The following is a 113525-nucleotide window of genomic DNA, read 5'->3' as shown; positions in this document are numbered from 1 at the left end:
TTGCCATCAGCTACCGTACCCGCAGCCGTGACGACAAGCTTGCCTTTAGGGTTGCTCAGCAGCCCACAGGTCATGTCGTATTCGCCCGCTTCCAGGTTTGCCGTCATTTTCTGGGTGAAACCCGGCGCGATATTTTCACGCTCTTCCACCACCATCACACCTTTGAGGATTTCCCACTCCAGGTTCTTCTGGCTGGTGTTATGCACCACAAACTGAGTTTTACCGGCTGGCAGGGTCAACTGCATCGGCTCACACTGTTTGTCGTTAACGGTCACCAAAACCCGCGGGATATCCGCCGCCAGCGCGTTGAGACTCAGTGCGAAAGCAGGAACGGCCAGTAATGCAGCATGCAATGCCTTACGGCGAAATAACGGAGTAGACATACGGTATTCCCTAGTAAATTAGTGAGGTGTCTTGCTTTGCGCCGTGATCGCTGAGGACTCCGTACGCTGCGGCAGGAAAAAGAAAATCAGAGCAGGGATCAGATACAGGAAATAGACCGCTACTTCGCTGACCGATGGCGCTTCCTGATAGCCGAATATTCCCTCTAACAGGGTGCCCAGCAGTGAATGCGTGGATAGCTGGTTGCTGAAGTCGAACGCGATATCCTGAAAGTGGTTCCACAATCCGGCCTCGTGGAAGGCACGGATCGCCCCGGCGGCCAGGCCCGCAGCCACGAACAGAATAAACAGGCTGGTCCATTTGAAGAACTTGGCCAGGTGCAATTTGATACCGCCCCAATAGATCAACATGCCCACCACGATGGCGCACGCCAGGCCGAGCATCGCACCGATTGGCGCGGCAATGCCCACATCCTGCTGAAATGCAGCCAGCAGAAAGAACACCGACTCCAGCCCTTCACGGGCAACGGCAAAAAATACCATCGCCACCAGCGCCCAGCCTTGCCTTTTACCCGAGTTGAGCGCGTTATCGATCGCCCCTTCAAGATGCACCTTCACCGAGCGGGAAACCTTGCGCATCCAAAACACCATATAGGTCAGAATGCACACCGCCACCACCGCCACCAGCCCTTCGAACAGCTCTTGCTGTTTTTGTGGAAACTCGCCAGTGGTTTCATTGATGAAGATGCCTAGTGCCAGACACAGAGCAACGGCGACGATCACCCCAATCCATACCACCCCAAGCCATTGACCGCGTTGAGTCCGCTTCAGATAGCTGGCGATCAAACTGACGATCAGCGCAGCCTCCAGCCCCTCACGGAACATGATAAGGAAAGGAACAAACATAGAATATTAACCCCTGAAAAGGCACTTGTAGTCAGCCGCTGCGCTAGGTCGACCGAGGCCGCGGCTATGTAAAGAAAAGCAAACCAAAACGATAGTGATTATCATTCTACTGAAAAGAAAAACAAGAGGCGGAAGTGTGATTTTTATTAATCAAATGTCGCTAGTTGTTACAGCTTGGTGAAACGAGTGATAGGGAAAGCGGATCTCTCCCTGATTGCCAGGGAGAGATTAAGGCGGGATTAGACGGTTTTGAACTCGGCCTCTGCCAGATCAAAACGCTTGGTGATGGTTGCCGAAGGCTGGCGGCCCATCAGGCTAACCACTACGATGGCGATGCAACCCAACACAAAGCCAGGAATGATTTCGTACAGACCCAGCCAAGCGTACTGCTTCCAGACGATCACGGTAATCGCCCCTACCAACATACCGGCCAGCGCACCGTTACGGGTCATACGCGACCACATCACCGAGATCAGTACCACCGGGCCAAATGCGGCACCAAAACCGGCCCAGGCATAGCTTACCAGACCCAGCACGCGGTTCTCCGGGTTAGCCGCCAGGGCTATTGCTACCAGCGCCACCACTAGCACCATCGCACGCCCGACCCACACCAGCTCACGCTGGCTGGCCTCTTTGCGCAGGAAGGCTTTGTACAGGTCTTCGGTGATCGCACTCGAACATACCAGCAGCTGGCAGCTCAAGGTGCTCATCACCGCCGCCAAAATGGCCGACAACAGGATCCCGGCAATCCATGGGTTAAACAGCAGCATGGCCAGTTCGATAAATACCCGCTCGCCGTTTTCCGCCACGTTACCCGCCTGATCCGGGTTATTGGCAAAGTAGGCGATGCCGAAGAAGCCAACCGCAATGGTCCCCGCCAGGCAGAGGATCATCCAGGTCATACTGATACGGCGAGCGCTACGGATGGTGCGGTGGGAGTCCGCCGCCATAAAGCGCGCCAGAATATGCGGCTGTCCGAAGTAGCCCAGGCCCCAGCCCAGCAGCGACAGGATCGCCACCAGATTCAGCCCTTTCATCATATCCAGATTGGCCGGGTTTTTAGCCGCGATCACCATTATCGAAGTATCAATACCGCCTACGGCGAAGATCACAATCACCGGCGTAAGGATCAGTGCAAAAATCATCAGGCTGGCCTGCACGGTATCAGTCCAACTAACCGCCAGGAACCCGCCGATAAAGGTATACAGGATGGTAGCGGCCGCCCCGGCCCACAGCGCGGTGGCGTAGGTCATGCCGAAGGTACTTTCAAACAGACGCGCACCGGCTACAATGCCGGAAGCACAATAGATGGTGAAGAACACCAGGATCACGATGGCAGAAATTACCCGCAGCAGTTTGCTGTTATCCTCAAAACGGCTGGTAAAGTAGTCCGGCAGCGTCAAGGCGTTGTTGTTGGCTTCGGTATGAACCCGCAACCGCCCTGCTACCAGCTTCCAGTTCAGGTAAGCCCCGATGGTCAGCCCGATGGCGATCCAGCTCTCCGAAATACCGGAGAGGAAAATCGCACCCGGCAAGCCCATCAGCAACCAGCCGCTCATATCTGATGCCCCGGCGGAGAGCGCAGTCACCACGCTACCCAGGCTGCGGCCACCTAAAATGTAATCGTCAAAGTTATTGGTCGCCCGATAGGCCAGCAGGCCGATCACCACCATCCCAAGAATGTAGACCACGAAGGTCACCAGCATAGGTGTGTTCATTATCTTAAACTCTCCATTTATTATTCCCTTCTCCCTTTCAAACCGCCTTATGTTAGCAGCCTATTGAAAGTTATCAGGTATTTTTATGTCAGTAATTTCACCCGCCAAGCGCCGGAACGGGGCGCATTGCGATGAAGGCGGGCAAACAGCGTTTATACCCATCATGGTCTGAACGCTGGCTATCCTAGATGACGCAGTCAACAACCAACAAGACATTTAACAGAAAACTCACACGAAACTCACCCCAGGTCACATTTATTCGCTGCCGAGGTTGCACTCGCGACAATCAAAATGAGTTGCGCCTCTTACTTAACCCTGATTTATACAGGGAAATACCTCAACCTCGCACAACAATCCCGCCGTTCAGTCGGTATTCCGCCGCTCCTTAGATGTTAAAAAATCGATTGGAGTCACACTTCATCACGGAGCGCATTTAACAAGGTTGCACAAAGTTGCAACATGCAGGATATTGTCGGCATCAATAACCTCATTTTCGCTACGGAGCGCTCCTAATCTGGCTGGTTGGGAGGAGTTCCAAACACAGGAGCTGGATTGGCATGGGCACTACCACAATGGGCGTTAAGCTCGATGAAGCAACCCGCGATCGCATCAAGAGTGCGGCGCAACGGATTGACCGCACGCCACACTGGTTAATCAAGCAGGCTATTTTCAATTATCTTGAACGTCTGGAGAGCGGTTCCGATCTGCCAGAAATTCCGACGCTGACCGCAACCAACCAGGCAGAAGCGGATGACATCACGCCGCAGGTGCCAGAAGAGTCCCATCAACCTTTCCTTGAGTTTGCCGAACAGATCCTGCCGCAGTCCGTCACTCGTGCGGCCATCACCGCCGCCTACCGCCGCCCGGAAACTGAAGCGGTGCCAATGCTGCTCGAACAGGCGCGTTTACCTGCCGATCTGGCACAGGCCACCCATAAACTGGCCTATGGCATTGCCGAAAAGCTGCGTAACCAGAAAAGTGCCAACGGCCGTGCCGGTATGGTGCAAGGATTGCTGCAGGAGTTCTCGCTCTCTTCTCAGGAAGGGGTGGCTCTGATGTGCCTGGCCGAAGCGCTGCTGCGTATTCCAGATAAGCCAACGCGCGATGCGTTAATCCGCGACAAAATCAGCAACGGCAACTGGCATTCCCACCTTGGCCGCAGCCCTTCGCTGTTCGTCAACGCCGCAACCTGGGGCCTGCTGTTTACCGGCAAGCTGGTGTCTACCCATAATGAAGCCAATCTCTCCAACGCACTGAACCGTATCATCGGTAAGCGCGGTGAGCCGTTGATCCGTAAAGGGGTCGATATGGCGATGCGCCTGATGGGCGAACAGTTTGTGACCGGTGAAACCATCGCCGAAGCGCTGGCCAATGCGCGCAAGCTGGAAGACAAAGGCTTCCGTTACTCGTACGACATGCTGGGTGAAGCCGCACTGACCGAAGCCGATGCGCAGGCCTATCTGGTTTCCTATCAGCAAGCAATCCACGCTATCGGTAAAGCCTCCAATGGCCGTGGCATCTATGAAGGCCCTGGCATCTCGATCAAACTCTCGGCGCTGCATCCACGTTACAGCCGTGCCCAGTATGATCGCGTGATGGAGGAGCTGTATCCACGCTTGCTGTCGCTGACGTTGCAGGCACGCCAATACGATATCGGCATCAATATCGATGCCGAAGAAGCCGATCGCCTGGAGATCTCCCTCGATCTGTTGGAAAAGCTGTGCTTTGAGCCGCAGCTGGCCGGTTGGAACGGCATCGGCTTTGTTATTCAGGCTTACCAGAAGCGCTGCCCGTTTGCTATTGATGCGGTGATCGACATGGCCAACCGCAGCCGCCGTCGCCTGATGATCCGCCTGGTAAAAGGCGCTTACTGGGACAGCGAAATCAAGCGCGCCCAGATGGATGGCCTGGAAGGCTACCCGGTGTATACCCGCAAAGTGTATACCGACGTTTCCTATCTGGCCTGCGCCCGCAAGCTGCTGGCAGTACCTAACCTGATTTATCCGCAGTTTGCCACCCACAACGCCCACACGCTGAGCGCTATCTATCACCTGGCGGGTAATAACTATTATCCCGGCCAGTACGAATTCCAGTGCCTGCACGGCATGGGTGAACCACTGTACGAACAGGTGGTAGGCAAAGTGGCCGACGGCAAGCTGAACCGCCCTTGCCGTATTTATGCGCCGGTCGGTACGCACGAAACGCTGTTGGCCTATCTGGTACGCCGTCTGCTGGAAAACGGGGCCAATACCTCATTCGTTAACCGTATCGCCGATGCCACGCTGCCGCTCGACGAGCTGGTAGCCGACCCTGTCAGCGCAGTCGAGGCCATGGCGGCTAGCGAAGGCCGTATCGGTTTACCGCATCCGCGCATTCCATTGCCGCGTGAGCTATATGGTGAAAAACGCGTTAACTCCAGTGGTCTGGATCTTGCTAACGAACAACGGTTGGCTTCGTTGTCCAGCGCCCTGCTCACCAGCGCAAGCCAGCAATGGCGTGCTGAGCCAATTATCGATGCTCCGTTGGATCAAGGCGTTGAACAACCGGTGATCAACCCAGCCGAACCGGGTGATATCGTCGGCTATGTTCGTGAGGCCACCGAAGGTGAAGTCAGCCGGGCATTAGACGCCGCTGCCGCAGCCGGGCCGATCTGGTTTGCCACCCCACCTTCTGAACGTGCTGCCATTTTAGAACGCGCGGCAGAGCTGATGGAAAGCCAGCTGCAAAGCCTGCTGGGGATCCTGGTGCGCGAGGCAGGTAAAACCTTCAATAACGCCATCTCAGAAGTCCGCGAAGCGGTTGATTTTCTGCATTACTACGCTGGCCAAGTACGTGACGACTTCGCCAACGACAGCCATCGTCCGTTAGGCCCGGTAGTCTGTATCAGCCCGTGGAACTTCCCGCTGGCCATCTTCACCGGCCAGGTTGCCGCCGCCCTTGCCGCCGGTAACAGCGTGCTGGCAAAGCCTGCGGAACAGACGCCTTTGGTCGCCGCCCAGGCGGTACGCATCCTGCTGGAGGCTGGCATTCCTCAGGGCGTCCTGCAACTGTTGCCTGGCCAGGGTGAAACCGTAGGCTCCCTTTTGGTCAATGATGCCCGGGTACGCGGCGTGATGTTCACCGGCTCTACCGACGTTGCGGGCATTCTGCAACGCAATATCGCAGGCCGTCTGGATCCTCAAGGCCGCCCAACCCCGTTGATTGCCGAAACTGGCGGTTTGAATGCGATGATCGTCGACTCTTCCGCCCTGACCGAACAGGTGGTGACCGACGTCGTAGCCTCCGCCTTCGACAGTGCCGGACAGCGTTGCTCTGCTCTGCGCATCCTGTGTGTGCAGGAAGACGTGGCAGAACACACCCTGAAAATGCTGCGCGGGGCGATGGCCGAATGCCGGATGGGTAATCCGGAACGTCTGTCTACCGACATTGGCCCGGTGATCGACGCCGAAGCCAAAACCGGCATTGAACGCCATATCCAGGCCATGCGTGCCAAAGGCCGCAAGGTTTATCAGGCGGCAAAAAGCCTGGGAGATGATGAGAAGGAGTGGGCTCGCGGCACCTTTGTGAAGCCAACGCTGATCGAGCTGGAAAGCTTTGACGAGTTGCAAAAAGAGATCTTTGGCCCGGTGCTGCACGTGGTTCGCTTCCAGCGTGCCAACCTGGGCGCATTGGTCGATCAGATCAATGCCTCAGGCTATGGCCTGACGCTGGGTATCCATACCCGTATCGATGAAACCATCGCCAGAGTGACCGATCACGCCAAGGTCGGTAACCTGTATGTTAACCGCAACATGGTGGGTGCGGTGGTAGGCGTGCAGCCGTTTGGCGGCGAAGGATTGTCAGGCACTGGGCCGAAAGCCGGTGGCCCGCTCTATCTGTATCGCCTGCTGGCCAGCCGCCCGCTGGATGCCGTGCAGCGCACGCTGAATCGCCAGGATAACGAGCGTCCTCTGGAGGCAACCGTGCGCCCTACGCTGCTCGCACCGCATCAGGCCTTGGAACAATGGGCCGTGGCGGAGAACCATCGCGAGTTGGCAGTCCTGGCGCAACAATACGCTGAACTGGGCCAGGGTGGTACCGTTCGCCCGCTGCCAGGCCCAACTGGGGAACGCAACACTTACGCCCTGCTGCCACGTGAACGTGTGCTGTGCCTGGCGGATAACAACGCCGATGCGCTGAACCAGTTGGCCGCCGTGTTGGCGGTTGGCAGCCAGGCGCTGTGGCCGGAAGCGGAATTGCAGCGCACGCTGTATCGCAGCCTGCCAGCCGCCGTTCAGGCACGGATCGGTTTCACCAAGGATTGGGCGCAGGATAAAGTCGAGTTTGATGCGGCCATCTATCACGGCGACGCCGATCAGCTGCGCCCCCTGTGTGAGCAAATCGCGCAACGCAGCGGTGCCATTGTCTCGGTACAAGGTTTCGCCCGCGGTGAAACCAACATCCTGCTGGAACGCCTGTTGATCGAACGTTCGTTAAGCGTCAACACCGCCGCCGCAGGGGGTAACGCCAGCCTGATGACGATCGGTTAACAATCGCCGTATTTTTTCTCGCCATAAGGGCGCAGTACCTGTGATGCTGCGCCTTTATTGCGAGCCTCTTCGCAGACCCTGCATTGATGCGGGGTTTTTTATTGCCTGCATAAAAATCAGCCGATACCGTATTCATCTCCTTGCCAATAAATGTGTATGGTGTGTATTATAAGAAATGAACAGGTGAAAAGTTCAGAACTGATTAAACGACTCGAAAGCCATGGTTGGGTTTTACAACGGATCAAAGGCAGCCACCATCAATTCAAACACCCCAACTCATCGTTGGTGATCACCGTGCCCCATCCCAATAAGGATGTGAAATTGGGAACGCTACGGCAAATCATGAAGGATGCAGGGTTGCTTAATTCCTAAGCCATTTCGCAATGACGAGGTAACACTATGTTTTATCCCGCTTATATACATGCCGATCCGGATGGCAGCGCCAGCGGTTTCTTTCCCGATGTGCCAGGCTGCTACTTTGCCGGAGACAGTCTCGATCAAACCTTCCAGGATGCCAAAAGCGCTCTGGATGCCCACTTTGAATTATTGAGCGAAGAGAATCAGGCCATTCCACGTCCACAAGCGGTGTCCTTCCATCTGGCTCAGGGCAACGACGCCCTCAACGGCGGGCAGTGGTTGCTGGTGGATATTAATATGGACAAGTTCGATGGCCGGGCAGAACGCATCAATATCACATTGCCCCACAGGCTACTCAACCGTATTGATTCGCTGGTGCAGCAGCATCCTGGCTATGGCAGCCGCAGCGCATTTCTCGCCGCCGCAGCGCGTAATGAGTTATTGAAAGCGGGTTAACGAGGTTAAGGGGGCATCGCCCCCTGACAAGATCACTGATTGAGAAACTTATCTAGAAACTGCTTGGTGCGCTGATGCTGCGGGTTGGCGAACAACGCCTTCGCTGGCCCCTGCTCAACAATGCGGCCATGATCCATAAAAATGGCGCGGTCGGCTACGTCACGGGCAAAGCTCATCTCGTGCGTGACGATCACCATGGTGCGTTTCTCTTCTGCCAAGGCGCGAATAGTATTGAGCACTTCGCCAACCAGCTCAGGATCCAGCGCAGAGGTCGGTTCATCAAACAAAATAACCTCAGGCTGCATTGCTAACGCCCTGGCAATGGCTACGCGCTGCTGCTGACCGCCGGACAAACGTCTAGGGTAGGCCTGTTCTTTACCGCTCAGCCCCACTTTTGCCAACAATACACGCGCCCGCTTTTCAGCGCTGGCCTTGGCCTCTCCTTTAACGATCACCGGCCCTTCGATGATGTTTTCCAGCACCGAACGGTGGGGAAACAGGTTGAAGCCCTGAAAAACAAAGCCCACCTGCTGGCGCAAAGCTCGTACCTGATTTTTTTGTTTGCTCAGCGGGCGAGCGCTATCGATCAGGATCTCACCAACGCGGATAGTACCAGAATCCGGCACCTCCAGCAGGTTGATGCTGCGTAGCAAGGTCGTCTTACCGGAACCACTCGGCCCGATAATCGCCACCACTTCACCCGCGTTCACCTCAAGATCAATACCGTGCAACACGGTCTGCCCTTTGAACTTTTTAACCAACTGTCTGACTTCGATAGCGCTCATCGGCTACTCCTGATCCTGACGGTTAACGTGCGCTTCCAGACGGTTTTGCAACGCGGAAAGCAAGGTGGCCATCACCCAGTAGATCAGCGATGCCGCCAGATACATGGCGAACACTTCCAGCGTACGTGAGGTGATCAGCTGCGCCTGACGGAACAGCTCCGGCACCTGAATGGTCGCCGCCAGCGAGGTATCCTTGACCAAACCGATAAAGCTGTTGCCCAGCGGTGGCAACGCGGTGCGGGCCGCCTGCGGCAGGATCACACGGCGCAGGGTCTGCCAGGGCGTCATGCCGATACTGGCCGCCGCTTCCCACTGCCCTTTATCGATCGAGGAAATAGCCGCACGCAGCGTTTCCGACGTATAGGCTGCGGTGTTTAATGAAAGGCCGATTAATGCCGCAGGGAACGGATCCAGTTCGATGCCAAACTGCGGTAAACCGTAATAGATCATAAACAGCTGAGCGATCAGCGGCGTACCGCGAAACAGGGACACGTAGATGCGTGACAGCCAGGAGATCGGCCATAACGGCGAAAGGCGCATCAGCGCCAACAGAAACCCGAGGATCAAACCGAGCGCCATGCCTCCCAGACTGAGCTGGAGGGTCAACAGCGCACCCCGTAATAAAAATGGCGCTGAATCCAGCGCCAGTTGAATACTCTCTTGCATTATTTAGTTACGTCCGCGCCAAACCATTTTTCAGAGATCTTCGCCAACGTACCGTCTTGCTGCATATGGGCAATCGCCTGATCGATAGCGGCAAGCAGTTCCGGATTGTTTTTACGCACTGCTACGCCAGATTCCTGCCGAGAGAAGGCCGGGCCAGCGACGGCCAGCGTATCGCCGGTTTTTTTCACCAGATCCAACGCCGCCAGACGGTCGACCAAAATAGCATCGATGCGGCCTACACGCAGATCCTGATACTTAGTTGGGTCATCGTCGTAGGTTCGCACATCAACACCCTGCACATTTTCACGCAGCCACTGTTCGTAGTTGGTGCCCAGACCCACGCCGACCTTCTTACCCTTCAGATCGTCGGCCTTGGTAATAATGCCTTCATTGCCTTTCTTCACCAGCGCCTGGATACCAGAAACGGTATATGGGGTAGAGAAATCGTACTTTTTCTTACGCTCATCAGAGATGGTGACCTGGTTGATCACCACGTCGATACGCTTGGACTCCAACGAGGCCAACATACCATCCCATTTGGTTGGATTGAGCTTAGCCTTCAACCCCAGATGTTCCGCCAGTGCATTAGCGAAATCCACCTCAAAGCCGGTCAGTTTGCCATCCTCGCCCTGGAAGCTGAACGGCGGATAGGTGCCTTCCAGCCCAACGATCAGCGTGCCACGCTGCTTGACCTGATCGAGCAGGTTATCGGCCGCGTAGGTTTTCACGCTTAACCCGGTGGTCAACGCCACGGCCATCATACCCAGCAGCAGTTGACGACGAAATTTTGAAAAGACCATAGACACCCCATCTGTTGTTTATCTTTTTGATTTCATGACTTTAACAGTCACGAATACTTCATAAAGGAATATAAACTGATAACTATAGTTCTAAATGGAATAACAAATTTGCTCGGCATTAGACCTGTGGGTGATAAGCGAACAGCGCCGGTGCCCCACCGGTGTGCACAAACAGGATCGGACCTTCATCGCGAAAACGTTTCTGGCTGATGCCATCAATCAACCCCGCCATCGCCTTACCAGTATAGACCGGGTCCAGCAGCACACCTTCCTGCTGTGCCAACAACTTCACCGCCGCCATGCCTTCATCATTCGGCATTCCGTACTGCGGGGCAAAATAGTCATCCCACAAGGTGATAGGTGCCAATGCGTCAATATTCAGCGAACAGGCGACCGCTTTTTGCAGTTGTTCAACCTTAGGTAACTGATCGATCACCTTGCGGGAAACGGTCACGCCAATCAGTTCGCTCTCCGGCAGCAGTTGCTGTAGCCCCACCGCCAGACCGGCGTGAGTCCCGGCACTACCGGATGCCACCACAATCGAACTGAAAGTGACATCATGGCTCTGCGCGGCAATTTCCAGCGCACACTGCACATAGCCCAATGAACCGAGCGCGTTGGAGCCGCCAACGGGGACGACATAAGGGCGGAAGCCCTGGGCTTCCAAACGAGTGGCGAGATCTGCCAGCTGCACCTGCGGATCGTGTAGGGCATCGCACATCACCACTTCAACATTGAACAGATCGAGCAGCAGGCGGTTACCGTTACTGAGGTAATTTTCCGCTTTGGTATCGATGGGGTTTTCCAACAGCGCCACGCATTGCAGGCCGAGCTTGGCCGCCACGGCGGCGGTCTGGCGAACGTGGTTGGATTGAATGGCACCGGCGGTAACCAGGGTATCGGCCCCTTGGCGAATCGCGTCGGCGGCTAAAAACTCCAGCTTTCTCAGCTTGTTGCCACCCATCGCCATCGGCGTGACATCGTCACGTTTGATGTAAATTTCGCGGCCAAGGTAGTTTGAAAGGCGGGATAACTTTTCGAGCGGCGTGGCAGAGCCAACCAAATCCAGGCGCGGGAATTGCGCCAGTTGCTGTTGCAGATCCACAACTTCCCCCAGGGAATAAAATAACGGTGTTTGAGTGATAGATTTATCAGATGTGCTCTGAATAATCACTCTTTATTCGTGGGGTGGGGGCAGGTTCCCCCGGCCTACTGACCGGGTCGTGCCTTGCAACGCGTCCAAATGACCTCCAGCGGTGCTCACGTGCAATGGAGGGACACAACCTTATCAGTAGCTTTTTTGCCAGGCCAGGTACTGGTCGTATTTGCGCAGCGCGATACGGTAGTTATCGTTCGCCGCCGGTAGCAGATCGTCGATAATACACTGATGGTTGAATGCGCTGGCAAACTGATCGGCAGGATAGTTATGTGCCACCAGCATTTCATCCAGGCGCCGCAGGCGCACGACATATTCGCGGATGGTGCTGTGGTTCATCTCGGTCTGTTCAAACAGATACTGTTTAAACGCCATGATGTCGAAGTAGCTGGGATGACTATTACAGGAGATTTCACTACAAAACCGGCATAGCGCAGTCAACTCGCTTTGCACGTTTTGCCAGACCAAATCGTCAATCAGCTGATCCATCCCGGCGATGGCCTCCTTATTGATGATCTTGCCACGGAACACCAGCGTCATGCGCTCGAGCACCTTCTCGCACTGGGAACAATGGGTTTGGCTGTGTTTATAATCTTTCAGGTAGCGGCTGAGTGGCCGTTTCTTCAACTGTTTTCCTGGCATCATTTGCAGTCCATTTATTGCGGCAGTAATCAGGTTGGTTAAGGAGGCAGGCTTTGAGGTTCAGGTGTCCTGGGCCAGACGTGCCCGCAGGCGTTTAATCGCCTGGCTGTGCAACTGGCTGACTCGCGACTCACCCACATCGAGCACTGCGCCAATTTCCTTCAGATTCAACTCCTCCTGGTAATACAACGTCAGCACCAGTTTTTCGCGTTCCGGTAGCGCCTCGATGGCGTCGATCACCCGCTGGCGTAGGTTGCCCTCCAGCAGTTGATGCAGCGGATTGGCAGCCTCATGACCTTCCAGCACCGGTTCGGCGCTGTCGCCATGCTCTTCCTGCCATTCGTCGTAGGAAAATAGCTGGCTATTATTGGTGTCCAGCAGGATCTGGCGATACTCATCCAGCGAGATATCCAATCCCTGGGCCACCTCCACTTCGCTGGCCGGGCGGCCAAGCCGCTGTTCCAACTGCTGCATCATGCGCGCCACTTCCCGGGCGTTGCGGCGTACACTGCGCGGCACCCAGTCACGGCTGCGCAACTCGTCGAGCATCGCTCCGCGAATACGCTGCACGGCATAGGTCGTGAAGGCGGTTCCTTGCAGGGCATCGTAACGCTCAACGGCGTTTAACAGCCCTATTCCCCCGGCTTGCAGCAGATCGTCCAGCTCCACGCTGGCGGGCAGCCTAACCTGCAGGCGTAACGCCTCGTGGCGCACTAGCGGGACATAGCGCAACCAGAGAGAATTTTTGTCCATGACGCCTTCGGCGGTATACAGATCGCTCACAATGTCTAACCTGCGGATAACGGAGTCATAGCTATTATCCGTAGCGGGCGAAATACCAATCGTCTGAACAGCCGTACAAAACGGGCTTTATTTGCGCCATGTAAAAACGCTGACGGCAGCAGAAGATAAAAAACCCTGCCGAAGCAGGGTTTGGATGACAGGCTAATCGGAGAGAGTTGATTAACGCAGCAGAGTCAGTACGTTCTGGGTAGACTGGTTAGCCTGGGCCAGAACCGAGGTGCCAGCCTGTTGCAGGATGTTGGCACGGCTCATGTTGGATACTTCGGTCGCGTAGTCGGCATCTTGAATGCGAGACTGGGAAGCAGACAGGTTGTTCACGGTGCTGTTCAGGTTGTTGATAACAGAATCGAAACGGTTCTGTACCGCACCCAGGGAAGAGCGCAGGTTGTCAACTTGTGACAGGGCTTTGTCCAGCGTTGCCAGCGGATCGTCGATCTTGACTTCAACTGGGGTGCCTTCTTTCTCAAATTTAACAGTATCAGGTGCGCCAGCAGCAGCAGGAGTAAAGGTCGCTTTGGCTGTGGAATACGTCTTCTTGCCATCATCACCGGTGGTTTCAACCAGATACATGGTTTTGCCATTTTTGTCGGTACCAGATACCAACTTGTCTTTACCAGTCAGCGTAGAAGAATCAACTTTCGCATCTCCAACTGTACCAGCGTTATCATATTTGATGGTAGAGTCATTAGCGATCTTAGAACCAACACGGTTGCCTTTTTCGGTCACGTTGAAGGTGTCCAGCTTCAGTTCTTCAGAGTTGATCTTCTGCAGGTCAATATCGATAGTTTCACTATCGTTAGCGCCAACCTGAATGGTCAGTTTCTGATCTTTGCTCAACACTTTTACGCCGTTGAAATCGGTCTGTTCAGAGATACGGTCGATTTCACTCAGACGCTGGGTGATTTCGTCCTGGATGGATTTCAAATCGCTGTCTGAGTTGGAGCCGTTCTGTGCCTGTACGGTCAGACGACGGATGTTCTGCAGGTTGTCGTTAACTTCGTTCAGTGCGCCTTCGGTAGTCTGCGCCAGGGAGATACCGTCGTTAGCGTTACGGGAGGCTTGAGTCAGCCCCTTGATGTTAGAGGTGAAACGGTTAGAGATCGCCTGACCCGCAGCATCATCCTTCGCGCTGTTGATACGCAGACCAGAAGACAGACGCTCGATAGCGGTCCCCAGAGAAGACTGAGATTTGTTCAGGTTGTTCTGCGCCATCAACGACAGGCTGTTGGTATTAATTACTTGTGCCATAATTTGCTTTCCTTACGAATCAGTTGCGACGTTCGCATTCACAATTAAAGGGTTCGGACCTTGTTGGCCCACGGCGTCAACCACCGTCACATCAGGTATCGGCGCTGCCCCTGCAACCTTTAATTTTTTTTTCCGTTTTTTTCATTTTTCGCCAATGGCGCGAATAACGCTGTTTTTCCCTCTTCTACTGCGCCATCGTTTTTTCTATTTATCCGTAAACTTTTTGCATACTGAGCCGATAACGCATAGAGCGTATATACCCGATGGATTTCAAATGGCCGCAGAGCATCATTGCCTGATGCTCGCGAGCGACTGGCAAGACAACGGGTAACTAGTTTTTGATTATAGGAGAATGACGAATGGCATCGATTAGTTCATTAGGCATCGGCTCAGGGTTGGACCTCAATGGCTTGCTGGACAAGCTGAGCAAGGCGGAACAACAACGTCTGACGCCTTATACCACCCAGCAAAGCAGTTATAACGCCAAGTTGACCGCCTACGGCACGCTGAAAAGCGCGCTGGAAAAATTCGATAACCTGAGCAAAGAATTGGCCAAGCCGGAGTTCTTTAACAACACCACCGCCAGCGAACACGACCAGTTTAAAGTGACCACCACGGCCAAATCGGTGCCGGGTAACTACAGCGTTGAAGTGCAGCACCTGGCACAGCCGCAAACCCTGACGACGACGACAGAGATCAAGGATCAGGCTGAGAAGCTGGGGACCAGTGGTGCCAGCGACCGCTCGGTTTCCATCACCGCCGGCAATCCGCCCAAAGAAGTGAAAATCCCGCTCAGCGACAATCAAACCTCACTGCTGGAAATGCGCGATGCCATCAACGGCGCCAAGGCTGGGGTGAATGCCACTATTATGCGCGTGGGCGATAACGAGTATCAGTTGGCTATCAGTTCCTCCACCACAGGCGAAAACAATACGGTCAAGGTGCAGGTCAATAATGACGATAAACTGGGGGCGGTCTTAAATTACGATCCCACCAGCACCAACAATGCGATGAAGGAAACGGTCAAAGGCCAGGATGCGCAGGTGACCATCAACGGCACCACCATCAAGCGCAGCACCAACTCGATCGCCGATGCCCTGCAAGGGGTCACGCTGGATTTGAAAACCACTACCAAACCGGGCGAACCACAGAACCTGGTGGTCTCCGCCGATAAAAACGGCTCCGCGGACAAGGTCAAAGCCTGGGTTGATAGTTATAACTCACTGCTGGATACCTTCAACTCCCTGACCAAATTCACCCCGGTCAAGAGTGGGGAGGCACAGAACGCAAATAACGGGGCATTACTGGGCGACAACACGCTGCGCGGCATCCAGTCTTCCATTAAGAGTGCGCTGAGCGCCGCACAGGATAACCCGGAGCTGAAGGGCTTGGGTAACCTCGGCATTACCACCAATACCAAAACCGGCAAGCTGGAACTGGACAGCGAAAAGTTGAAAAAGGCGATTGATGAAAAGCCCGATCAGGTGGCCAATTTCTTCGCCGGTGATGGCAAGGAGAGCGGTATGGCAACGGAAATCCACAATGAGATCCAAAACTACATCAAGGCAGGTGGGGTCATTGAGAACTCTACTAAGAGTATCAACACTAACCTTGACCGTTTGAATACCCAAATCACCCGAGTGACTGAAAGTATTCAAAGCACCATCGATCGTTACAAACAGCAATTTGTTCAGTTGGATACCATGATGTCGAAGCTAAATGGTACCAGTAATTATTTAACCCAACAGTTCGCGTCTAAATAGGCGCGTTAACCAGGTAAAATAGCATGTACAACCGCAGCGGAACCCAGGCTTACGCCCAGGTGAGTGTAGAAAGTGGCGTGATGGGTGCCAGCCCGCACCAGCTAATCGTGATGCTATTCGACGGGGCGCTCAGCGCCCTGCTTCGTGCACGCATCCTGATGAATCAGGGGAATATCGCCGGCAAGGGGCTGGCGATCTCGAAGGCGATTAATATCATTGATAACGGGCTGAAAAATGGCCTCAATCATGAACAGGGTGGGGAGATCGCCGATAATCTCGCGGCCCTATATGACTATATGAAACGCCGTCTGATGCAGGCCAACCTGCACAATGATGTCGCGGCGCTTGACGAGGTCAGCGGGCTGCTGGAAAACATTGCCGACGCCTGGCGTCAAATTGGCCCCAATTATCAACCCGCTCAGGACGGCGTATAATGGAACACTACCAACAACTGCTATCAGCTTATCAACTGATCCAAACCCTGAGTGAGCAAATGATCACCCTGGCGCAGGCTGGCCAGTGGGATGCGCTGATTGAAATGGAGATCACCTACGTCCAGGCGGTAGAAACAACCGCCAAACAGGTGAGTATCTCTGAGCTATCTCCGGCCTTGCAGGAAATTTTACGCAGCAAATTGCAGCAAATCCTCAACAACGAAACCGAACTTAAGCGACTGATGCAGTTACGCATGGACAAATTAACGGTTTTGATCGCGCAATCCACCCGCCAAAGCGTGGTTAACAGCACCTATGGTCAATTCCACGACCGCGCTTTGCTGCTTGGTGAACCACAATCAAGTTAAATCTTATGTTTAATTGCCTGTCTTGAGTGATTAATAGGATAAAACACTATTATTATCCCATTGTACCATAATATAAATGCATGAGATTTGAATAATTCGTATGGCAGGTAATGCATGAAAATGCAAACCGCTGGCATTATTGTCGATTTAATGGATAACATTTATCCCAACACGGACGTTTTCTGTTCAACAGGAAACTGATTCTTGACAAGCAAATTACCGAGTTGTGATCGGCAACAGACGAAAAAATGTTGCTCCATCACCCAGCAAAGCGTAAAGATATTCGTAGATAATAACGATGAAATGAATATTGATGGAACGCTTAATTAATTATTGTCCCGGGATCGGTGCATCAGCACACATCATTCAGCATACTGAACTACGACTTCCGTCGCTCTATTTTGAGCAGACGCATCTGTTTTTGATCCAGCAAGGGCAAACACGTATACGGTGGCAGCAGCGGGAGGTGGTAGCTCGCGTTGGGGAGATGTTGATCGTAGAGGGTGGGCTAACCGCCGATGTGATTAATAGCCTTTCAGACAGCGGAGTGTTCAGCTGCCAACTGCTGATTTGCGATCCCTTGCTGTTTGATACGTTAGCCAATACGCCTATCACACCGCCCGCTATCCCTTTCACCGGTGTCACTACGCTGACGAAGATGCCCAGCCCGTTTTTACACAGTTTTGAAACCGCTGCGCTGGCACTGACGCTACATGATCGTTTTCCCCAGATGATTATCCACCATAAAATGTGCGAAATCCTACTGTGGTTGGCACATTTGGGTATTCGCTTTACTCACAAGGAAGCTAACGATCTGACTCAGCAGGTGCGCCGCTTGCTGGCAACCGATCCGCACCGGATTTGGACTGCCGCCGGAGTGGCTGAAAATCTGATGATGAGTGAGGTGGTACTGCGGCGTAAACTATCGACGGAGAATACCGCCTTGCGCAGCCTGATGATCGACGTACGTATGAGCCGTGCGCTGCTCTTGTTACAGGCGACAGACTGGCCGATTTCTGCCATTGCGCAGTATGTGAGCTATGAAAGTTCTTCTCGTTTTGCCGAGCGCTTTCGTAAACGATTCGGCTTCGCGCCTACCGCTATCCGTGGGCACCAGCGAATAATGCAGCCCACCGCCATGCAGTCCCCTTCCTATCCATGGCTAAATACGGTAGAGGAATAAGTGCTGATGATAACAACGGCAGGTTAAGGATGTTACTAAGGCCACCCAGAGTGGCCCGTACATCAGCTGAGCGTCACTAACACATAGGTTAATACGGCCAATACAATTAACATGACACTGCTGAAAAAACGCCATCTTACTTCACTTTTAGTGCTCATTATCTTTCCTGAATAAATACTTAACCCGAGGGTTTCCTCTGGTGCTGAATGAGACTCAATCGCTTCACCGTCGGCCTCTACATTGCTCAATACCTTTTTGCGTAGTCTACCTACCTGTTCCATCTGCTCATCGTTAAGCACTTTTATAAAACCGAGAGGTCGGCTAGCGGCCACGTATAGAGCAACAGAAAATAACATCATGCAAAAAACAAAAAATCAGGCCAATTTATTAACAATCACTCCTTCATTAACGGCAACATATAACATTCAAAAATCAAACACCAAAAATACATTTAATAGACATGGAAAATAACAATGTAAGATATTTCCATTTAAAAATAGAGATGCGTCTGGTTTACATCCTGTTAATTGACTTTTGAGACAATAACCACAAATATTAGCTTGGTTAACCAATTTCAAGGAGGATATAGTGGAGTATTTGGTGGCGTCGCTGACAATTTTGTGCATTTATTCCTTTAAAAAACACGCCAAGGTTATTGATAGTAAAAAAATCGGTGTTACCCATAAAAAACACCGTCGACGCTCAAAACACCGGCTATCTATGATTTATTGATTGAACAAACGGACCGAAAAACCCATTAGGGAGGCATACGCCAATACAGAACAGATTATCGTTGTACGCTATAGCCGCCCTGCCTTTACCACTACACTGCCATGTTCATCACGTCCTGATAAGCCGCGACCAGTTTATTACGCACCTGTACACCCAGTTGCAAAGACACCGAAGATTTTTGCAGATCGACCATAACGTCGTTCAGACTGATACCTGGCACACCCAATTCAAAATCCTGGGCTTGCTGGCGTGCGGTTTGTTGAGTCTCGCTAATCTTACCAAGAGCCGCCTTTAACTCGCTGGCAAAGCTGGCTCCCTGCACCGGATCGTTTTGTCGCAGCGCTCCAGCCTGAACCGCCGTGGCCTGCAACTGCTGCAACACTCCTTCAATACCCTGAATTGCCATCATGACCTCATCACTTCATTCATACCCTATGGATTTCAAGCGGTGACTTGAAAAACGACGGGGAAAACCGCGTATTCATTCACCTGCATGATCCCGATGCTGCACACCCTACCACAGTGCTTTACGGTTAAAGCGGCTAATTAACTGCAAAAACACCGGTTTATCGGGCCATCAAAATTGGCCTTAAGGGCAAATAATGGCATGCCCAAAAATGGGGGCGCTTTTGTTAGGCCGTAAAGAACTGTGTATCAGGGAGTCTGTTTTGTCATCACACAACAACGCTAGCCATACCTCGAACCCACCTGAGTGGGTACCAGCATGAATGGTGAAAGCCGTGATAACGGCCTGCTGGCCTTATGGAATCGCCTGCGTGCCAACCCTAAAATTCCACTACTGATCGCGGCCTCAGCGGCGATCGCCATCGTGGTTGCGCTGACGCTATGGGCAAAAAGCCCGGATTACCGTGTGCTGTACAGCAATCTCAACGATCGCGACGGCGGTGCTATCGTCACGCAGCTGACGCAGATGAACATCCCCTATCGCTTTACCGAGAACGGCTCGGCGCTAATGATCCCGGCAGAAAAGGTGCATGAAACGCGCCTGCGTCTGGCGCAACAAGGGCTGCCCAAGGGAGGTGCTGTCGGCTTTGAACTGCTGGATCAGGAAAAATTCGGCATCAGCCAGTTCAGCGAGCAGATCAACTATCAGCGGGCGCTGGAAGGCGAACTGTCGCGCACTATCGAATCCCTGGGGCCGGTGCAGAATGCCCGTGTGCATCTGGCACTGCCTAAACCTTCGCTGTTTGTGCGCGAACAAAAAAACCCTTCAGCTTCCGTGACGCTAACGCTGCAACCAGGTCGCACCTTGGACGACGGCCAGATCAATGCCGTGGTATATATGGTGTCCAGCAGCGTGGCCGGTTTACCGCCTGGCAATGTCACGGTGGTCGATCAGGCGGGCCGCTTACTGACCCAATCCGACGGCACCGGGCGCGATCTCAATGCCGCGCAGTTGAAGTACGCCAACGAGGTCGAGAACCGCTATCAACGACGTATTGAAGCCATTCTGGCACCGATTGTCGGCAGCGCGAACGTGCGTGCACAGGTAACGGCACAAATCGATTTCTCCACCCGCGAGCAAACCGACGAACAGTACCAGCCCAACCAACAGCCGGATAAATCCGCGATACGCTCCAGACAGCTCAGCCAGAGTGAACAGAATGGCGGGCAACAGATCGGCGGCGTACCGGGCGCTCTTTCCAACCAGCCTAGTGCAGCACCGACTGCGCCGATTGAAACACCAAAAAATACTGCTGCGGGCAATACTCCTGCCACGGCAAATAATGCCAATAACAACACGCGTACCGGAGCTAGCGGTAACGTAGCGCAAAACAGTCGCCGTGATGAAACCACCAACTACGAGGTGGATCGCACCATTCGTCATACTCAGCACAAAGCTGGGGCAGTGGAACGGCTGTCGGTTGCCGTCGTGCTCAACACCCTGGGTACCGATAAAGATGGCAAACCGCAGCCCATGAGCAAAGAGCAGTTGGCCCAGGTGGAATCTCTGGTCCGTGAAGCGATGGGCTATTCCAGCAGCCGTGGCGATACGCTCAACGTGGTCAACACCCAGTTCAACGATGTAGAGCAGACCGGCGGCGAGTTGCCTTTCTGGCAGTCACAGTCGTTTATCGAGCAGTTGTTCAACGCAGGCCGCTATTTGCTGGTACTGCTGGTGGCCTGGATTTTGTGGCGCAAGCTGGTTCGTCCGCAACTGCAAAACCGTCAGGTAGCGCAACAGGCTGCGGTGGTCGCTGCCAATACACCAGCCAGTCGCCCAACTGAGGTGAACAAGCCAAGTAATGAAGAACAGGCGTTGCATAAGAAATCACAGCAGCGCGTTAATGCTGAAGTCCAGAGCCAGCGGATCCGCGAACTGGCAGATAAAGATCCACGCGTGGTCGCCCTGGTGATCCGCCAATGGATGAGTAACGAACTATGAGCCTGACAGGTACCGAAAAGAGCGCCATCCTGCTGATGACGCTAGGTGAAGATCGCGCCGCCGAAGTCTTCAAGCACCTCTCGTCAAGGGAAGTACAACAATTGAGTGGCACCATGGCCAGCATGCGTCAGGTGTCCCACAAACAGTTGGGGGAGGTCCTCCGTGAGTTTGAAGACGACGCCGAACAGTATGCTGCGCTGAGCGTCAATGCCAGCGACTACCTGCGCACGGTGCTGGTTAAAGCCTTGGGTGAGGAACGTGCCAGCAGCCTGCTGGAGGATATTCTCGAATCACGCGAAGACACCTCCGGCATGGAAACGCTCAACTTTATGGAGCCGCAGAGCGCGGCCGATCTGATCCGCGACGAACACCCGCAGATCATCGCCACTATCCTGGTACACCTCAAGCGCGGCCAGGCGGCGGATATCCTGGCACAGTTCGAGGAGCGCCTACGCAACGACGTGATGCTGCGTATCGCCACCTTCGGCGGCGTACAGCCGGACGCCCTGGCAGAGCTGACCGAAGTGCTGAACAATCTGCTGGACGGCCAAAACCTCAAGCGCAGCAAAATGGGAGGTGTACGCACCGCCGCCGAGATTATCAACCTGATGAAAAGCCAACAGGAAGAGGCGGTTATCGGTGCTATGCGCGAATACGACGGCGAGTTGGCGCAGAAAATCATCGACGAAATGTTCCTGTTCGAAAACCTGGTCGAAGTGGACGATCGCAGCATCCAGCGCCTGTTGCAGGACGTGGAAAGCGAATCCCTGCTGATCGCCCTGAAAGGAGCCGAACAGCCGCTGCGCGAGAAGTTCCTCAAAAACATGTCGCAACGCGCCGCCGATATCCTGCGCGACGATCTGGCCAACCGTGGCCCGGTGCGCATGTCGCAGGTAGAGAACGAACAGAAGGCTATCCTGTTGGTGGTACGTCGTCTGGCAGAAACCGGCGAAATGATCATCGGCGGTGGCGAGGACACCTATGTCTGATCGCCTCAACACCCTGCCCTGGCAGCCCTGGTCGCTTAACGATCTGGCAGATCCCAAACCGGTACTGGAACCGGAAAGCCCACCTGAGGTGATCACTATCCCGCAGGACGACAGCATCAACGAACAGCAACGGCTGGAGATGTTACGTTTGCAGGCCCAGCAGCAAGGTCAGCAACAAGGTTTTGCCGAGGGCCAGCAGAAAGGTTATGACGCCGGTTTCCAGGCCGGGCTGGAGGAAGGCCGCGAGCAAGGTATTCTGGCGGGTCAACAGCAGCAACAACCGATCACGGAACATTGGCAGCAGTTGGTTACCGAGTTCCAGCATACGCTGGACGCGCTCGACAGCGTGATTGCCTCGCGCCTGATGCAACTAGCCCTGACGGCGGCCAAACAGGTGATCGGCCAAGCGCCGGTCTGTGACGGTACCGCCCTACTCAGCCAGATCCAACAGTTGCTCCAGCAAGAACCGATGTTCAGCGGTAAACCTCAGCTGCGCGTACACCCGGATGATTATGAACGGGTGGAACAGCAGCTTGGCGTGACCCTCAGCCTGCACGGCTGGCGGCTGCTGGCCGACGGTCAGCTGCATCCTGGCGGTTGTAAGGTCAGCGCAGAAGAAGGCGATCTGGATGCCAGTCTGGCCACCCGCTGGCATGAACTGTGCCGTCTGGCCGCACCGGGAGAGCTGTGATGACCGTTCGTCTCGGCCGCTGGCTGAACTCGCTGGACAGTCTGGAAAAACGCATTGCCCGTGCGCCGACGGTACGCCGTTATGGCCGCCTGACCCGAGCCACCGGGCTGGTACTGGAAGCCACCGGTTTGCAGTTACCGCTGGGGGCTACCTGCCTGATCGAACGCCATGACAGCGGTATGGTGCAGGAGGTAGAAAGCGAGGTAGTCGGTTTTAACGGCCAGCGGCTATTCCTGATGCCGCTGGAAGAGGTTGACGGCATAGTGCCCGGCGCCAGAGTTTATGCTCGCGTCTCCCCCGAAGGGCAAAGCGCCAGCAAACAGTTACCCCTTGGCCCGGCATTGCTTGGCCGGGTGCTAGACGGCGGTGCCAAACCGCTCGATGGCCTGCCGGCACCGGACACCGGCTACCGTGCGCCGCTGATCACCGCCCCATTCAACCCATTGCAGCGCACTCCGATCGAACAGGTACTCGACGTGGGCGTACGCACCATTAACGGGCTGCTTACCGTGGGCCGCGGCCAGCGCATGGGTCTGTTCGCTGGTTCTGGCGTAGGTAAAAGCGTACTGCTTGGCATGATGGCGCGTTACACCCAGGCCGACGTGATCGTCGTTGGGCTGATTGGCGAACGTGGCCGCGAAGTAAAAGACTTTATCGAAAACATCCTCGGCACCGAGGGGCGCGCCCGTTCGGTGGTGATCGCCGCACCGGCAGACGTTTCCCCACTGCTACGTATGCAGGGCGCTGCCTATGCCACCCGCATCGCCGAAGATTTCCGCGATCGTGGCCAACACGTACTGCTGATTATGGATTCCCTTACCCGCTACGCGATGGCGCAACGTGAAATTGCCCTGGCGATCGGCGAACCCCCGGCCACCAAAGGCTATCCGCCTTCGGTATTCGCCAAACTGCCCGCGTTGGTAGAGCGTGCGGGTAACGGCATCAGCGGCGGCGGTTCCATCACCGCTTTTTATACCGTGTTGACCGAAGGTGATGACCAGCAAGACCCGATTGCCGATTCGGCACGTGCCATCCTTGATGGCCATGTGGTGCTCTCCCGGCGCTTGGCGGAAGCGGGCCACTACCCCGCCATCGATATTGAAGCTTCGATCAGTCGTGCCATGACCTCGCTGATCGATGAGGAGCATTACCGGCGGGTACGTAACTTCAAACAAATGCTGGCCAGTTACCAACGTAACCGCGATCTGATCAGTGTAGGAGCCTATGCCGCAGGCAGCGATCCGCTGCTAGACAAGGCCATGACGCTGTATCCGCAGATGGAAGCCTACCTGCAACAGGGTATCTTCGAACGCAGCGGCTATGACGATGCCTGCCAGCAGTTGCAGCAACTGATTGTTTAACCACGGAGCCTGAGCACCATGAAACCACAGTCACCGCTGATTATCCTGCGCGATCTGGCGCAAGATGCCGTAGAACAAGCCGCACAACAGCTCGGCCAGGCACGTCAGGCACAACAGGCGGCGGAGCAACAGCTTGCCATGCTGCTCAACTATCAGGATGAGTATCGACAAAAGCTCAACAGCACCCTGTCTAGCGGCATGGGTTCAGCCAGTTGGCAAAACTATCAGCAGTTTATCGGCACGCTCGAGCAGGCCATCAGCCAGCACCGCCAGCAATTGCTGCAGTGGAGCGAGAAGGTCGAACGGGCGGTCAAGCAGTGGCAGGACAAACAGCAGCGGCTGAACGCTTTCGAAACGCTTAACACCCGCGCCCTCACCGCCGAGCAGATGCTGGAAAACAAGCGTGACCAAAAACTGATGGATGAGTTCGCACAACGTAGTTCACAAAGGAACCTAAACCCATGAATCTCAACGTTCTCTCTGGCCTGCCGGCAACCGCTGATGGCACGGGGACTGGGCTTGCCGCGCTGTCGTTGGATGATGCCGGACTTGCTGCCAGCTTTGCTCAACTGCTCGGCGAGCGATTCACGCCCGATGGGCAGCCAACCGGTAAACCTAACGCGGCACAGCTACTGGTAGACGACCCGCAAATCTCCGCCCTCAGCCGCCAACAGCTTAACCAATTGCTGGCCTCGTTTAGCGATCGTGGCCGGTTGCTGGCCACTCCGCAGGATCGGGATACGGCAGACGATAGCCAAACCCAGTTAAACAAGAGCGATGACGAACAGCCGTTGCAACCTGTCGACACTTTAGATGCGGCAAGCTTGCAGGCCCTGTTTGCCATGCTGCCTGCCGCCGTAGTGCAGCCGTTACCAGGGAACGGGGGAACAGCTGCCACTGAGCCAAACGGGGACGAAGCGCCGCTGACGGGAGCGTCATCGCTGCTAGCCACCCTGAGCGAAAAACCCGCGTTAGCCACGACCGGTCTGCCTGCGTCGAAATCGCAGCCGAGCGTAGACGATAAATCCGCCTTGGCCACCAAAGCTGACACCGCGGCGGTACTGTCTTCTCAGGCCGATAGCAATCAAGATGACGGCACCATCCCACTGAAACTGGCGGCTGAATCGGCGCAACCTTCTGCAATGCCACAGCACGCGGCCCCTGCACCAGTATCTAGTCCGGTCATCGCCAGCCAACCCGTCAGCGCGACAGTGAGCGCAACGGCAACGCCGCAGTTGAACGCTCAACTCGGCAGCCCGGAATGGCAACAGGCGCTGGGTCAGCAGGTGCTGATGTTCCACCGCAACGGTCAACAGAGCGCCGAACTACGCCTGCATCCACAGGAACTGGGTGCCTTGCAAATCACGCTGAAGCTCGACGACAACCAGGCCCAGTTGCATATCGCCTCGGCGCACGGCCAGGTACGTGCGGCGGTGGAAGCCGCGCTGCCCCATCTGCGCCATGCGCTGGCGGAAAGTGGCATCAACCTTGGCCAGAGCAGCGTTGGCGGTGAGTCACTGCCGCAGCCGCAACAGTCACAGCAGCAGGCCTCTCACCAAGGCGGGCAACCTTCCTACCGGGAACAACACGGCAGCGCCGAAACTGGCGTTGAAGCCCTGAGCGCCCCAGCGGCGCTGCAGGCGATGGCACGCTCGGTCGACGGCGTTGATATTTTCGCCTGACGGCGTGCAAACGCCCAAGCTGGCACGCTTTTCCCCGCCTATTCTGGCTATTGCAGCCCGGAATAAGCGGGATAATAGCTTTACATGTATTGCGTGCGGCTTGATACCCGTCGCCTTTCAAGCTGCAGCGTTGTTACCTGCACTCACTCACCCCAGTCACTTACTTAAACGTAAGCGCCTGGGGATGAGTGAGCTTGTCGCCTAGCTGCAGCTTGAAATTCATAGGGTATAGCATTAGCACAAAACAGGATTTGGCTTAGTAATGTCTCAGAACCCCCTTCCAACAGCAGCAACAAAGAAACGTCCAATACTGGTGATCCTGCTGGTACTGATCGCCTTGGGCGCATGTGGTGCCGCAGGCTATAGCTGGTGGTTGATGCAGCAGCATAAGAACGGTCAACCCGCCGCCGAGGAAAAGAAACAGCCGCCTCCGGCGCCGGTGTTTATGCCGCTGGATACCTTTACCGTCAATCTGGTGACGCCAGATAACAATACCGATCGCGTGCTGTATATCGGCCTGACGCTGCGCCTGCCTGATGAAGAAACGCGCCGCCGGCTGAACGATTTTCTGCCGGAAGTGCGTAGCCGTCTGCTCATGCTGCTTTCACGACAGGAAGCAAACCAACTGGCCAACGAGCAAGGGAAACAGCAACTGGTGGCACAGATTAAAGACGTGCTCAGCCCACCGCTGGTTACGGGACAACCGAAGCAAGTGGTCAGCGATGTGCTGTTCACCGCCTTCATACTGCGGTAATTAACCATGGGCGACAATATTCTTTCACAGGCCGAGATCGACGCACTGCTCAATGGCGACAGCGCGGGGGATGAACCCGCCGCCGTCATCGGTCAAGAAAGCGAGGTCAAACCTTACGATCCCACCACCCAACGCCGTGTGGTGCGTGAGCGTCTGCAAGCGCTGGAGATCATTAACGAACGTTTTGCCCGCCAGTTCCGCATGGGGCTGTTTAACCTGTTGCGCCGCAGCCCGGATATCACCGTCGGGGCGATCAAGATCCAACCATACCATGAGTTTGCCCGTAACCTGCCGGTGCCGACCAACCTGAACCTGGTACACCTGAATCCACTACGCGGCACGGCGCTGTTTGTGTTTGCTCCCAGTCTGGTGTTTATCGCCGTGGATAACCTGTTCGGCGGCGATGGCCGTTTCCCTACCAAGGTCGAAGGCCGGGAGTTTACGCCGACCGAGCAGCGAGTGATCAAACGTATGCTGCGGTTGGCGCTGGACGCCTACGGCGATGCCTGGAGCGCTATCTACAAGATCGATGTGGAATACGTGCGCGCCGAAATGCAGGTCAAGTTCACCAATATCACCACCTCTCCCAACGATATCGTGGTGACCACACCGTTCCAGGTGGAGATCGGGGCGCTGAGCGGTGAGTTCAATATCTGTATTCCGTTCGCCATGATCGAGCCACTACGCGAGCTGCTGACTAATCCACCGCTGGAGAATTCACGCCAGGAAGACAGCCACTGGCGGGAAACGCTGGTGAAACAGGTTCAGCACTCCGAACTGGAACTGATCGCCAACTTTGTCGATATCCCGATGCGCCTGTCGAAAGTGTTGAAACTCCAGCCGGGCGACGTTTTACCGATCGATAAACCGGAACGCCTGATCGCCCATGTTGACGGCGTCCCGGTCTTGACCAGCCAATACGGCACGTTGAACGGGCAATACGCCCTGCGTGTTGAACATTTGATTAACCCTATTTTGAATGCCCTGAGTGAGGAACGGCCCAATGAGTGATCCTAAACAACCGTCTGGCGAAGAGAAGGACTCCGTAGACGATCTGTGGGCTGATGCGTTTAACGAGCAACAGGCGACCGAGAAATCCGCCTCTACCGAGGGCGTATTCAAGTCGCTGGAAGCTCAGGATGCGTTGGGTAGCCTGCAAGATATCGATCTGATCCTGGATATCCCGGTCAAGCTGACCGTGGAATTGGGCCGCACCAAGATGACCATCAAAGAGTTACTGCGCCTGTCGCAAGGTTCGGTGGTGGCATTGGATGGTCTGGCCGGTGAGCCATTGGATATCCTGATCAACGGCTATCTGATTGCCCAGGGCGAAGTGGTGGTGGTCGGCGACAAGTTTGGCGTACGCATCACCGATATTATCACGCCTTCAGAGCGCATGCGCCGCCTGAGCCGCTGATGAATCCCAACGCCAGCGTGCAGACGCAAAGCACTCAACAGCCTAGCAACACGGCGCTACCCACCGGCTCGGTATTGATGCAGGTCAGCAGCGCGCTCGGCGCTATTTTACTCCTGATCCTGCTCGCTGGCTGGCTGTTTCGTCGGCTGGGGTTTGCCCCGCAGGCCCGTGGCAATCAAAAATTGCTCAACCTGCGTGCCAGCTGTCAGGTTGGCCAACGTGAACGCGTGGTGGTGGTTGAAGTAGATAACACCTGGCTGGTGCTGGGCGTTACGGCTCAGCAGATCACCCCGTTGCACACCCTGCCCGTACCACCGGCGCAGGAGGCAACCGACCCTAAATCATCGGCAGATTTCCGCCAGCTGATGCAAAACGTATTAAAACGCCCGGATAAATCGGCATGAATCCATTCTCCCACCGCCGGGTTTTTGGCCCGCTGCTGGCCGCTGGCCTGCTACTGCTCAGCCCTGCCGCTTTGGCACAGTTGCCGGGGCTGATTAGCCAACCTACGGCCAACGGCGGCCAAAGCTGGACGCTGCCAGTGCAGACGCTGGTGCTGCTCACCTCACTCAGCTTCCTGCCCGCGATGCTGCTGATGATGACCAGCTTCACTCGTATCATCATCGTGCTGGGGCTACTGCGTAACGCCCTCGGCACCCCGTCAGCTCCGCCCAATCAGGTGATGCTGGGTCTGGCGCTGTTTTTGACCTTTTTCATCATGTCACCCGTGTTCGACAAGGTGTATCAGGATGCTTACCTGCCGTTCAGCCAGGATAAAATCAGCATGGAGGTGGCGATCGATAAAGGTTCGCAACCGCTGCGCGAATTTATGCTGCGCCAGACGCGGGAAAGCGATCTTGCCCTGTACGCCAGGCTGGCTAACCTGCCCGCGTTGGAAGGCCCGGAAGCCGTTCCGATGCGTATTCTGTTGCCCGCCTATGTGACCAGTGAGCTGAAAACCGCCTTCCAGATTGGTTTTACCGTATTTATTCCGTTCCTGATCATCGACCTGGTGGTGGCCAGCGTGCTGATGGCGCTGGGGATGATGATGGTACCGCCCGCAACCATCTCACTGCCGTTCAAGCTGATGTTGTTTGTGCTGGTAGACGGTTGGCAGTTGCTGTTGGGATCGTTGGCGCAGAGCTTTTATAGCTAGATCGGTGTAGCCCATCACCCATATTGGAGAAAAGAGATGACACCTGAATCGGTAATGGCGCTGGGTACGGAAGCGATGAAAGTGGCGCTGGCGCTGGCCGCCCCGCTGCTGCTGGCCGCACTGTTCAGCGGGCTGATCGTCAGCCTGTTACAGGCCGCCACGCAGATTAACGAAATGACGCTGTCATTCATTCCCAAAATTCTCTCCGTGGTCGCCACCCTGATCGTTGCCGGGCCGTGGATGCTCAACCTGCTGCTGGACTATATGCGCATGCTGTTCAGCAACCTGCCGAACCTGATCGGCTAACCATGCTGACCTTTGACAGCGCCCAGCTCACCGTCTGGCTCAGCCAGTTCTTCTGGCCGCTGCTGCGCGTCCTGGCGCTGATTAGCACTGCCCCGCTGTTCAGCGAAAAACAGATCTCCAAGCGGGTGAAAATTGGTCTGGGAGGTCTGATCGTATTGCTGATCGCCCCCACGCTGCCCACCAGCAATATCCCGCTGTTTTCTGTCACCGGCCTGTGGCTTGCCGTGCAGCAGATCCTGATCGGCGTAGCGATCGGTTTGACCATGCAGTTTGCCTTTGCAGCAGTGCGCCTGGCGGGTGAGGTGATCGGCATGCAGATGGGGCTGTCCTTTGCCACCTTCTTCGATCCCTCCGGCGGCCCCAATACGCCGCTGTTGGCGCGCCTGCTGAACCTGCTGGCGATGCTATTGTTCCTCAGCTTTGATGGTCATCTGTGGCTGATCTCCCTGTTGGCAGACAGTTTCCACACCCTGCCGATCCAGGCACGGCCACTGAACGGCAACGGTTTCCTGGCGCTAACCCAGGCAGGAACGCTGATCTTCATTAACGGTATGATGCTGGCTCTGCCGCTGATCTGCCTGCTGCTGACGCTGAACCTGGCGCTTGGCCTGCTCAACCGCGTTACCCCACAGCTCTCGGTGTTTGTGATCGGTTTCCCGGTGACATTAACCATCGGCATGCTGACCCTTGGCATGATGATGCCGATGCTGGCCCCCTTCTGCGAGCACCTGTTCGGTGAGTTTTTCGATCGGCTGGCGGCGGTGATCGGCGGTATGTCTCCTTAACCTCGAGGTTACTCGCGAAACAAACTAGCAGGGAAAGATATTTTCCGAGATAAAAAGTTGAAAAAGCGAAATTAACCAGATTTAGCGGCGATTATCCTCCCGGACTTGAATAATAAAATACCCCCTTTAGAATAGCCTCATAAAATAAACCCCACATCGTATAAAAACACGAGCCAAAGCCATTAACCTGGTTGGTGGTTTATTAAAAAACGGATAACCAAGAAAATAAAATAACCGAGTTTTCAGGCAACGATATTTTATTTATCTCAACTTAATTACCTCAATACGGCCAGGAGCATGGAATGAAGACGAAAACCAACAGGAAAGCACGCAGAGCCTTGGGCATGGCGCATTGGGCCACCAACCGCATTCAGATTACACCGTCCGCCTGCGGTAAAATCTGGACCGTATCAAAAAAGAAAAAATAACCTGTTTTTAATGCATAGCGTTAAAAATAGTAAGATCACTTATCCAGCCTGAATATCTTGGCGTTTCCCGACGTTAAATCGAGCCGTGTAAAAACGGCACAATGCACTATATCCATGTTATAGTGCATCGTGCCCTACCCTGCAAATATCCGCCCCAGAAAAAACGTTATAGGAGTGCTGTATGTTTCGCCCGCGCCCATCGTGACGAATATATCCCCTGTTAAGGATTGGGTTTAACGGACATTACAGTATCAGCGTCGTAATATACCCATCAACAAATACAAACCGACCATTGATCACTGAACCAGATGGCCAGGATGCAGATAAATCCTCCGTCAACCGTAACGCAAAGCCACCTTCTTTACTGTCAAGAGCACAAACTTCGGCAGCGGAAAAATCAAAAAACCGGCGTACTATCGGCCACAGAGCTTTGTACAAACTCTCTTTAGCACTGAACACGATCATCACTGCCAAGGATAAAGGGACATCCGACAATGCCAGGAAGCGCTGCTCTTTATCCGAAAGTATACTACCGGCGATTTCTTCACCAATGCCGGGAACATAATGCTCGCAGTCAACCCCCACCAAACGAGTATGTGCTTCGCGCGCCGTCACGGCAATTGCCCGCTCCCCCGTATGCGTGATTGAGCCTCGCCATCCATCAGGCCACAGCGGAACCCCCTCTTCCGTTGCCCCAACAGCCAAGCCCCCAGCCCCCGCAACGCATAACGCCTGTCTAGCGGCCAAACGCCCGGCCTGAAAATCCGCTTTCCGCCCGCTAACCGCTCCCCGCAATCTTGCCGGTAGTGGCGTCAGACTTATGCCAGGTGGAAACTGCGGGAGACGTGCAGCTAAATACGTCACTCGGCACCAAGTAACCCCCACAGTCCCCTGTACTCTTCCACTCACACATGCCGTGATAAATCCTCCCACGGATGCCACCCGCTCGGTAGTAAACATTTCTTTCTCCGGTTCACTTTTCCCGTTACTGCCTGCACGGCATTCAATGACAGCCAAACGCCAAAAAAGCACACAAAAATTAACAAAGAAAACCATTTTTAGTAAAAATTTTTACAATTTAGAAATGGCGTAAAACATCATTATTTCTTAACATCAAGAACTAGACAAAAGTATAGGTTTTGTATTGGCGTTTGTATAACCACTTGGTAAATCAAATTAAATCAATAAATTATAACCCATTAAAGCTACTGGAAACGTTAGCTGACAATCAGGCTGCAATTAACAGTACAGAATATGTAAACTATGGGCAGCTTTATGCCGCAGCGCAGAATCTTGCCCAGCAGTTTCCTGTAGCGCCATCAGAGCAAAGCATATGCATTGGCGTTACCGGGCAACTTGGTATAGCGACCATTGTGGCGCTTGTCGCCATTGTCCTATCAGGCAATCACTATGTTTATGTCGATGCGAAACAACCCGTAAGCTGGCTCGAACAACAACTTAAGCGTCTAGATTGTCGCCTGATCCTGAGTGGCTCAGACATTCTGCCGGGCAATATTCCGAAAGATATTCCTCTGCTGCATTTCAACGTCGACACTCGCCCCACTTCGTTGTGCTTTGCAGATACCCCCGCCAGTCATGCCGCTTATGTCAATTTTTCATCGGGCAGCACTGGGGAACCCAAAGCCATCGTCGGCATACTGCTGCCGAACGAAACTTTTGACGTGCTATCGCTATTACGCCACGAGTTTCCTGACGTAGAGTTTGAGTATCACGTACACAATGACCGCGGCCTGGCCCTGGCCAACACGCTGAACGTCATTCAAGCCGGGGTGAACTGGCATTCCACCAGTTGTAACGGTATCGGTGAGCGTGCCGGCATCACGGACACCTTCCAGCTCATCACGCTCCTCGCGACACGCTTTGAGCAGAGCCGCTTCAACATTACCAATATTCTGGCCGTCTCCGAGCTGACGGAGGCCTACAGCCGGATCCCGGTCTCGCCTATGCAACCCGTGGTCGGTAAAAACGCCTTTGTGCATGTCGCCCGCTTGCACCAGCTGGCAATGCAGCAGGATTCCGCGGCCTACAGCATTTTCGATCCAGAGCGCATTAATAACCGGGTCTCCCTGGAGCGCTTTACCCCCCTGCAACAACAGGAACTCTTCCTGACGCCGTTTGAAAAATCCGCTACCGAGCTAAAATACCACCGCCACGGCCCCGGCAAACGCTTCGTTATGCTGGATAAACGCTTGGTGGATGGATCGCTGTACTACTTTATCGCTCGGCAATTTTCCATGGCCGGGGCAGATGATTCGGCCGAAACCGGTCACGTGGATAGCCACATCCATAACTGCGATTCCGTATTTCTGTTTCTCGGCGACGGTCAGGATTACGCCGGGCTGGAGGTCGAAGTCGATCTCGGCGGCGAAATCCGACGATTGCACAGCCCCTCAAGTGTCTTTATTCCCGCGGGCGTCGCTCACTCTTACCGCTTTATCCGCGGATGCGGCACCTACATCAATTTCGTTCACAAAGGTGATTACCACGATAGCCTGCTGGAGATAACGCAATGAAACAATTTAATAAAAATGCCCAGGCTTATGATGTCGTCAGGGGGAAAATCTCTTATCCGGACACACTGTACACGTCGCTTGCCGACCGTGCGCCCGCGACGCAAGCCGCCTTGGATATCGGCTGTGGCAATGGCGTATCAACCATCCGTCTGCGGGGGCGGTTCGATCATGTGGAAGGCTGCGACATCGGCGATGCCCTGATCGACAAAGCGCGCCACAACTATCCCGATATCACATTCAGCGTGTCACCTGCAGAAGCGTTCTCACCGTCGCGTCCTTTCGATCTGATTACCAGCGCAACCTCATTTTACTGGATGGATCGCCGGGCAATCCTGATGAAGATGCAACACTGGCTTAAACCCGGTGGCCTGTTCTGCGCCTACAAATACGATTTTCCCATTACCTACGGCCCGTTACGTGACTATATCGAGCAGGAACTGGTCACCCGCTGGTCACGCTACCGCGATCCCCGGTTGACCCAATATGACGACACGCTTGAGCTGATGCGTGATTGCCCACACCTGCGGGACGCCCGCCGGGAAGTGTTTGCCAACATCATCTTCCTGACGCCGGAAGAAGTGGCGCTGTTCTTTTTATCCACCAGCTATGTAACCCGCTATATCGAGCAGGAAGGGGGAGAAGCTTACGCCCGTCAGTTTATGTCCGCCGTTATGGATATCGACCAAGCGCCTGCAGTCGCTGTCAACTTCGATATTCATGCGTTTACCGCAGTCAACCGTTAGGAGAGGTGGATGGAATACTTACCGACCACGCTGGACAGTACCCTGCGCCGGCTCGCACAGACATTCGCGCAGCGTACCTTGCTGACCGATGCGCGACCCACTATCTACGACGGATTACACCTGGGGAGAGACTAACGCCAGGGTTGATGCGTTGGCCTGGCAATTCGCCGCGTTGCCAGGGAGCGGCATCGGCGTTCTGCTGGACAACAGCTACACCTGCTTATGTCTGATTTACGGCGTGATACGTGCCAGGAAAGCACTGATCCTGATCGATCCCGAATGGGGCATTGCGGCCAGGCGCGCCATCATTAAGGAAATGGCGTTACAGGTGTTGGTCAGCGCCAATTCGATTGATGATGAATTCGCCCCATTGCAGTTCGTGCCTGATTTATCGGCCCGCAGCGATGTTGCCTTTGACGACCAGGCCGCCAGCGCCAGCAAGATGATCATTTTCACTTCCGGGACAACCGGCAAACCCAAAGGCATCGTCCTAAGCCAACAGGCAATGATCAACGCATACAGTATTGGTCAGCGCTGCCTAGGTACCGGAGAACACACCCGTGCTGGCTGTTTTTACCGCGTCAGTGGGCTGGGTATTTTGGGGATAAATTTCCTTTTCCCTCTACTTTACGGTGGCAGCGTGGTCTTACTGCCCCTGCATTGCTGGGCGGACAGTACATACTTTTGGCATCTCGTTAATGAGTTATCCATCACTTTTCTGTATATGGTTCCACCTATCGTCAATTTTATGGTGAAAGAAGGGCTTCCTCCGTCAGAACGCCTGCCGCTTTCCCGCCTGTTGTGCGTGGCTGGTTCTGCCCGGCTAGATGCCGGTTTGCAAGACGCGTTTCAGCACCATTTCGCGCCGCTGGCCTGTCGCTACGCCTGACCGATGAGCAAGGGCAGGAAATTCACACGCCGGGCGAACGTGGCCGGCTATGGGTACGGACTCCGAGCCTGTTTTCCGGCTACGTCAACCAACCAACGCTGACCGCACAAGTGATGCAGGATGGCTGGTTGGATACGCAAGACATCGCCTTTTTCGATGAACGGGGCGGTTTCCATGTATTAGGCCGGGCAGACAATACCATCAATAAAGGCGGTAACCTGTTTCATCTCAACGAATGCGAACAACTGCTCAACACCCGTGATGATGTGGTTGATGCCTGCTGCCTGAAGGTAGCCTGCGAACTTTACGGTGAAGACTATATCGCCGTCATTCAGGGAGAAGCATTACAGGAAGCGACATTGATGCGGTGGTTGAGCCAGCACCTGGGAACGCTTCGGGCGCCACGCTCGGTGGTCTGCCTGCAACAAAAACTCCCCCTAAACGGCGCGGGCAAACACGACCGCGGGGCGCTCACGGCGCTGCTCGCCGGGAGGAGCGCATAACGCATAATGTGTGGCATCTTAGGCGACATCGGGCCCGGATTCGATATGACGCGCTTTCGCCGGGCATTGGAACAATTACACCACCGTGGCCCCTACGGCGAAGGGCTGATGACTCTGCCCGGTGGTGCTCTCGGTATGACTCGGTTGCCAATGTCATCAGCAGCGCCGGTTACTCGACATCTGCCGCCTTGATATGGGCTGCGGTAAGATCCGCCTGGAAAACCCCCTGCAGTTCATCCGTTCTCTGGGCCAGTCTGCCCCGCTGGCGCAATCTGAACCGGTGCAACTCCTGCTCGACACTCCGCCTGCGGGAATCACACGATTGCGCTGCCCGGTCAGTTACGTTATCACCCTGCGTGATGGCTTAACGTCGCCAGATTTGCAGTTGCACTTCGCCCGAAACTTGGCTGTCAGGGTCGTCACATATGACGGCGGGCATCTGTCACCGTTGCAGGATCCACAGTGGATAAACCGGCAACTGCAATGTGAAAGGTTCACAGAACCTTGGGCATGAAACATGGGAAAAAAACCGATTTAAAGTACGCTGTACCCAGCAATCGCCTCTGCTTCAGAAAATCGGTGAGCAGTGTTGCCACTCCTCACCTTTCCTCGACACGCTGAAAACCATTCTGCCGAAGAGACGGCAGATCTCCTATCGGTTCATCTGGAATAGCGACATGCCCTGCATATCACTGAAGGTCTTGTAAGAGGCCTGCAAGGCCGCCTGCTGCATGTAGTAAGACGAGATCGCCTCTACCATATCCGCATCAACCAGCGCAGACAGCTGATTTTGGTTTGCCGTATTGTTTTCAATGCCGATGCTGTCCAGCACGTCCAACTCTTGCAGTTGAGTTCCCAGCACCGCACTGGTGCTCAGCACGTTGTTATAGCTGTTATCCAGGCCACGGGTTGCCTTATCAAGTGCCGCCGTCACCTGCGCACGGGTAGCCTCATCGGCCCCTTGCAGCGGGGTTTTCAACGCATTCAGCGCCGTGTCGATACTCTCGAACACGTTAGCTTCGGAAGGGCTACCGTCCGGTTCCGGTTTGATATTGCTGGTTAACGACATAAATACCGAGCTGCCGGTGTGACCCACGGTCATGGTGCGGTTGGCATCCACTTTCTGCTCAATGGCCGAGTTGCTGCCCTGATAAACCACCTTGCCACCCTGCTCAACAAACGGTGCTTTGTCATTGGCAAAGCCAGCGAAAATAAAACGGCCGTTACCGTCGGTGCTGTTGGCCTGGCTGAGTAGCTGATCTCTCAGCCCCTGCAACTGGGTGGCCAAAGAGTCGCGGTCATTGTCGCTGAGCGTGCCGTCACCAGCGTTGACGATCAGCGCTTTCATATCCTTGATACCGTCGGCGGCGCTACGCAGCACGGTTTCTTCCATCGAGATGTTCTGACGGGCAAAAGTCCGCGCCAACGCGTACTGACTGTTTTCTGACATCGACTGCGAGATCATCACCGCCTGTGACGCCGCTAACGGATCGTCCGAAGGGTAAAGCACGCGCTTGCCGCTGGAAAGCTGCTGCCCGGACTGCATCCACAGAGACTGATTATTGGTGACCCCCGACAGGTTCTGTTGGTAGATCATGCTGGTGCTCATGCGCATGGTTGAGTTCCTCAATAAGGGCATCCACAGCCGGCATACCGGCTGTGGTTAACGGTAAAATCAACGAATATTCAGTATGGCGTCAAACAACGAGCTGGCAGTCTGGATCACCTGCGCATTGGCCATGTAATACTGTTGGAAACGCAGCAGTTCGCCATACTCTTCATCCAGGTTGACCCCGGAGATGGACTGCTGTTGGGTTTGCAATTGGGTCACAATATTAGTCTGTGCGGTGCTGTTGGCCTTGGCGGTAGCCGTCTGGTTACCTACGCTGCTCACCAATCCCGCATAGGCACCGCTCAAGGTTGCTTTGCCGTCCACCACTTTGGCGGTTTGCAGATCGAGCAGTTTCTTGACGTTGTCATTATCGCCCTTACCACCATCCTCTGCCCCTGCGGCAGCAAACTTGGCCGAGTCGCTGATGGCGACCTTCAAGGTACCGGCCACATCGCTAACCGGTTTCACGGTGAAGCTGTCATTCTTTTTCGCGTTGCCCGTCACGCCGACCTGCAGGCCATCAAAGCTCAGCGTCGGTTTGCCATCCGCATCGGTGCCTGCGGTGGCAGGTACTTTGACGTTGTCGGACAGGCGCGTAACCTGCCAGTTGGTACCATCAAACTCCATGCGATAGTCACTGGCCTTGACCTTGCTGGTGTCGGTAAAGGAGACCGAAAGCGAAGCATTGCCGGTGTTATTGGTATTGTTGACCGTTCGCCCACCAGAGAAGCTGAAGAAATCCTCCCCCGGTTCGCCGTTGATATCAAAACCTTCACGATGCTGCTGGTTAAAGCTATCGGCCAGCGCCAGGGCCAGTTGCCCCAACTGATTACGCGCGCCGTCCAACGATTCGCTGCGGAATTTCAACACGCCGCTGACGCTGCCGCTGCCAATCTGGCTTTCCGGTATTTCGTTAGTGCCATTGCCGCGATCGTAGCCGAGCGTCAGGCGGGACGGATCTTTGCTGGAAGGCACAGCAGCCACCTGATAGGAGGTGTTGCCTTGCACCAGCGTCAAGCCGTTGGCGAAGGTCACGGTATAGGCGTCACCGTCCTGCTGGGTGACCTGAACCCCGACGACCTTGTTAAGTTCCGTCACCAGTTGATCGCGCTGATCCAGCAGAGCATTCGGCTCGCTGCCGCCGCTGCTGGCACGCATCTGGGTGATTTCATTATTCAAGCGGGCGATTTGCTCGCTATAGGTATTGATCTGCGTGGCGCTGTCACTCAGTTGCTGGTTGACGCCCGCATCCATATCACGCAGATACTTATCCGCATTGTTGAACTGATTCACCAGGCCGTTAGCCTTGCCTAACACGGTCTGACGAGCGGCATCATCCCCAGCATTGCTGACTACGTTTTGCAGGTTTTTGAAGAAATCTTCCATCCCCGACGCCAAGGTGTTGCTCTTGGACGCCAGCAGGTTATCGATCTGGGAGACTTTCTCAAAGTAGCTGCCCTGGGCTGAAGCATCGCTTTGCGCCCCGCGCAGCTGGTTCATGATGAACTGGTTATACTCGCGATTAACCGTAGTCACGGTGGCACCGTTGCCGATAAACCCGTTCATGGTACCCAGGCCGCCGTTTTGCGCCAGGATCGCGGTTTGGCGGTTATAGCCCGCCACGTTGTAGTTGGAAATATTATTACTGACGGTGCTAAGTGCAACCTGCGCCGCATTCAGGCCACTCATCGCGGTATTTATCAAGCTGTTCATAGAGGTTCCTTATGCTGCGGTGCCAGCGGCCCACAGAGGTCAAATAGTGTGCCGGGTGTTACCATCCAGCCTGTTTTGGGTATCGGCCATCTGACGGAAAACTTGAGGTAAAAAAATGGGCGCAGTATGCAGCGCCCGATGGTTAAAACAGATCCTGCAAATCGTGGGTATAGGCTTTGGTTACCTGCTCCCCGACATTTTTCATCTGCTGGATCATGCTGACCAGCTTTTTGGCATACAGAGGATCGGTCGCATAACCGGCCTTTTGCAGCGCATATGCCGCCTGCTCGGGGCTGCTGGCAGTGGCAACGTTGGCGTAGCGCGGGTTGTTGGTCAACAGTTTGACGTAATCACCGATCGCTTCCATATAAGAGCCATACACGCGGAAGCGGGCCTTGATCTTCTTCGCCATTCCTTCCTCAAACTCGGTGGTGGTGATCTCCGTCACCGGGCCGTCCCAACTGCTGCCGGCCTTGATGCCGAACAAGTTGTAACTGCGTGACCCATCCGCCGCCGGGATCTCACGCTGTCCCCAGCCAGACTCCAGCGCAGCCTGCGCCATGATCAGCTGGTGCGGAATACCGCTTTGCTGGCTGGCAACCCGTGCCGGAATAGACAGCTGCGCCACAAAGTTGCCGTTGCTCAACGGCAAGGGAGGCGCCGAAGGTATTTTTGGCACTGCCCGGCGCACCATCTGCTCCAATGCCTGACGCGGTAAGGTCTGCAACACCTCATTGTCCAGCGCCATGGGTACCGTCCCTGCGGTTTCGCTTGGACGAGTGTTCCCGGCGGAGAGCTGTTTGACCATCATGTCCGCCAGCCCCAGACCTTTCTGTGACATCTGTTGGGCGATCTGCTGATCGTACATCGAGGTATACAGCCGCGTCTGATCGCTGCTCAAGACGCCGTCCTGCGGCAACGCTGCTCGCATACTTTTCAGCATCATCTGCACGAACATTCCTTCCACCTGCTGGGCCACCTGTTTGATGTTACCCTGCGGATCGGCGGCAACATCGCGCTTCAAGCCGTTCAGCGACTGGGTGTCATAGGCAGCACCCGACATAGCCATCAGATCGCTGCTCATCAGATAATTTCCAATTTGGCACGCAGACAACCGGCGCTCTGCATTGCCTGCAAGATAGACATCAGGTCAATTGGCGTCGCCCCCAGCGCATTCAATGCGCGTACTACGTTATTGAGGTTGGCGCTGGCGTTCACTTTTTGCAATGAACCACCCTGCTGCTGCACGGAAATCTGGGTATTCGGCGTCACCACGGTCTGGCCACCGCCGAATGGCGTATCCGGCTGGCTGACGGTGTTTTGCCGATCAACCACCACCGACAGGTTCCCTTGTGCCACCGCACAGGAATCCAGTACCACATCGCGGTTCATTACCACCGAGCCGGTACGAGAGTTGATGATCACCTTGGCATCCATCGCCCCAACGTTAATGCTGATATTCTGAATATCCGCCAGGAAACGCACCTGCGAACTATTGCCGCGTGGCACCAGCACCTGCACGGTACGGGAATCGAGCGGTGAGGCAGTGCCGCCGCCGCGCTGGCGGTTGATGGCGTCGCTGATCTGTTGCGCCAGGGTGAAATCATCGTCGTTCAGTTGCAGGTTGATTACGCCATCCTGGCCGAAGGTGGTGGGCAATTCGCGCTCAATGGAGGCACCGTTGCTGATACGGCCACCGGCCAACTGATTGACCTGCACGCTGCTGCCCCCGGAGGACGCACCAGCCCCGCCGACCAGCACGTTACCCTGTGCCAACGCATAGACCTGATTATCGACGCCTTTAAGCGGCGTCATCAGCAGTGTCCCGCCGCGCAGGCTCTTGGCGTTCCCCATTGAGGACACCACCACGTCGATGCTCTGCCCCGCACGGGAGAACGGCGGCAGCTTGGCGGTTACCATCACCGCCGCCACGTTTTTCAACTGCATGTTGGTGCCTGGCGGTACGGTGATCCCCAGTTGCGACAGCATGTTGCTCAGGCTCTGGGTAGTAAACGGGGTTTGCATGGTCTGATCGCCAGAGCCATCCAACCCCACGACCAGGCCGTAGCCAATCAACGCGTTGTCACGTACGCCCTGTACCGTGACCAGATCGCGGATGCGCTCCGCCGTCGCCGGCAGGCAAACCAGCATCATAGACAGTGTGAGAAGTAACTTTTTCAGCATCGGTCAATCCTTAGAACGGTGAAACATTTAAGAAGAAGCGCTGTAACCACCCCATGGTCTGAGCTTCATTGATATAGCCGTTGCCGACGTATTCAATGCGCGCATCCGCCACCTGGGTGGACGTGACCGAGTTATTGCCACTAATGGTGCGGGGGTTAACCACACCGGAGAAACGGATGAATTCGGTGCCCTGATTGATGGCAATTTGCTTTTCACCCACCACGTGCAGGTTGCCGTTGGCCAATACCTGATTGACCGTGACGGTAATGGTGCCGTTAAAGGTGTTGTTGGCGTTGGCTCCGCCTTTACCGCCGAAGGTACTGTCACCGGAGATATCCATGTCGGCGCGCGCATTACCGAGCAGCCCGTCGAGGTATCGCGGTGAGGTGGCCACGCCGAATTTGCTGGCCCCGTTGCGGCTGGCGTTAGCGGATGAGCTCTTGCTGGCGCTGACGTTTTCTTGCAGTACGATGGTCAGGGTGTCGCCGATATTACGCGGGCGACGATCCTCAAACAGTGGCTGATAGCCGTAGTTCATCGGCTGCGCCGCCTGGAAAATGGAGCCGTTCGGCACCGGAGCGCCTGCCGGAGCGGGCTGAGCCGTGGTAGCCCCGTCAACCAGAGGGGTATGCGGAATATAGGCACAGCCGCCGACTGTCAGCATCAGCAGCCCGGCCAGGACGCGTTTGCCTTGCTGCGGCACGCTGGCCGCTAAAAAGGTGGTTACCACGGGTATCGCCTTTGTTGCTCTGGATAAGGATTACGGGCGCAGCAAGCTGCGCCCGTCGATTACAGTTGCGTCAGCTTTTGCAGCATCTGGTCGGACGTTGATACCGCTTTGCTGTTGATCTCATAGGCGCGCTGGGTCTGGATCATGTTGACCAGCTCTTCCGCCACGTTGACGTTAGAGGTTTCAACATAGCCCTGATACAACAGGCCTGCCCCGTTGAGACCAGGGGTACTTTCGTTAGGCGCACCGGAGCTTTCGGTTTCCTGATACAGGTTTTCACCCATGCTTTCCAGGCCGCTATCGTTGATAAAGGTGGTCAACGTCAATTGCCCTACCTGCTGCGCCGCCGTCTGGCCCTGCTGGGTCACGCTGACGATACCATCACGGCCCACGGTAATGCTCAGGGCGTTGGCCGGAATGGTGATCGCCGGTTGCACCTGAAAACCACTGGCGGTCACCAACTGGCCATTCTGGTCGATCTGGAATGAACCATCGCGGGTATAAGCTTGGGTGCCATCCGGCAACACCACCTGGAAGAAACCCTGCCCCTTAATCGCCACGTCTTTGCTGTTGTTGGTCTGCGACAGGTTACCTTGGCTGTGGATACGCTCGGTCGCCACCGGACGTACGCCAGTACCAATCTGCAAACCGGAAGGCAGCGTGGTCTGCTCGGAAGACTGCGCACCGGGCTGGCGCATGGTCTGGTACAGCAGATCTTCAAACACCGCACGCTGGCGTTTAAACCCGTTGGTACTGACGTTCGCCAGGTTGTTGGCGATCACGTCCATATTGGTCTGCTGCGCATCCAGACCGGTTTTGGCAATCCATAAGGATGGGATCATGATTTATTCCTCTGCACTCAGCTCATTGACAGCAATGAGTTGGCGCGCTGTGCGTTTTCATCCACGCTGTGGATAACCTTCATTTGCATTTCGAACCGGCGGGCGTTGGCGATCATATCCACCATCGTCTCCAGCGGTTTGACGTTGCTGCCCTCCAACACGCCCGGCATGATCCGCACCTCGGGATCGTTCGGTAGTTGGTTGCCACGCTGCTGCTGAGCCTCCGCAGTCAGATGGAAAAGACCATCGTCCCCACGTACCACCTCCCGCGCATCGGCCTTCACCAGCTTCAGACGGCCAATCTGGGAAATGGTATTGGGTGGATCGCCCGGATTCAGCGCCGAGATGGTGCCATCCGCCGCTAACGTCAGTTCCGCCTGCGGCGGAGCCTCGATCGGCCCGCCATCGCCCATCAGCGGCACGCCCTGCACCATCAACTGTCCGGTAGAGGAAATCTGGATACTGCCGTTACGGCTGTAGGCTTCGGTGCCGTCCGGCAGCCGCACCGCCAGAAACCCGTCCTGCTGCAATGCCACATCCAGTGGCCGCCCGGTGTAGTTCAGCGGCCCCTGGCTCATGTCTGCCCCCGGCGTCGACGCTACCACCAGCGTACGTGTCTGCATGCTTGGCCCATCAACCGGCACCGCACGCAGCGCCGAAAGCTGTGCGCGGAACCCCGGCGTGGAGGCGTTGGCCAGGTTGTTGGCCGTGACCGACTGCTGCTCCAGCGTCTGCCTGGCCCCCCCCATCGCGGTATAAATCGCGTGATCCATAAATCAATCCTATTAGCGCAGGCTGACCAGCGTTTGCAGGATTGAATCCTGGGTTTTGATGGTTTGCGCGTTTGACTGGTAGTTACGCTGCGCAACGATCATGTTCACCAGTTCCTGACTCAGATCGACGTTGGAAGACTCCAGTGCTCCGCTGGTCAGCGAACCGAAACCACCGCTGCCCGCCAGGCCCACACGTGGCTGACCTGAAGCACCGGTTTCCTTCCAGACGTTGTCACCCTGCGCTGCCAGCCCTTCCGGGTTTGAGAAGTTGGTCAACACGATCTGCCCCAGCAATTGGGTCTGCTGGTTGTTGTATACCCCAACCACGGTGCCGTCTTTGTTGATCTGGAAACCTTGGTATTCCCCGGTGGCATAGCCATCCTGGGAGATCTTGCTGACAGAGTCGCTAGCAACGTTCTGTTGCAGGCTACCGGCAAAGCTCAGGTTAAAGCTTTGCGCCAGCGCGCCGTCTTTCGCCGACATCGGCACGACCAGGTTGAATGGCGTGGCGCTTGGCTGGCCCTGCGCATTCAGCGTGCCGGTCAACGTACCGCTGTTGTCAAAGTTCAGACTGCCCGCTTTGGCAGATGGAGCCCCGGCCACGCTACCGTCCTGGGTGTAAACGTCCCACTTGTTATCAGCCGTTTTAACAAAGTAGGCGTTGATGTTGTGAGCATTGCCCAGGGTATCGTAGGTGGTAATGGTATTGACGTAGTTAAACGAGTCGGTCTTGTTGGGATCGAACGGCGTTACCTTTGGCGGCTGATGGGTCGATTTCAGGTTGGCCACCATATTGCCGTTGGTGCTGGCTTTGGCGTTCATCATGCCTTCAGGGATGCTCAGCGGTACCGGATCAGCCCCTTGCTGGATGGTTGGCGGCGAGCCAGCCGCCGGATAGCCGGTCAGGCTCAGCCCCTGCATGTTGGTGATGTTGCGATTAGCATCCATGATGAACTGGCCATTACGCGTATAGAAGATGCCGCCATCGGCGTCTTGCATACGGAAGAAACCGTTCTGGCTGATGGCGATATCCATTGCCCGGTTGGTGTTGGTGGTCGTACCACCATTGAAGTTTTGGGTGATCCCCGCCACTTTCACCCCCAACCCAACCTGCGAGCCAGCAAACATATCGGCAAAGGATACGCTGCCGGATTTAAAGCCGTAGGTGGCGGAGTTGGCGATATTGTTACCGATCACATCCAGGTTGGTTGCAGCCGCGTTTAAACCGCTGACCGCTTGAGAAAATGCCATGTCGCTCTCCGAAATAGGTCATTTAAAAAAGTGTCTTCAGGATCGGTGCTGTGATCCATTACCGACGTGGAAAATCACTGCGCTTAGTTTGACGAACCCAGTTTGGGCAGGATCAGGCGCACGTCATCCAGCGTCGAAGTCCCCGCCACACCCAGATCCAGTTTTGCCCCGTCCGTACCGCGCGTAACGCCGTTAACCATGGCGAAACGCAGTGGCTGTGCCACCAACTGCTCACTGCCGTTTTTGGCGTTGATCGCCACGGTGTAAGAGCCGTCGGGTGCATTGGTGCCATCTTCCAGCGAACCGTCCCAGGAGAAGGAGTGCACACCGGCGGTCAGCCCACCCAGGTCGATGGTGCGAACCACTTTGCCGGTGGCATCGCTGATGGTTGCCGTCACCGCATCGGCGGTACGTTCCAGCTCGACGCCAAACGGTGTAGTGCTAACCTTGCCAGCATCGTTCCCCACCAGGATCTCCTTGCCCGGCACCATCACACCGTGGCCAATCAGCGAACTGGCCTGGATTGACTGGTTACCGTTGATCTGGCCGGAGATCGATCCCAGCGTGGTGTTGAGCTTCTCAATCCCGCTGACCGTGTTGATCTGGGCCAGTTGGGTGGTCAGTTCGTTGTTTTGCATCGGGTTGGTGGGGTCCTGGTTTTTCAACTGGGCCACCAACAGCGTAAGGAAACTGTTGCTCAGATCCTGGCTGGTATTGCCATTCGCACCGCTTTTGGCGCTGGTACCGGCAATGCTGTTGTCGAGTGATTCATTAGTGGTGGCAGCAATGGCCATAAGATAGAAGCTCCGGTTACTGACCCAACGTCAGGGTTTTCATCAACATGGATTTAGTGGTATTCAACACTTCGACGTTGGCCTGATAGCTGCGCGAGGCTGAGATGGTGTTGACCATTTCCCCGACCACATCGACGTTGGGCATCCGTACATAGCCTTTGGCATCCGCCAGCGGGTTGCCCGGCTGGAACACCAATCGCTCCGGTGAGGGATCGTCTACCACCTGCGAAACGCGCACGCCGCCGGTCGACTGGCCCGGTGCCGCCGCAACTTCGAACACCACCTGTTTGGCTCGATAAGGCTGGCCGTCCGGGCCAGTGACGCTGTCGGCGTTGGCCATATTGCTGGCGCTGACGTTCAGACGTTGGGATTGCGCGGACAGAGCCGAGCCGGAAATATCAAAAATATTCAATAACGACATGGGGATTATCCTCCTTGCAGCACGGACATCATGCCTTTGATCTGGCCGTTCAACAGCGTCAGATCGGTTTGATATTTCAGGCTGTTATCGGCAAAGTTGGTGCGTTCGCGGTCCATATCCACCGTGTTGCCATCCATAGAAGGCTGATCCGGCACGCGGAACAGGAGATCCAGCGACTGTGGCTGCATATTCTGCGCCGGGATATGGCGCGCCGAGGTCAGATTCAGCGCAATACCGCTGCCACTGACGCGCCCCTGCTCCATGACCTTGTTCAGTTGGCTGGCAAAATCGATATCACGAGCCTGATAGCCCGGCGTATCTGCGTTGGCAATGTTGGCCGCCAGGATTTCCTGCCGCTGGGCGCGCAGGTTCAGCGCCTCCTGGCCAAAACGCAGAGCAGCGTCCAATTTGTCGAGCATGCTCCCTCCGCAAGGTTAGAATTTGGAGCCGATAGCATAAACGCCCTGCTTGTCAGCCTATCGTGGGAATAAGGGTAAAATGCGTCGCTATTTGTCTGCTTAGCCTGTGCGCGTAACGGTTACACTTGTCCCCCTGTGGTTGCTGCGTCTGCGAGGCGAAATATGAAAAGGATCCTGCTGTTGGTCGGCTTGCTGCTCAGCATGAATGCGCACGCCGACGGTCTGGCCAAACAGGTCGAAAGCTTCATCCAGGCGCAATATGCCGGTAATAGCAACGTGACCGAGGTTAAGGTGCTGTTGCGCACCCCCGAAAGCCGCTGGCCCCCCTGTGAATTGCCGCAGCTTTCACTGTCGCAGAATGCTCGCCGTTGGGGCAATATCACTATCTCGGCCCGTTGCGGCCAGGAGCGACGTTTGATTCAGGCGCAGGTACAGGTAGAGGGGCGTTATCTGGTGGCGGCTCGGGGAATTAGTGCGGGCAGCAAACTCACCGCAGATGATATCAAGCTGAAAACCGGCCGATTAGACACCCTGCCAGCCCGTACCCTGACCGATAATGCCAAGGCGATCGGTGCCGTCAGCCTGCGTAATATCAGCCCTGGGCAGCCACTAAACCCGGTCATGTTGCGACGAGCCTGGGTGATTAAGGCCGGGCAGCAGGTACAGGTGATGGCTCAGGGCAACGGATTCAATATCAGCGGTGTCGGTAAGGCGATGAACAACGCCGCCGCCGAAGATAGCGCACGCGTACGCATGGCCTCCGGGCAGATCGTTAGCGGCATTGCCAATGACGATGGCACAATTCGTATAACATTATAAAAAAATAAAGCTTTGCCAAAGCTTGCCGATAAAACAGTTATAGCCGCATTTATTCGGCCACCAGGGCCATAGATTTAAACTCCCCGTTGCCTCGGCGGCGGTGGTATAGATGGAGATTGAATATGAGTATCGATCGTACCCAGCGGTTGCAGCCCGTACCCACGGTGCAGCCGCGAGAAACACAGTCAGACAGCACAGTTCAAGCGCGCAAAAAAGTATCGGCGGAAACTGCGGTCAGCGGCACCCAGGTTAAGCTGAGCGATGCACAGGCGCGCCTGATGCAACCTGGCAGCCAGGATATCAATCTGGAGCGGGTAGAAACCATCAAGCAGGCGATCCGCAATGGCGAATTGAAGATGGATACCGGCAAGATAGCCGACGCTTTGCTACAAGACGTGCAAAGCGAATGGATGTCCAGCGCCGATCGGGGTTAACACCAAGGGTGGGTCATTGATATGGAAAACCTGACACAACTGCTGGATAAGCTGCTGGAAACCTTGCAGGCATTAGGTACGGTGCAGACGGAGGAGCATGCTTTATTGTGCTCGAAAACCTTGGCTGGCGTGGCTCTGCAACGCGTGACCGAGACTAAAAGCCAACTGCTGGCGACGGTCAATTATCTCGACCAACAGCGACTGGAGATGGAACGGCTACAACACTGCCAAGCACCTTATGAGAGCCTGCCGCCGTTGGCGACCCGTTGGCAGCAAGTGCAACAGCTGAGCCTGCAACTGCGCGAGCAAAATAACCATAACGGCATGCTGCTCAATCATCATATTGAGCACAATACGCAGGCGCTGGCGATTTTAAACAAACAGAATAAATCGCTGTATGGCCCCGATGGTCAGTCCCGCGCCGGTAGCCTGTTGGGCCGCAAGATTGGGGTTTGAGCGCACAAGCCCTCACCCTAGCCCTCCCTGTACAGGCCGGGGACAGAATGTGCCACAATTCTGCTCCTGCGTCTGACCCATAAAATAGGTACCGCCTAGAAGTTTCTCATCTAACCCATGTTAGTGGCGGATTTGTGCCAAATCCTCGGCTGAAAGGCCGGTTAATTTCATTACTGTTGCACGATCAAAGCCATCAGCCAGCATGGAACTCGCAATTTTCAGGACGGCTTCCCGGCCTTGCTCGATCCCTATCTCAATCCCTTTCTCGATACCTATCTCAATACCTTTCTCAATACCTTTTTGCTCAAGATATTCTGCAATAGTCATCAATTCCTCCTCGTGCCGTGGCGCGCGACTGGCCAACTCACGGATCAGCCTCTCCGGTTCGGTCGTGCTACCCACCTGCAGCATGTAGTTCATCAACGAAATCAGTTGATCTTTAGTAGTGTATCCGGCCAGCAATAACGTGACCAGTGGTTCCTGCAGCTCAGCCAGATCACGCTGCCGCACATGCTTTTGCAACAGCTCCAGGATGGCCATACGGCGGTGCTGCATGATGTCATCGTCCGGTATGACGGTAACATCAACCAACGGGAAATCACCTGAATAGAGTTGCCTAGCCAAATCAGGCTCACTAAATTCTTCCAACCAACTGAGGGAATACGGATAAGGCGTCACCTGCCCATGATAAAACAGCATGGGGATAACCAAAGGAAGCTGGTCATGACCCGTCTCCAGATGGCGATGCATCGCGGCAATGGCATAGCGCACGAGTCGAAATGCCATATGCTTATCGGGCGAACTTTGATGTTCGATCAAAACGTACACATAACCGTCCCCCCTCACAGTTCGTAACGAATAGAGTACGTCAGAGTAATAGGCACGCAGATCACTCTCGATAAAACTACCGGATTCCAGTTTTAACGTGTTCAGATCGCAATGTTGCAGCAAGGCAGACGGTAAGTGCACCGCCAAAAAGTCACGAGCTGTGTCTGGGTGGGTAAGGAACTGTTTGAATACCGCATCATGCAGTGTAGGGGTGGTTTTTTTCATGTTGGTCATCCTGGACTTAACATAAAAAACCTACCACAGGCATTCTCCCCTTCACATTATGGCCGCATTGCTGCTGGATCCGACTCGCAAAATCTAACGAGCTTTTTTTGAGAACTCACGTAGCCTCGCGATCTGCAATGCGCACCACCAACACGCCAAGCAAAAGCAGATCGATCAACCACGCGATAGCAAAGTTCGGCGATGCCTGAAATTGGATCAGCAATGTCACCAACAGAATGACTCCGATGACTGCCAACGAAGCTGCTCTGGCAGCTACGCTGATGCTGTTCAGCGGTTGCAACAGCGCAGTCGTCGATATCGTTGCGTTGCGTGACTGGCTGTTAAGGCAAATCGCGCCAGGGTGACCGATCGTCCTCACTCATAATTCACAATCACCTGATTAGAGATCGCCCGCAGCGGGGGATTTAGTGCACCACGAGACTGCACGAAGTAAACGAAGCGAAACTCGCTGTCTGCGGGCATACCGTTGAAAGCCTCACTACGCCCACTGCCCGCGCCAAGCGATAGACATTGTGACAAGGTACAAAGCTGCACCTGCAATCCGGCGGGCGCACCTGCCAGCAGTTGATAACGCCAGTTTACGCTGGTCACCCGAGCATTGGCCGCCGGTGGATTTACCGCCCGTAGGCTGGGGGACTCACCACGCACGCCCCCCGTTTCCAACGTTACGCCGGTGGCATCGGCGGCCCAAGAGCCTGACACCGCCTGTGCCCCCAACGGAGCTAACAGCACCAACAGAGGAAGAAACGCTTTCATCAGGCGGCTCCAATGGTTGAGGTCATGCGTATCTGCCGTTCGTCGTTGATTTCCAGATTCGACAGCACCACCAACTGCGGTAAGGTACGGCGCAGGAAGCGCGCCAGCAGCGCACGTAACGCGTGGTTTACCAGCAGCACCGGCGGTGCGCTGAGCATTTCCTGACGTTGCAACGCCTGTTTGGCCTGATCTAACAAGCGGTCCGCCAGACCCGGTTCAAGTCCCCCCCCCCCTTGCAGGGCCTGCAACAACAGGCGTTCAAGCGGCGTATCCAGGCCAATAACCTGGATCTCCCCGTACCCCGGGAACCACTGCTGAGTTATGGCGCGCCCAAGGGCAACGCGCACCACGGAGGTCAATTCGAAAGGATCGCTTTGCGTTGGTGCATGCTCGGCCAGCGTTTCGATAATGGTGCGCATATCGCGGATCGACACTCGCTCGGCCAGCAGATTTTGTAGCACCTTGTGCAAGGTGGTCAGCGAAACCACACCCGGCACAAAATCCTCCGTCAGCTTCGGCATATCCTGCGAGACACGATCCAACAGCTGCTGGGTTTCCTGGCGGCCAAACAGCTCGCTGGCAAACTGACCGAGTAAATGGTTGAGATGAGTGGCAACCACGGTACTGGCTTCCACCACCGTGAATCCCTGAATCTGTGCCTGTTCACGCAACGCGGTATCGATCCATACCGCCTCCAACCCGAAGGCCGGATCGACGGTTTTGTCACCGGCCAGATCGCCCACCGCATTGCCCGGATTAATCGCCAGCCAGCGCCCCGGATGCGCCTCACCGCTGCCGATCTCCACCCCTTTCATCAGAATGCGGTAACTAGCCGCCGACAGTTCGAGGTTGTCGCGAATATGCACCACCGGTGGCAGATAACCCGTATCCTGGGCGAATTTTTTACGGATGCCACGGATACGCCCCAGCAGTTCACCGTTTTGTTGAAAGTCCACCATTGGGATCAGGCGGTAACCCACCTCCATGCCCAACGGATCCTCCAGCTGCACATCTGACCAACTGGCCTCTACCACCTGCGGGTTTTCCTGTGGCAACGGCTGTTCTTTAACTTTCGGCGCTTGCTGTTCGCGCCCGCGCAGCCACCAGGCCAACGCCAGCAGCGCCGCCGTGAACAGCAGGAACACCAGGTTTGGCATCCCAGGAACCATCCCCAACAACCCCAACACCGCAGCACTCAACACCATCACGCGCGGGTTGTTGAACAACTGGCCCACCATCTGCTCGCCAACGTCCTGATCGGTAGCAACGCGGGTGACGATCACACCGGCCGCCGTCGAGATCACCAACGCTGGGATCTGGGCAACCAGACCATCACCGATGGTCAGCAGGGTATAGGTTTCAGCCGCAGTACCCAACTCCATGCCGTGCTGGATCACACCAACCAACAGGCCGCCTACCACGTTGATCACCATGATCATCAAGCCTGCCACCGCGTCACCGCGCACAAACTTGCTGGCACCGTCCATCGAACCGTAGAAATCCGCTTCCTGCGTCACTTCAGAGCGGCGCTTTTTAGCCTCGTCTTCGCCGATCAACCCGGCGTTCAGATCGGCATCGATCGCCATCTGCTTACCCGGCATCCCATCAAGGACAAAGCGGGCGCCCACTTCGGCAATACGCCCGGCCCCTTTGGTAATCACCATAAAGTTGATCAGCACCAGGATGATAAACACCACGATACCGATGGCGAAGTTGCCCCCCACCAGGAAGTGACCGAACGCTTCAACCACCCGCCCCGCCGCCGCCCCGCCGGTATGCCCCTCCATCAGGATGATCCTCGTTGAAGCGACGTTCAGCGATAGGCGTAACAGGGTTGAGAACAGCAGGATGGTCGGGAAGGCGGCGAACTCCAGCGTACGCTGGGTAAACATCGCCACCAGCAACACCATGATCGACAAGGCAATATTGAAGGTAAACAGCAGATCGAGGATAAATGCCGGTAACGGCAGCACCATCATCGACAGGATCATCAGGATCAGTATCGGGCCAGCCAGCACCTGCCACTGCGTATCTTTAAAATTACCCGGCAAACGAAGCAGGGAGGCCAAATTAGCCATCTGAGTTATTCTCTCCAGCAAAATCCAGTGCTTCCGGCACCGGTAAACGTTGAGGTTTTTTCGGGATCAGGCCGCCTTCACGTTGCCAACGGCGCAGCTGGTAGACCCACGCCAGGACCTCGGCCACGGCGGCATACAAGGTCGTAGGAATGTGCTGCCCAATCTCACTGTGACGGTATAGCGCTCGCGCCAGCGGTGGGGCTTCCAAGGTCGGAATACGGTGTTCGTTCGCCAATTCACGGATACGCAAGGCGATCTCTCCTGCCCCTTTGGCAAGGACTTTCGGCGCACTCATGTTCTTGTCGTTGTATTGCAACGCCACAGCGTAATGCGTCGGGTTGGTGACGATCACGTCTGCCTTCGGCACGTCGGACATCATGCGGCGGCGAGAGATGGCACGCTGTTGCTGGCGAATACGCCCTTTAACATGGGGGTCGCCCTCCTGCTGCTTATGCTCGTCGCGAATTTCCTGCTTGGTCATCTTCAATTTCTTGAAGTGGCTCCACAGCTGATAAAACACGTCAAAGGCCACCATCGGCACCAGCCCTAGCACGATCAGCATGCCGCAGAAGATCACGATCTGTAGGGCATTGCGCAGCGCATCCTGCGGCTGCTGGGTGACCAGATGCAACATCGCCGCCCAGTTGTGCCACAGGTAAAGCCCGGCCACCCAGCCCACCAGCGTCGCTTTGAGGATCGCCTTCAGCAACTCCGCCAGCACCTGGGTGGAGAACATCCGTTTTAATCCGGAGATCGGGTTCATGCGCTTGGCATCAAACTTCAGGCTGAAGGCCACGCCGCCCAGCAGCATCGGGGCCGCCAGCGCCACCAGCACCAATCCGGCCAGGATCGGCATCAGCGCCCACACCGCCTGACGCAGCAGCATGGCAAACTGGCGCAGCATCTGCTTATCGTTGCTGACCATGTTGTGATCGAAATGCAGCCCTGCCGCCAGCATCCTCGCCAGCTGTTGTGCGATATGGCCGCCCGCGACCCACAAGATCGACAACCCGGCGACCAACATCAGGATCGATGTCAGCTCGCGCGAGCGCGCAATCTGGCCATCTTCACGCGCCTTTTCCAGCCGGTGGGGTGTGGGGGCCTCAGTTTTTTCCATATCACTGTCTTCGGCCAAGGCGAGGGTTCCCATTGCATGCGAAGAATAGAATTAGCGTCAGCATGCCAAAAAAATGCAGATTTCATTGCGGGAACAAGAGCGCAAAAGACCGGTTATTTCGGGGATGGGCTAGCGAAAAGAGTTAGGGCGCAAGAGTGCGCCCTAACGAAAGATCAAAAACCCAGGCTGTCGAGCAGATCGTCTACCTGGGCCTGATTGGCGATCACGCCAATCCCGTTCTGATCCAGCTGCGGGCCATTGAGCAGGCTGTCGTTCGGTTTTTTCTCTTTGGTTGGCTGATCCGGGATGTTTTCCATCAGCACCATCAACAGCTGCTTTTCTATCTCCTGCACCACATCCATCATACGCTTGATCACCTGGCCGGTGAGATCCTGGAAATCCTGCGCCATCATGATCTCCAGCAACTGGGCGTTGGTGAATGCGGTGTGCTCCGGCACCCGATCCAGATACTGGCGGGTATCCGTCACCAGTGAACGTGCATCTGCCAACTCGATAGGGTTGGCAAACCACTCGTCCCAGCGCCCTTTTAGCGTATTGGCCTGCGACTCCAACTCCGCCTGACGAGGTTGTGCCGCCTCCACGCAGTTGAGTGCCCGTTCCGCCGCCTGAGCCGTCATGGTGACAACATAATCAAGACGGTCACGTGCGTCCGGGATCGCTTCGGCAGCCTGAGCGATAGCCTGATCTAGCCCCAGCTCACGCATGCTGTCACGCAGCATGCGGGTCAGTTGACCGATGCGGGAGATGATCTCGCCCGCTGTCGCTGCATCGCTGGCAGGCATTGGAATATCTCTCATCGCCCTCTCCTTTTTTACATGCCCAGTTTTTCAAAGATCTTGTTGAGCTTCTCTTCCAGCGTCGCCGCCGTGAAGGGCTTCACTACGTAACCGCTGGCACCCGCCTGAGCAGCAGCAATAATGTTCTCTTTCTTGGCTTCTGCCGTCACCATCAGCACTGGCATTGAGGCCAGCGCGCCGTCGGCGCGGATGGTTTGCAGCAGTTCGAGGCCATCCATGTTCGGCATATTCCAGTCCGATACCACGAAATCGAAGCCGCCAGTACGCAGTTTATTCAACGCATCCGCCCCGTCTTCCGCCTCCTCGACGTTGTTAAAACCCAGTTCTTTCAGCAAATTTCTGACGATACGGCGCATGGTGGAAAAATCATCCACCACCAGAAATTTAAGGTTCTTATCTGCCATTCTTACTCCTAAGGTTATTCGTTTTTGCCCCGTAGTTCGGGGCATAACATCAAATACGCAGCGCCTGACCACCCGCGATCTGCGCCAACATGCGTTGGCTCATGCGCTCCAACTCCACTACTTCATTCACTCCGCCGGTAGCAATGGCCTCACGCGGCATGCCAAACACTACACAGCTGGCTTCGTTTTGCGCCAAGGTGTATGCCCCAGCACGATGCATTTCCAGCATTCCTGCCGCACCGTCATTTCCCATACCGGTGAGGATCACCCCCACCGCATTACGCCCGGCAAACTGAGCCACCGAACGGAACAGCACATCGACCGAAGGACGATGCCGGTTCACCGGCGGGCCATCATGCAGCCGAACCTGATAGTTGGCGCCACTGCGCATCAGCTCTAGATGACGATCTCCCGGCGCGATATAGGCATGGCCTGGCAATACGCGCTCGCCGTCTTCCGCCTCTTTCACCGTGATCTGGCACAGCTTGTTGAGCCGCTCAGCAAACGAACGGGTAAACCCTGGCGGCATATGCTGGGTGATCAATAACGCTGGGCTGGTAGCCGGCAACGGCTGCAGGACATGGCGTATTGCCTCGGTACCGCCGGTAGATGCCCCGATAGCGATCAGCTTTTCACTGCTCAACAGCGGCGTATGACTGAGGATCTCCGGAGCCGGTGCCGTTGAGCGCTGTGGCAGACGCGCCTTGGCCGCCGTGCGGATCTTTTCGGCAATCAGCTCGCTATAGGCCAGCATGCCTTCGCGGATCCCCAGTTGCGGCTTGGTGACAAAATCCACCGCGCCCAGTTCCAACGCCCGCAGGGTGATCTCCGATCCCTTTCCGGTCAGCGACGACACCATCACCACCGGCATCGGCCGCAGGCGCATCAGTTTTTCCAGAAAATCCAGCCCGTCCATACGCGGCATTTCTACGTCCAGCGTCAGCACCTGCGGGTTGAATTTTTTGATCAGATCTCGCGCCACCAGCGGATCGGGGGCAGTTGCCACCATCTCCATATCGGAATGGCTATTGACAATCTCGGTCATCAGCTGCCGCATCAGGGCAGAATCGTCTACGCTTAATACTCTGATTTTATTCATTACCTCTCCTTGGTCAGGCCATACACGGTCTGCCCACGCAAGTAGAAATCCCGGCTGAGCTGGCTGAAGTTTTCGGAATGGCCAGCAAACATCAGGCCCCCCGGTTTAAGCAGCGGCACAAAGCGCCGCAAAATGCGCTCTTGTGTTTCCTTGTCAAAATAGATCATGACGTTACGGCAAAATATCGCATCAAATTGCCCCGGTAGCGCCCATTCAGGGGCCAGCAGATTGAGCTGCTGGAAATGTACCTGTGCCGCCAGTTCTGACCGAACCCGCACCAGCCCATGGTGAGGGCCGGTACCTCGCAGGAAATAACGCTGCATCTGCGCCGGTGTCAGGGTGCGCAAATCTTCCTGGCGATATACCCCCGCTTCAGCCTTTTCCAATACCTGAGTATCGATATCGCTGGCCCACACCTGCGTCCCCGTCGCCCGCTGCCCAAGCGCCTCACTCAAGGTAATGGCGATCGAGTAAGGCTCTTCGCCGGTTGAGGCGGCGGTACTCCACACGCAATAACCGTTGGGCCGCGAACGCGCATGTTCCGCCAGGATCGGGAAATGGTGCGCCTCACGGAAAAATGCCGTCAGGTTGGTGGTCAGAGCGTTGACGAATGCCTGCCACTCGGCGCTGTTGGTGTCGCTTTCCAACAGCACCAGATAGCTACCAAAATCGGGTATTCCCAGCAGTCGCAGGCGACGCACCAGACGGTTATAAACCATCTCGCGTTTATGCTCGGCCAACACAATGCCGGCACGCTGGTAGATCAACTGGCTGATACGCCGGAAATGCACATCCGACAGAGGCAGCCGTTGCACCATCTGCGCCAGCAAAGACGCAGGCTCTTTATTGGAGGGTGAGGATGAACCGCTCATAACCCTTCACCCAATTTGTTGTTACTTGCTATACAATTCGACACTAGTTGCTTCCTTAGCCACTGATAAAACTCCGTTGTTAAGACTTTCGGATAAGGTGATGTTGTCGTCCGCCAGGCGGAATACCGCTACCGCATCTGCCAGCGTAATGGCTTGTTCTTCCAATGCCGCCGCCGCAGAGGCCGCTTGTTCCACCAGAGCGGCGTTCTGTTGCGTCACCTGGTCCATCTGGGTCACGGCCTGAGTGACCTGCTCGATACCACGGCTTTGCTCATCGGAAGCCGAGGAGATCTCGCCCATGATGTCGGTAACGCGGGTCACCGAACGCACGATATCCTGCATGGTGGCACCGGAGTCTTCGACCAGCACCGATCCCTGCTTAACACGGCCGACCGACTCATCGATCAGCACTTTGATTTCTTTGGCTGCCTGAGCGCTACGCTGAGCCAGATTGCGCACCTCTGCGGCCACCACGGCAAAACCACGCCCTTGTTCACCCGCCCGCGCCGCTTCAACCGCCGCGTTCAATGCCAGGATGTTGGTCTGGAAGGCAATACCGTCGATCACGCTGGTGATAGCGCCAATTTTCTGCGAGCTGCTGGCGATATCGTGCATGGTAGTCACCACGTCATCGGCCATTTCTCCGCCCTTGGCTGCGGTGGCTGAGGCATCGCGCGCCAGCTTTGAGGCCTGGCGGGCATTGTCGGCGTTCTGTTTCACCGTGGCGGTCAACTGCTCCATACTGGCGGCGGACTCTTCCAGTGAGGCGGCCTGCTGTTCGGTACGGGAAGAGAGATCGTTATTGCCTTCCGAGATTTCCTGTAACCCGATCAGGATCGACTCGGCACCTTCGCGCACCGCTCCAACGGTGCCAATCAACGAGTGCTGCATACGGTGCAGGCTGGCAAAAAGCTGGCTGATCTCGTTGCGGCCATACACCTGGATCGGCGTGGCCAGGTCGCCGTCGGCGATACGGTCAAAGTGGCTGCGCATAATATTCAGCGGCTGAACCAGCATATTGCGCAACCACCACATGGCGCTGGCGGTCACCAGGATCAGCATCAGTACAGCGCCGCACACCAACCAACCGGCCAGCGTGAAGGAGCGCTGGTTGGCCGCATTGGCCTGGGTGATATTTTCGTTGACCAGCTGCAGGTACTGGACGAAGTCGGCTTCGAACAGGTCCTGTATTTTCTGCGTGGGTTGATCCATAAAGCCCTGCAGGTTGCCGCCCTCCAGGAAGACGGTCAGCTCACGCAAGGCACCACGTAGCCGCTCATAGCTGGCTTTGGTGGTTTCTGTCAGTTGCTGCTCCTGGTCGCTGTTACGCGAGACAGCCAGGAACTGATTAAAATAGAGATCGGCTTTTTGCAACGAACTACGGGCGTTGCCCATCAGGTCATCGACTTGTTCTTGCGGCACTTTCAGCGCTGCTCGGGTGCCGGCCCGATTCAAGGTGTTGCGTGCCTGTAGCAGGGAAACCCAGCTCAGGCTGAGGGCATCTCGCTGCTGGCTACCCAGACTAATCAGATTAAGATTGTGGTTATCGGAACGGGAAGCGGTATACGACAAGCCGGTGCTAACCAGTTGCATCAGGCAAAAGGTCAGCAGTAATAAAAACAGACTGGTAGAGATACGGACTCGGTTAAACACGATAAACCTCCAGGTAGCCGTGGGTTAACACGACTTAGGACGGAAAAAAGGGCCACGACCTCGCTGGAAGAACGCAGCCCAATGCCGGTTAGAACGTTTCCCAGTTTTCCTGCGGATCGCTGGCGTTCATTTTTTTATGATTGATTACCGGGGTAACGACTTTACTGTTGGCTGCTGACGTGAACTCGTGTTGGCCTTCCGCTTTCAGTCGGAATACCGCGACGGACTGGGTCAAGCGGCTGGCCTGTTCTTCCAGCGCTGCCGCCGCAGAGGCCGATTCTTCGACCAAAGAGGCGTTCTGCTGGGTGACGCGATCCATTTCGGCAACCGCCTGACCAACCTGATCGATACCCCGGCTCTGCTCGTCGGAGGCCGAAGCGATTTCACCCATGATGTCGGTGACGCGGGTGACGGCATTGACGATATCGCCCATGGTTTCACCGGCGCTTTCCACCAGCTCCGAGCCCATATCAACACGGCTAACCGAGTCTTCAATCAGGCCTTTGATCTCTTTGGCTGCCTGCGCGCTGCGGCTGGCCAGGTTACGTACCTCACCTGCGACCACGGCAAAACCACGGCCCTGTTCACCGGCACGAGCAGCTTCCACCGCCGCATTCAGCGCCAGGATGTTGGTCTGGAAGGCGATGCCGTCGATCACGCTGGTGATATCGGCAATTTTCTGCGAGCTGCCAGCGATGTCGTGCATGGTTTGCACCACGTTGGCGACTACCTTCCCACCTTTCTGCGCGGTTTCTGAAGCGCTCAACGCCAGTTGGCTAGCCTGACGGGCATTTTCGGCGTTCTGTTTCACCGTGGCAGTCAACTGCTCCATGCTGGCGGCGGTTTCTTCCAGCGAAGCGGCCTGTTGTTCGGTACGGGAAGAGAGATCGTTGTTGCCTGCGGCAATCTCGGAAGCACCGCTGTAGATCGCATCGGCCCCCTGACGCACACCGCTGACAGTGTCGATCAGTTCGCCTTGCATATGCCTGAGGCTGGCTGCCAGCACGCCCATTTCGTTGCGGCTGTTGACGTCGATCGGGTGGGTCAGATCGCCAGCGGCAATCAGTTTGATATGTTCAATCATGCGGTTAAGCGGGCGCACCAGAATATGGTGGATGCCGAACCAAACCATGGCGATTACCGCAACCACCAGTACCAGTACCACGCCCAGCGTCCAAACGGCGAATTCGAAAGAACTATCACCATCTTCGACCGCGATCTGGTACAGCTTGTCGTTCTGAGTCAGGTAGCGGTTATAGACCTGCTCAAATTCAGTCTGATAACGTTGGGTTGGCTGTTCAAAGAAGGCGTCCAGCTTGCCGTCACCCAGCAGTGGGATCAGTTCCGATAGCGCAGTATGCAAAGTGGTATAGCGTTGTTTGAGTTCGTCTGCCGCTGCGGCATCCTGGCGAGGATCCAGAGGGATTTTTTCATAGGCAGCGTAGTGCTGTTCCGCCATGCTCAACGTGTTTTTCGCCGAGACCAGCAGTTCATCAACTGTAGCACCGGTGCCCGCCTTATTGAGATCCATCATGTAGCGGATCCCGGCACGGTTGAGGGTATTGCGGGTTTGCAGCAGGTTGACCCAACTTTCATTCAGTTCTGACTGCTGCTGTCGGATAGTTTGCAGTACGGTAAAATTTTCTTTGTTATCTTTCAGCGAAGTGAAAAACAGCCCACCGGAAACCAGCTGCAAGGCACCGAATAACACCAGCACCAGCAATAAGCTGGTGACCACCTTCATACGATTAAACATTTTTACCCTTCTTGGAAGCCCGCACAGACAAACTCTGTGTACGTTAACTGTCTGAGTTATCGGCGTGGTAGAAGAGAACTTTAAGAAAAATCTGTAACTATTTTTTTGTATTGTGCGGAGGGTAAGATTTTGGCTCGGCGAAGGAAAAGTGGCCCCTCGCCCTCTCCCACAGGGAGCTGTCTCTTGATCAGGAGATCTGATCAAGAGACAGCCCTGTGGGAGAGGGTTGGGGTTGGGGTGGGGGCCTGATGCCTCATTACGCGCAACTCTTTACCTCGGCAATCAGGCGCTTTTCGCTACGTTGTCCACCAGTGACATCTCTTCACTACTCAGCAGCTTTTCGATATCCACCAGGATCAGCATACGTTCACCGAGCGACCCCAGGCCGGTGAGATATTCCGTCGCCAACGTAACCGCAAACTCAGGGGCTGGGCGGATCTGCTCCGCCGTTAACGACAGCACATCAGACACGCCATCAACGACGATCCCCACCACGCGTTGGCCAAAGTTCAGTACGATCACCACGGTGTTTTCATCATAAGAGACGTCCTGCTGGGCAAACTTCACGCGCAGATCGATAATCGGCACGATCACCCCACGCAGATTGGTCACGCCCTTGATAAACGCCGGGGTGTTGGCGATGCGCGTTACCTGATCGTAACCGCGGATCTCCTGAACCTTGAGGATATCAATGCCATACTCTTCGTTACCCAAGGTAAAAATCAGGAACTCCTGACCTACCGTTTCGCCCGCCAGTTTGCTGACGGCTGCCAGTCCTGCCATTTCGATCACCTTTAAATCAGTCGGTTAATAATTATGCGGCAGCGTCCGTCAGACGCTTTTCCCGGTTCAGCGTTTGTAGCGCCGAAACATCTACAATCAGCGCCACGCTGCCATCCCCCAGAATGGTGGCAGCCGAAATACCCGGCACCTTGCGATAATTGCTTTCCAGATTTTTCACCACCACCTGGTGCTGACCGATCAGCTGATCGACCAGCAGCGCATAGCGGCGGCCTGCACTTTGCAAAATTACCACGATGCCCTGGGTGGCTTCGGTTTTCGCGCCGTCAACCTCGAACACCCGATACAGCTCAACCAGAGGCAGATATTCGCCGCGTACCTGAAGCACGCGCTCCCCTCCGGCCAGCGGATGCAAATCCTCGGCCTGTGGTTGCAATGATTCCATCACGGCATTCAATGGCAGAATGAAAACTTCCTCATTCACCTTGACCGACATTCCATCAAGAATGGCTAACGTCAGCGGCAGTAAAATGCGGATTGAGGTGCCCTTCCCGGCCTGGAAATGGATCTCGACATGGCCTCCCATCTCCTGAATATTTCGCTTCACCACGTCCATGCCCACTCCACGCCCGGAGACGTCGGTCACCTGCTCGGCGGTGGAGAAACCCGGGGCAAAGATCAGCATGCCGACCTCTTCATCGCTCATGTTGTCACTCACCCCCAGCCCCTGTGAGGCAGCCTTGGCGAGAATTTTCTGGCGATTGAGACCAGCACCGTCATCGGTGACTTCAATGCAGATATTGCCGCCCTGATGTTCGGCGGACAGGATCAGATTACCGACTTCGGCCTTACCGGCGGCCAGGCGCGCAGCAGGTTCTTCAATACCGTGATCCAGGCTGTTACGTACCAGGTGCGTCAACGGATCGATAATGCGTTCAATCAGACTCTTGTCCAGTTCGGTAGAGCTGCCCCGTAGCGTCAATTCCACCTGCTTGTCCAGCTTGCTGGCCAGATCGCGCACCAGGCGCGGGAAACGGCTGAAAACGTACTCCATCGGCATCATGCGGATCGACATCACCGACTCTTGCAGGTCGCGAGCATTACGCTCCAACTGGCCCATGCTGTTGAGCAGATCGCCGTGGTTGACTGGATCCAGGGAGCCGGAACGTTGGGCCAGCATCGACTGAGTGATCACCAATTCCCCCACCAGGTTGATCAACTGATCGACCTTTTCTACCGCCACGCGGATGCTGGTGGACTCGCTAGCCTTGGCTTTGGGTTTCGGTGCTTCAGCCACCGTAGCGGGCACGGTAGGTGTGGCAACAGCAACAGGTTCCGGCGTGCTGATCTTCGCCACGGCCTTCGGCGGCGTGGAAAAGGCAATCTGCTCAGGTTCCAGCACAAAGCACAGCACCGCGCTGATATCATCCTCACTGGCAGAGGTCAGCAAAGTGACCTCCAGACTGGTCTCGGTCTGCTGCGGATTTTCCACCTCGCCCAGATTACCCAACTCTTCCAGCATCAGCGGAATTTCATTCGGCTTCAGACCGCTCAGGCTGATCCGCATCCCGCTCTCAATCGCGGCCGGAACAGCGGCATGAGCCACCGGTGAGGTTACCGTTACCGCCGCCGCAGGAGCATCCTGCTGTTGCGCTTCCAAAGCCAACTGCCGCAACGCCTGACAAATATACTCAAAGCTCTCGCTATCAGGTTGTTGCGACGTTTTATAGGCGTCCAGTTGCTCCTGCATAATGTCTTTGGTTTCCAGAAACAGGTTGATAATTTCGGTGCTCAGGCTCATTTCCTGACGCCGGGCACCGTCCAGCAAATTCTCCAGCAGGTGGGTGGTTTCCTGCAGTACGCTAAAGCCGAAAGTGGCCGCCCCGCCCTTGATCGAGTGAGCCGCGCGGAAAATCGCGTTCAATGGTTCAATATCCGGGGCCAGCGGATCCAGCTCCAACAGATGTTGCTCCATATCGGCCAGCAGCTCGTCTGCCTCATCAAAAAAGGTCTGATAAAAAGCGCTAATATCCATGCTCACGGGGTCACCTCTGCTGTGAGTCGCTGTTAGTCGGTGAAGTGGCGGAAGGTGCCGCCGGAATAGCCGCTGTCGGCCCGGTGTCTGCGGCTTTCACCGCTGCCGAAGGTTGCTCTGGCGTACTTTGTACCGCCGGTGATTCGGCGGTTGGAGCAGGCGGCGACGGTGGTAATTCCGGTGTCACCATGGCCGGTGCCTTCGCCTGCGGAGCCAACTGCTTCAAGCCTTCCGGTTGGTCGATTTCCCTAGCGCTGCTCTCCGCATTCTCGTGTTCTATCCCTTGCTGGGTTGCTTTGTTCAGCACCAGAATAGTGATTCGCCGGTTAACTGCGTCATCACCGCCGTGCTGTTTCAGGTTCATGGTCGAGGCCATCCCAACCACCCGCAACACCTTGCCCTCAGCCAAACCACCGGCGATCAGCTCACGCCGAGAAGCATTGGCACGATCGGCGGACAGCTCCCAGTTGCTGTAATAGCGCTCACCGGTGGCATAAGGCAGATCATCGGTATGGCCCGACAGGCTGATTTTGTTCGTTAACCCATTGAGGATCGGCGCTATCCCACGCAAGATATCGCGCATGTAGCTTTCCACCTGTGCGCTACCGGTCCTGAACATCGGCCGGTTCTGGCTGTCGATAATTTGAATGCGCAATCCTTCATCCATCATGTTGATCAGCAAATGCGGCCGCAGCGCTTTCAGGCGTGGGTCTGACTCAATCAGCTCATCAAGCTTCTCGCGCAGCTTGTTCAGGCGCAGCTCTTCCGCACGCTTTTCCGGTGAGTCCATCTGTTTTTTGACCAACCCTTGCTGCTGGGTTGGATCGTCCCCACCGCCAGGGATTGGGCTACTTTCCGAGCTGCTCTTGTCGCCGCTGGTCAATGCCACCTTCAGTGGGGTACGGAAATATTCGGCTATCTGCGTCAACTCTTGCGGGCTGGCAATCGCCAGCAACCACATCACCAAAAAAAACGCCATCATCGCCGTCATAAAATCGGCATAGGCAATTTTCCAGGAGCCGCCGTGATGACCGGCATGATGGGCTTTGCGTTTTTTGACCAGAATAACCGGGTGATTCTGTTTCATGCGTCCTGCTCTTCCGTCGCCTGCTGTGCCGGGGCTTTCACCTTACGCACATGCTCTTCCAACTCAACGAAGGAAGGGCGTTCCGTGGTGTACAACGTTTTACGGCCAAACTCGACGGCGATCTGCGGGGCATAACCATTCAAACTCGACAACAGGGTGACCTTGATGCACTGCATCATCTTGGTGGTTTCGGCACTCTTCTGGCGCAGCACAGTGGCCAGTGGCGAAATGAATCCATAGGCCAACAGGATGCCGAGGAAGGTGCCCACCATCGCATTGGCGATCAGTGCCCCCAATTCCGCCGCAGGTCGGTCAGCCGAAGCGAGCGCGTGCACTACCCCCATCACGGCGGCCACGATGCCGAAAGCCGGTAACGAATCGCCGACCATCGCCAGGCTCCCCGCAGGCACCTCGCTCTCCTGTTCGAAGGTTTCGATCTCTTCATCCATCAACGCTTCGATCTCAAAGGCATTCATATTGCCGCTCACCATGAGCCGCAAATAGTCGGTAATAAATTCCACCAAGTGGTTATCGGCAAGAATGCGGGGATAATTAGAGAAAATTTCGCTTTCCTGCGGATTATCGATATCAAACTCAAGCGACAACATGCCCTGCTGACGTGATTTGGCCATCAGCCGGTAGAGCAACGCCATCAGATCCATATACAGTTCTTTGTTGTATTTTGAGCGGCGCATCAGCTTGGGAAGAGCGCGCAGCGTGGATTTGATCGCTTTGCCGTTGTTGCCAACGATAAAGGCCCCCACGCCCGCCCCCCCGATGATCAGAAATTCGGCGGGCTGATAGAGCGCGCCGAGGTGGCCCCCGACGATCATATAGCCGCCAAACACGGTTCCCAGAACCACGAGATAACCCAAAATAACTAGCACACGTATTCCTTAAATTCACAATGTGGATGGAAGGTGAGTCAGCGCGGGTGAAATTCGGCAACAGCACGGGCCGCCCAGAGAGCCCAGAGTACCGAGCCCTTGTGTTTCACCAGTCTGCATTGTGGTATAAGCCTGCAAGCAGGCTCAGACTGCGCGTTTAACCTGCTCTTCCAGCAGTTGTGGAATAATATCGGCCAGTTGCGGCGAAAGTTTACGTCTTTTTACTGCGCGGGATGGGGGTTGGCATAAACTGCAGACAAAACTGTTAAGCGGCTGGTGCGCATGGGTGATAAAAGTCCCACCACAGCAGCTACAGGCGGATAGCTGCAACATACCGCTGTCGACAAAACGCACCAGCGTCCAGGCTCGTGTCAACGCCAGCAACGGGGGTTCACCTGGCTGTTGCGGACACTGTTCCAAATACAGTCGATAGGCTTTGACCACGGCTTCAACCCCGTGGCACTGGCCGCATTGAAGCAGGAACTGATAAGCATTGAAAAACATCGACGAGTGGATGTTCTGTTCCCAGGTCATGAACCAGTCGGTCGAGAACGGTAGCATGCCTTTGGGCGGCGGACTGCCGCGTAATTCTTTGTACAGTTTGATCAATCGCCCACGGCTAAGCTGCGTTTCGCTCTCCAACATCTGCAAACGCGCGCCCAACGTGATCAGTTCCATGGCGAGTTGAATGTCCTTGGCTTCCTGAACAATACTTTTCTCACTCATTATCAGGCTCTTTTCTTCGTCACACTACCGCCTTTACCCGATAGTTCTTGCAGTAAATGGCTCGATAGCAAAATGCCGGTGTGGATCTGTTGCAGATCGTCCACGCGGGATTCTTTCGTCAGGCGCTCGATAGTATTGTGGTCGTTGAAACGGAAGTGACAAACCAGTTGATTTGTTTCTGCCAGTTTTACCATTTGTGGCAACGTGAGTTGCGACAGCGCATCCGCCATCGAGTTATCAATACCCAGGCGGAACATTGCTGACGCTTTTTCATCGTTAATCAGACGCTGTGCCAGAAGCAAATATGACAAGTTAATGTCATAAATATGTTTAAGTAGTTCAGACGTACCCATATTCCCATCCCGACAGACTATGTTTAATAACATACGCTGGGTGATAAATTATCGCCCACGACTTGGGTTCATTCCCAAAGTTGGCAAACAAATCCCTGTACGCTAGCCGCGATAACTGCGCGACTATACACAATTCGGGTTGTTACTCAGTATTTGATATACATGCAATCACATGTATGGATATACAGCATCCTGCTTCAAAAATGTGTTTTTCGTAAGACTATTTTTACAAAAATAATAAGATTAATCTTAATAACAGCGCAACTCTACCCCTGATCACTTAGCCCACACAACGTGAGTGACCCGCAATTTTAAAAACAATGTGACACAGATCACAAAAATAAAAAAAATTCCCCTCAAAAAGGCCAAAAATAGGTCACTTTTTAACCATCAAACTGTACAGTAAACATACCGAAGTAAAAAAAGGTCTTAAAAAGCAGCTTTTATAGCTTAAAAATACCCGTTTTTAGATCAATTCGAACAAAAGCTTAACTAAAGCTAAATCACAGAGCAAAAATCTGCCACTGCACCACCAGGGCAGCCAAAAGTACTGATTGTTATTTAAAACCAGTTGCTTATGAATAAAATTACCCGCCAAAACCCCCTACAGCTGAGAAGTCAGAGTTACCTGTAGTCGCTGTTTCAATTTTCTACAAAGCGGATCCCGCTGTTAAATGGCGCAGTATTAGAAGCTAAACAAGTTAACAGGAGTAACAATTTGTTTCGCAGCGAGACGGTCAAGGGCAATTGTTGGCAGGGTCAAGTCAAAAAATAATACTAGCTAGAGTTAATTGGCAAAAAAAGTCACAAACTGAACTTTACTTAGCAATTTAATTATTATTTAGGGTATGCGAGCGCTTATATAGAAAATTCCTAACACCCCAAAACAGCGGCGAGAAAATGCACTAGTTCATCTTTGCTTTATTGTCTAGCCATTTTTCAGCACTGACGGGATTATGTTTAAGCCTTACACGTCTTCAGCAACATTTTTGTATGCTCACCATGATAATACTTCGAGCACCCACTTTTCGCTGTTGCTGCCAAACCATTCCCATTATCATTTTCTTTGCTATAGTCAAAGAAACGCAGAGCTATCCCCTACCTGAGCCAATTAGGTAAGATTCCCCCTAATTGACAGTTTATCTGTCAAGGTATATTGCCGAGATGCTCGGCACATATTATCATTCGGTGGTGCCGCTCCCCTACCAGGGGTATTTTGGCTAAGCGCGTTCCATTTGCTCACTTTTCTTTTATTTTGCCTGGCTGCACCTCTTCATCTTATGGCGATTTCTGCGAATATGTGAGGCTTTTCTTTCCGCTTTAATACTATTAATAGGCTATGCTTTAACTATGACAAGTACCATCGATTACCTGATGACGTTTCGCAAATGTTCCAGCTTGGACAGTCTGGAAAAAGTCTACGACAAGCTGAATTATTCACTGACGGACGACAGTGAAATATGCAACATGTACCGCGCTGCGGATCATCGCCGTGCGGAACTGGTCTCTGGCAAACTGTTCGACCTGGGTAGAGTGCCAAAGTCACTCTGGGCGCAGGTGCTTTAACCTTCCCTTTACTCTTATGCGCGCATCTTTTTATCTTTTATGGCGGAATCTCTTCCCTGCCTCGGGATTTAGCGTTGCGCGTGATACAAACCACATTTATTGCACAGGCATTGCTCTACCCTTTCAGCACAGATACAGGCAACGGGAGTAGGACATGGGATATCGCAACGTTCTGGTTACGGTGGCAGTGGCAGCGGACAGCCAGCGGCTGGTAGAGAAAGCTGTCTCCATTGTGCGCCCCTGTGATGGGAAAATTACGCTGGTCAGCATCATTGCCAATACCGAGATTTTCCCTGCCCCTATGCTGGGTGACCTGCGTGCGTTGATGGAGGAAGAAACGCTGCTGTTTATGGAAGAACTGTGCCTACGGGCAAACTATCCTAACATCGCGACTCGTATAATCCACGGCGAGTTGGGTGACTGCTTGACCTACGCCAACCAGCAGCAACCCTTTGATCTGGTCGTCTGCGGCAACCATAGCGATAGCATGATAAATAAAGTAGCCTGCTCCGCCGCACGCTTTATCAATACCAGCAACATTGACGTGCTGATCGTTCCGCTATAGCACATAGTTATCCCCTAGCCCTATAGCAACCTATTCAAGGTGAAATGTTTTTTTCTCCGTATTAATTAAGTTGCGATAGCGGTTCCATCAGGTGGCAAAAATGCCAGCTCGGCCAACTTACTATCACTTTCACCCCTGCATTGGATTAATCACATCACCCAAATCAATATATTAATTCGGAATTATCGCGTTTTCATCAAAATTGCCGACAGCAACTGTCACTGTTATTTATCATTGACAACAAGGTACCGGCTATTAATTTTCTTCACGATATAAGTAGTTCAACGAACACCCAATAACCGCAAGTGTTACGCAATAATTTTCAACAATCTTCCCGCCATGCTATTACGCTATCGCATAGGTGCGCACATAACGCTATCTCCTATTGCGACAGATTAACTAGACTAGCCAGTACCTGAACACCCTTTGTTCTACACCGTCGCCAAGGAGTCACCGATGTCTCAGCAAGCGCATAGCCGCCGTTTTGTTTTAGCTTCACGCCCACACGGGGAACCGCAGGCAGACAATTTCCGCCTGGAAACCAGCCCTATCCCACAGCCCGCCGCCGGGCAGCTGTTGCTACGCACGGTTTATCTTTCGTTAGATCCCTATATGCGTGGCCGTATGAGCGATGCGCCCTCTTATGCCCCCCCGGTACAGATCGGTGATGTGATGGTCGGCGGCACCGTATCCCGCGTGCAGGCTTCACAACATCCAGACTTTAACGTTGGAGATTGGGTGTTAGGCTACGACGGATGGCAAAGCCATGCGTTGTCGGACGGCAGCGGGCTACGTAATCTGGGCGCCGAATTGGATCACCCCTCCCGGTTCCTTGGCGTCCTCGGTATGCCCGGTTTTACCGCCTATATGGGGCTGCTGGATATCGGCCAGCCACAGGCAGGCGAAACCCTGGTCGTCGCAGCAGCCAGCGGAGCCGTAGGTTCCGTGGTAGGTCAGATTGCCAAGCTGAAAGGATGTCGCGTGGTTGGCGTGGCGGGTGGCGCAGAGAAATGCCGCTATGTGGTGGAAGAACTGGGATTTGATGCCTGTATCGATCACCGCTCGGCCGACTTTGCGGCGCAACTGGCAGCTACCTGCCCGCAGGGTATAGATATTTACTATGAAAACGTCGGCGGCGCGGTATTCGATGCGGTTATTCCTTTGCTCAATACCAAGGCACGTATCCCCGTCTGTGGCGTGATCGCCCAGTACAGCGCGACCGAGTTACCTCCAGGCCCAGATCGCTTGCCGTTGTTACAAGGCCTGATCCTGCGCAAGCGCATCAAGATGCAGGGTTTTATCATCTTTGACGACTACGCGGAAAATTTCCCTGAGTTTTTACAACAGATGGGGAAATGGGTCAGCCAGGGCAAGATCAAATTCCGTGAGGATGTAGTCGATGGGTTGGAAAACGCGCCTCACGCCTTTTTCGGACTGCTGAAAGGGAAAAACTTCGGCAAGCTGATTATCCGCGTCTCCGAGGAATAAACCGCTGTTCAGGGCGCTACGCGCCCTGATATTGCTGGATGTCTAGGCAAAACAGTCAAGCACCAATTTCTGTTCGTACATCTAACAGTTCCGGAAAGAAGGTCAGTTCCAGCGCCTTCTTCAAGAAACTCACGCCACTGGAACCGCCGGTTCCTGATTTAAAACCAATGATCCGCTCGACCGTTTTCATATGACGAAAACGCCATAGATGGAAGCTTTCCTCGATATCCACCAGCTTCTCAGCCATTTCGTAGGCCGCCCAGTAGGTTTGCGGATTATCGTAAATCAGTTTGAACACCGGCAACAGCTCAGGATTGCGCTGGTAAGGCTGGGTCCAGTCTCGTTCAATGCATGCCTGAGGCACCGCAAGACCGTGGCGGGAAAGATAGCGGAGGAATTCGTCATACAGGCTAGGGGCTTCGAGGATCGCTTTCAGCGCGGCATGTTTTGGCGCATCTTCGCTGAAGACGGCAAGCATGGCGGCATTTTTGTTACCCAACAAAAACTCGATCGAACGATATTGATGAGATTGGAAACCCGACGAGTTACCCAGCACGCCACGGAACTCCACATATTCCGACGGAGTCAGCGTTTCCAGCACCGCCCATTGCTCAAACAGCAAACGCTGGATCTGCTTTACCCTGGCCAGGATCTTGAAGCAGTGGCTGAGCTTATCCTGCTGCACCAGAGTCCTGGCCGCCTGCAGTTCATGCAGCATCAGTTTCATCCACAGTTCCGAGGTCTGATGCTGTACAACAAACAGCATTTCATCATGATGCTGTGGGTTGGAAAGGGGCTGCTGACAATCCAGTAGTCGATCCAGGCACAGGTAATCACCGTAGCTCATGCGCTTGGAAAAATCGGTGACGATGGCACTTTCTAGTTCCCGCTGATTCATTTCTCTCTCCGTATCGCTCACGCCTTTGGCAAAGGTGACGCGCGTTGCTGGTTAGCAAGTGAAGAGAAGACAATAGTTCATTACGGCAACATTAATGCAACAATAAACGAGAGCTGCCTCGCAGATCCGGTGCTGACACTGGATTTCAACGGGCACATGCGGCGCTGATCCTGCTGGGCCGTATCTGCGCGATCGATATATAGCGCATGCAGTACCCGCCGCCGGATGCCGATCCTGTTCTGTGTGCCGCCGTGCCAAGTGTGGGCGTTATAGATCATCACACTACCGACCGGGGCCGCAAAAACAATCTCATCGGGATGCGCTAAATCAGGATCGGCCACGTTGTGCACCACGGTATACCCCAACGTATCAAGCTCATGCTTCATCTGTGCCGTTAACTCGATGTTGGCGCCTAAAGCCTCCAGATATATCTCGGATTGACGTTGCATCATGATTTCTCCATTTACTTTTTGATAACATGACGGCAAATTTACTGGAAGCCTGGACCGAAAACAGCGGGCTTTTACTACGAAATACTGGACATAGATGTACGCCAGCCAAAAACGTGACCTGGGTCATAAATGCGCAAAATCGCCTTGAATGCTGGAAGATATCACCTTAATTGTGCGTAGCATGCTGCGCCCGCTTAGGTTTGCCATCATTCTCAAATGCATCGTTAGCACTGGAGATCGCGATGTCTGAAACTCTTGCACGAGTGATCCGGTTGAGCGATTCATCTTAGCTGTTGCTGTAACCAGTTCAGTAACGCTTCTACCTCAGGCGTTAAACCGGCGGTTTGTGGCCATACCAGATAGACATCACTAGCGTTCAAATGCATCGCCTCCGCCAGTGGCACCAAGCGCCCTGCGGCAATCGCATCCTTTGCCAGCACGGCTTTAACTAGAGCAATACCAAACCCCTGCTCGGCTGCGCGCAGCAGTAACCCTGCATCGTTGAACAGCGCCAACTGTTGCCCACCGCCAATTTTCCCAACGGCACTAAACCAGCTATGCCAGGGAGTAACGTCATGCTCAAGCAGCGGAACCTGTGGATCTCCAGCATCAAATGCCTCCTGCCATTGCCTGGCCAGCTCCGGAGTTGCTACCGGCTGTACCACTCCAGAAGCGATACGCTGCGCCTGAATACCTGGCCATTGCCCATCACCAATGCGGATCGCGGCATCGAATCCTTTGCGGCCGAGATCCTGTATCGCCAACGAGGCGTCAATATCCAACCGGATCCCAGGGCAAGCACGGTGGAACTCCGCTAATCTGGGCAACAACCAGTAATGCGCAAAGGAAGGCAGCACGCTGATACGTAACATCTTACTTGCCGCTACCCGTCTGGCCCGGTCAACGCCCTGTTGCAAAGCGAGCAAGGCAGGCTCAGTTGCCGCCAGCAGTTCGCGCCCGGCGGCATTTAGCCGTACCCCACGCCCGGAGCGTTCAAAGAGTGGGTAGCCAATAGCCTGTTCGAGCTGCTGAATTTTTTGGCTGACGGCACCATGAGTCAGACTCACGCGTTGCGCCGTGGCACGCAAATTCTCCAATTGGGCAGCGATCACAAAGGTTGGCAAAATATGCAGGGGAAGACGCTCATTCATTACTGGTTAACCTTGCTATCCAAAAGGGTCATTTTTTATCGATATTAGCACTAATCAGGATCGCCTATAGTGCAAACATATTGACCCCGAACCCAAGGCATGACCATGCACCCACGTTTGCAGCAGGATCTCGACGATTTACCCCGCATACTTGACCACACCAACCAATTGGCGCAGGGCTTCCTTGCCAGTTTGAGCCAGCGCCCGGTATGCCCGCCCTTGGCCGAACAACAGTTGCAAACCGGTGACGATCGGCTGGCTGAAGAGGGTTGCGGGGCGTTAGCGGCGTTAGAAAAGTTTTGGCAGCGCTATGAGGCTGGCCTTTCCGGCAGTGCCGGGCCGCGTTACTTTGGTTTTGTCACCGGCGGCAGCACCCCTGCGGCGCTGGCTGCCGACTGGTTGGTTAGCACTGCCGACCAGAATAGCCAACTGAGCCATGATACCGTGGCGGCCGCGATTGAGCTGGCAACGATTGAACAACTGAAAACGCTGCTACAACTGCCCACCGACTTCAGCGGTAGCTTTGTCAGCGGTGCCACCATGGCCAACTTCACCGGGATTGCCATCGGCCGCCAGTGGTTAGGGCAACAGCGCGGAATTGATGTGGCACAGGTTGGCCTGGCCGCCTTAGGGCCGATTCAAATCCTTTCAGCCAATGCCCATGCCAGCAGCGTGAAAGCACTCAGCATGCTCGGTATTGGGCGTGATGCTTTAAAGTCTATCGCCAGCCGGGCTGATTGCGAAGCTATTGATATTGAGGCGCTGGAGCGCCATCTGGCCGCCACGCCGGATGTCCCGACGATAGTGCTCGCCAGCGCAGGCACGGTAAACACCGGCGTTTTCGACGATCTGCCCGGCCTGCTGGCACTACGTGCACGCTATCCCTTCTGGTTGCATGTTGATGCCGCCTTTGGAGGGATAACAGCCTGTTCCCCCCGCTTGGCCCACCTGCTGGACGGCTGGCACCAGGCGGACTCAATCACCGTAGATGCGCATAAATGGCTGAATGTTCCTTATGACAGCGCCATTCAATTTACCCGCCATCTGGCATTGCAGATGCAGGTGTTTCAGAATCACTCGGCCTATCTGGAGGCCCCCACGTTGCGCCCCGACAACTATTTGCACCTGACGCCTGAGAACTCGCGGCGTTTTCGTGCCCTGCCCCTGTGGATGGCATTGAAAGCTTACGGCAGCAGCGGTATGCGGGAGATCGTCGAGCGTAACGTGACGCTAGCGCGCCATTTAGGTGACGGATTGGCAGCCAGTGAAGGTTTCCACCTGCTGGCCCCGGTGGATCTGAACATCGTGTGTTTTGCGCTGAAGGGCGTTACAGGCGATGCCACCGCCGCACGCAACCGCTTTATCGATCGCTTGGATCGGCACGGCGTAGTGCGCTGCACACCCACCAACTATGCAGGCCAACCCGGTATTCGGGCAGCCCTGGTGAATTGGATGACCGAAGAACAGGATATTACTCTGGCGCTGGCATCGATGCAGGCTTGTCGGGCCGAAGCCTGAAAGTTGCGAGGCGTTGCTTCTGCTGGCCGTCGGCAGCGATATTCAACGGCAATAACCAAGCGGTAAACGCCTCGCGCAATAACGGCCATTCACCATCGATGATGGATAGCCAGTCCGTGTCGCGGTTGCGACCCTTTCTGGTCATCGCCTGACGGAAAACCCAAGTCGTCAAAAGCGCGTTTGGCATCAGAAAGATGGCTTCACTACCCGTCGCTTGCAGCTTCATCAAAGGTGATCAGTTGATCACTCCTAGTTCAACCACCCCATTGGGTTGGTCGATATTCAAGAAAGCACAGGTGCCAACCGTTTTCACCAAGATATAGTTTCACAATGAAATAATTTATGTAAGTTATTTAATTTAAGGCAACATGGTTAGCAAATCTACTTAATGTTATTTGGTTTTTGTAATAAATAGCCTCGTTAAGTGTGCCAAATCAGCCAAGAACCGTTACCATTCCCACCAATACATTGATACAATCAATTGAATAAACAAATTTAATGGTGTTTAGTGATGAAACAGCAGCAACAAAATCAGTCAAAAAATCGCCAATCCTGGCGCTACAGCGAGTTATAAGCTTAATTTAAGAATCGTCCTATCCACACAAAATAGTACCAAGATGAAAATGCTTAACCTGAGCAACAAATTTAAGGCTGACTACCGGACGTCTACTGATATTTCCAGCCTCAAACTCAAAGTAGTCACTAAACATAATACGTCAACTTAAGCTAAACTAATGGTTTTGGTAAGTTTAAAAATATAATTCGAAAAGACGTTGAGTCATGCCGGTTTTATTGATAGAAAGTTGCATTCATAAGATGTGACTTTTTTATAACTTTTAGCCTTTATCTTCAGGCTTTTCTTTTTATAACCGCGTGGAAACGGACTTAAGTAGGGGACTACATGCCAATAATTATTATGGATTCATGCAGTTACACTAGGTTAGGGTTAACCGACTACCTGACGTCGCACGGGATAAAAAAGCGTCAGATTAGCGCTGTCAATCATATCGACGGTCTTCATGAGAAATGCACCAAACTTAAGCCAAACATGGTATTCCTGAATGAAGACTGCTTCATTCATGAGGCGGATGCGACAGAAAGAATAAAACGTGTGATCTCTCTTAATCCCGATACTTTATTCTTTATTTTCATGGCCATCACTAACGTACATTTCGACGATTATTTATACGTCCGCAAGAACGTCATCATCTCGTCAAAATCGATTAAACCGCAAACCATGAGCCAGTTGCTTAACCACTACCTCGAAAGAAAACCGGTTCGCCCGGAAAAAAGCTCGCTGGATCAGACGCCTGTCACACTAAGCCAAACTGAGTCAAACATGCTGCGCATGTGGATGTCCGGCCAAGGCACCATCCAGATTTCCGATCAAATGCAGATCAAGGTGAAAACCGTTTCTTCCCATAAGGGAAACATCAAAAGAAAGATCAAAACCCACAACAAGCAGATCATCTACCATGTTGTCCGCCTAACCGACACGCTTACCAGCGGCATTTTTGTCAACAGCCGTTGATAGCCGTTGCGGCCAAGTAAAGCGACAGCGGAGTAGAGTAGCTTAGAGAACGATAGAAAAATGCCCGTTTTCAGCGGCAATGCGGCCGCTACGGGTATTTTGGCAGGCTTTTAACACCGCATAACTGTGTGGGCCAGATTTCAGCCCATCAGCCAGACCGGCGGCAAGCTGTTAATTGCAGGGAAAGGCTTAATCCTGTTCAGCGCTGCGCAATTCGACAAAGGTGCCATCACGACTATCGATCTCATTGAAGAACCACACGCCCGCCGGGTAATCCTCTAGTGACACCAGATACATCGTACCTTCACTAAACACTTCAACTTCCAGCACTACCCCTTCCCGGCGAGGGCCGCCGTCGGTCTTTACCGTTACCAGATCGTTAACTTTCATGCTCTACCTCGTTATTTATCGCGGATTTCAGTCTATTACAGCTAACGAAAAGAACCCACCATTACGTAATTTGGCTCATAGTACAGCGGTATACTTTGCATGATGCCTCTGAGTCATCATGGGCGATGACCATTAAAGCTTAGCAGAACGTGAGGCTGGCCTTTCAGACCTCCTGGCATACTCCCGTGAACGCTTCTCCGCCCACAGGCTCAAATCGCAGACACAAAAAAACCCGCCTTGGCGGGTTTTTGTTAATCAGCGAGAGGCCGATTAGATAGCGGTAACGTTAGCCGCTGACGGACCTTTAGCACCGTTCTCGATAGAGAACTGTACGTTCTGGCCTTCAGCCAGGGTCTTGAAGCCTTGATCCTGAATTGCAGAGAAGTGTACGAACACGTCTTTGCTGCCGTCTGCAGGAGTGATGAAACCAAAACCTTTAGACTCGTTGAACCACTTCACTTGACCTTTGATCATGTTAGACATGTTGAATTCCTTCAATAAAAAATTTAAGCCACCATGGGCATGAAATAGCCGGTCATCAGTTACTTATGGAGGCACTAGAAAGGAAATTCGTCAGTGAAGAGCTATCAAGGATAACGCTTTAAATTTGAACTACTTTACTCAAAATGTCGTGCATAAATAGGTCTGTACCACAGGCCGAGAATCATTAACTCATGTCGGGCGTATAATAGCAACTCTTTTTAGCTCGTGGGGCTGGAAAGGGAGAGCGAACGCACAGAATTTGCTCCCCACAGGCGAAATTATCGACGTTACCTTGTGGATTTTGCTGATAATGGTGCTAAAACAGCCCCGCCAAATTTAACCCGTGACAAGGTCATGAGAAAACGAGCACTAAGCCGCAGAATGGCCCAACGTCATATTTTCATCACAAAAACGTCACAACCCAGCCATATGATGGTTAGCGATTGTCCGCACCGGGTTAACACCAAGGATTTCGCTAATGAACACCGTAAAAGCCATTAATCACCAGCAGGCAGAAACACTGATCCGCTCAGGATCGGCAAAAAAGATTGAGCTGGCCTATGATATTGACAGCGACGACTTCTTCCAGCTCGCCAGCCAGTGGTGCGATCAAGGCGCCAAGATTTCCAAAGGCAAAAAGCACTTTATCGTCTCACTGAAAGGTTTTCGTATTCCACCCAACGACTGATTCGATGCCACCTCTGCGGCGGCATCCCTGTTTATCTATGCAAAACCGCCCTTTCGCGCACATGCCAACTCTGTTATCCCTATAAGATAATCTATCCGGGTATCCCCCCGAATACGCAGATTGATCAAGGAGAACAGCATGTCAGCCAATGCACCACTACCTGATAGCATGAAAGTTATCGAAATCAGCCAGCCGGGCGAACCAGAGGTTCTGGTGAGTGCGCAACGCCCGCTGCCAGTATTGGCCCAGGGTGAAATACTGGTGAAAGTCGCTGCCGCAGGCGTCAACCGCCCAGATGTTATGCAACGCCGCGGGCAATATGCCCCACCTCCGGGCGCCTCGGACATTCCCGGGTTGGAAATTGCTGGCACGGTGGTAGCCGTTGGCGTTGGGGTACAACGCTATGCCCCCGGTGACGCCGTGTGTGCACTGATCGCCGGTGGAGGCTATGCCGAGTACTGCAAGGTGCATGAAAGCAATGCGCTGCCGGTCCCCCAGGGCTTCAGCATGATAGAAGCCGCCGCCATGCCAGAAACCTTCTTCACCGTTTGGGTCAACGTATTTCAACGTGGCCATCTCCAGGCCGGGGAAACCGTGCTGATCCACGGTGGCACATCAGGGATTGGCACGGTCGCCACCCTGCTGGCCAAAGCCTTCTGTGCTTACGTCATCACTACCGTTGGCTCAGAAGAGAAGCGAGAGGCCAGCCTGGCGTTAGGTGCCGACGTCGCCATCAACTACCGCACCGAAGATTTTGTCGAACTGACCAAAACAGCCACCAATGGCAAAGGGGCCGATGTCATCGTCGATCTGATCGCGGGGGATTACGTGGAGAAGAACTACCGTGCCGCCGCAATGGACGGGCGTATCATACAGATCGGCACGCAAAACGGCGTAGTGAAAGAACTGAACCTGATGCCACTGCTGCTTAAGCGCCTGACTCATACCGGCTCAACGCTGCGGGCGCGCAGTGTGGAAGATAAAGCCCAGATCGCTGCCGAACTGGAACTGAAAGTATGGCCGTTGCTGGAACGCGGGGCGTTAAAACCGCAGATTTTCCAGACTTTCCCGTTGGAACAAGCTGCACAGGCCCATGCCTTGATGGAGTCCAGTGCGCATATCGGTAAAATTATGCTGACGCTGTAATGGCAACCCTCCGGCCAGAAGCCGGAGGGCTAGGCTGTGTCCCTCAATTGACCGTGGTGCCGTCGCAGTCCCAAAAGCCCGTAATCAAGGCGGAGGGTGCAGGGCCTAGTGGGTCTAAGTTCAAGCCCGACAACGCTGAGTACGGGCTTTTGGGGTGCGACCCTTCGGGCTAGGGCCATTTGAACGCGTATCTGCGTTACTCCCCGCTTATTTGGGCCTACCAAACTTCACGGCTCGTGCCTTGCAACGCGTCCAAATGACCTCCAGCGGCACTCACGTGCAATTAAGGGACACAGCCTCATATCACCCGAACAGTTTACCTTTCAGTAAATCCATACCGGCACTCATCAGATCGCCGCCCTGTGGCTCCTGGCCATTGGGTGACAGTTTGTCGGTGATCATCGGCAAATACTGGGCAATCAGGGCAGAAGCCTGCGCCGGATCGATCCCCAATTTGCCAGCCAGTTGTGCAATGGCATCGGTACTTAACACCTGCTCAACGTGTTCACCGCTGATTGGCTGATTTTCACCCGTGCCGATCCAGGAGGCGACCACGTCCGCCAAGTTTCCCTGGCGGAATTTGTTCAGAATGGCCGGCAGGCCACCTTGCTGTTCAACCCACTGCAAGATGGCGCTGTAATCCATACCTTTACCACCGCTCAATGCCCCAACTAACCCATCCAATAATCCCATCGCTATCCCCTTCTCAAACGCTGTACGTTTGTCGCATTTAAAAGAAAAGGGCCGCCGCAGCGACCCCAGTTGATCGAGCCAAGCTTAGCTTCTGATCTTTCTGTAGACAAAAAGCACCACCAGAGCACCGATAACGGCAACCACAAAGCTGCCGAGGTTAAAGCCATCGACCCGGCCCATACCGAAGAAGGTACTGATATAGCCGCCGACCACCGCCCCTACAACCCCCAGTATGATGGTCATGATAAAACCGCCACCGTCTTTACCCGGCATGATCCACTTGGCCAAAATACCGGCGATTAACCCAAAAACGATCCAGGAAATGATACCCATTTTACTCTCCCTAATTGACCCATTGCCAAACTTGCTGGCAATACCGTTATCAAGACGTTCCCCCGTCAGAGACCACCCTCTGACAGTATGTACTGTCTCTGTACCTTACTACTATAGTCAAAAATCAGCGAGTTACCTACTTACCAAACCTGAAAAACATTGCATGAAATTTGTACAATCCTCATGTTGACCGCCGATAATCAACTATACTTAATATGCCCAACAGCTAAACGGCAATATAGAAATCATGATGCGTTACAAAGATATCCCGGCAGAGGAACAGCAAAATGGCCCACCCAATACCGATCCTGCCTCGATTATGCATACCAGGCTGGTGATCGGGGATAACGTCATTATGGCCTCGGATAGTTGCCCGGCCGACCCAACCGGGGCGACGCATCGCGCATATTCACTGTCAATCCGCAGTGAAAACGTCGAGCAAGGTGGCAGCATCACCATGCCTTTCCAACCGGCCTTCTGGGCCAAAGGCTTTGGTATGCTGACCGATAAGTTCGGTGTCAACTGCCGCACGGTGTAGTGCCTAGCTCTCTGGACAGGCGCTGCTCAGCGCTAACGATGCCAGCTATAAGCCACCAGTGAGAACAAGACACACAGCAGCAGCAACACGATCAGAGCCAACCGCCAGAAAGGCGATCTGCGCCGCTGGAACGCGATAATGATCAATCCTGCCAGTGCCCCTAACGTAAACGGGCAATATACTGCCAACGCCAGTAAAATCTGCATCATAGCGTCAGATAGTGCTGCCATGCGCTTCTCCGTTGTCAATTTATACTGAACATATCCTGGAAATATTACGAAACATGCAAGATGGAAATATAAGGGTTAAGATTGTTCACAATCCCCATACCCAACTGATTCCATGACAGGAATGCTATGCTAGCGCCGCAACTCCCGCCCCAAAGAGATCAAATACCCGAGAAAAACAAAAACTCGCCGTTACTCTATCAGGCTGGCGTGTTTGTGATTATCGTCGTGCTCACCCTGGTGGTGTTCAATGCCTGGCAAATCTGGAATGCTCATCAACGTAACCTGCAAATTGCCGGAAATGACTCGGAGAATCTGGCACGATCGCTGGCGCAGCATGCTGAAGATACCTTTGCGCTGGTAAACAATAACCTGATCGATCTCAGCGAACGTATTGAAACCGATGGCTTAGGCGAACCCCAGCGTTTACGCCTGCAAAAAGTCATGCAGATCCAGGCCAGTAACTTTCCGCAATTGTATGGCAGCGTTGTCTTTGATGCCCAGGGCAACTGGATCCTGACCTCCAACGGAAAACCACTCAGCCATGCCAACAATGCCGACCGGGCGTATTTCAAATACCACCTCACCCATAACAAGAATACGGTTTATATTGGTAAAGTGATCCGCAGCCGCTCGACTGGCGATTTGATTATTCCGATCTCACGCCGGCTGAGCCATGCAGACGGCAGCTTTGCCGGCGTGGTAATGGCAACGCTCTATGTCGATTATTTCCGTGAGTTTTACAACACCTTTGCTCTTAACAACAACGCCTCACTCAGCCTGCTGTTGGCCGACGGCACCATTTTGTACCGCCGCCCGTACAATGAAGATGCCATTGGTACAAATATCTGCCACAGTATTTTATTCCAAGAAATTCTGCCGCACTCGCCCTTTGGCAACGTCACTCTGGTGTCACAGTTCGACAATGTGGAAAGGGTTTATGGTTATTCGCAGGTGGAACGTTATCCGTTAGTGATCGCCGCCGGGCTGTCGAAAAAAGACATTCTGGCCGACTGGCGCAACGATGCATCATTGTTTGCCGTTGGCGGCGGCGTCCTGCTGTCCATACTGCTGGCCCTTGGATTCGTACTAATCCGCCAGATTAACCACAGCGTACAAACCGAAGTCGAGCTGACACGTACCCGCGATAAGTTGACGCAGATGAATCATACGCTGGAAGAACTGGCCCTGCTGGACAGCTTGACCGGCCTGGCTAACCGCCGTCAGTTTGATATCGCGCTAAAAAACGAAATGACACGGGCGGCACGCAACGACCGTAGCATAGCCCTGTTGATGCTTGATATTGATTATTTTAAACAGTTTAACGATATCTACGGGCATGTAGCTGGAGATCAGTGTTTGCAACAATTGGGGCGCATGCTGCAAAGCATGGTCAACCGCCCTGGCGATCTGATGGCCCGTTACGGCGGCGAAGAACTGGCGATTATTCTGCCGGATACCGACCTTCAGGGCGCAATAGCCTTTGCCGAACGGGTTCTGGAAGGCATTCGCCAATTGAAGATCGTCCATATAGGCAGCCCACTGGGGATTATCACTGCCAGCATCGGTGCCAGTGCTAAAGTCCCGCATCAGTATAACGATACACCGCTGAGTCTGGTCAACCTGGCGGATAACGCCCTGTATACGGCAAAAAAAGGCGGTAAGAACCGGGTTTGCAGCCTTTAGGTTCAGTCCTGCTCCACCACCACGGTTTCCCCCTGTTGTTGAGAGAGCTGGTAATGCGTTACGACACAATGTTCGCCAATCAAACCCGCCAGTAACGGAGAATGGCTGGTCACCCACAGCTGGCTGTAACGGCTGGCTTCGGCAATCAACTGTGCCAACGCGGGCAACAAATCTGGGTGCAGACTGTTTTCCGGCTCGTTCAATGCCATAAAGGCCGGAGGTCTTGGGCTGAGCATCGCCACCGCCAGGCACAGAAAACGCAGCGTACCGTCGGAGAGTTCGGCGGCTTCAAGCGGCCGCAGGATCCCCTCACGATGCATCACCAATTGGAATCTTCCTTGCGGTGACAGCACCTTAAACATTGAATCAGGAAATGCCTGTTCCAACGTTTCATACAGCAAAGCGCGATTACCTACCTCGTGGATGGTTCTAAATGCCGATGCAAGGTTACTGCCATCATGTGCCAGCACCGACGCACGAATGCCGATCTGGGGTACACGCAATGGCGAACCCGGCCAAACCGCAAACTCATGGTAAAAGCGCCACTGGCGCAGAATTTCTCTGGCCTGTGATAGCTCGGGATAAAGATGCGGATCGGACAACTGACCAAATACCGACTCTTCCGCATACAACGCGGAAGGATAGGCTGCCCGTTCCCCCAACACGTTGGTGAGAAACGCAGTTTGATTGACGCGTTCAAGCAGGCGCATCGAATTCCGCCGCCCATGCCCACTCAACCACAGCGACTCCCGCTTGACCAGCGGATCCAGCGTAAACAGGCTCGGATCCTTCTCGTCATTATCAGGTGGGGGAAAACCGAGCTGGATTTCATAATCAAAATCCTCCAGGGTGGCCGACAGGATCATCCGTTTGGGATCGCTGCGTTTATCACCCAAGCGTGCTCCACCCGCCCACATCGCATTTTGGATACCGCCCTCTTCTGCCAAGGCGAGCGAAAGCCGCCCACAAGCCGCCTCGTGGATTAGCCGCACGGCTTTATACAGATTGGATTTACCACAACCGTTTGGGCCGCTGATCACATTCACGCGGCCAAGGGTGAGTTGCACATTGCGGATGGAACGAAAACCATGGAGGCTAAGCTGTTGAATCGTCATGAGTAGATAATTTCAGCAAATAATGGGGCATCTTAACATGATGCCCCCGACGATCCAGCCCTACTGCGCCGTGTTGAAATCCCCCTCCTGGCGTGCCACCAGCGTCAGAATGCTGTACAGCGCCACCGCCTGCTGATGCTGGTTGAGCACCTGTACATCCCAGACCACCACGCCATGCGGGCGATCCTCAGCGGTTTTTTGCGGCTTGCGGATTTTCTTTTTGCAGGTCAAGCGCACCTGAATGGTGTCGCCAATCTTCACCGGTTCGATAAAACGCAGGTTTTCCATGCCATAGTTGGCAATCACTGGCCCGACACCCGGATCGACAAACAGCCCGGCGGCGGCGGAAACCACAAAGTAACCGTGGGCCACTCGCTCACCAAACAGTGACTCCGCCGCGCCAATCTTGTCCATATGCGCGTAGAAGTGATCGCCACTCAAGCAGGCAAAGTTGACGAGATCGGCTTCGGTAATGGTACGGCGGGCGGTCAGCAAGCTTTCGCCAATCTGCAACTGCTCAAAGTATTTGCGGAACGGATGTACCTGTTCCTCCACCACGTTGGCACCACGCACCCATTCATGGCCAATGGCCGCCAGCATTGATGGGCTGCCCTGGATCGCCGTGCGCTGCATGTAATGTTTTACCGCCCGCAGCCCACCAAGCTCTTCCCCACCGCCAGCTCGCCCAGGCCCGCCATGCACCAACAGAGGCAATGGTGAGCCGTGGCCGGTCGATTCCGCAGCCGCGTGACGATCTAGCACCAACATGCGGCCATGAGCGCAAGCGGTGGCGCGAATAAATTGTGAAGCCAGCCCAACATCAGCCGTCACCAACGACCCGACCAGACTACCTTGCCCCAGCAGCGCCAGCTCAACGGCCTGTTCGGTCGTTTGATAAGGCATCAGCGTTGCCACCGGGCCAAACGCCTCGGTGCCATGTACGGCCTGATGGCGGAACGGATCGGCGCAGTACAGCAGGGTGATCGGATAAAAAGCGCCTGATTGCGCGCTATCGCCCACCACTTCTAACTTATCCAGCGTCGCACCACAAAGTGGCTCACAGCCATTACGCAGCAGGAATTCCACCTTTTGCTGTACGTCATCGCGCTGTTCCTGATTGACCAACGCCCCCATCCGCACCTCTTCCCGTTGCGGATCGCCAATCTTCACGCCAGCCAGGCGTTGCAACAGCGCTTGTTGTACCTCGGCAATGCGCGCCGCTGGAACGATAATGCGCCGGATAGCAGTACATTTTTGCCCCGCCTTGCTGGTCATTTCGCGGCTGACTTCTTTGATAAATAGTGCAAACTCCGGCATATCCGGCGTCACGTCCTCCCCTAACACGCAGCAGTTAAGCGAGTCAGTCTCCATGGTAAAAGCAATGGATTTTTCCAGCAGGCGCGGATGATAACGCAGCTTCTGCCCGGTTTGCGCCGAGCCGGTAAAGGTGACCGCATCCTGATAATCGAGGTGATCGAACATATCGCCTACGCCGCCGCAGATCAGTTGCAACGCCCCTTCCGGCACCAGCCCGCTGTCGATAATCAGTTTCACCATCGCCTGGGTAAGCTGTGCCGAAGCGGTAGCGGGTTTGATGATAGCTGGCATCCCCGCCAGCCAGGTGGGAGCCAGTTTCTCCAACATTCCCCAGCAGGGGAAGTTGAAGGCGTTGATATGCAGTGCGACGCCGGGGCGAGAGGTCAGCACATGGCGTGCGGCAAACTGCGACTGCTTGGAAAGTGGGATCAACTCATCTTCCGGCCACAGCGTATCGTCCGGCAGTTCACGCCCTGCCAATCCCGCATAGGAGAACAGCGTGGCGATACCGCCTTCGATATCAACCCAGCTGTCATTGCGCGTGGCCCCGGTTTGATAGGAGATCTGATACAGCGCTTCTTTATTAGCCAGCAGGTGTTTAGCCACCGCTTTCATCATCTGGGCGCGCTGCTGAAACGTCATCTTTGCCAGCGCCGTGCCACCCAACTTGCGGGCATAGCTCAGGCTGGCGGCCAACGGCAGCCCGTCGGAGCAGACCTGATACAAAGGCTCGCCGGTAACGGCATGCTGGATCTCGCGGGATGGCCCCTGGCCGTACACCCAAGCGCCAGAAAGGTAACTGGTTAACTGCTGCATTTGCTCCTCCGGAATTCACAAATAGACACTATCAATATTAATGATGTATCACATAATTTCCACTCCGCGCCAGGTTAAAATTTAACAAAAGCAAAACAAAATCATCAAACCGCTGAGTTAACACCAACGTTATCGATAAACATTAAAAATAAATAAATATTAAAATCAATTACTTAATCAACTAAGTTGTGATGCTCATCGCAAAACCACAGTATTTACATTTGATCTTATTGTTATCAACTTGTAGCTTTATGGTTAGTTAAAGTGATTCACATTTTTGGTTTCAATGTGAAAAACATGAATCACCAAGAGGCAAGCATGACAACTGACGCACAATTTCAGCAGCACTTTGACGACAAGATCGCCGCCGATATCTCCATCGAAGCCAAAGACTGGATGCCGGATGCCTATCGTCGCAATCTGATCCGGCAAATCGGCCAGCATGCACATTCCGAGGTGGTCGGCATGTTGCCGGAAGCCAATTGGCTGACCCGCGCCCCTTCCCTGCGGCGCAAAGCGGTGTTACTGGCGAAAGTCCAGGATGAAGCCGGGCACGGCCTTTATCTGTACAGCGCGGCGGAAACCCTCGGCTGCACTCGCCAGGATATCTACCAAAAGATGCTCGCCGGTCAGATGAAATACTCCTCCATCTTCAACTATCCAACGCTGAACTGGGCCGACATTGGCGTGATCGGCTGGCTGGTCGATGGTGCCGCCATCGTCAATCAGGTCGCCCTGTGCCGTGCCTCTTACGGCCCCTATGCCAGAGCGATGGTGAAAATCTGCAAAGAAGAGAGCTTCCACCAGCGTCAGGGCTATGAAGCCGTGATGGTGATGGCCCAGGGCAGCGAAGCGCAAAAGGCCATGTTGCAGGACGCCATCAACCGCTTCTGGTGGCCAGCACTGATGATGTTTGGCCCTAGCGATAGCGATTCCCCCCACAGTGCGCAGAGCATGGCCTGGAAGATCAAACGCCACAGCAATGACGAGCTGCGGCAGAAGTTTATCGACAACACCGTACCGCAACTGGACGCCCTGGGGATGACTGCCCCCGATGCCGATTTGGCATGGGACGGGGCCAGCGGACATTACCGCTTTGGCGAGATCGACTGGGCAGAGCTGAACGAAGTGATCCAGGGGCGCGGGCAGTGCAACCACGAACGCCTGCAAGCCAAGCGTAAAGCCTGGGACGAAGGCAGTTGGGTACGGGATGGTGCCATGGCTCATGCCAGCAAACGCGCGGCAAACGCAGCTTAATCGAGGAGAGAAAAATGACTCACGCCGAATGGCCATTGTATGAAGTATTTATCCGCAGCAAGCAGGGTTTGGCCCATCGCCACGTGGGCAGCCTGCATGCCGCAGACGATCAGATGGCGTTGGAAAACGCCCGCGATGCCTACACTCGCCGCAGTGAGGGCTGTTCGATCTGGGTAGTGCAATCGAGCCACCTGATCGCCTCCCAGGCGGAGGATCGGGGTGCGTTCTTCGATCCTTCCGACGACAAAATCTACCGTCATCCCACGTTCTACACCATCCCCGACGGCATCAAGAACATGTAGAGGCAGGCCATGACGATGAGTAACGCAGCAACAATCAGCTATGCCCTGCGCTTGGGCGATACACCGCTCATTCTGGCACAGCGCCTGTGCGCTTGGTGTGGCCACGCTCCGGAGCTGGAGATTGATCTGGCGCTGGCCAATATTGGCCTCGATCTGCTGGGCCAGGCGCGCAATTTTCTGGCCTATGCCGCCGAGCTTTCCGGCCCGCAGCACAGCGAAGACAGCCTGGCCTTTGGCCGCGACGAACGTGAATTCCACAACCTGCTGCTGGCAGAACAGCCCAACGGCGGCTTTAACGACACGCTGGTACGCCAGTTCCTGCTCGATACCTACCACGTGCTGCTGCACCGGGAATTGAGCCGCAGCAAAGACAGCCAACTGGCCGCCATCGCCGCCAAATCGCTGAAGGAAGCGGATTATCACCTGCGCTTCAGCCACGGCTGGATGATCCGCTTGGGCGACGGCAGTGAAATCAGCCACCAGAAGATCCAGCAGTCATTAAACGACCTGTGGCGCTTCACCGCCGAGTTGTTCCACGCCGATGAGATTGAACTGCAACTGGCCGAACTGGGTATTGCCGTCGATCCGCGCCAATTGCAGGCACCGTGGCAGGCGATGGTGAACGATACGCTGCAACTGGCCACACTCGCGCTGCCCACCGAGCAGGCATTTCGCCACGGCGGCAAGCAAGGGCGGCACACTGAACACCTCGGCCCGATGCTGGCAGAGATGCAGTTTCTGCCACGCGCTTACCCGAACTGTAGCTGGTAGAGGCAATGATGAATATCACCCGACTGCAACCGGCCGAGATCCCGCAGATCTGGCACTGCTTACAGCAGATCAGCGATCCCGAACTGCCGGTACTGTCCATTACCGATCTGGGCATGGTACGTGACGTGGAGCGCGACGGTGCAGGCTGGCACATCACCTTTACCCCAACCTATTCCGGCTGCCCGGCGACCGAGTACCTGCTCAACGCCATTGAACAGACGCTGAACGAGGCAGGTTTCAGCCCGGTGAAAATCACCATCAGCCTCAGCCCGGCCTGGACCACCGACTGGATGAATGCGGATGCTCGCCAGCGCCTGCGTGAATACGGCGTGGCACCACCGCAGGGGCAAACCTGTGAGAAGCCTTTGGCCCACGGCCCGGTGCAGTGCCCCCGTTGCGGCAGCGAGCACACGGAAAAGATCAGCGAGTTCGGTTCCACCGCCTGCAAAGCGCTTTACCGCTGCTGCGACTGCCGGGAACCGTTCGACTATTTCAAATGTATTTAGGAGCACTGAAAACCATGACGGTCTTTCATCGCCTGAATGTCGCTGCCATCGAGCGCGAAACGCCGGACGCCGTAGCCATCACGCTGCGCGTCCCGGACGAACTGAAATCCCATTACGGCTATACCCCCGGCCAACACCTGACGCTCAAAGCGCAGGTCAACGGTGAAGAGTTACGCCGCTGCTATTCCATCTGTAGCGCACCGCAGGATGGCGTATTGCAAATCGGCATCAAGGCGATCCATCAGGGGCGCTTCTCTTCGTTTATCAACCAAAGCTTGCAAGTAGGTGACGAGCTGGAAGTGATGCTGCCGCAGGGCCGTTTTGGTTATCAGCCGCAGGCACAAACCCAGGGCAACTATCTGGCGATCGCCGCCGGTTCTGGCATCACACCGATGCTGTCGATCATCAAGGCGACGTTGCAATTGGAACCCAACAGCCAGTTCACGCTGATTTACGGCAACCGCACCAGCCGCTCGGTGATGTTTAAAGAAGCGCTCTCGGATCTGAAAAACCGTTATCCACAGCGCTTCCAGCCGCTGTATCTCTTCAGCCAGGAAAATCTCGACAGCCCGCTACTCAGTGGCCGCATCGACCGCGACCATCTGACCGCCCTAGGTAACACGCTGGTGGATTTCAACGAGTTCGACCACGCCTTTATCTGCGGCCCGGAAGCTATGATGGACGACGCGCACACCGTGCTGGAGCTGGCCGGTATGCCTAGTGAACGTATTCACAGCGAGCGTTTCAACACCAGCGGCATCGTCGCCCGGCCTGCCAATGCAGGTAGCCGCAACGCTACCCAGGTAGAGATCCGGCTCGATGGCCGCAGCCTCAAAATCGACGTCGGCAGCGAAGATGACAGCATTCTGGATGCCGCATTACGTCAGGGGGCCGATTTGCCCTACGCCTGCAAAGGCGGCGTCTGCGCCACCTGCAAATGCAAGCTGAAGGCCGGTGAGGTGGATATGGCGATCAACTACAGCCTGGAGCCGGATCAACTGGCGGCAGGCTATGTCTTGAGCTGCCAGTCCTGGCCACGCGGTGAAGGCGTGGTGCTGGACTTTGACGTTTAGGAGCCGACGATGGAAACCCCTTGGATCCTGCGCGAACAGCAGCAACGCGTGGTCACACTGACGCTGCACCGCCCCGATGCCCGTAATGCGTTAAGCACCGCCTGCCTGGAGCAGTTGGTCTATCAACTGGAACAGGCCGATAGCGACGCCGACGTCGGTGCCGTAGTGATCACCGGTGCTGCCCGATTCTTCGCCGCCGGTGCCGACCTGCGCGAATTGCAGCAGCAGGATGTCGCCGCCACCCAGCTCGACCATCGCCCGTTGCTATGGCAACGCTTGGCCCAGTTCAGCAAACCCTTGCTGGCAGCGGTGAACGGTTACGCGCTCGGTGCTGGCTGTGAGCTGGCTCTGGCCTGCGACATTACCCTCTGCGGCGAAAGCGCCCGCTTCGGCCTGCCGGAGATCACTTTAGGCCTGATACCCGGAGCCGGTGGTACTCAACGCCTGATCCGCTGCGTGGGCAAGTCCCGCGCCTATCAAATGGTGCTAACCGGTGAAGCCATCGACGCCCGCTGCGCACTGCAAGCCGGGCTGGTCAGCGAGGTTTGTGTCGACGCCTTAACGCTGGAACGTACTCAACAACTGGCCCAACGCATTAGCCAACAGGCACCGCTGGCCCTGCGCGCGGCCAAGCAGGCGCTAAAACAGGCGCAGGAAACCGGCCTCAGCCAGGGCTTGCAGATGGAACGCCAGCAGTTTGTCACCCTGGCTGCCACCGAAGATCGCCGGGAAGGCATTGCCGCCTTCTTCGAAAAACGCACACCGAACTATCAAGGGCGCTGATTTATGGAAAACGCATTAATTCTTAGCCACATCGAAGCCGGGGTGTTGACCATTACCCTGAACCGCCCCGACCGGCTCAACAGCTTTAACGATGAAATGCACCACCAGCTCAGCGAGGCACTGACCGTAGCCGAACGCGATGACAGCGTGCGTTGCATGCTGATCACCGGTGCCGGGCGCGGTTTCTGCGCCGGGCAGGATCTGAATGATCGTAACGTCAGTGTGGATCAGGCCCCCCCGGATCTTGGGCTGTCCGTAGAACGCTTTTACAACCCGCTGATCCGCCGCCTGAGTGCCCTACCCAAGCCGATTGTCTGCGCGGTCAACGGCGTTGCTGCCGGAGCGGGTGCTGCGTTGGCAATGGCCTGCGACATCGTGGTGGCCGCCGACAACGCCAGCTTCATCCAATCCTTCTGTAAACTGGGCCTGGTGCCGGATTCCGGCGGCAGTTGGTATCTGCCACGCCTGGCCGGGCATGCACGAGCCATGGGGATGGCGCTGCTGGGGGACAAAATCAGCGCTCAGCAGGCGCTGGAGTGGGGAATGATCTGGCAGGTCGTGGCCGCCGCCGAGCTGGCCGATCACACCCAGAGCATGGCCAAACAGCTTGCTACCCAACCTACCTACGGCCTGGGGCTAATCAAGAAAGCCATGTACAGCTCGGCCAGCAATACGCTCGACCAGCAGCTTGATTTAGAGCGCGATTTACAGCGCCTGGGTGGCCGTAGTGACGACTATCGCGAAGGCGTCAGCGCCTTCTTCGCCAAGCGCCCACCGAACTTCAGCGGGAAGCAGTCATGAACGGGATACAGCCATGAACGAGAAGATGGCGATAACTTCTGCGCCGGTCGCCGTAATTGGTGCCGGAACCATGGGGATTGGTATTGCCCAAGTGGCCGCCGCGGCAGGGCACCGGGTCAAGCTGTTCGATATCGCGCTGCCCGCCGCCTCCCGCGCGCTGGAACAGCTCGGGCAACGTCTACGCAAGCGGGTCGAGGCAGGTAAAGCCGATGCCCACAGCACTGAAACCCTGTTGGGTAATATTCAGTTGACCAGTTCGTTGAGCGATCTGGCCGACAGCAGCCTGGTGATCGAAGCGGTGGCGGAAAAGCTGGCAATCAAGCAGAGCCTGTTTCGCGATCTGGAGGCGATATGCTCACCAGAGGCACTGTTTTCCAGCAATACCTCGTCACTCTCTATTACCGCCATCGCCAGTGCGCTTCAGCATCCGCAACGCATGGCGGGCCTGCACTTCTTCAACCCGGCTCCGCTGATGAAACTGGTGGAGATCGTCGGTGGGCTGGAAACCAGCCCGGAAACGCTGGGCAGCTTGCAAGCCTTGGCTCAACATTGGGGTAAACACAGTGTCGTGTGCCGTTCTACGCCAGGCTTTATCGTCAACCGCGTAGCCCGGCCTTTCTACGCTGAAACCCTGCGCGCGCTGGAAGAACAGATTGCCGATCCGGCCACCCTGGATGCCGTACTGCGTGATGCTGGCGGTTTCGCCATGGGGCCGCTGCAACTGACCGATCTGATCGGCCAGGACGTCAACTATGCCGTCACCGAGTCGGTCTTTCACGCCTTCTATCAGGACAGCCGCTTTACTCCTTCGCTGGTACAGCAGGAGCTGGTGGCTGCCGGGCATTTGGGCCGTAAGAGTGGCCGGGGTTTTTACCGTTATGGCAGCGAACAGGCCACGCCGTCAGCCACGTTTGCTTCGGCGGCAACGGCTGAATTGCCTAAGTCCGTCACGTTGCACGGCGACTGGTCGGCCATCGGCGAGTTTGCACAGTTGCTGACGGGAAATGCGGTAGCGATCAAACATCCTGGCCAGACCAGTCCGTTTGCCCGGGTTGATGAAGTTACATTTATGTTAACGAATGGTAAAACAGCAAGCCAAGTCGCCGAAGAAATCGGATCGCCCGTGGTTCTGTTCGACCTGTCCGTCAACTATCAGCACGCCCCCGTTATCGCCATCAGCAGCGCCGAGCAGAACGCGGTGCCGCACTCGGCCAAGGTCATCCGCCTGCTGCAATCGCTGGGTAAACAGGTGATCCACCTGCCGGATTACCCGGGCCTATTGGTGATGCGCACCGTTGCCATGCTGGCAAATGAAGCCCTGGACGTGGTGAATAAAGGCGTGGCCAACGCCGCCGATACCGACGATGCCATGAGGTTTGGCGTCAACTACCCGCAAGGGCCGCTGGCCTGGGGCAGCAAGCTCGGCTGGCAACAAATCCTCACCACGTTGGAAAACCTGCAACGTTATTACGCGGAACCCCGCTATCGCCCAATGCCGCTGCTGCACCGTTATGCCGCCAATTATTCAGGAGCCGAATGCTGATGAATGCCAATACTCCCCGCGCGCTGGCCCAGCGCTGCGCCGAACAGATGTTTAGCCAGGATACCTGCGCACAGGCGATGGATATGCGCATCGATGCCATGGATGCCGGCATGGCCAAAGTCAGCATGACCGTCGGCCCGCAGATGCTCAACGGCCACCAAACCTGTCACGGTGGCCAGTTGTTCAGTCTGGCAGATACCGCCTTTGCTTATGCCTGTAACAGTCAAGGGCTGGCGGCAGTTGCTTCTGGTTGCACCATCGATTTTATCCGCCCAGCGCAGGCAGGCGATCGCCTCACCGCCTGCGCACAAGTGCGCCATCAGGGTAAAACTACCGGGTTGTACGACGTTGAGATCGTTAACCAACTGGGGAAAACCGTCGCCTGGTTCCGTGGCCGCGCCCATCGGTTGGGCCACAGCATTTTAGGAGAGCAGCCATGAATCAGGCCTTTATTTGCGATGGCGTTCGCACGCCGATTGGCCGTTACGGCGGTGCACTGGCAAACATACGGGCCGACGATTTAGCCGCCCTGCCGCTGCGTGCTCTGCTGGAACGCCACCCCAACGTGGACTGGTCACGAGTAGATGACGTGATCCTCGGCTGCGCCAATCAGGCCGGAGAAGACAATCGCAATCTGGCCCGTATGGCGGCGTTGCTGGCCGGGCTGCCACAAAACGTTTCCGGCACCACCATCAACCGGCTATGCGGTTCGGGGTTGGATGCGTTAGCGATGGCGGCCCGCAGCATCAAGGCCGGCGAAGCCAGCCTGGTACTGGCCGGAGGGGCAGAATCCATGACCCGCGCCCCGCTGGTGATGGGCAAGGCCGACAGCGCCTTCAGCCGTCAGACGCAGCTGTTTGATACCACCATCGGCTGGCGGTTTGTTAACCCGCTGATGCATGAGGCTTTCGGTACCGACTCAATGCCGGAAACCGCCGAAAACGTCGCGGCACAGTTTGGCATCAGCCGTGCCGATCAGGATGCCTTTGCCCTACGCAGCCAGCAGCGCACCGCCCTGGCACAACAGCGGGGGATCCTGGCACAGGAAATTATCCCGGTGAGCCTCAGCGGCAAGAAAGGAGTCATTACTCCGTTCAGCGAAGACGAACACCCGCGTGCAGAAACCACGCTGGAACAACTGCAAAAACTGAAAACGCCATTCCGTCAGCCGGGTTGCATCACTGCTGGCAATGCTTCTGGTGTCAACGATGGTGCGGCGGCGCTGATTGTCGCTTCCGAAGCCATGGCCTTGCAGCAAGGTCTGACACCACGGGCGCGCATTGTCGCTACTGCCACCTGCGGCGTCGAACCACGATTGATGGGGATCGGCCCGCTACCCGCGACTCGCAAAGTCCTGGAAATCGCTGGGTTAAACCTGGCACAGATGGACGTCATTGAACTTAACGAAGCATTCGCCGCACAGGCGTTGGCGGTGTTGCGCCAGCTTGGTCTGCCGGATGATGCCGAACAGGTCAATCCCAACGGGGGTGCCATCGCGCTTGGCCATCCATTGGGCATGAGCGGTGCGCGCCTGGCGCTGGCCGCCCTGTTTGAGCTGGAACGTCGCGCTGGCCGCTACGCACTGTGCACCATGTGCATTGGCGTCGGTCAGGGCATTGCCATGATTATTGAGCGTGTCTAACACCTGCGAGGCTAAAAAGATGACTACAAATCCACGGCCCATCGACGCGATTGAATTTGCTTCACGCGACGAAATCGAAGCATTACAACTGGAACGCCTGCAATGGACCCTGCACCATGCCTACAACAACGTGCCGATGTATCAACGCAAGTTCGATCAGGCCGGCGTTCACCCAAGCGATTTGAAGCAACTGAGCGATCTTGCGTTGTTCCCCTACACCACCAAACAGGATCTGCGTGACAACTACCCGTTCGACACCTTTGCCGTGCCGATGGAACAAGTCGTACGCATTCATGCTTCATCTGGCACCACAGGTCGCCCAACGGTAGTGGGTTACACCCAGCGGGATATCGACAACTGGGCCGATATTGTCGCCCGTTGCCTGCGCTCTGCCGGGGCCACCGCCAAAGACAAAATCCACGTTGCCTACGGTTATGGCCTGTTTACCGGCGGGCTGGGCGCGCACTATGGCGCAGAACGCCTGGGTGCGACGGTGATCCCGGTGTCCGGCGGCCAGACGGAGAAGCAGGTACAGTTGATCCTGGATTTCAAACCCGACGTGATCATGGTGACCCCATCCTACTGCCTGACGCTGATCGACGAGCTGGAACGTAAAATGGGGGGCGATGCGCGCAACTGCTCCCTACGTTTGGGCGTGTTCGGTGCAGAACCCTGGACAGAATCCCTGCGCCATGAGATCGAGTCACGCATGGGGATCAAGGCGCTGGATATCTACGGCCTTTCCGAAGTGATGGGGCCTGGTGTGGCAATGGAGTGCGCCGAAAGCGGCGGCGGCCCGACCATCTGGGAAGACCACTTCCTGCCGGAGGTCATTAACCCGGAGACGGGCGCGATACAGGCCGACGGCGAGCATGGCGAACTGGTTTTCACCACGCTGACCAAAGAGGCTCTACCGGTGATCCGCTATCGTACGCGCGACCTCACCCACCTAATGCCAGGGGATGCCCGCAACATGCGCCGGATGGGCAAGATCACCGGCCGTTCCGACGATATGCTGATCATCCGCGGCGTGAACGTATTCCCTTCACAGGTCGAAGAACAGATTATGCAGTTCGAGCATCTGTCGCCGCATTATCAGCTGCAGGTGAGCCGTGCCGGGCATCTGGATACCTTGGCCGTGCGGGTGGAGCTGAAAGAGTCGGCGTTGACGCTCAACCACCAGCAGCGTTGTGATATCTGCCACCAGCTGCGCCACCATATCAAATCGATTGTCGGGGTCAGCACCGATGTCAGCATTGCCAACTGTGGCGATATTCCACGTTCGGAAGGCAAGGCCCAACGGGTGATCGATCTGCGGCCACGGTGAGGGGCAAGCCTTTGTCATTTATGCTAATGTCGTGTCTCAGCAAAGGCTTACCCAGGGAAAAATATGGAACATAAACTGGACGACTTTATCCGCCATGCGTTAAGCGCCCAACCGATCAGCGGCACCTCGCTGATCATCTCACTCTACGGCGATGCGCTGAGCCATCGCGGCGGTGAGGTTTGGCTGGGCAGCCTAAGCGCACTGTTGGAAGCGCTTGGCTTTGGCGATCGTTTTGTTCGTACCTCGGTATTTCGTTTGCAAAAAGAGGGCTGGCTGGACGTAGAGAAAATCGGCCGCCGCAGCTATTACCGCGTTACGGAACAGGGTATGCGCCAGTTTCGCCATGCCGAATCCAAAATCTACCTCAGCGAGCAGCCGCAATGGGATGGCAAATGGGAGCTGCTGCTGTTGGAAAATGCGGAAAAAACCGAGCGTGCACGGCTGAAAAAAGAGCTGGGTTGGCTGGGCTTTGGCCAGATCGCCAACAACCTGATGGCCGCGCCTACCCATGCGCAAACCGACGTCACTGCCCTGCTCGGTGAGCTCAACGCCAGCGAACAAGTGATCTACTTCCGTGCCGACTATCCCTATAACCGTTCCGAACAGACGCTGCGGCAAATGGTCGCCAACTGCTGGTCGTTGAGCGAGGTGGCCGGTTACTACCATGAGTTTATCGTTTCCTTCCGCCCGTTGATGGCCTTACTGCGCGAAGCCGACGAGCAGGAACTGACGCCCCTGCGATGTTTTCAGATTAAGCTATTATTAATCCACTTTTTCCGCCGCGTGGTGTTGAAAGATCCCCTGCTGCCGGATGCCCTGTTACCCGCTCAATGGGAGGGCCAGATAGCCCGTAACCTGTGCATCAATATCTATCAGCGAGTGGATCGCGCCGCGACGGAATATGTCAGCGCTTTGGCAGAAACCTCCATCGGCACCTTACCTGCACCCAGTGCCGGTTACTATCGCCGCTTTGGCGGATTGCCGCGCGATCCCACTACATTTTGAGGAGTTTGCGCTATGCCCGTGTATCAAATTGACGGTTTGACGCCAGTGGTCGATCCCAGCAGTTATGTTCACCCCACCGCGGTGCTGATTGGCGACGTGATTATCGGCAAAGGCGTCTACATCGGCCCCAATGCCAGCCTGCGCGGCGACTTTGGGCGCATTGTGGTCGAAGACGGTGCCAACGTGCAGGATAACTGCGTGATGCACGGCTTTCCGTTGCAAGACACGGTGGTGGAACAAGATGGGCATATCGGCCACAGCGCCATTCTGCACGGTTGCCGCGTGCGCCGTAACGCGATGATCGGCATGAATGCCGTCATCATGGACGGAGCGATCATTGGTGAGAATACCATCGTCGGCGCGGGTGCCTTCGTCAAGGCCGCTGCGGAGATTGCCGCCAACCAACTGGTGATCGGCAGCCCGGCAAGGGTGATCCGCGAACTGACCGAACAGGAATTAGCCTGGAAACGCACCGGCACGCTCCAGTATCAGGAGTTGGTCTTACGCTGCAAAAACAGCCTGAGAGAAGTAGCCCCCCTCACTGCACCGGAGCCAGGGCGCCAACGCCTGAACTTCGGCGATCACATCATCCCCAAAAGCCAGCTTTAGTGCTTGGCCGGGCCGCAGCCCGGTCAACATTACTCCATACCCTGCACCGATGCTTCAGTTGCAACCGATGTCTGCCCTCGTCGGCTGTAGAAATAGATGGCCACCAACAGCGCGGTGAAGGGAATGCCAAACCACAGCGTCATTCTAAAGAAGTCCGTGAACAGCGTGGTTATCATCAAGCCGGCCATCAGGAGCGCCCCCGCCAAGGTAAAGTAAGGATAACCCCACATGCGGAACTTGAGATGCGTCTGCGTATGCTGGCGGCGGAAGAACAGGTGGGTAACAAAGATCATCAGCCAGGTGAAACAGGCACCGTATACCGAGATCGACATCATCACCGCGAAGGATTGCTCTGGGGCGGCAATGCTCAGCACGATAGAGACAATAATCCCCACGCAGGAGAGCGCCAGCGCGTTGACCGGAATACCCCGTTTGCTAAGCCGCCCCAACGCCGCCGGTGCCTGCCCGGCACGTGACAGTGAAAACATCATACGGGTGGTGATATACAGTTGGCTGTTCATGGCAGACAGTGCAGCAATCAGTACCACAAAGTTAAATATCCCGGCGGCAGCAGGCAGATGGATCACGTTCATCGCCACCAGGAACGGGCTTTCACCGGTGCCAGACTGCCGCCACGGCACGATGGCCAGCATCAGCGCTATCGACATCATATAGAAGATAAACAACCGCAGAATGGTGCCTTTGAACGCGCTTTTCACTGCAACCACTGGGTTTTTCGCTTCCCCAGCGGCAACCGCAATCATCTCAATACTCAGATAGCTGAATATCGATACGATCACCGCAAACCACATCCCTTTCACCCCGAACGGGAAAAAGCCGCCGTTGTCGGTGAAATTACGCATGCCAAAGGTCGGGTTGGCGGAAAACGCCAGTATGCCGATGCCGATCAGGATAAATGCTGAAATGGCCACCACCTTGACGGTAGAGAGTGCATACTCCACCTGGCCAAAAGACTTCACCCCAATCACATTGACGACGATCACTGCCGCCGAGAATAACAGCACCCACGGCCAAATCGGCGTGCCTGGGAACCAGAACTGCATATACATGCCGATGGCCGTCACCTCGGTACCCACCGCCAACACCACGCAAGACCAATAGGAATAGCGCACCAGAAAGCCAAACAGCGGACTGAGGTAGAACTCGGCATAGTCGCCGAACGACCCTGGGGTTGGGTGCTCGGAGGTCATTTCCGCCAGGCATCCCATCAGCAGTAGCGCAATCACCCCGCCGATAAAATAGCTCAGCAGTACGCTTGGCCCAGCCATCTGGATCGCGTAAGCACTCCCCAGAAACAGGCCGGTACCGATGGCCCCACCGATCGCCAGCATCGACATCTGCCCGGCGGTCAGGTGCTTTTTCAGCCCATCCTGCCGCTGGGCAATAGCGTCAAAACGTTTCGCATCTTTCATGGTTGCTCACCTTTTCTATGCGGTACGGGTAACGTCAAGGATGGCAGCGGTCACATAGTCCAGGTTTTGCTGGTTGAGGCCAGGCAAACACATCCTGCCGGGTGCCACCAGATAAATGGAATATTGCTGCCGCAGTTGGCCGAGCTGACGTTCATTCAACCCGGTGTAGCTGAACATACCCTTTTGATCGCGAATGCGGGTGTAGTCCAGCGTGGTACCGCCCTGCTCCAAACCAGCTGCCAGGCCAACGCGCATCTGTTTGATGCGTTGGCGCATGGTGGTCAATTCACTGGCCCACAGTTGGTATAGCTGCGAGTCTGCCAGCAGGGTTTCCACAATCTGGCTACCATGAGTCGGTGGACAGGAATAACTGCGGCGGATCAGCGTCTTCAATGCGCCTTTAACATTTACCGCAGCCTCGGCCGTAGCGCAGCGCACCGATAGCCCCCCTAAACGCTGGCCATACAGCGCCACGTTCTTGGAAAAGGAGTTGCTGACCAGAAAATCGACGTCGGTTTTCAACATCGCTCGCAGCGCGAAGCAGTCTTCGTCCAGCCCGTCGCCAAAACCTTGATAGGCGATGTCAAAGAAAGGCAGCAGCCGACGCCGTTGCACCACCTCGATCACTGCCTGCCATTGCGCAGGGCTAAGATCGGTGCCAGTGGGGTTATGACAGCAAGGATGCAATAGCACCACAGCGCCTTCCGGCATGGCAGAGAGCGTGTCGAGCATGGCTTCAAAACGCAGTTGACCAGACGCATCGTCGAAATACGGGTAGGTATTCACCCTCAACCCTGCCCCTTCGAAGATCGCCCAGTGGTTGGCCCAGGTAGGATCGGAAACCCAGATTTCACGGCGTGCCAGATAATGGTAAATAAAATCGGCACCCAGCTTCAGCGCACCAGAGCCACCCACGCTTTGCACCGTGGCAATACGGTCCGCCGGTTCACCAAACAGCAGCGTCTGGATCTGGCGGGCAAACAGTGCAGAACCTTCAATTGGCGGGTAAGTATGCGGCCGCTGCTGTTCCAGTAAACGCTGTTCGGCAATATGCACGGCCTGCATCAGGGGAATATTACCCTGATGATCGTAATACAGACCGATACCTAAGTTAACCTTTTGCGGATTAGCATCCTGCATATAGGCTTCCATCAGTGACATAATAGGATCGGGCGTTGACGGGGTAATATGTGCGAACATAGATCATCCTTAACTCATTATGTAATGAATCAGCAGGTGAATACCCGTCGCCTTTCAAGCTACAGCGTTGTTATCTGCGTGCGTGAGCCCCGGTCACTTACTTAAGTAAGCTCCCGGGGACACACGCACTTGTCGCCTAGCTGTAACTTGAAATTCATAGGGTATTTAATATTTAAATTTAATTGTTAATTAAGCGATAGCGCTAACGGTGATTTCTATTTTCATCCCTGGCACCACCAATTTATCAACAATCACCGTTGAGCGGTTGGGATACGGATAATTAAAGTACTGTTTGTAGATATTATCGAGCAACTTAACGTCATTCACATCGGTAAGATAAACAATAACCTGTAATACATTATCGCTATGGCTATTGGCGGCCTTCAGCGTGGTGGCTAAATTATCAAACGTCAATGTGATCTGTTTTTCCGGGTCGCCGGTTTCAATCGTACCATCCTGGCGGACCGGGCCATGAGCGGTGAATAACATCCCCCCGCCCTTGGTCGCCCAGGAAAAAGGTTGCCCGATCTCCGGCAGGCCGGTTTCAATGACTGTACGCATCAAGGTTCTCTCCTTCGGTAAGCAGGAAACGGTGCAGAGCGCCATCGGCAGCAAATACCGCATCCAGCACGCTGTAATGATTAGCATCGGGGAGCGCATAACGGCTAACTGGCAACCCCTGTTCCCGCAATGCTGAATAATAATAAAGCGATTGTCCGATCAGCTCCGGCAACTCTGCCGCACCGTAAAACAACACCATGGGCTTCAAAGATAGCGGTATATTACGCGCTGGGCTTAGGGCCTCTATCTGCTGGGTGGTCAGCTTTAGCTGTTGGTTGACGTAGCTGGCCAGCAACGGCTGCAACTCAAAAATACCGCTGATGGGAAATACCGCCTGCACCAGCGAATGGTGTTGCCAATATGCCGCCAGATGCCCACCGGCAGAATGACCAATGAGATAAACCGGCTTTTTGCCACGCGGCTTCAGCCGCCGATCGATGGCATCCAGCGCCACCCCCATTTGCTGGCAAATATCGGCCAGATTAGCCGCCGGTGCCAAAGTATATTCCACCAGCACAACATCAAAACCTAATGACAATGGCGTGCTGGCAATAAAAGCAAAATCCTGTTTATCACAAAATTGCCAATAGCCGCCGTGAATAAATATTATCGTGCCTTTATATTCTTTAGCTGAATAAAACCAGTCAAAAACTTCACGCGGTTGATCCCCATAAGCAATATCCAGTTCATGACGTTGCTGTTGGTAAACTCGCTGACTGCGGGATTGAAATGAGAGCAGGATCTCGTTTTCATCAGCCACCGTCGTTGCGTTATCGTAACTGCCCGCTAGAAGTTTCATATATTAAACTTTGTTTCTTATTTAAGATGTGAGTTAACTATTAGCAACTTGTTAAAATATTGTCAACACGGCTGATGCAACAATGCGTGATTAGCGATATAAATTTAATTTTTCAGGCTATAAGTTTCACCGGTTAAACACTTAGGCGTTATTTTAAGTTTCATCCATGAAACTCTAAAATAAATTAATGGCAAAGGATAAGTGGGCGCAGCATGCGGCGCCCCTACAGGCGAGCTGGTTGTATATGTGCTACTTGGCTGAGTTGCTGATAGGCGTAATCCCAAAAGGTTCGCACCTTCAGCGGCATGTATTGCACGTTATTCGCCACCAGTTGCACCGGCATCGGTTGAGGCTCGTAGGCGGCCAACAGCCGCACCAGCGTGCCATTGGCCAGATCGTCCGCCACCTGATAAGACAGCAGCCGGGCAATCCCCTTGCCAGCCCGCACCGCCAACAGTTGGGTTTCCACCTCGTTTAACAACAAGCGCGGCGTTAAACGCACCCGCTCACCGTTTTCATTAGGGCCAAAGCGCCATTCACCGGATGACGGACGTAGAGTGCCAACAATAGTGTCATGGCCGCTCAACTGCACCGGTTCCTGCGGCTCCCCACGTTGCGCCAGATAGGCAGGGCTAGCCACGGTGATGAGAGTTACCTCTCCGAGCTTACGCGCCACCTTGGATGAATCCTGTAAATGACCTATCCGCACCGCCACGTCCAGCCCTTCATCGATCAACTCCAGATTGCGGTCGTTTAGCTGCATGTCGATCTGGATTTGCGGGTAGCGTTCGAGAAAAGCCATCACCATTGGCGCCACGTGCTTACGCCCAAACTGCACCGGCGAAGTAATACGCAGCAGCCCGCTCAATTGGGCCTCTGCGGTATCCATCACCGCATCTTGATAGTCATGTAACAGAGCACGGGCACGTTCGGCTAAACGCAACCCAGCCTCCGTGGGTGCCAGACGCCGGGTCGTACGTTCCACCAGCCGCGCACCAAACCGCTGCTCCAGCGAAGTGATAGCCCGTGTCACCGCCGGAGCGGAACGACGCAGCTTGCGGGCCGCACCGGCCAAACTCCGCTGCTGGATCACCGCCACAAAAATCGCTAACTCGTCCAAACGATCCATAGACTATTCCGCCAAGTGAAATTATCAATTGCCATCTTCCCGGATACCCATCATTTAACGCAAGAGTATTCTAGGCAGTGACACCCTAAAGGAGACTCACCATGCAAACGTTGAAACTGTACGGCACCCCGGCCTCTGGCCATTGCCACCGCGTCGAACTGCTGCTGCGGATGCTCAATCTGCCTTACGAATATTGTGACGCTCCGGCTACGGTGCGCTGTAGCGAGGCGTTTCTGCAGCTTAATCCCGTTGGGCAGGTCCCGGTATTGCTGGCCGATGAGCAAGTATTGACCGACAGCAACGCCATCATGGTGTACCTGGTGAAACGCTATGCGCCAGATAGCCATTGGCTGCCGGAAGATCCGTTGCTAGCCGCCCAAGTACAAGTCTGGCTTTCCAAAGCGGCCGGAGAGGTACGCTACGGCCCTGCATCCTGTCGGATGGTAGTGCAATTTTCTGCACCAGAGAACTACCAGTCTGCACAAGCCATCAGCGCACGCTTTCTACCACAGTTAGAGCAGCACTTGGCAGAACGTGAATTTTTGGCAACCTCATTACCGACAATTGCCGATCTGGCTTGTTACAGCTACGTGGCTGTCGCCCCGGAAGGTGGGCTTTCCCTCAAGGGCTTCCCGGCGATCCAGCGTTGGATAGATCTCATCGCCGCGCTGCCCGGGTTCTTCCCTATGCCTGCGTTACCCTTGCCAGACCAGGCTGTAGGTCAATAACATGATCCCCTCCATGTTTCATCCCGATGAACAGTTGGCACAGGATCTGGCCGGTTTTGATGCGGTAAGCGGGAATATCTACACCGCCATGCCTGATCAACATCGTGAGTTCTTCGCTCATCTGCCCTATCTGTTTGTTGCCACACTGGATGAACGGCAGTGGCCAGTGGCTACGTTGTTCAGTGGCCCCGCCGGTTTTTTGCGCTCGCCCGATGAGACACACTTGCGGATCAGCGCGCCGCGCCGGGCGGACGATCCTGCTCAAGCAGCGCTCTTTCCCGGCCAGCCCGTCGGCGCACTGGGGTTGGATTTCAGTAACCGCAGGCGCAACCGGGTAAACGGCGTCATTAGCCGCACAGATAAAAACCGCGTGGAGATCGCGGTACAACAGAGTTTTGGCAACTGCCCGCAGTACATTCAACGGCGGGAGCTATTCGCCGAGCCGAACGTTGCCGCTCCCATTGAGCTGTTGAATGCTTTAGATGATCAGGCCCGGCAACTGATCCAACAGGCGGATACCTGTTTTGTGGCCAGCTATGCCCACGGTGATTTAGCACAAGGCGGTGTGGATATCTCGCATCGCGGTGGTAAACCAGGGTTCATCCATCTGGCTGGCGACACCCTGTGGATACCGGACTTTCGCGGCAACCGTTATATGAACACGCTGGGTAACTTGTTGGCTCAGCCACGGGCGGCACTGCTGTTTATCGATTTCACTCTAGGGGATATTTTACATCTGCAAGGGGAAACACAGATTTTATGGCAGGCTGAAAACGCAGCCGTCGAAGGTGCCGAACGCTACTGGCGGTTTGATATCACCAATGCGTGGCGTTTTCGCCAGGCATTGGGCTGGCGCGGCAGAAACGTTGAGTTCTCTCCGGCAACGTTACACACCGGGATTTGGCAAAATCCCACTGAAGGCCAGGTTTAACAACAGGTGCCGTTTTTGCTAGCTAGCGCCATTTTAAAAAATTCGCGCTGGGTTACAGTGAAAGTGGAGAAGCCCTCCCGTGTACAGTTTGACTCAAAGGAGCTTGAGCATGTTTCCAGAATACCGTGAGTTAATATCGCACCTGAAATCAAGCCACCCCCGCTTCCAATCATTGTTTGAAAAGCACAACCAACTCGACCACCAAATCTCCAGGTTAGAAGGGCCAGCAGGCAACGGCTACTCTGACGAAGTGGTTCGCTTGAAAAAAGAGAAGCTACATATCAAGGACGAGATACACAAAATACTCAAGGCAGAGGAAGCCGCAGCCAAGTAGCACCCGCCGATCCCCGCGCTATTGCGGGGATCGACCGTTTTGAGCTCCATTAAACCCATTTGAATAAAATTGCTTATCTAACGCTTCGGATTCCATTCTTCGGGACTTTGGTCACAGACAAACTTGAGCGTAAGTGATTGAATAGTAGCGTAGAGAGAGGTTTTAATCCTCATAGTGGGTAGCCCCGAGACAGTTTGCATGACCGTCGTGTTCGGCCACTCCGGCATCTCTGCGTGAAACGCTTACTACAGTGCCCCTTTTTGCGGCATGTTGACGATATCAGCCCCAGCCGAATGTTCCAGTGACCCTTAGAGCAACGCAATGATTAAATGGCCGTGGAAAGCAAATCAAGCGCAGGCGGAAACGTTTGCCGACTGGCAGGAAGCCCTGTCTATCCCCCTGCTCTCGCCTTTGGATGAGCAAGAGCAACGGCGTTTGGTGGCGGTTGCCAGCCAGATTTTGCAAAATAAACGTATCGTGCCTTTACAAGGGTTGGAACTGACATCCCTGATGCAGGCGCGTATTGCCCTGCTGTTTGCATTGCCGGTGATGGAGCTGGGGGCAGAATGCCTGGACGGTTTTAATGAGATCCTGCTCTACCCAACCCCTTTCGTGGTGGAGGATGAATGGCAGGACGATATTGGTCTGGTGCATTCCGGGCCGGTGGTACAAGCAGGCCAAAGCTGGGAACAGGGGCCTATCGTGCTCAACTGGCTAGACGTGCAAGACTCCTTCGACCTTTCCGGTTTCAACCTGGTGATCCATGAAGCGGTGCACAAACTGGATATGCGTAATGGCGGCACAGCTACCGGTGTCCCCCCAATCCCCCTGCGCGATATTGCCGCCTGGGAATACGATTTACACGCCGCGATGGAAAACCTGCAGGATGAAATCGATATGGTAGGTGAAGAGGCTGCCAGTATGGATGCCTACGCCGCCAGCGATCCGGCAGAGTGCTTCGCCGTGCTTTCCGAGTATTTCTTTAGCGCCCCGGAGCTACTGGCCAACCGCTTCCCCGCGTTGTACGAGCATTTCAGCCGCTTCTACAAACAAAACCCGTTGGCCCGTTTACAGCGTTGGTATGCAGACTGCGAGCCACAACGTGACTGAGTTTGCTCAGATGATGAGCTGTCGCACCACCATAATCAATTTTGCGTTGACACGATCTGAACGGCTGGATATGATGCGCCCCGTTCACACGATTCCTCTGTAGTTCAGTCGGTAGAACGGCGGACTGTTAATCCGTATGTCACTGGTTCGAGTCCAGTCAGAGGAGCCATATTTAGAAAAGCCCGCTTAGGCAACTAAGCGGGCTTTTTGCTTTTTCATTAGCCTCCCAACGCCCCAACTACCTATCAACCCAGTCAGCGTCCTCTCACACAACCCCGCACTTGACTTATTTTGTCTAATTTATATTTTAAGGACATGCACACATTTTTGATTATCGTCCCCGAAGGGGGCATGTTATTCGAGCCTACGGGCATTGCCGATATCCTGATGCAAGCCAACCGTTTGAGGCCGACGGCTCCCGCACATCCACCGTATCAGGTGTCGATTGCCACGCCCCAGGCGCACCGCGTGATCCAGGGGATGTCGGGGTTAAACCTGCTGGCCGATCACCGTCTCGCAGACCTTGAACCCACCCTGCCGCGTGACACCATTATGATCACTGGCAGAGGTACGAGCATTGAGGAAGGCGATATCGTCGTCAATTGGCTGCGTCAGGCAGCGCCGTCTGCACGGCGGGTCGTATCGATTTGCAGCGGTGCGTGGTTATTGGCTCAGGCCGGTCTGCTTGATGGCCGCCGTGCCACCACGCACTGGCGGCTACTTGAAGCGATGCAAGCTCAATTCCCCACTGTCCACGTTGAGAAAGGGCCGATTTATCTTCAGGACGGCAATATCTGGACCTCCGCTGGCGTCAGTTCTGGCTTCGACCTTACGCTGGCTTTAGTGGAAGACGATCACAGCTTCACGTTGGCGCGCGATGTCGCCCAAGACTTGGTGATGTTCCTGCGTCGCCCCGGCGGACAATCACAGTTCAGCCGTTTTCTGCTCAGCCAAGCCAGTTCGCCTGGCCCAATCCGTGACCTGCAAGCGTGGATACTGCAAAACCTCTCCGGCGATTTATCCGTTGAAAGGCTGGCGGAGCATGTTGCCATGAGCCCAAGGAATTTTACCCGCGTTTTCACCCGTGAAACCGGGATCAGCCCTGCCAAGTATGTGGAAGAAGTCCGACTCGACGTTGCACGGCAACATCTGGAACAAAGCTCGGATAAACTCGAACACATCGCCGCTGCCACGGGCTTTGGCAACAGCCTCAACCTGCGTCGCGTGTTCGAAAGAAATTTACAGCTCACACCGTCAGATTATCGGGAGCGTTTTCACGCTCGCACTATGTCCTAAATTGATTGTTATTTGTCATTTACGCCAAATCACCCAGGTACTATTTTGGAACCAGATAACTCACCTAGGAGCACATCATGGTCAAAGTAGGCATTAATGGGTTTGGTCGAATTGGCAGAAACGTACTGCGCGCCGCACTGGGGCGTAGTGACTTTCAGGTCGTGGCAATCAATGACCTGACCGACAGCAAAACCCTGGCTCATCTTCTGAAATACGACTCGCTGCAAGGCAAGTTGGCCGCCAGTGTTGAAGCCTCCGAAGGACAGTTACGGGTGGATGGCAAAATCATCCACGTGTTCTCCGAACGCGATCCTGGCGCAATTGCCTGGAGCAGCGTGGGGGTTGATTTAGTTATCGAAGCCACCGGATTCTTCACCGACAAAGCCAAAGCCGAAGTACACATCACCAAGGGCGGCGCAAAACGCGTGATTTTATCTGCGCCTGGTAAAGATGATGACATCACGGTCGTGATGGGGGTCAACCATGAGAAATACGATCCAGCCTTGCATAAAGTGGTCAGCAACGGCAGCTGTACGACTAACGGTTTGGCACCGGCAGCACAGATCCTGCACCAAAGTTTCGGTATTGAGCATGGCTTGATGAACACCACACATGCCTATACCAACAGCCAGGCTCTGCATGATCAACCGGAAAAAGATCTGCGCGGAGCCCGTGCCGCAGCACTGTCTATCGTGCCTTATTCTAGCGGTGCGGCTAAAGCACTCGGTAAAGTGATCCCGGAATTGGATGGACGCCTGACCGGCTATTCACTGCGCGTGCCAGTACCCGTAGTGTCTATTGTTGATTTGACCGTCACGCTCAAACGTGACGTGACGGTAGAAGAAGTGAACGCGGCATTTCGCAAAGCGGCAACATCCGGACCGTTGAAAGATATCTTGGGCTACAGTGATGAGCCTTTGGTATCGAGCGACTATCAGGGTGATCCACGGTCATCAATTATCGACGGGCTGTCTACGCTGGTCATTGGTGGCAATCTGGTGAAGATCCTCGCATGGTATGACAACGAATGGGCTTTCTCTAACCGTCTGGTTGACCTGGCTGTTTTGATGGACCAACGCGGTTTGTAGTTTCTCTAAGCGGGCGCTGTATGCAGCGCCCCTAGCCCCTAAGCTGTAAGCCCCGTAGCCCCCTCTCCATCCCGCCACGAACCAACCAATGAATTTTAGCGATTATCAGAAAAGCACCAACCATCGGCTAGACTTTAACTTGTCAGGGCAGCAATGGCTGGTGCGATACCTTTAAAGAGAAAAATTGCGTCGTAAACAGAATAATATGGGTCATTACTCATCAAAGGAGCACGCTATGCGGATGTTTCTTGCAGTGGTCTGGACGGGGCTGTTGTTGCTAACCACGCCAACTCGTGCGGCAGAACCGGAACAAAGCTCAGGGAGGGTCTCGGGTTGGTGGAATTCTTTAACCAGCGGTGTCGCGCAAACTTGGGAAGACCCGCAATACCACGATCTGTATCTACCCTTTATCAGTTGGCACGCCCGTTTTATGTACGACGAGACGGATCATTACAATGAGATGCCGTGGGGCGGTGGCTTCGGGGTTTCCCGCTATAACGAAGAAGGCAACTGGAGTGCCCTGTACGCGATGATGTTTAAAGACTCCCACAATGAGTGGCAGCCGATTGTCGGCTATGGCTGGGAAAAGGGCTGGTATCTGGATCAGAATCAAGATTTCCGCCTTGGGCTTGGGGTAACGGCGGGGATCACCGCACGCGAAGATTTCGGCAACTACATTCCATTGCCGATCGTGCTGCCACTGTTCTCCGCTGGCTATAAGCAGGCAACCGTTCAGTTCACCTATATCCCTGGTACCTACAACAACGGCAACGTGCTGTTTGCATGGTTACGCTTTAGCTTTTAGCAGGCGCAGCATTTCTACGCCCGCTTGCTTTAGTTCTGTGTCACGTGAGGGGGAGTTTACAGCACAGTTGCCGAGTAACCGACAAGACTACTGCCAACGCTCGAAACGCTACTTCCCGCTACAGAACTTCGAGGTGGTTTGGGGTGGATTGGCCGTATCATCGATTGCGCAGAAAGGTATCGACCAGACAAAGTCAGACGCCTGAGCGATCCGAACGATATTCTTGTCTCCCGCCAGCATTGGCATTGACGGCGGGTTCTGCGGCACCCAGAACCAATTCGGATTGATCGGTCCTACCTGCGCATTCCCCGAACCAGGCAGATTAATGCTGACCGAGTCAAAACCGGCGAAGGAACTCATCTTGCCGGTATCGTCAAAGGCGGCACGGCCATGACAGGTCATACAGGAGCCTTGAGCGACAAACCCCTTCTCCGTCACCGAGTTGCTGAGTCGAATGGCCAACCCGGTGTCATCGGTAAAGTCAGCCTGAGAACCTTTGAGACAATAGTTGGTAAACGCTGGATCTATCTTCGCCTGCTGAAAGAGTGCGGTCAGTTCGGGAGTTTTGGCACAATCAGGATAGTGTTGCTTCGACTCTACCGCCGAAATCGGCGCTACGGCTGCAGGTTGCGCACCAAAATTGTCCTTACAGCCGAAAACGTCGCAGCGACCAGGGTTGTCCTTATGCTCGAAGGTGGCCCAAGTCCAATTAGGCACCACCTTCGAGATCACATGCATGGCCACCAACGCGTAATGCTTATCCCCGACGGAATTGACGTGATAAAGCTCCTGCGCATCGGCCAGAGTACCGGTAAAACCATTAAACTCATGAAGCTCACTCACCTCAACCCAGTTGGCTTTGACCTCGATAGAGTCCACCGGGAAGCTGAGTTTCTTGTTAGCAGCGTACGCCGCTTTCAGCCCGGACACCTTGTAAAGATTGTTGGCAACGATAAAGTCAAAAGCGGGCCTGTTACGCCGGGTTTCCTCGGCGGGATTTTTGCCAGTCTTGTTCCCCGGAACCACTTCCACGGCTGAACCGCCAGCAGAATGCGCCCTCAACTCCGTCAAGCTCAGCGCCCGAGGCTTAAGCGCCAGCGGGTTTGCCGTCACTGGCCAGGTAGGAGTAGGTTGAAAGGTATCACCGTCGCTCGCCCAGGTTTCAAATAACGCATTGTTATTCTCCTGTGTTTTCGCATCGGCATTAACTTCAAGAAATAGTGTCCAGGCCATTTTATCGGGATCATTCATGGCAAGGTTTTCATCGCTGTGTGCTAGCCCAGCCCTTGCGAAAAACAGTGCAGCAACGGTGAAAATGACTAAACGAGGTATCGTTATCATAGCGTACTCTCCTGACTCAAAATAAATCCGCAGAGGTTGCAAAGCACCGCCCAGATAAACTTCCCCTAGGGAAAACCGGGCAGCATAGTGGTGGCTTCTCATATCGCTGTTGCTCTGGTTCCTCAGTGGATTACTTCTCCATTAGCGAGATAACTCGCCGGAGAGAAACGCAATACGCCTGCAAAGCGTAGGCGACGCCAGATGTTGTTTCAACCCCGCAATGGTGAAAATCAATTAGCAATACTATAGTTTTTCACCCTCCACGTTGAGCCTGAGATTATTTCCCCGCAGTCTAAAAACGGCAGAATCTCGTACTTACTGGCCTTGCAATGTCCTCCCCATTAAGGCATGGGATTTTATCGGTGGTTAAAATAGGCTTATTGTTCAATAGCATTTAACAGTTAATAACCATGGGAGACACTGATTGAAGGGCGTTGGCAAGATCTCTTTATCGCGTTAGTACAATAGCAGATAGATTCATTCGGCCAACGCTTTACGCTATGCTGAAGTATCGCAAGAACCGAGGAAAAACAATGAATACCCCCAAAAATACGTCGCTGACTGCCCTGCAAGCCCTCGACCAACTCGAAGTACTGTATGATGCATCGGTCAACGCCTTACGCACCGCCATCAAAGAATTTATCGCGGATGGCACCCTGCCAGAGGCGCAGGCCCGTGCCTCTGGGCTGTTTTCCTACCCAAAACTGCGCGTGCGCTGGGATGGTGAGCATCCCGATCATCCAAGAACCCGCGCCTATGGCCGTTTTACCCGGCCCGGCAGCTACACCACCACCATCACCCGGCCGCAGCTGTTCCGCCCTTATCTTGCCGAACAGCTAGCAATGCTGACCAGTGAATATGCCGCCGTGATCGAAGTGGTTCCCTCCCAACAGGAGATCCCCTTCCCCTATGTGATCGACGGCTCCGATCTGGCCTTGGACAGAACCATGAGTGCCGGACTTACCAAGCATTTCCCCACCACCGAACTGGCGCAGATTGGTGATGAAAATGCAGACGGCCTGTCTCCTTTTGCCAACCATTTTCCACTCTCCCACTTTGACGCACTGCGAACCGATTTCTCACTGGCCCGCCTGCGGCACTACACCGGCACGCCAGTAGAGCATTTTCAGCACTTTGTGTTGTTTACCAACTACACACGCTATGTCGATGAGTTTGTTCGCTGGGCGTGTAGCCAGATCGCCGACCCCGCCAGCCCCTATATCGCGCTGTCTTGTGCCGGTGGGCACTTTGTGACGGCAGAAACACCAAATCCAGAGCAGACCGTATCCGATCTGGCCTGGAAGAACCACCAGATGCCCGCCTATCACCTGATCGCCAACGATGGCCAGGGGATCACGCTGGTCAATATCGGTGTCGGCCCTTCCAACGCCAAAACCATCTGCGATCACCTGGCAGTGCTGCGGCCGCATGCCTGGCTGATGATTGGCCACTGCGGCGGCCTGCGGGAAAGTCAGTCGATTGGTGATTATGTGTTGGCCCACGCCTATCTGCGTGACGATCATGTCTTAGACTCGGTGCTGCCACCAGATATCCCAATCCCAAGCATCGCGGAAGTTCAGCGCGCGCTATATGACGCTACCAAAACGGTAAGCGGTATGCCGGGAGAGGCGGTAAAACAGCGGTTACGCACCGGTACGGTGGTCACCACCGATGATCGCAACTGGGAGCTGCGCTATTCAGCCTCCGCACTGCGCTTTAACCTCAGCCGCGCCGTCGCCGTCGATATGGAAAGTGCCACCATCGCGGCGCAGGGTTATCGCTTCCGAGTGCCTTATGGCACGTTGCTGTGCGTGTCTGATAAACCGCTGCATGGCGAGATAAAACTGCCGGGCCAGGCCAACCGTTTCTATGAAGGCGCGATTTCGGAACACTTGCAGATCGGGATTTGTGCTATCGACCTGCTGCGGGCTGAAGGTGAACACCTGCATTCACGCAAACTGCGCACCTTTAACGAGCCGCCGTTCCGCTAATCCAAAGGCTGGGCGCCGCATGCGGCGCCCCTACTGCGCCAAAGCCAGCACTCGCGTCGGCTGATGATGGCTGGCGGTAATGGCCAGCAGGATCTCCTTCACTGCTCCTGCGGCCGCAGTAAGTGGTTTTTGGCCGGAAATCACCAACGCCAGCGGCACCGAAAGCGCCGGGGCATTGAGGCGGGTCATCCAGGCCTTGGCCGGGCCGATCATTGCCCTGGCAATCGATTCTGGCAGGATCGTCGCCCCCATTCCGCCAGCGATAGCGGCACAAAGCATGCTATGGGATTCGATCTCACCAATCACATTCGCCGTGAGTTGGCGCAGCGCCAGAGCCTCATCGATCAGGCCACGCACCACGTCCCCCTCACGCGGCAAAAACAGATTAAACCGGCTCACCGCCGATAAATCGATGCTGTTGCCCGGATAAAGGATGCTTCTTGCCGCGACCAGATACAAATCCTCTTTCGCCAACGCCGTGACGCTCAGGTTCGGTTGCATGTTTTGCCCGTACATGACCGCCATATCCAGAGCCTGCGTCGCCACCTGATGGCTCAACGCGTTGCCGATATTTTCATTCAGACTTAGCAAAATACCAGGATGCCGATCGCGTACCGCTTGCAACAGCGGCAGCGCCAACTGCGAGGCCACACTGCCTTGCACCAGGCCGACCGCAACCTGCCCAGCCATCGTTTCCCCACTGCTGATCACCGCTTGCTGAGCCTGCACGCACTGCTGAAGAATGGTTTGCGCATGAGCATAAAGAATATTGCCGGCCTCCGTGGGCATCACTCCGCGTTTGGTACGGATCAGCAATTGCTGCTTCAGCTCCCCTTCCAGGGTGGCAACTTGCTGGCTCAGCGCGGGCTGCGCAATATGCAACACTTCCGCCGCCTGAGTCAGGCTGCCGATATCGACGATCTTTACGAAATACTTCAAGCGTCTGAAATTCATCGTGGCTCCTACCTACGGTTAACTGCCTTAGCCGATAACTTGACTACATCGTCATTAATATCAACTCCTGCAAAAATCGGGCCAGGCAGGACATTCACTTTTTTATAAATCTAAGTGATTAAAAAATAATGAAAGGTAACGATAAGGCAGGACGGGGGGAAGAGGTTAAGCCTGGTTCTGCACCACGCTGGAGCATTGCCGATCCCCTGCGTGGTTCAGATAAAAAAGTAAAAAAACCCGCCGATCGTCTGGCGGGGTTGTTATTGGGTTACTGAGCTTTTTGCTCGGAGGCCGGTATGACATCCAGGATGCGTACGTTATAGACCATAGTCGCACCCGGTGGGATTTCCGGTGCCATACCTTTGTCGCCATAGGCCAGTTCAGGCGGCACCACCAGGGTCATGTTACCGTGGTTCTTCAGCTTACCTAGTGCTTCACGGAACAGCGGTGGATAGGCGCTCAACGGCTGCGAGATCGAGGTGCCAGCCAGATCCATATCCTTGATCACTTTACCGTCGGTCAAGCTCTCCTTAACCACCACGGCGACGGTATCACCCTCACCAATCGCGCTATCACCAACGTAGTCGACGCGGTAATAGAAGCCTTGCTCAGACCGAACGACGCGTGGCTGCTTTTTGAACTTATCGATATAGCTGATGCCTTTCTTTTCGTTCTGCTGCTTGATCTTTTTATGCTTATCGTTCAGCTCCAACTCGCTTTCATACAGGGCCTTGGCAATCTGTTCTTGAGCCAATTTGGTCTGGCCGTTGATCACATCAGCCACACCTGCCAGCGCCAGTTGGCGGTTCACATCGACACCCTGCGCCTTTTTGCTGTTGAGCAATTCCAGAATATCGTTACCCAACGCAGTACCGATCGCATAATCGCGTTTTTCTACCTGCGTTTTAGGTTCCGCGACCACGGACGTGCCAGCCGTTTGCTTTTTCTCGGCTGCAGTCAGCTTTTGCTGCAGCTGGGCGAGATCCTGCGCCTTCTGCTCGCTGTCTTTGGTCTGAGCCGCCAACTGCTCTTGCAGCTTGGCAGCCTCCTGCTGACCCGTCTTCTGCAACTGAGTAATTTGCTGTGCTTTCTGCTCGCTGTCTTTGGTCTGAGCCGCTAACTGCTCTTGCAGCTTGGCTGCCTCCTGCTGACCCGTCTTCTGCAACTGAGCGATTTGCTGCGCTTTCTGCTCGCTGTCTTTGGTCTGAGCCGCTAACTGCTCTTGCAGCTTGGCAGCCTCCTGCTGACCCGTCTTCTGCAACTGAGCAATTTGCTGCGCTTTCTGCTCGCTGTCTTTGGTCTGAGCCGCTAACTGCTCTTGCAGCTTGGCAGCCTCCTGCTGACCCGTCTTCTGCAACTGAGCGATTTGCTGCGCTTTCTGCTCGCTGTCTTTGGTCTGAGCCGCTAACTGCTCCTGCAACTTCGCCAATTCCTGCTGGCTTTGCTGCAGTTGTTTAACCTGCTGAGCTTTCTGATGATCGTTGTCTTTGCCATAAACCGTCAACTGTTCCTGCAGCTGTTTTATCTGCTGCGCTTTCTGTTCACTGTCTTTGGTCTGCACGGTCAGTTGGTCTTGCAGCTTCGCCAACGTCAGCAACTCTTGCTGCAACTTCTTCATTTGTTGAGCTTGTTGCACGAAATCTTTGTTATTAAGCGCCAGCTGTTCCTGCAACTGCTTGGCCTGTAGCGTTTTTTGTTCGCTATCCTTGGCCTGCGCAGCCAGTTGGGTCTGCAACTTGAGCAACTCTTGCTGGCCTTGCTGGAGTTGCTTCACCTGCTGGGCTTTCTGCTCATTATCCTTATTGGACGCCGCCAACTGTTCCTGCAGTTGTTTGACCTGCTGCACTTTCTGCTCGCTGTCCTTGGCCTGAGTAGCCAACTGTGCCTGCAGCTTGGCCAGTTCTTGCTGGTTTTGCTGCAGCTGTTGCGCTTTCTCATCATTGGCTTTGGTTTGTACGGTCAGTTGATCTTGCAGCTTGCTACTGGCCTGTTGCAACTGCTCAGCTTTCTGCTCACTGTCTTTGGTTTGGGCTGCCAGCTGTTCTTGCAGCTTCGCCATCGCCTGTTGGGTCTTTTGCTCGTTCTCTTTACTGCGCGCTGCCAGCTGATCTTGCAGCTGTGTTACTTGCAGAGCCTTCTGCTCACGCTCTTTGGTTTGGGCGGCCAGT

119 protein-coding genes, 1 tRNA gene and 2 pseudogenes (1 of these 122 running past the window's edge) are annotated in these 113525 nt (G+C 54.9%); 61 read left to right on the top strand and 61 right to left on the bottom strand.

What is annotated here, in order from left to right; translation table 11 throughout:
• The 3 genes from efeO to putP form a co-directional block, all read right to left on the bottom strand.
• On the bottom strand, nucleotides 1–383 hold the 5' end (the start) of the coding sequence (gene efeO / locus KAJ71_RS04250) for an iron uptake system protein EfeO (RefSeq protein ID WP_248944523.1). The gene continues 751 nt to the left of window position 1, outside the view; the window shows 383 of its 1134 coding nt (coding positions 1–383); the start codon lies at nucleotides 381–383; its stop codon lies off the left edge, out of view.
• A gap of 18 nt (nucleotides 384–401) precedes the next feature.
• On the bottom strand, nucleotides 402–1247 hold the full coding sequence (gene efeU, locus KAJ71_RS04245; RefSeq protein ID WP_248944522.1) for an iron uptake transporter permease EfeU: 846 nt from the start codon (nucleotides 1245–1247) through the stop codon (nucleotides 402–404).
• Nucleotides 1248–1486: 239 nt separating this feature from the next.
• Nucleotides 1487–2965 carry a sodium/proline symporter PutP gene (gene putP / locus KAJ71_RS04240; RefSeq protein WP_248944521.1) on the bottom strand — a complete coding sequence of 493 codons (1479 nt, stop codon included), beginning with the start codon at nucleotides 2963–2965 and terminating at the stop codon, nucleotides 1487–1489.
• A gap of 557 nt (nucleotides 2966–3522) precedes the next feature.
• Between putP and putA the strand changes: the two genes are divergently transcribed.
• The 3 genes from putA to KAJ71_RS04225 all read left to right on the top strand — a co-directional run bounded on the left by putA (nucleotide 3523) and on the right by KAJ71_RS04225 (nucleotide 8307).
• Nucleotides 3523–7494 (top strand): trifunctional transcriptional regulator/proline dehydrogenase/L-glutamate gamma-semialdehyde dehydrogenase, encoded by a 3972-nt coding sequence (gene putA / locus KAJ71_RS04235; protein ID WP_248944520.1) that lies wholly within the window; start codon nucleotides 3523–3525, stop codon nucleotides 7492–7494.
• Nucleotides 7495–7677: 183 nt separating this feature from the next.
• Nucleotides 7678–7866 (top strand): type II toxin-antitoxin system HicA family toxin, encoded by a 189-nt coding sequence (locus KAJ71_RS04230; protein WP_021805694.1) that lies wholly within the window; start codon nucleotides 7678–7680, stop codon nucleotides 7864–7866.
• Between the two features lie 27 nt (nucleotides 7867–7893).
• Nucleotides 7894–8307, top strand: coding sequence for a type II toxin-antitoxin system HicB family antitoxin (locus tag KAJ71_RS04225; protein ID WP_248944519.1), 414 nt, complete (start codon nucleotides 7894–7896; stop codon nucleotides 8305–8307).
• Nucleotides 8308–8339: 32 nt separating this feature from the next.
• Here KAJ71_RS04225 and tcyN read toward each other — a convergent pair whose 3' ends face one another.
• The 7 genes from tcyN to KAJ71_RS04190 all read right to left on the bottom strand — a co-directional run bounded on the left by tcyN (nucleotide 8340) and on the right by KAJ71_RS04190 (nucleotide 14408).
• Nucleotides 8340–9092 carry an L-cystine ABC transporter ATP-binding protein TcyN gene (tcyN, locus tag KAJ71_RS04220; protein ID WP_248944518.1) on the bottom strand — a complete coding sequence of 251 codons (753 nt, stop codon included), beginning with the start codon at nucleotides 9090–9092 and terminating at the stop codon, nucleotides 8340–8342.
• Nucleotides 9093–9095: 3 nt separating this feature from the next.
• Complete coding sequence (tcyL, locus tag KAJ71_RS04215) at nucleotides 9096–9758, bottom strand: cystine ABC transporter permease (protein WP_021180972.1); 663 nt, start codon at nucleotides 9756–9758, stop codon at nucleotides 9096–9098.
• Entirely contained in the window at nucleotides 9758–10558 is an 801-nt protein-coding gene (tcyJ, locus tag KAJ71_RS04210) for a cystine ABC transporter substrate-binding protein (protein ID WP_248944517.1), read from the bottom strand. Before tcyJ ends, tcyL begins: the two co-directional genes overlap by 1 nt.
• Before the next feature lie 118 nt (nucleotides 10559–10676).
• Complete coding sequence (locus tag KAJ71_RS04205; RefSeq protein ID WP_248944516.1) at nucleotides 10677–11663, bottom strand: D-cysteine desulfhydrase; 987 nt, start codon at nucleotides 11661–11663, stop codon at nucleotides 10677–10679.
• Between the two features lie 183 nt (nucleotides 11664–11846).
• Nucleotides 11847–12356: a flagella biosynthesis regulatory protein FliZ gene (fliZ, locus tag KAJ71_RS04200; protein ID WP_248944545.1), complete on the bottom strand. Its 510-nt coding sequence runs from the start codon at nucleotides 12354–12356 to the stop codon at nucleotides 11847–11849.
• Nucleotides 12357–12416: 60 nt separating this feature from the next.
• Complete coding sequence (locus KAJ71_RS04195; RefSeq protein ID WP_248944515.1) at nucleotides 12417–13139, bottom strand: RNA polymerase sigma factor FliA; 723 nt, start codon at nucleotides 13137–13139, stop codon at nucleotides 12417–12419.
• Between the two features lie 180 nt (nucleotides 13140–13319).
• A complete protein-coding gene (locus tag KAJ71_RS04190; protein WP_248944514.1) occupies nucleotides 13320–14408 on the bottom strand; it encodes a FliC/FljB family flagellin in 1089 nt (362 codons plus the stop codon).
• A gap of 359 nt (nucleotides 14409–14767) precedes the next feature.
• Here KAJ71_RS04190 and fliD point away from each other — a divergent pair, with 359 nt between their 5' ends.
• The 4 genes from fliD (at nucleotide 14768) to KAJ71_RS04170 (ending at nucleotide 18156) form a co-directional block, all read left to right on the top strand.
• Entirely contained in the window at nucleotides 14768–16171 is a 1404-nt protein-coding gene (gene fliD / locus KAJ71_RS04185; protein WP_248944513.1) for a flagellar filament capping protein FliD, read from the top strand.
• A gap of 23 nt (nucleotides 16172–16194) precedes the next feature.
• Nucleotides 16195–16605 (top strand): flagellar export chaperone FliS, encoded by a 411-nt coding sequence (fliS, locus tag KAJ71_RS04180; RefSeq protein ID WP_248944512.1) that lies wholly within the window; start codon nucleotides 16195–16197, stop codon nucleotides 16603–16605.
• A complete protein-coding gene (gene fliT, locus KAJ71_RS04175) occupies nucleotides 16605–16973 on the top strand; it encodes a flagella biosynthesis regulatory protein FliT (RefSeq protein ID WP_248944511.1) in 369 nt (122 codons plus the stop codon). The genes fliS and fliT overlap by 1 nt, the downstream gene beginning before the upstream one ends.
• 313 nt (nucleotides 16974–17286) lie before the next feature.
• Entirely contained in the window at nucleotides 17287–18156 is an 870-nt protein-coding gene (locus tag KAJ71_RS04170) for a helix-turn-helix transcriptional regulator (RefSeq protein ID WP_248944510.1), read from the top strand.
• Nucleotides 18157–18218: 62 nt separating this feature from the next.
• Here KAJ71_RS04170 and KAJ71_RS04165 read toward each other — a convergent pair whose 3' ends face one another.
• Complete coding sequence (locus KAJ71_RS04165) at nucleotides 18219–18437, bottom strand: hypothetical protein (protein ID WP_248944509.1); 219 nt, start codon at nucleotides 18435–18437, stop codon at nucleotides 18219–18221.
• A 542-nt stretch (nucleotides 18438–18979) separates the two neighbouring features.
• Nucleotides 18980–19294 carry a flagellar hook-basal body complex protein FliE gene (fliE, locus tag KAJ71_RS04160; protein WP_248944544.1) on the bottom strand — a complete coding sequence of 105 codons (315 nt, stop codon included), beginning with the start codon at nucleotides 19292–19294 and terminating at the stop codon, nucleotides 18980–18982.
• A 318-nt stretch (nucleotides 19295–19612) separates the two neighbouring features.
• On the opposite strand from fliE, the gene fliF reads away from it, so the two are divergent.
• The 14 genes from fliF to sra all read left to right on the top strand — a co-directional run bounded on the left by fliF (nucleotide 19613) and on the right by sra (nucleotide 30864).
• Entirely contained in the window at nucleotides 19613–21295 is a 1683-nt protein-coding gene (gene fliF, locus KAJ71_RS04155; RefSeq protein ID WP_248944508.1) for a flagellar basal-body MS-ring/collar protein FliF, read from the top strand.
• Complete coding sequence (gene fliG, locus KAJ71_RS04150; RefSeq protein ID WP_248944507.1) at nucleotides 21292–22284, top strand: flagellar motor switch protein FliG; 993 nt, start codon at nucleotides 21292–21294, stop codon at nucleotides 22282–22284. Before fliF ends, fliG begins: the two co-directional genes overlap by 4 nt.
• On the top strand, nucleotides 22277–22975 hold the full coding sequence (gene fliH, locus KAJ71_RS04145) for a flagellar assembly protein FliH (RefSeq protein ID WP_248944506.1): 699 nt from the start codon (nucleotides 22277–22279) through the stop codon (nucleotides 22973–22975). The genes fliG and fliH overlap by 8 nt, the downstream gene beginning before the upstream one ends.
• Entirely contained in the window at nucleotides 22975–24336 is a 1362-nt protein-coding gene (gene fliI / locus KAJ71_RS04140) for a flagellar protein export ATPase FliI (RefSeq protein WP_248944505.1), read from the top strand. Before fliH ends, fliI begins: the two co-directional genes overlap by 1 nt.
• Before the next feature lie 18 nt (nucleotides 24337–24354).
• Nucleotides 24355–24801, top strand: coding sequence for a flagellar export protein FliJ (fliJ, locus tag KAJ71_RS04135; protein WP_248944504.1), 447 nt, complete (start codon nucleotides 24355–24357; stop codon nucleotides 24799–24801).
• Nucleotides 24798–26018, top strand: coding sequence for a flagellar hook-length control protein FliK (locus KAJ71_RS04130; RefSeq protein ID WP_248944503.1), 1221 nt, complete (start codon nucleotides 24798–24800; stop codon nucleotides 26016–26018). Before fliJ ends, KAJ71_RS04130 begins: the two co-directional genes overlap by 4 nt.
• 262 nt (nucleotides 26019–26280) lie before the next feature.
• Nucleotides 26281–26772: a flagellar basal body-associated protein FliL gene (fliL, locus tag KAJ71_RS04125; protein WP_248944502.1), complete on the top strand. Its 492-nt coding sequence runs from the start codon at nucleotides 26281–26283 to the stop codon at nucleotides 26770–26772.
• Nucleotides 26773–26778: 6 nt separating this feature from the next.
• Nucleotides 26779–27783: a flagellar motor switch protein FliM gene (gene fliM, locus KAJ71_RS04120; RefSeq protein WP_248944501.1), complete on the top strand. Its 1005-nt coding sequence runs from the start codon at nucleotides 26779–26781 to the stop codon at nucleotides 27781–27783.
• Nucleotides 27776–28189, top strand: coding sequence for a flagellar motor switch protein FliN (gene fliN, locus KAJ71_RS04115; protein ID WP_021180953.1), 414 nt, complete (start codon nucleotides 27776–27778; stop codon nucleotides 28187–28189). Before fliM ends, fliN begins: the two co-directional genes overlap by 8 nt.
• Entirely contained in the window at nucleotides 28189–28593 is a 405-nt protein-coding gene (fliO, locus tag KAJ71_RS04110; protein ID WP_248944500.1) for a flagellar biosynthetic protein FliO, read from the top strand. Before fliN ends, fliO begins: the two co-directional genes overlap by 1 nt.
• On the top strand, nucleotides 28590–29345 hold the full coding sequence (gene fliP, locus KAJ71_RS04105; RefSeq protein ID WP_248944499.1) for a flagellar type III secretion system pore protein FliP: 756 nt from the start codon (nucleotides 28590–28592) through the stop codon (nucleotides 29343–29345). The genes fliO and fliP overlap by 4 nt, the downstream gene beginning before the upstream one ends.
• Before the next feature lie 36 nt (nucleotides 29346–29381).
• Nucleotides 29382–29651 carry a flagellar biosynthesis protein FliQ gene (gene fliQ / locus KAJ71_RS04100; protein ID WP_021180950.1) on the top strand — a complete coding sequence of 90 codons (270 nt, stop codon included), beginning with the start codon at nucleotides 29382–29384 and terminating at the stop codon, nucleotides 29649–29651.
• Between the two features lie 2 nt (nucleotides 29652–29653).
• Nucleotides 29654–30436: a flagellar biosynthetic protein FliR gene (fliR, locus tag KAJ71_RS04095; RefSeq protein ID WP_248944498.1), complete on the top strand. Its 783-nt coding sequence runs from the start codon at nucleotides 29654–29656 to the stop codon at nucleotides 30434–30436.
• 302 nt (nucleotides 30437–30738) lie between these two features.
• Nucleotides 30739–30864, top strand: coding sequence for a stationary-phase-induced ribosome-associated protein (sra, locus tag KAJ71_RS04090; protein ID WP_248944497.1), 126 nt, complete (start codon nucleotides 30739–30741; stop codon nucleotides 30862–30864).
• Between the two features lie 243 nt (nucleotides 30865–31107).
• On the opposite strand, the gene KAJ71_RS23500 is transcribed toward sra, so the two are convergent.
• Both KAJ71_RS23500 and KAJ71_RS23590 read right to left on the bottom strand, forming a co-directional pair.
• Nucleotides 31108–31479 (bottom strand): 4'-phosphopantetheinyl transferase family protein, encoded by a 372-nt coding sequence (locus tag KAJ71_RS23500; RefSeq protein WP_248944496.1) that lies wholly within the window; start codon nucleotides 31477–31479, stop codon nucleotides 31108–31110.
• A gap of 3 nt (nucleotides 31480–31482) precedes the next feature.
• Nucleotides 31483–31824: pseudogene (locus KAJ71_RS23590) on the bottom strand (4'-phosphopantetheinyl transferase family protein); the annotation flags it as partial.
• A 179-nt stretch (nucleotides 31825–32003) separates the two neighbouring features.
• On the opposite strand from KAJ71_RS23590, the gene KAJ71_RS04080 reads away from it, so the two are divergent.
• The 5 genes from KAJ71_RS04080 (at nucleotide 32004) to KAJ71_RS04060 (ending at nucleotide 35725) form a co-directional block, all read left to right on the top strand.
• A complete protein-coding gene (locus tag KAJ71_RS04080; protein ID WP_248944495.1) occupies nucleotides 32004–33398 on the top strand; it encodes a hydroxymethylglutaryl-CoA lyase-like TIM-barrel protein in 1395 nt (464 codons plus the stop codon).
• Nucleotides 33395–34141: a class I SAM-dependent methyltransferase gene (locus tag KAJ71_RS04075; RefSeq protein ID WP_248944494.1), complete on the top strand. Its 747-nt coding sequence runs from the start codon at nucleotides 33395–33397 to the stop codon at nucleotides 34139–34141. Before KAJ71_RS04080 ends, KAJ71_RS04075 begins: the two co-directional genes overlap by 4 nt.
• Nucleotides 34142–34229: 88 nt before the next feature.
• Complete coding sequence (locus tag KAJ71_RS04070) at nucleotides 34230–35030, top strand: AMP-binding protein (protein ID WP_248944493.1); 801 nt, start codon at nucleotides 34230–34232, stop codon at nucleotides 35028–35030.
• Nucleotides 34943–35533 (top strand): ANL family adenylate-forming protein, encoded by a 591-nt coding sequence (locus KAJ71_RS04065; RefSeq protein ID WP_248944492.1) that lies wholly within the window; start codon nucleotides 34943–34945, stop codon nucleotides 35531–35533. Before KAJ71_RS04070 ends, KAJ71_RS04065 begins: the two co-directional genes overlap by 88 nt.
• 45 nt (nucleotides 35534–35578) lie before the next feature.
• Nucleotides 35579–35725 (top strand): hypothetical protein, encoded by a 147-nt coding sequence (locus KAJ71_RS04060; RefSeq protein WP_248944491.1) that lies wholly within the window; start codon nucleotides 35579–35581, stop codon nucleotides 35723–35725.
• 460 nt (nucleotides 35726–36185) lie between these two features.
• Here KAJ71_RS04060 and flgL read toward each other — a convergent pair whose 3' ends face one another.
• From flgL to flgB, 11 genes are all read right to left on the bottom strand, one after another.
• Complete coding sequence (gene flgL, locus KAJ71_RS04055; protein WP_248944490.1) at nucleotides 36186–37148, bottom strand: flagellar hook-associated protein FlgL; 963 nt, start codon at nucleotides 37146–37148, stop codon at nucleotides 36186–36188.
• Between the two features lie 60 nt (nucleotides 37149–37208).
• Nucleotides 37209–38858, bottom strand: a complete 1650-nt coding sequence (flgK, locus tag KAJ71_RS04050) for a flagellar hook-associated protein FlgK (protein ID WP_248944489.1) — start codon at nucleotides 38856–38858, stop codon at nucleotides 37209–37211.
• Nucleotides 38859–39000: 142 nt separating this feature from the next.
• Nucleotides 39001–39942, bottom strand: coding sequence for a flagellar assembly peptidoglycan hydrolase FlgJ (gene flgJ, locus KAJ71_RS04045; RefSeq protein ID WP_248944488.1), 942 nt, complete (start codon nucleotides 39940–39942; stop codon nucleotides 39001–39003).
• Nucleotides 39942–41042 carry a flagellar basal body P-ring protein FlgI gene (locus KAJ71_RS04040; RefSeq protein WP_248944487.1) on the bottom strand — a complete coding sequence of 367 codons (1101 nt, stop codon included), beginning with the start codon at nucleotides 41040–41042 and terminating at the stop codon, nucleotides 39942–39944. Before KAJ71_RS04040 ends, flgJ begins: the two co-directional genes overlap by 1 nt.
• A gap of 10 nt (nucleotides 41043–41052) precedes the next feature.
• Complete coding sequence (locus tag KAJ71_RS04035) at nucleotides 41053–41706, bottom strand: flagellar basal body L-ring protein FlgH (protein ID WP_248944543.1); 654 nt, start codon at nucleotides 41704–41706, stop codon at nucleotides 41053–41055.
• Between the two features lie 125 nt (nucleotides 41707–41831).
• Nucleotides 41832–42614 (bottom strand): flagellar basal-body rod protein FlgG, encoded by a 783-nt coding sequence (gene flgG, locus KAJ71_RS04030; RefSeq protein WP_021180943.1) that lies wholly within the window; start codon nucleotides 42612–42614, stop codon nucleotides 41832–41834.
• Between the two features lie 17 nt (nucleotides 42615–42631).
• Nucleotides 42632–43387, bottom strand: coding sequence for a flagellar basal-body rod protein FlgF (gene flgF / locus KAJ71_RS04025; RefSeq protein WP_248944486.1), 756 nt, complete (start codon nucleotides 43385–43387; stop codon nucleotides 42632–42634).
• A gap of 12 nt (nucleotides 43388–43399) precedes the next feature.
• Nucleotides 43400–44638 carry a flagellar hook protein FlgE gene (flgE, locus tag KAJ71_RS04020; RefSeq protein WP_248944485.1) on the bottom strand — a complete coding sequence of 413 codons (1239 nt, stop codon included), beginning with the start codon at nucleotides 44636–44638 and terminating at the stop codon, nucleotides 43400–43402.
• An 83-nt stretch (nucleotides 44639–44721) separates the two neighbouring features.
• Entirely contained in the window at nucleotides 44722–45432 is a 711-nt protein-coding gene (gene flgD / locus KAJ71_RS04015; protein WP_248944484.1) for a flagellar hook assembly protein FlgD, read from the bottom strand.
• 16 nt (nucleotides 45433–45448) lie between these two features.
• On the bottom strand, nucleotides 45449–45853 hold the full coding sequence (gene flgC, locus KAJ71_RS04010; RefSeq protein ID WP_248944483.1) for a flagellar basal body rod protein FlgC: 405 nt from the start codon (nucleotides 45851–45853) through the stop codon (nucleotides 45449–45451).
• A 5-nt stretch (nucleotides 45854–45858) separates the two neighbouring features.
• Entirely contained in the window at nucleotides 45859–46272 is a 414-nt protein-coding gene (gene flgB, locus KAJ71_RS04005) for a flagellar basal body rod protein FlgB (RefSeq protein WP_248944482.1), read from the bottom strand.
• A 162-nt stretch (nucleotides 46273–46434) separates the two neighbouring features.
• Here flgB and flgA point away from each other — a divergent pair, with 162 nt between their 5' ends.
• The 3 genes from flgA (at nucleotide 46435) to KAJ71_RS03990 (ending at nucleotide 47981) form a co-directional block, all read left to right on the top strand.
• Nucleotides 46435–47091 (top strand): flagellar basal body P-ring formation chaperone FlgA, encoded by a 657-nt coding sequence (flgA, locus tag KAJ71_RS04000; RefSeq protein WP_248944481.1) that lies wholly within the window; start codon nucleotides 46435–46437, stop codon nucleotides 47089–47091.
• A 122-nt stretch (nucleotides 47092–47213) separates the two neighbouring features.
• Nucleotides 47214–47525 carry a flagellar biosynthesis anti-sigma factor FlgM gene (gene flgM / locus KAJ71_RS03995; protein ID WP_248944480.1) on the top strand — a complete coding sequence of 104 codons (312 nt, stop codon included), beginning with the start codon at nucleotides 47214–47216 and terminating at the stop codon, nucleotides 47523–47525.
• Nucleotides 47526–47546: 21 nt separating this feature from the next.
• A complete protein-coding gene (locus KAJ71_RS03990) occupies nucleotides 47547–47981 on the top strand; it encodes a flagellar protein FlgN (protein WP_248944479.1) in 435 nt (144 codons plus the stop codon).
• Between the two features lie 120 nt (nucleotides 47982–48101).
• Here KAJ71_RS03990 and KAJ71_RS03985 read toward each other — a convergent pair whose 3' ends face one another.
• The 17 genes from KAJ71_RS03985 to flhD form a co-directional block, all read right to left on the bottom strand.
• Complete coding sequence (locus KAJ71_RS03985; protein ID WP_248944478.1) at nucleotides 48102–49043, bottom strand: Rpn family recombination-promoting nuclease/putative transposase; 942 nt, start codon at nucleotides 49041–49043, stop codon at nucleotides 48102–48104.
• Between the two features lie 106 nt (nucleotides 49044–49149).
• A complete protein-coding gene (locus KAJ71_RS03980) occupies nucleotides 49150–49413 on the bottom strand; it encodes a hypothetical protein (RefSeq protein WP_248944477.1) in 264 nt (87 codons plus the stop codon).
• Nucleotides 49410–49811: a flagellar protein FlhE gene (locus KAJ71_RS03975; protein ID WP_248944476.1), complete on the bottom strand. Its 402-nt coding sequence runs from the start codon at nucleotides 49809–49811 to the stop codon at nucleotides 49410–49412. Before KAJ71_RS03975 ends, KAJ71_RS03980 begins: the two co-directional genes overlap by 4 nt.
• A complete protein-coding gene (gene flhA, locus KAJ71_RS03970) occupies nucleotides 49811–51889 on the bottom strand; it encodes a flagellar biosynthesis protein FlhA (RefSeq protein WP_248944475.1) in 2079 nt (692 codons plus the stop codon). The genes KAJ71_RS03975 and flhA overlap by 1 nt, the downstream gene beginning before the upstream one ends.
• The gene (gene flhB, locus KAJ71_RS03965; protein ID WP_248944474.1) at nucleotides 51882–53024 is read right to left on the bottom strand and encodes a flagellar biosynthesis protein FlhB; all 1143 of its coding nucleotides are present in this window, start codon (nucleotides 53022–53024) and stop codon (nucleotides 51882–51884) included. The genes flhA and flhB overlap by 8 nt, the downstream gene beginning before the upstream one ends.
• A gap of 155 nt (nucleotides 53025–53179) precedes the next feature.
• Entirely contained in the window at nucleotides 53180–53824 is a 645-nt protein-coding gene (gene cheZ / locus KAJ71_RS03960; RefSeq protein WP_248944473.1) for a protein phosphatase CheZ, read from the bottom strand.
• Between the two features lie 14 nt (nucleotides 53825–53838).
• Nucleotides 53839–54228 carry a chemotaxis response regulator CheY gene (gene cheY / locus KAJ71_RS03955; protein WP_248944472.1) on the bottom strand — a complete coding sequence of 130 codons (390 nt, stop codon included), beginning with the start codon at nucleotides 54226–54228 and terminating at the stop codon, nucleotides 53839–53841.
• A 49-nt stretch (nucleotides 54229–54277) separates the two neighbouring features.
• Nucleotides 54278–55327, bottom strand: coding sequence for a protein-glutamate methylesterase/protein-glutamine glutaminase (locus KAJ71_RS03950; RefSeq protein WP_248944471.1), 1050 nt, complete (start codon nucleotides 55325–55327; stop codon nucleotides 54278–54280).
• Nucleotides 55327–56199: a protein-glutamate O-methyltransferase CheR gene (cheR, locus tag KAJ71_RS03945; protein ID WP_248944470.1), complete on the bottom strand. Its 873-nt coding sequence runs from the start codon at nucleotides 56197–56199 to the stop codon at nucleotides 55327–55329. The genes KAJ71_RS03950 and cheR overlap by 1 nt, the downstream gene beginning before the upstream one ends.
• A 21-nt stretch (nucleotides 56200–56220) precedes the next feature.
• A complete protein-coding gene (locus KAJ71_RS03940) occupies nucleotides 56221–57852 on the bottom strand; it encodes a methyl-accepting chemotaxis protein (protein ID WP_248944469.1) in 1632 nt (543 codons plus the stop codon).
• Nucleotides 57853–57940: 88 nt separating this feature from the next.
• Nucleotides 57941–59608: a methyl-accepting chemotaxis protein gene (tsr, locus tag KAJ71_RS03935; protein ID WP_248944468.1), complete on the bottom strand. Its 1668-nt coding sequence runs from the start codon at nucleotides 59606–59608 to the stop codon at nucleotides 57941–57943.
• A gap of 282 nt (nucleotides 59609–59890) precedes the next feature.
• On the bottom strand, nucleotides 59891–60391 hold the full coding sequence (gene cheW, locus KAJ71_RS03930) for a chemotaxis protein CheW (protein ID WP_248944467.1): 501 nt from the start codon (nucleotides 60389–60391) through the stop codon (nucleotides 59891–59893).
• A 31-nt stretch (nucleotides 60392–60422) separates the two neighbouring features.
• Entirely contained in the window at nucleotides 60423–62390 is a 1968-nt protein-coding gene (cheA, locus tag KAJ71_RS03925) for a chemotaxis protein CheA (protein ID WP_248944466.1), read from the bottom strand.
• Nucleotides 62391–62394: 4 nt separating this feature from the next.
• On the bottom strand, nucleotides 62395–63471 hold the full coding sequence (motB, locus tag KAJ71_RS03920) for a flagellar motor protein MotB (RefSeq protein WP_248944465.1): 1077 nt from the start codon (nucleotides 63469–63471) through the stop codon (nucleotides 62395–62397).
• Nucleotides 63468–64358: a flagellar motor stator protein MotA gene (motA, locus tag KAJ71_RS03915; protein ID WP_248944464.1), complete on the bottom strand. Its 891-nt coding sequence runs from the start codon at nucleotides 64356–64358 to the stop codon at nucleotides 63468–63470. Before motA ends, motB begins: the two co-directional genes overlap by 4 nt.
• A gap of 144 nt (nucleotides 64359–64502) precedes the next feature.
• Complete coding sequence (gene flhC, locus KAJ71_RS03910) at nucleotides 64503–65084, bottom strand: flagellar transcriptional regulator FlhC (protein WP_248944463.1); 582 nt, start codon at nucleotides 65082–65084, stop codon at nucleotides 64503–64505.
• 2 nt (nucleotides 65085–65086) lie between these two features.
• Nucleotides 65087–65437, bottom strand: coding sequence for a flagellar transcriptional regulator FlhD (gene flhD / locus KAJ71_RS03905; protein ID WP_025121488.1), 351 nt, complete (start codon nucleotides 65435–65437; stop codon nucleotides 65087–65089).
• 1350 nt (nucleotides 65438–66787) lie between these two features.
• Between flhD and ydgT the strand changes: the two genes are divergently transcribed.
• The 3 genes from ydgT (at nucleotide 66788) to curA (ending at nucleotide 69056) form a co-directional block, all read left to right on the top strand.
• Nucleotides 66788–67003 carry a transcription modulator YdgT gene (gene ydgT / locus KAJ71_RS03900; protein WP_248944462.1) on the top strand — a complete coding sequence of 72 codons (216 nt, stop codon included), beginning with the start codon at nucleotides 66788–66790 and terminating at the stop codon, nucleotides 67001–67003.
• Between the two features lie 154 nt (nucleotides 67004–67157).
• Nucleotides 67158–67568, top strand: coding sequence for a universal stress protein UspC (uspC, locus tag KAJ71_RS03895; protein WP_248944461.1), 411 nt, complete (start codon nucleotides 67158–67160; stop codon nucleotides 67566–67568).
• A 456-nt stretch (nucleotides 67569–68024) separates the two neighbouring features.
• Nucleotides 68025–69056 (top strand): NADPH-dependent curcumin/dihydrocurcumin reductase, encoded by a 1032-nt coding sequence (gene curA / locus KAJ71_RS03890; protein WP_248944460.1) that lies wholly within the window; start codon nucleotides 68025–68027, stop codon nucleotides 69054–69056.
• A gap of 55 nt (nucleotides 69057–69111) precedes the next feature.
• Here the strand turns inward: curA and kynA are convergent, their stop codons facing one another.
• The 3 genes and pseudogenes from kynA to KAJ71_RS03875 form a co-directional block, all read right to left on the bottom strand.
• Nucleotides 69112–69954: a tryptophan 2,3-dioxygenase gene (gene kynA, locus KAJ71_RS03885; protein ID WP_248944459.1), complete on the bottom strand. Its 843-nt coding sequence runs from the start codon at nucleotides 69952–69954 to the stop codon at nucleotides 69112–69114.
• Nucleotides 69955–70112: 158 nt separating this feature from the next.
• Nucleotides 70113–70289: pseudogene (locus KAJ71_RS23585) on the bottom strand (phytanoyl-CoA dioxygenase family protein); the annotation flags it as partial.
• 398 nt (nucleotides 70290–70687) lie between these two features.
• Nucleotides 70688–71557, bottom strand: coding sequence for a LysR substrate-binding domain-containing protein (locus tag KAJ71_RS03875; protein WP_248944458.1), 870 nt, complete (start codon nucleotides 71555–71557; stop codon nucleotides 70688–70690).
• A gap of 105 nt (nucleotides 71558–71662) precedes the next feature.
• Here KAJ71_RS03875 and KAJ71_RS03870 point away from each other — a divergent pair, with 105 nt between their 5' ends.
• Nucleotides 71663–73075 carry a pyridoxal phosphate-dependent decarboxylase family protein gene (locus tag KAJ71_RS03870; RefSeq protein ID WP_248944457.1) on the top strand — a complete coding sequence of 471 codons (1413 nt, stop codon included), beginning with the start codon at nucleotides 71663–71665 and terminating at the stop codon, nucleotides 73073–73075.
• Here the strand turns inward: KAJ71_RS03870 and KAJ71_RS03865 are convergent.
• Nucleotides 73029–73301, bottom strand: a complete 273-nt coding sequence (locus tag KAJ71_RS03865) for a hypothetical protein (RefSeq protein ID WP_248944456.1) — start codon at nucleotides 73299–73301, stop codon at nucleotides 73029–73031. The two genes, KAJ71_RS03870 and KAJ71_RS03865, sit on opposite strands and share 47 nt — an antisense overlap.
• A 675-nt stretch (nucleotides 73302–73976) precedes the next feature.
• Between KAJ71_RS03865 and rcsA the strand changes: the two genes are divergently transcribed.
• Nucleotides 73977–74606, top strand: coding sequence for a transcriptional regulator RcsA (gene rcsA, locus KAJ71_RS03860; RefSeq protein WP_248944455.1), 630 nt, complete (start codon nucleotides 73977–73979; stop codon nucleotides 74604–74606).
• 189 nt (nucleotides 74607–74795) lie between these two features.
• On the opposite strand, the gene dsrB is transcribed toward rcsA, so the two are convergent.
• Together dsrB and cspE are read right to left on the bottom strand one after the other, a co-directional pair.
• The gene (dsrB, locus tag KAJ71_RS03855; protein ID WP_248944454.1) at nucleotides 74796–74996 is read right to left on the bottom strand and encodes a protein DsrB; all 201 of its coding nucleotides are present in this window, start codon (nucleotides 74994–74996) and stop codon (nucleotides 74796–74798) included.
• 270 nt (nucleotides 74997–75266) lie between these two features.
• Complete coding sequence (cspE, locus tag KAJ71_RS03850) at nucleotides 75267–75479, bottom strand: transcription antiterminator/RNA stability regulator CspE (protein WP_004946278.1); 213 nt, start codon at nucleotides 75477–75479, stop codon at nucleotides 75267–75269.
• A gap of 478 nt (nucleotides 75480–75957) precedes the next feature.
• On the opposite strand from cspE, the gene KAJ71_RS03845 reads away from it, so the two are divergent.
• Together KAJ71_RS03845 and KAJ71_RS03840 are read left to right on the top strand one after the other, a co-directional pair.
• A complete protein-coding gene (locus KAJ71_RS03845; protein ID WP_248944453.1) occupies nucleotides 75958–76167 on the top strand; it encodes a hypothetical protein in 210 nt (69 codons plus the stop codon).
• A 138-nt stretch (nucleotides 76168–76305) separates the two neighbouring features.
• Nucleotides 76306–77313 (top strand): NAD(P)H-quinone oxidoreductase, encoded by a 1008-nt coding sequence (locus KAJ71_RS03840; protein ID WP_248944452.1) that lies wholly within the window; start codon nucleotides 76306–76308, stop codon nucleotides 77311–77313.
• Between the two features lie 303 nt (nucleotides 77314–77616).
• On the opposite strand, the gene KAJ71_RS03835 is transcribed toward KAJ71_RS03840, so the two are convergent.
• Nucleotides 77617–78006, bottom strand: coding sequence for a YidB family protein (locus KAJ71_RS03835; protein WP_248944451.1), 390 nt, complete (start codon nucleotides 78004–78006; stop codon nucleotides 77617–77619).
• 84 nt (nucleotides 78007–78090) lie between these two features.
• The gene (locus tag KAJ71_RS03830) at nucleotides 78091–78339 is read right to left on the bottom strand and encodes a GlsB/YeaQ/YmgE family stress response membrane protein (RefSeq protein WP_248944450.1); all 249 of its coding nucleotides are present in this window, start codon (nucleotides 78337–78339) and stop codon (nucleotides 78091–78093) included.
• Between the two features lie 247 nt (nucleotides 78340–78586).
• Here KAJ71_RS03830 and KAJ71_RS03825 point away from each other — a divergent pair, with 247 nt between their 5' ends.
• A complete protein-coding gene (locus KAJ71_RS03825) occupies nucleotides 78587–78877 on the top strand; it encodes a VOC family protein (protein ID WP_248944449.1) in 291 nt (96 codons plus the stop codon).
• A gap of 32 nt (nucleotides 78878–78909) precedes the next feature.
• Here KAJ71_RS03825 and KAJ71_RS03820 read toward each other — a convergent pair whose 3' ends face one another.
• The gene (locus KAJ71_RS03820) at nucleotides 78910–79107 is read right to left on the bottom strand and encodes a hypothetical protein (RefSeq protein WP_248944448.1); all 198 of its coding nucleotides are present in this window, start codon (nucleotides 79105–79107) and stop codon (nucleotides 78910–78912) included.
• A 126-nt stretch (nucleotides 79108–79233) separates the two neighbouring features.
• Between KAJ71_RS03820 and KAJ71_RS03815 the strand changes: the two genes are divergently transcribed.
• Entirely contained in the window at nucleotides 79234–80790 is a 1557-nt protein-coding gene (locus KAJ71_RS03815; RefSeq protein WP_248944447.1) for a sensor domain-containing diguanylate cyclase, read from the top strand.
• A gap of 2 nt (nucleotides 80791–80792) precedes the next feature.
• Here KAJ71_RS03815 and KAJ71_RS03810 read toward each other — a convergent pair whose 3' ends face one another.
• Together KAJ71_RS03810 and paaZ are read right to left on the bottom strand one after the other, a co-directional pair.
• Nucleotides 80793–81905 carry an AAA family ATPase gene (locus KAJ71_RS03810; RefSeq protein WP_248944446.1) on the bottom strand — a complete coding sequence of 371 codons (1113 nt, stop codon included), beginning with the start codon at nucleotides 81903–81905 and terminating at the stop codon, nucleotides 80793–80795.
• Between the two features lie 60 nt (nucleotides 81906–81965).
• Nucleotides 81966–84038 carry a phenylacetic acid degradation bifunctional protein PaaZ gene (gene paaZ, locus KAJ71_RS03805; protein ID WP_248944445.1) on the bottom strand — a complete coding sequence of 691 codons (2073 nt, stop codon included), beginning with the start codon at nucleotides 84036–84038 and terminating at the stop codon, nucleotides 81966–81968.
• Nucleotides 84039–84356: 318 nt separating this feature from the next.
• Here paaZ and paaA point away from each other — a divergent pair, with 318 nt between their 5' ends.
• The 13 genes from paaA (at nucleotide 84357) to paaY (ending at nucleotide 95657) form a co-directional block, all read left to right on the top strand.
• Entirely contained in the window at nucleotides 84357–85295 is a 939-nt protein-coding gene (gene paaA, locus KAJ71_RS03800; protein WP_248944444.1) for a 1,2-phenylacetyl-CoA epoxidase subunit PaaA, read from the top strand.
• A gap of 14 nt (nucleotides 85296–85309) precedes the next feature.
• Nucleotides 85310–85597 (top strand): 1,2-phenylacetyl-CoA epoxidase subunit PaaB, encoded by a 288-nt coding sequence (gene paaB / locus KAJ71_RS03795; RefSeq protein WP_248944443.1) that lies wholly within the window; start codon nucleotides 85310–85312, stop codon nucleotides 85595–85597.
• A 9-nt stretch (nucleotides 85598–85606) separates the two neighbouring features.
• On the top strand, nucleotides 85607–86368 hold the full coding sequence (gene paaC / locus KAJ71_RS03790; protein ID WP_248944442.1) for a 1,2-phenylacetyl-CoA epoxidase subunit PaaC: 762 nt from the start codon (nucleotides 85607–85609) through the stop codon (nucleotides 86366–86368).
• 8 nt (nucleotides 86369–86376) lie between these two features.
• The gene (gene paaD, locus KAJ71_RS03785; RefSeq protein WP_248944541.1) at nucleotides 86377–86874 is read left to right on the top strand and encodes a 1,2-phenylacetyl-CoA epoxidase subunit PaaD; all 498 of its coding nucleotides are present in this window, start codon (nucleotides 86377–86379) and stop codon (nucleotides 86872–86874) included.
• Nucleotides 86875–86888: 14 nt separating this feature from the next.
• Nucleotides 86889–87947, top strand: a complete 1059-nt coding sequence (gene paaE / locus KAJ71_RS03780) for a 1,2-phenylacetyl-CoA epoxidase subunit PaaE (protein ID WP_248944441.1) — start codon at nucleotides 86889–86891, stop codon at nucleotides 87945–87947.
• A gap of 9 nt (nucleotides 87948–87956) precedes the next feature.
• Nucleotides 87957–88730, top strand: a complete 774-nt coding sequence (paaF, locus tag KAJ71_RS03775; protein WP_248944440.1) for a 2,3-dehydroadipyl-CoA hydratase PaaF — start codon at nucleotides 87957–87959, stop codon at nucleotides 88728–88730.
• Nucleotides 88731–88733: 3 nt separating this feature from the next.
• Nucleotides 88734–89531 (top strand): 2-(1,2-epoxy-1,2-dihydrophenyl)acetyl-CoA isomerase PaaG, encoded by a 798-nt coding sequence (gene paaG, locus KAJ71_RS03770; protein ID WP_248944439.1) that lies wholly within the window; start codon nucleotides 88734–88736, stop codon nucleotides 89529–89531.
• Nucleotides 89532–89544: 13 nt separating this feature from the next.
• On the top strand, nucleotides 89545–91074 hold the full coding sequence (locus tag KAJ71_RS03765) for a 3-hydroxyacyl-CoA dehydrogenase (protein WP_375540719.1): 1530 nt from the start codon (nucleotides 89545–89547) through the stop codon (nucleotides 91072–91074).
• On the top strand, nucleotides 91074–91514 hold the full coding sequence (gene paaI, locus KAJ71_RS03760) for a hydroxyphenylacetyl-CoA thioesterase PaaI (RefSeq protein WP_248944438.1): 441 nt from the start codon (nucleotides 91074–91076) through the stop codon (nucleotides 91512–91514). The genes KAJ71_RS03765 and paaI overlap by 1 nt, the downstream gene beginning before the upstream one ends.
• Nucleotides 91511–92716, top strand: coding sequence for a 3-oxoadipyl-CoA thiolase (pcaF, locus tag KAJ71_RS03755; protein ID WP_248944437.1), 1206 nt, complete (start codon nucleotides 91511–91513; stop codon nucleotides 92714–92716). Before paaI ends, pcaF begins: the two co-directional genes overlap by 4 nt.
• 19 nt (nucleotides 92717–92735) lie before the next feature.
• Nucleotides 92736–94043: a phenylacetate--CoA ligase PaaK gene (gene paaK / locus KAJ71_RS03750; protein ID WP_248944436.1), complete on the top strand. Its 1308-nt coding sequence runs from the start codon at nucleotides 92736–92738 to the stop codon at nucleotides 94041–94043.
• Nucleotides 94044–94106: 63 nt separating this feature from the next.
• Entirely contained in the window at nucleotides 94107–95048 is a 942-nt protein-coding gene (gene paaX / locus KAJ71_RS03745; RefSeq protein WP_248944435.1) for a phenylacetic acid degradation operon negative regulatory protein PaaX, read from the top strand.
• A 12-nt stretch (nucleotides 95049–95060) separates the two neighbouring features.
• Complete coding sequence (gene paaY / locus KAJ71_RS03740) at nucleotides 95061–95657, top strand: phenylacetic acid degradation protein PaaY (RefSeq protein WP_248944434.1); 597 nt, start codon at nucleotides 95061–95063, stop codon at nucleotides 95655–95657.
• 29 nt (nucleotides 95658–95686) lie between these two features.
• Here paaY and KAJ71_RS03735 read toward each other — a convergent pair whose 3' ends face one another.
• The 5 genes from KAJ71_RS03735 to KAJ71_RS03715 all read right to left on the bottom strand — a co-directional run bounded on the left by KAJ71_RS03735 (nucleotide 95687) and on the right by KAJ71_RS03715 (nucleotide 100779).
• Nucleotides 95687–97090 (bottom strand): amino acid permease, encoded by a 1404-nt coding sequence (locus tag KAJ71_RS03735; RefSeq protein WP_248944433.1) that lies wholly within the window; start codon nucleotides 97088–97090, stop codon nucleotides 95687–95689.
• A gap of 15 nt (nucleotides 97091–97105) precedes the next feature.
• Nucleotides 97106–98290 carry an amino acid aminotransferase gene (locus tag KAJ71_RS03730; RefSeq protein ID WP_248944432.1) on the bottom strand — a complete coding sequence of 395 codons (1185 nt, stop codon included), beginning with the start codon at nucleotides 98288–98290 and terminating at the stop codon, nucleotides 97106–97108.
• A gap of 189 nt (nucleotides 98291–98479) precedes the next feature.
• Nucleotides 98480–98851 (bottom strand): RidA family protein, encoded by a 372-nt coding sequence (locus KAJ71_RS03725; RefSeq protein ID WP_248944431.1) that lies wholly within the window; start codon nucleotides 98849–98851, stop codon nucleotides 98480–98482.
• Nucleotides 98835–99650, bottom strand: a complete 816-nt coding sequence (locus KAJ71_RS03720; RefSeq protein ID WP_248944430.1) for an alpha/beta hydrolase — start codon at nucleotides 99648–99650, stop codon at nucleotides 98835–98837. Before KAJ71_RS03720 ends, KAJ71_RS03725 begins: the two co-directional genes overlap by 17 nt.
• 223 nt (nucleotides 99651–99873) lie before the next feature.
• Nucleotides 99874–100779: a LysR family transcriptional regulator gene (locus KAJ71_RS03715; RefSeq protein WP_248944429.1), complete on the bottom strand. Its 906-nt coding sequence runs from the start codon at nucleotides 100777–100779 to the stop codon at nucleotides 99874–99876.
• Between the two features lie 101 nt (nucleotides 100780–100880).
• On the opposite strand from KAJ71_RS03715, the gene KAJ71_RS03710 reads away from it, so the two are divergent.
• The 8 genes from KAJ71_RS03710 to pagP all read left to right on the top strand — a co-directional run bounded on the left by KAJ71_RS03710 (nucleotide 100881) and on the right by pagP (nucleotide 107071).
• Complete coding sequence (locus KAJ71_RS03710; RefSeq protein WP_248944428.1) at nucleotides 100881–101507, top strand: glutathione S-transferase; 627 nt, start codon at nucleotides 100881–100883, stop codon at nucleotides 101505–101507.
• Nucleotide 101508: 1 nt separating this feature from the next.
• Nucleotides 101509–102438, top strand: a complete 930-nt coding sequence (locus KAJ71_RS03705) for a pyridoxamine 5'-phosphate oxidase family protein (RefSeq protein ID WP_248944427.1) — start codon at nucleotides 101509–101511, stop codon at nucleotides 102436–102438.
• A 109-nt stretch (nucleotides 102439–102547) separates the two neighbouring features.
• Nucleotides 102548–102772, top strand: a complete 225-nt coding sequence (locus KAJ71_RS03700; protein ID WP_248944426.1) for an HP1242/YdcH family protein — start codon at nucleotides 102548–102550, stop codon at nucleotides 102770–102772.
• Nucleotides 102773–103093: 321 nt separating this feature from the next.
• Nucleotides 103094–103882: a DgsA anti-repressor MtfA gene (mtfA, locus tag KAJ71_RS03695; protein WP_248944425.1), complete on the top strand. Its 789-nt coding sequence runs from the start codon at nucleotides 103094–103096 to the stop codon at nucleotides 103880–103882.
• A 93-nt stretch (nucleotides 103883–103975) separates the two neighbouring features.
• A tRNA-Asn gene (locus tag KAJ71_RS03690) sits at nucleotides 103976–104051 on the top strand.
• 146 nt (nucleotides 104052–104197) lie between these two features.
• Complete coding sequence (locus KAJ71_RS03685) at nucleotides 104198–105178, top strand: GlxA family transcriptional regulator (protein ID WP_248944424.1); 981 nt, start codon at nucleotides 104198–104200, stop codon at nucleotides 105176–105178.
• 77 nt (nucleotides 105179–105255) lie between these two features.
• Nucleotides 105256–106266, top strand: a complete 1011-nt coding sequence (gap, locus tag KAJ71_RS03680; RefSeq protein WP_248944423.1) for a type I glyceraldehyde-3-phosphate dehydrogenase — start codon at nucleotides 105256–105258, stop codon at nucleotides 106264–106266.
• Between the two features lie 235 nt (nucleotides 106267–106501).
• Nucleotides 106502–107071: a lipid IV(A) palmitoyltransferase PagP gene (gene pagP, locus KAJ71_RS03675; protein WP_248944422.1), complete on the top strand. Its 570-nt coding sequence runs from the start codon at nucleotides 106502–106504 to the stop codon at nucleotides 107069–107071.
• A gap of 108 nt (nucleotides 107072–107179) precedes the next feature.
• On the opposite strand, the gene KAJ71_RS03670 is transcribed toward pagP, so the two are convergent.
• Nucleotides 107180–108412 carry a hypothetical protein gene (locus KAJ71_RS03670; protein WP_248944421.1) on the bottom strand — a complete coding sequence of 411 codons (1233 nt, stop codon included), beginning with the start codon at nucleotides 108410–108412 and terminating at the stop codon, nucleotides 107180–107182.
• Nucleotides 108413–108945: 533 nt separating this feature from the next.
• Between KAJ71_RS03670 and KAJ71_RS03665 the strand changes: the two genes are divergently transcribed.
• Complete coding sequence (locus KAJ71_RS03665; RefSeq protein ID WP_248944420.1) at nucleotides 108946–110403, top strand: AMP nucleosidase; 1458 nt, start codon at nucleotides 108946–108948, stop codon at nucleotides 110401–110403.
• A 30-nt stretch (nucleotides 110404–110433) separates the two neighbouring features.
• On the opposite strand, the gene nac is transcribed toward KAJ71_RS03665, so the two are convergent.
• Nucleotides 110434–111357 carry a nitrogen assimilation transcriptional regulator NAC gene (gene nac / locus KAJ71_RS03660; RefSeq protein ID WP_248944419.1) on the bottom strand — a complete coding sequence of 308 codons (924 nt, stop codon included), beginning with the start codon at nucleotides 111355–111357 and terminating at the stop codon, nucleotides 110434–110436.
• Nucleotides 111358–111485: 128 nt separating this feature from the next.
• Here nac and KAJ71_RS03655 point away from each other — a divergent pair, with 128 nt between their 5' ends.
• A complete protein-coding gene (locus KAJ71_RS03655) occupies nucleotides 111486–111632 on the top strand; it encodes a hypothetical protein (RefSeq protein WP_248944418.1) in 147 nt (48 codons plus the stop codon).
• On the opposite strand, the gene KAJ71_RS03650 is transcribed toward KAJ71_RS03655, so the two are convergent.
• On the bottom strand, nucleotides 111626–113525 hold a 1900-nt coding region (locus tag KAJ71_RS03650; RefSeq protein ID WP_248944417.1), incomplete at its 5' end, for an FKBP-type peptidyl-prolyl cis-trans isomerase N-terminal domain-containing protein. The genes KAJ71_RS03655 and KAJ71_RS03650 overlap by 7 nt on opposite strands.

This window comes from Serratia silvae (assembly GCF_023282985.1).
Classification (GTDB): Bacteria; Pseudomonadota; Gammaproteobacteria; order Enterobacterales; family Enterobacteriaceae; genus Chania; species Chania silvae.
Note: the sequence above shows the minus strand (reverse complement) of the source record. Positions and strands in the feature narration are given on the sequence as shown.

Coding starts and splice junctions, on each gene's coding strand:
- efeU (WP_248944522.1), bottom strand. CDS start 1,247: ATGTTTGTTCCTTTCCTTATCATGTTCCGTGAGGGGCTGGAGGCTGCG.
- putP (WP_248944521.1), bottom strand. CDS start 2,965: ATGAACACACCTATGCTGGTGACCTTCGTGGTCTACATTCTTGGGATG.
- putA (WP_248944520.1), top strand. CDS start 3,523: ATGGGCACTACCACAATGGGCGTTAAGCTCGATGAAGCAACCCGCGAT.
- KAJ71_RS04225 (WP_248944519.1), top strand. CDS start 7,894: ATGTTTTATCCCGCTTATATACATGCCGATCCGGATGGCAGCGCCAGC.
- tcyN (WP_248944518.1), bottom strand. CDS start 9,092: ATGAGCGCTATCGAAGTCAGACAGTTGGTTAAAAAGTTCAAAGGGCAG.
- tcyL (WP_021180972.1), bottom strand. CDS start 9,758: ATGCAAGAGAGTATTCAACTGGCGCTGGATTCAGCGCCATTTTTATTA.
- tcyJ (WP_248944517.1), bottom strand. CDS start 10,558: ATGGTCTTTTCAAAATTTCGTCGTCAACTGCTGCTGGGTATGATGGCC.
- fliZ (WP_248944545.1), bottom strand. CDS start 12,356: ATGCCAGGAAAACAGTTGAAGAAACGGCCACTCAGCCGCTACCTGAAA.
- KAJ71_RS04190 (WP_248944514.1), bottom strand. CDS start 14,408: ATGGCACAAGTAATTAATACCAACAGCCTGTCGTTGATGGCGCAGAAC.
- fliD (WP_248944513.1), top strand. CDS start 14,768: ATGGCATCGATTAGTTCATTAGGCATCGGCTCAGGGTTGGACCTCAAT.
- fliS (WP_248944512.1), top strand. CDS start 16,195: ATGTACAACCGCAGCGGAACCCAGGCTTACGCCCAGGTGAGTGTAGAA.
- fliT (WP_248944511.1), top strand. CDS start 16,605: ATGGAACACTACCAACAACTGCTATCAGCTTATCAACTGATCCAAACC.
- KAJ71_RS04170 (WP_248944510.1), top strand. CDS start 17,287: ATGGAACGCTTAATTAATTATTGTCCCGGGATCGGTGCATCAGCACAC.
- KAJ71_RS04165 (WP_248944509.1), bottom strand. CDS start 18,437: ATGGAACAGGTAGGTAGACTACGCAAAAAGGTATTGAGCAATGTAGAG.
- fliE (WP_248944544.1), bottom strand. CDS start 19,294: ATGGCAATTCAGGGTATTGAAGGAGTGTTGCAGCAGTTGCAGGCCACG.
- fliF (WP_248944508.1), top strand. CDS start 19,613: ATGAATGGTGAAAGCCGTGATAACGGCCTGCTGGCCTTATGGAATCGC.
- fliG (WP_248944507.1), top strand. CDS start 21,292: ATGAGCCTGACAGGTACCGAAAAGAGCGCCATCCTGCTGATGACGCTA.
- fliH (WP_248944506.1), top strand. CDS start 22,277: ATGTCTGATCGCCTCAACACCCTGCCCTGGCAGCCCTGGTCGCTTAAC.
- fliI (WP_248944505.1), top strand. CDS start 22,975: ATGACCGTTCGTCTCGGCCGCTGGCTGAACTCGCTGGACAGTCTGGAA.
- fliJ (WP_248944504.1), top strand. CDS start 24,355: ATGAAACCACAGTCACCGCTGATTATCCTGCGCGATCTGGCGCAAGAT.
- KAJ71_RS04130 (WP_248944503.1), top strand. CDS start 24,798: ATGAATCTCAACGTTCTCTCTGGCCTGCCGGCAACCGCTGATGGCACG.
- fliL (WP_248944502.1), top strand. CDS start 26,281: ATGTCTCAGAACCCCCTTCCAACAGCAGCAACAAAGAAACGTCCAATA.
- fliM (WP_248944501.1), top strand. CDS start 26,779: ATGGGCGACAATATTCTTTCACAGGCCGAGATCGACGCACTGCTCAAT.
- fliN (WP_021180953.1), top strand. CDS start 27,776: ATGAGTGATCCTAAACAACCGTCTGGCGAAGAGAAGGACTCCGTAGAC.
- fliO (WP_248944500.1), top strand. CDS start 28,189: ATGAATCCCAACGCCAGCGTGCAGACGCAAAGCACTCAACAGCCTAGC.
- fliP (WP_248944499.1), top strand. CDS start 28,590: ATGAATCCATTCTCCCACCGCCGGGTTTTTGGCCCGCTGCTGGCCGCT.
- fliQ (WP_021180950.1), top strand. CDS start 29,382: ATGACACCTGAATCGGTAATGGCGCTGGGTACGGAAGCGATGAAAGTG.
- fliR (WP_248944498.1), top strand. CDS start 29,654: ATGCTGACCTTTGACAGCGCCCAGCTCACCGTCTGGCTCAGCCAGTTC.
- sra (WP_248944497.1), top strand. CDS start 30,739: ATGAAGACGAAAACCAACAGGAAAGCACGCAGAGCCTTGGGCATGGCG.
- KAJ71_RS04075 (WP_248944494.1), top strand. CDS start 33,395: ATGAAACAATTTAATAAAAATGCCCAGGCTTATGATGTCGTCAGGGGG.
- KAJ71_RS04070 (WP_248944493.1), top strand. CDS start 34,230: ATGCGCGACCCACTATCTACGACGGATTACACCTGGGGAGAGACTAAC.
- KAJ71_RS04060 (WP_248944491.1), top strand. CDS start 35,579: ATGACGCGCTTTCGCCGGGCATTGGAACAATTACACCACCGTGGCCCC.
- flgL (WP_248944490.1), bottom strand. CDS start 37,148: ATGCGCATGAGCACCAGCATGATCTACCAACAGAACCTGTCGGGGGTC.
- flgK (WP_248944489.1), bottom strand. CDS start 38,858: ATGAACAGCTTGATAAATACCGCGATGAGTGGCCTGAATGCGGCGCAG.
- flgJ (WP_248944488.1), bottom strand. CDS start 39,942: ATGAGCAGCGATCTGATGGCTATGTCGGGTGCTGCCTATGACACCCAG.
- KAJ71_RS04040 (WP_248944487.1), bottom strand. CDS start 41,042: ATGCTGAAAAAGTTACTTCTCACACTGTCTATGATGCTGGTTTGCCTG.
- KAJ71_RS04035 (WP_248944543.1), bottom strand. CDS start 41,706: ATGCTGACAGTCGGCGGCTGTGCCTATATTCCGCATACCCCTCTGGTT.
- flgG (WP_021180943.1), bottom strand. CDS start 42,614: ATGATCCCATCCTTATGGATTGCCAAAACCGGTCTGGATGCGCAGCAG.
- flgF (WP_248944486.1), bottom strand. CDS start 43,387: ATGGATCACGCGATTTATACCGCGATGGGGGGGGCCAGGCAGACGCTG.
- flgE (WP_248944485.1), bottom strand. CDS start 44,638: ATGGCATTTTCTCAAGCGGTCAGCGGTTTAAACGCGGCTGCAACCAAC.
- flgD (WP_248944484.1), bottom strand. CDS start 45,432: ATGGCCATTGCTGCCACCACTAATGAATCACTCGACAACAGCATTGCC.
- flgC (WP_248944483.1), bottom strand. CDS start 45,853: ATGTCGTTATTGAATATTTTTGATATTTCCGGCTCGGCTCTGTCCGCG.
- flgB (WP_248944482.1), bottom strand. CDS start 46,272: ATGCTCGACAAATTGGACGCTGCTCTGCGTTTTGGCCAGGAGGCGCTG.
- flgA (WP_248944481.1), top strand. CDS start 46,435: ATGAAAAGGATCCTGCTGTTGGTCGGCTTGCTGCTCAGCATGAATGCG.
- flgM (WP_248944480.1), top strand. CDS start 47,214: ATGAGTATCGATCGTACCCAGCGGTTGCAGCCCGTACCCACGGTGCAG.
- KAJ71_RS03990 (WP_248944479.1), top strand. CDS start 47,547: ATGGAAAACCTGACACAACTGCTGGATAAGCTGCTGGAAACCTTGCAG.
- KAJ71_RS03985 (WP_248944478.1), bottom strand. CDS start 49,043: ATGACCAACATGAAAAAAACCACCCCTACACTGCATGATGCGGTATTC.
- KAJ71_RS03975 (WP_248944476.1), bottom strand. CDS start 49,811: ATGAAAGCGTTTCTTCCTCTGTTGGTGCTGTTAGCTCCGTTGGGGGCA.
- flhA (WP_248944475.1), bottom strand. CDS start 51,889: ATGGCTAATTTGGCCTCCCTGCTTCGTTTGCCGGGTAATTTTAAAGAT.
- cheZ (WP_248944473.1), bottom strand. CDS start 53,824: ATGAGAGATATTCCAATGCCTGCCAGCGATGCAGCGACAGCGGGCGAG.
- cheY (WP_248944472.1), bottom strand. CDS start 54,228: ATGGCAGATAAGAACCTTAAATTTCTGGTGGTGGATGATTTTTCCACC.
- KAJ71_RS03950 (WP_248944471.1), bottom strand. CDS start 55,327: ATGAATAAAATCAGAGTATTAAGCGTAGACGATTCTGCCCTGATGCGG.
- cheR (WP_248944470.1), bottom strand. CDS start 56,199: ATGAGCGGTTCATCCTCACCCTCCAATAAAGAGCCTGCGTCTTTGCTG.
- tsr (WP_248944468.1), bottom strand. CDS start 59,608: ATGTTTAATCGTATGAAGGTGGTCACCAGCTTATTGCTGGTGCTGGTG.
- cheW (WP_248944467.1), bottom strand. CDS start 60,391: ATGGCAGGACTGGCAGCCGTCAGCAAACTGGCGGGCGAAACGGTAGGT.
- motB (WP_248944465.1), bottom strand. CDS start 63,471: ATGAAACAGAATCACCCGGTTATTCTGGTCAAAAAACGCAAAGCCCAT.
- flhC (WP_248944463.1), bottom strand. CDS start 65,084: ATGAGTGAGAAAAGTATTGTTCAGGAAGCCAAGGACATTCAACTCGCC.
- flhD (WP_025121488.1), bottom strand. CDS start 65,437: ATGGGTACGTCTGAACTACTTAAACATATTTATGACATTAACTTGTCA.
- ydgT (WP_248944462.1), top strand. CDS start 66,788: ATGACAAGTACCATCGATTACCTGATGACGTTTCGCAAATGTTCCAGC.
- uspC (WP_248944461.1), top strand. CDS start 67,158: ATGGGATATCGCAACGTTCTGGTTACGGTGGCAGTGGCAGCGGACAGC.
- curA (WP_248944460.1), top strand. CDS start 68,025: ATGTCTCAGCAAGCGCATAGCCGCCGTTTTGTTTTAGCTTCACGCCCA.
- kynA (WP_248944459.1), bottom strand. CDS start 69,954: ATGAATCAGCGGGAACTAGAAAGTGCCATCGTCACCGATTTTTCCAAG.
- KAJ71_RS03875 (WP_248944458.1), bottom strand. CDS start 71,557: ATGAATGAGCGTCTTCCCCTGCATATTTTGCCAACCTTTGTGATCGCT.
- KAJ71_RS03870 (WP_248944457.1), top strand. CDS start 71,663: ATGCACCCACGTTTGCAGCAGGATCTCGACGATTTACCCCGCATACTT.
- KAJ71_RS03865 (WP_248944456.1), bottom strand. CDS start 73,301: ATGAAGCTGCAAGCGACGGGTAGTGAAGCCATCTTTCTGATGCCAAAC.
- rcsA (WP_248944455.1), top strand. CDS start 73,977: ATGCCAATAATTATTATGGATTCATGCAGTTACACTAGGTTAGGGTTA.
- dsrB (WP_248944454.1), bottom strand. CDS start 74,996: ATGAAAGTTAACGATCTGGTAACGGTAAAGACCGACGGCGGCCCTCGC.
- cspE (WP_004946278.1), bottom strand. CDS start 75,479: ATGTCTAACATGATCAAAGGTCAAGTGAAGTGGTTCAACGAGTCTAAA.
- KAJ71_RS03845 (WP_248944453.1), top strand. CDS start 75,958: ATGAACACCGTAAAAGCCATTAATCACCAGCAGGCAGAAACACTGATC.
- KAJ71_RS03840 (WP_248944452.1), top strand. CDS start 76,306: ATGTCAGCCAATGCACCACTACCTGATAGCATGAAAGTTATCGAAATC.
- KAJ71_RS03835 (WP_248944451.1), bottom strand. CDS start 78,006: ATGGGATTATTGGATGGGTTAGTTGGGGCATTGAGCGGTGGTAAAGGT.
- KAJ71_RS03830 (WP_248944450.1), bottom strand. CDS start 78,339: ATGGGTATCATTTCCTGGATCGTTTTTGGGTTAATCGCCGGTATTTTG.
- KAJ71_RS03825 (WP_248944449.1), top strand. CDS start 78,587: ATGATGCGTTACAAAGATATCCCGGCAGAGGAACAGCAAAATGGCCCA.
- KAJ71_RS03820 (WP_248944448.1), bottom strand. CDS start 79,107: ATGGCAGCACTATCTGACGCTATGATGCAGATTTTACTGGCGTTGGCA.
- KAJ71_RS03815 (WP_248944447.1), top strand. CDS start 79,234: ATGCTAGCGCCGCAACTCCCGCCCCAAAGAGATCAAATACCCGAGAAA.
- KAJ71_RS03810 (WP_248944446.1), bottom strand. CDS start 81,905: ATGACGATTCAACAGCTTAGCCTCCATGGTTTTCGTTCCATCCGCAAT.
- paaZ (WP_248944445.1), bottom strand. CDS start 84,038: ATGCAGCAGTTAACCAGTTACCTTTCTGGCGCTTGGGTGTACGGCCAG.
- paaA (WP_248944444.1), top strand. CDS start 84,357: ATGACAACTGACGCACAATTTCAGCAGCACTTTGACGACAAGATCGCC.
- paaB (WP_248944443.1), top strand. CDS start 85,310: ATGACTCACGCCGAATGGCCATTGTATGAAGTATTTATCCGCAGCAAG.
- paaC (WP_248944442.1), top strand. CDS start 85,607: ATGACGATGAGTAACGCAGCAACAATCAGCTATGCCCTGCGCTTGGGC.
- paaD (WP_248944541.1), top strand. CDS start 86,377: ATGAATATCACCCGACTGCAACCGGCCGAGATCCCGCAGATCTGGCAC.
- paaE (WP_248944441.1), top strand. CDS start 86,889: ATGACGGTCTTTCATCGCCTGAATGTCGCTGCCATCGAGCGCGAAACG.
- paaF (WP_248944440.1), top strand. CDS start 87,957: ATGGAAACCCCTTGGATCCTGCGCGAACAGCAGCAACGCGTGGTCACA.
- paaG (WP_248944439.1), top strand. CDS start 88,734: ATGGAAAACGCATTAATTCTTAGCCACATCGAAGCCGGGGTGTTGACC.
- KAJ71_RS03765 (WP_375540719.1), top strand. CDS start 89,545: ATGAACGAGAAGATGGCGATAACTTCTGCGCCGGTCGCCGTAATTGGT.
- paaI (WP_248944438.1), top strand. CDS start 91,074: ATGAATGCCAATACTCCCCGCGCGCTGGCCCAGCGCTGCGCCGAACAG.
- pcaF (WP_248944437.1), top strand. CDS start 91,511: ATGAATCAGGCCTTTATTTGCGATGGCGTTCGCACGCCGATTGGCCGT.
- paaK (WP_248944436.1), top strand. CDS start 92,736: ATGACTACAAATCCACGGCCCATCGACGCGATTGAATTTGCTTCACGC.
- paaX (WP_248944435.1), top strand. CDS start 94,107: ATGGAACATAAACTGGACGACTTTATCCGCCATGCGTTAAGCGCCCAA.
- paaY (WP_248944434.1), top strand. CDS start 95,061: ATGCCCGTGTATCAAATTGACGGTTTGACGCCAGTGGTCGATCCCAGC.
- KAJ71_RS03735 (WP_248944433.1), bottom strand. CDS start 97,090: ATGAAAGATGCGAAACGTTTTGACGCTATTGCCCAGCGGCAGGATGGG.
- KAJ71_RS03730 (WP_248944432.1), bottom strand. CDS start 98,290: ATGTTCGCACATATTACCCCGTCAACGCCCGATCCTATTATGTCACTG.
- KAJ71_RS03725 (WP_248944431.1), bottom strand. CDS start 98,851: ATGCGTACAGTCATTGAAACCGGCCTGCCGGAGATCGGGCAACCTTTT.
- KAJ71_RS03720 (WP_248944430.1), bottom strand. CDS start 99,650: ATGAAACTTCTAGCGGGCAGTTACGATAACGCAACGACGGTGGCTGAT.
- KAJ71_RS03715 (WP_248944429.1), bottom strand. CDS start 100,779: ATGGATCGTTTGGACGAGTTAGCGATTTTTGTGGCGGTGATCCAGCAG.
- KAJ71_RS03710 (WP_248944428.1), top strand. CDS start 100,881: ATGCAAACGTTGAAACTGTACGGCACCCCGGCCTCTGGCCATTGCCAC.
- KAJ71_RS03705 (WP_248944427.1), top strand. CDS start 101,509: ATGATCCCCTCCATGTTTCATCCCGATGAACAGTTGGCACAGGATCTG.
- KAJ71_RS03700 (WP_248944426.1), top strand. CDS start 102,548: ATGTTTCCAGAATACCGTGAGTTAATATCGCACCTGAAATCAAGCCAC.
- mtfA (WP_248944425.1), top strand. CDS start 103,094: ATGATTAAATGGCCGTGGAAAGCAAATCAAGCGCAGGCGGAAACGTTT.
- KAJ71_RS03685 (WP_248944424.1), top strand. CDS start 104,198: ATGCACACATTTTTGATTATCGTCCCCGAAGGGGGCATGTTATTCGAG.
- gap (WP_248944423.1), top strand. CDS start 105,256: ATGGTCAAAGTAGGCATTAATGGGTTTGGTCGAATTGGCAGAAACGTA.
- pagP (WP_248944422.1), top strand. CDS start 106,502: ATGCGGATGTTTCTTGCAGTGGTCTGGACGGGGCTGTTGTTGCTAACC.
- KAJ71_RS03670 (WP_248944421.1), bottom strand. CDS start 108,412: ATGATAACGATACCTCGTTTAGTCATTTTCACCGTTGCTGCACTGTTT.
- KAJ71_RS03665 (WP_248944420.1), top strand. CDS start 108,946: ATGAATACCCCCAAAAATACGTCGCTGACTGCCCTGCAAGCCCTCGAC.
- nac (WP_248944419.1), bottom strand. CDS start 111,357: ATGAATTTCAGACGCTTGAAGTATTTCGTAAAGATCGTCGATATCGGC.
- KAJ71_RS03655 (WP_248944418.1), top strand. CDS start 111,486: ATGAAAGGTAACGATAAGGCAGGACGGGGGGAAGAGGTTAAGCCTGGT.